This window comes from Leclercia sp. W17, assembly GCF_003336325.1.
Classification (GTDB): domain Bacteria; phylum Pseudomonadota; class Gammaproteobacteria; order Enterobacterales; family Enterobacteriaceae; genus Enterobacter.
Window position 1 is genome coordinate 514,685 of sequence record NZ_CP031101.1, and the last position, 113,845, is coordinate 628,529.

Below are 113,845 nucleotides of genomic sequence, written 5' to 3' on the forward strand. Positions count from 1 at the left end.
GCGATAGTTATCCAGCGCCTCGCGGAACGCTTTAATGGTCTGGTTGAATTCAGCCAGGATCCAGCGGTCTGCCAGGGACAGGGTCATTTCGCCGCCGTTAAAGCCGCAATCCTGATCCTCGGTGTTCATCAGCACAAAGCGGCTGGCGTTCCACAGCTTGTTACAGAAGTTGCGGTAACCTTCCAAGCGCTTCATGTCCCAGTTAATGTCACGGCCAGTAGAGGCCAGCGCCGCCAGGGTGAAACGCAGGGCGTCGGTACCGTGCGGCTCAATGCCGTTCGGGAACTGCTTCTCGGTGCGCTTGCGGATCTTCTCAGCCAGCTGCGGCTGCATCATGTTGCCGGTACGTTTTTCCAGCAGCTCTTCCAGAGAGATACCGTCCACCATATCCAGTGGGTCAATAACGTTACCCTTGGACTTGGACATCTTCTGGCCTTCGTCGTCACGAATCAGACCAGTCATATAGACGGTATGGAACGGAACCTGCGGCTTGCCGTTTTCATCTTTGATGAAGTGCATGGTCATCATGATCATGCGGGCGATCCAGAAGAAGATGATATCGAAGCCGGAGACCATCACGCTGGTTGGGTGGAACTGACGCAGCGCATCGGTGTTTTCTGGCCAGCCGAGGGTGGAGAAGGTCCACAGCGCGGAGGAGAACCAGGTATCCAGCACGTCTTCGTCCTGACGCAGGGCAACGTCCGCGCTCAGGTTGTTTTCCTGACGCACTTCGTCTTCAGTACGGCCAACGTAGACATTGCCTTCGTTGTCATACCATGCCGGGATACGGTGGCCCCACCACAGCTGACGGGAGATACACCAGTCCTGAATATCGCGCATCCAGGAGAAGTACATGTTTTCGTACTGCTTCGGTACGAACTGGATGTCGCCGTTTTCGACCGCTTCAACAGCCGGTTTCGCCAGTACGTCAGCACGCACGTACCACTGGTCGGTTAGCATCGGCTCGATCACCACGCCGCCACGGTCGCCATAAGGGACAGTCAGGTCATGCGGCTTGATTTCGTCCAGCAGGCCCAGGGCATCGACAGCGGCAACGATCGCTTTACGCGCGGCGAAGCGCTCCAGCTTCTGGAACTCAGCCGGAATGTCGCTGGAGTAAACGTCAGATTCATTGCCTTTGGTGTCATACACCTCTGCGCTTTCACGGATATCGCCGTCAAAGGTCAGGATGTTGATCATTGGCAGGGCGTGACGACGACCCACTTCGTAGTCGTTAAAGTCATGTGCCGGGGTGATCTTCACGCAGCCGGTACCTTTTTCCATGTCGGCGTGTTCGTCGCCCACAATTGGAATACGGCGGTTCACCAGCGGCAGCACCACAAATTTACCAATCAGATCTTTGTAACGCGGATCTTCCGGGTTAACGGCCACGCCGGTATCGCCCAGCAGGGTTTCTGGTCGGGTGGTGGCGACAATCAGGTAATCTTTACCGTCTGCGGTTTTTGCGCCATCGGCCAGCGGATAGCGGATGTGCCACATGGAGCCTTTCGACTCACGGTTTTCCACTTCCAGGTCAGAGATGGCGGTGCGCAGTTTCGGGTCCCAGTTTACCAGGCGCTTGCCACGGTAAATCAGGTCCTCTTTATACAGACGGACAAACACTTCTTTAACGGCATTGGAAAGACCTTCGTCCATGGTGAAGCGCTCGCGCTCCCAGTCCACGGAGTTGCCGAGACGGCGCATCTGACGGGTAATGGTGCCGCCAGATTCCGCTTTCCACTGCCAGATTTTGTCGATAAAGGCGTCGCGGCCATAGTCGTGACGGGTTTTACCTTCTTCAGCGGCAATCTTACGCTCAACCACCATCTGGGTAGCGATACCCGCGTGGTCAGTACCGGCCTGCCACAGGGTGTTTTTGCCCTGCATGCGCTGGTAACGGATCATGGTATCCATGATGGTCTGCTGGAAGGCATGCCCCATATGCAAACTGCCGGTGACGTTCGGCGGCGGGATCATGATGCAGAAGGACTCTTTGCTTTCATCGCCGTTAGGCTTGAAATAGCCCTGCTGTTCCCAGTGCTCGTAAAGCGGCTGTTCGATATCGCGTGGGTTATATGTCTTTTCCATTATTTCCAGGTTGCCGTATTCAGGTTAAAACCAGCCAGGCGGTACGCTTTATAGCGTTCGCGCGCCAGTTGTTTCAGGGAATCTTCGTGAGGGACAAAGTCTATCACTTCTGTGAAAGCGGTGGCAAAATCTGCAAAGCCGCTGCGCAGGCTAATCAGAATATCGCGTGGACTGCTGTTACGCTTTTGCGGCCAGGCGATCTCCACCGGCGCACCGCCGCGCGGTCCTTCTCCCGCCAGATTATGCGGAACAAAACTTTCCGGCGGTCGTGCCCACAGCGCTTCATCCAGACGGATGGCCTGCTGCTCATCTTCGCAGGCAATCAGCACGCGAAGACCCGCGCGCCAACGTTCTGCGGCAATGTCACACACCAGTTGTTCAACGGCGCTTAAGCCATCCTGTTGGGTGTCATTGTCCAGAAGATAGAACGTTGCGTTTTTCATATATGGGGTTTCTTGTGGTGACTTTAAATGCTTAAGCCCGGTGGCGCTACGCTTACCGGGCCTACGGTTTACTGCCGTTTGTAGGCCGGGTAAGGCGACGCCGCCACCCGGCATTTACCCTTACTCGTCGCCGTTAAAACCGGCGCGATTGAGCAGGAACTGCGACAGCAGAGCCACTGGACGGCCAGTTGCGCCTTTGGCTTTACCGGAGCGCCATGCGGTGCCCGCGATATCCAGGTGTGCCCAATTGTACTTGCGGGTAAAGCGCGACAGGAAGCAGCCCGCGGTGATAGCACCGCCAGGACGACCGCCGATATTCGCCATATCCGCAAAGTTAGACTCCAGCTGCTCCTGATACTCATCGCCCAGCGGCAGACGCCATGCACGATCGCCCGCCTGCTCGGAGGCACCAATCAGCTCATGCGCCAGCGGGTTGTGGTTCGACATCAGGCCGGTGATGTGGTGACCCAGGGCAATCACGCAGGCGCCGGTCAGGGTTGCTACGTCGATAACCGCTTCCGGATCGAAGCGCTCAACGTAGGTCAGCACGTCGCACAGTACCAGACGGCCTTCGGCGTCGGTGTTCAGGACTTCAACGGTCTGCCCGGACATGGTGGTAAGGACGTCACCTGGACGATAGGCGCGACCACCCGGCATGTTTTCACAGCCCGCCAGCACGCCAATCACGTTGATTGGCAGTTGCAGCTCGGCCACCATGCGCATTACGCCGTAAACCGCCGCCGCGCCGCACATGTCGTACTTCATCTCGTCCATGCCTTCGGCAGGCTTGATGGAGATACCGCCGGAGTCGAAGGTCAGGCCTTTACCCACCAGCACAATCGGACGTACGTCTTCTGCCGGGTTGCCTTTGTACTCAATGACCGACATCAGGGATTCATTTTGTGAACCGTTGCCGACGGCGAGGTAGGAGTGCATCCCCAGCTCTTTCATCTGCTGTTCGCCAATCACGCGGGTGACAACATTTTTGCTGTAGGAGTCAGCCAGCTGACGCGCCTGTGATGCAAGGTAGCCCGCGTTACAGATGTTAGGCGGCATATTGCCCAGGTCTTTCGCGGCCTTGATACCGGCTGCAATAGCCAGGCCATGCTGAATAGCGCGTTCACCGCTGGTCAGCTCGCGACGGGTCGGGACGTTAAAGACCATCTTACGCAGCGGACGACGCGGTTCGCTTTTAGTGGTTTTCAGCTGATCGAAGCTGTAAAGGGTCTCTTTGGCTGTCTCAACCGCCTGGCGTACTTTCCAGTAGGTATTGCGGCCTTTGACGTGCAGTTCGGTCAGGAAGCAGACGGCCTCCATTGAGCCAGTATCATTCAGCGTATTGATCGTTTTCTGAATGACCTGTTTGTACTGGCGCTCGTCCAGCTCACGCTCCTTGCCACAGCCAATCAGCAGGATGCGCTCGGAGAGGACGTTAGGCACGTGATGCAGCAGCAATGTCTGGCCCGGCTTGCCTTCCAGCTCGCCGCGGCGCAGCAGGGCGCTAATGTAGCCGTCACTGATCTTATCGAGTTGTTCGGCGATTGGAGAGAGTCTGCGGGGTTCAAACACGCCGACAACGATGCAGGCACTCCGCTGTTTCTCCGGGCTACCGCTTTTTACACTGAACTCCATGAACTACGCTCCTGAATCTTAAAGACAACAGCGGCAGCTACGGATAGAATTGAAACCTTTCGTAACTCGTGCCCGCTGTTGCGGTGACTTCGTGTTAATCTTACGTTATTACGGTTTCGGCACGTCATAATAACTCCTGAAGCGCGAATCCGTCGGGTGTTCTAATCTTAGCGATGATTTCGACGACTCAAGAGAATAAATGACGTTTAAGCCATGAAACAAGCGATTTTCCTGCAAAGAGACGGGTTTTTACGGGCGTATTTAATGTGATAATCATAAGATATCTGGTGCGGGAGACGCTCAAAAGCCAGCTGGCGATACTCTTCATACTGCTTCTGATCTTTTTCTGTCAGAAACTGGTAAGGATCCTCGGCGCGGCTGTTGATGGCGAAATTCCCACAAATCTGGTGCTTTCTCTGCTTGGGCTGGGCGTGCCTGAAATGGCGCAGCTTATCCTGCCACTTAGCCTTTTCCTCGGACTGCTGATGACGCTCGGTAAACTCTATACCGAAAGTGAAATCACCGTCATGCATGCGTGCGGTCTGAGCAAAGCGGTTCTGGTTAAAGCCGCTATGCTCCTGGCGTTATTCACCGGCATCGTGGCCGCCGTAAACGTCATGTGGGCCGGTCCGGTCTCTTCTCGTCATCAGGATGAAGTGCTGGCGGAGGCGAAAGCCAACCCCGGTATGACCGCGCTGGCCCAGGGGCAGTTCCAGCAGGCAACGGATGGTAACTCCGTGCTGTTTATCGAAAGCGTGGATGGCAACCGCTTTAACGATGTGTTCCTCGCGCAAATCCGTCCCAAGGGCAATGCCCGTCCCTCTGTTGTAGTGGCCGATTCCGGCCAGCTGGCGCAGGGGAAAGACGGTTCGCAGATTGTGACGCTGAACAAAGGCACCCGCTTTGAAGGTACGGCGTTGCTGCGTGATTTCCGCATCACTGACTTCCAGAACTACCAGGCAATTATTGGTCATCAGGCGGTTGCGCTGGATCCCAGCGATACCGAGCAGATGGACATGCGCACACTGATCAATACCGATACCAATCGCGCCCGCGCGGAGCTGCACTGGCGAATCACCCTGGTATTCACGGTCTTTATGATGGCGTTGATGGTGGTGCCGCTTAGCGTGGTAAACCCACGTCAGGGACGGGTGCTCTCCATGCTGCCCGCCATGCTGCTTTATCTGGTGTTCTTCCTGCTGCAAACGTCGATCAAATCGAACGGTGGCAAAGGAAAAATTGACCCGGTTATCTGGACCTGGGTAATTAACGGACTCTATCTGCTGTTGGCCGTTGCCCTCAACCTGTGGGACACCGTGCCGATGCGCCGCGTGCGGGCCCGGTTTATGCGTAAAGGAGCGGTGTAATGCAGGCGTTTGGCGTTCTTGACCGCTATATCGGTAAAACCATTTTCACCACCATCATGATGACCTTATTCATGCTGGTGTCGCTCTCCGGCATCATCAAGTTTGTGGACCAGCTGAAAAAGGCCGGGCAGGGGAGCTACGATGCCATGGGCGCGGGGATGTATACCCTGCTCAGCATTCCAAAAGATGTGCAAATCTTCTTCCCGATGGCGGCGCTGTTAGGGGCGTTGCTGGGGCTGGGGATGCTGGCGCAGCGCAGTGAGCTGGTGGTCATGCAGGCCTCCGGCTTTACCCGTATGCAGGTGGCGCTCTCCGTCATGAAAACGGCGATCCCGCTGGTATTGCTGACCATGGCGATGGGGGAGTGGGTTGCGCCACAGGGAGAACAGATGGCGCGTAACTACCGCGCGCAAATGATGTATGGCGGCTCGTTGCTCTCTACCCAGCAGGGGCTGTGGGCGAAAGATGGCAATAACTTTGTCTACATCGAACGCGTCACGGGCGATAACTCCCTCGGCGGTGTGAGCATTTACAGCTTTAACGATCAGCGTCGTCTGCAGGCGGTGCGTTACGCCGCGTCGGCCACGTTTGATACTGATAACAAGGTCTGGCGTCTGTCGCAGGTAGATGAATCAAACCTGCAGGATCCAAAACAGATCACCGGGTCGCAAACAGTCTCTGGCACATGGAAAACCAACCTGACGCCGGATAAGCTCGGTGTGGTTGCGCTGGATCCGGATGCTCTCTCCATCAGCGGCCTGTACAACTACGTGAAGTACCTGAAATCGAGCGGCCAGGATTCCGGACGTTATCAGCTCAACATGTGGAGCAAGGTCTTCCAGCCGCTCTCGGTGGCGGTGATGATGCTGATGGCATTGTCGTTTATCTTTGGCCCGCTGCGTAGCGTCCCGATGGGGGTGCGTGTCGTGACAGGTATCAGCTTCGGCTTTGTCTTCTACGTTCTGGACCAAATCTTCGGCCCGCTGACGCTGGTGTACGGTATACCGCCGGTGATTGGCGCGCTGCTACCGAGCGCCTCCTTCTTCGTGATCAGCCTCTGGCTGCTGCTCAAGCGCTCCTGACCCCTCCCGCCTCACTTCCCTGCTTGGGAAGTGAGGCGCATCGCCTGTTTTACCCCTCACTTTTTTGCACAACCTTCAACGTCTTGCCTGGAATTTGAGTATTATTGTGCGATGACGTCGTGAAGAGATCCCTTATGAAGCAAATTCGGTTACTGGCGCAATACTATGTCGATCTGATGATGAAGCTTGGCCTGGTGCGCTTCTCCCTGTTGCTGGCGCTGGCGCTGGTGGTGCTGGCGATTGTGGTACAGATGGCCATTACCATGGTGCTCCACGGCCAGGTTGAGAGTATCGACCTTATACGTTCCATTTTCTTTGGCCTACTGATTACGCCCTGGGCGGTCTATTTCCTCTCGGTGGTGGTTGAGCAGCTGGAGGAGTCCCGCCAGCGGCTGACCCGGCTGGTGGAAAAGCTGGAAGAGATGCGCGAGCGCGATCTGAAGCTCAACGTGCAGCTAAAAGACAACATCGCTCAGCTGAACCAGGAGATCTCAGATCGTGAAAAAGCGGAGGCTGAGCGCCAGACTACGCTGGAACAGCTGAAAATCGAAATGAAAGAGCGTGAACAGACGCAGATCCAGCTTGAACAGCAGTCTTCGTTCCTGCGCTCTTTCCTTGATGCCTCCCCGGACCTGGTTTTCTACCGCAATGAAGATAAAGAGTTTTCCGGCTGTAACCGGGCGATGGAGTTACTGACCGGTAAGAGCGAAAAACAGCTTATCAATCTGCGCCCGCAGGATGTCTACTCTCCGGAGGCGGCAGCCAAAGTTATCGAAACCGATGAGAAGGTGTTCCGTCACAACGTCTCCCTGACCTACGAGCAGTGGCTCGACTACCCGGACGGACGCAAAGCCTGCTTCGAAATCCGTAAAGTGCCGTACTACGACCGCGTCGGGAAACGTCACGGGTTGATGGGCTTCGGGCGTGATATTACCGAGCGTAAGCGCTACCAGGATGCGCTGGAGCGCGCCAGCCGGGATAAAACGACCTTTATCTCCACCATCAGCCATGAACTGCGTACTCCGCTGAACGGTATCGTCGGGTTAAGCCGCATTCTGCTCGACACCGAACTGACGGCCGAGCAGGAGAAATATCTTAAAACCATCCATGTCTCGGCGGTCACGCTCGGCAATATCTTCAACGATATTATTGATATGGATAAGATGGAGCGGCGCAAAGTCCAGCTGGATAACCAGCCGGTGGACTTCACCAGCTTCCTGGCCGATCTGGAAAACCTCTCCGGTCTGCAGGCGCAGCAGAAAGGGCTACGCTTTGTGATGGAGCCAACCCTGCCGCTGCCGCATAAGGTGGTGACCGACGGCACGCGCCTGCGCCAGATCCTGTGGAACCTGATCAGCAACGCGGTCAAATTCACCCAGAGTGGTCAGGTGGCGGTTCGCGTGCGCTACGGCGAGGGGGAGATGCTGCACTTCGAGGTGGAAGATTCCGGGATCGGGATCCCGCAGGAGGAGCAGGACAAAATCTTCGCCATGTATTACCAGGTTAAAGACAGCCACGGGGGCAAACCCGCTACCGGGACCGGCATCGGTCTGGCGGTATCGCGCCGTCTGGCGAAGAGCATGGGCGGTGACATCACGGTGACCAGCAACCCTGGGCACGGCTCTGTATTTAAACTCAGCGTTCGGGCCCCGGCAGTGGCGGAAGAGGTCGAGGACACTTTTGCCCATGACGATATGCCGCTGCCTGCCCTGCATGTGCTGCTGGTGGAAGATATCGAGCTGAACGTGATTGTCGCGCGCTCGGTGCTGGAGAAACTGGGCAGCAGCGTGGACGTCGCCATGACCGGTAAAGCCGCGCTGGAGATGTTCACGCCGGGAGAATATGACCTGGTGCTGCTGGACATTCAGTTGCCGGACATGACCGGGCTGGATATCTCGCGCGAGCTGACGAGCCGTTACGCCAGCGACGAGCTGCCGCCGCTGGTGGCGCTGACCGCCAACGTGCTGAAAGACAAAAAAGAGTACCTGGATGCTGGTATGGACGATGTACTGAGCAAACCGCTGGCGGTACCCGCCTTAACCGCCATGATCAAGAAGTTCTGGGACACCTGTGACGAAGAGGAGAGCACCATGACGAAGGTAGATACAGAGAAAGCGCAGTCTTTGCTGGATATCGACATGCTCGAGCAGTACATCGATCTGGTTGGTCCGAAGTTGATTACCGATGGCCTGGCGATCTTCGAGAAGATGATGCCGGGCTATTTAAACGTGCTCGAGTCAAACCTGACGGCTCGGGATAAGAAAGGCATCGTTGAAGAAGGCCACAAAATCAAAGGTGCGGCTGGATCGGTGGGTTTGCGTCATCTGCAGCAGCTTGGTCAGCAGATTCAGTCTCCAGATTTACCCGCGTGGGAAGATAACGTAGGCGAATGGGTTGAGGAGATGAAGCAGGAGTGGCAGAACGATGTGGCCGTGCTGAAAGCCTGGGTGGAGAGCAGAAAAAAATGACCCCGGTAGACCGGGGTGCGCGAATACTGCGCCAACACCAGGGAAATCTTGGCTGCGCCTGAATAGAAATCGTTTTTTTCGTAAATGGCGTAGCCGGAAACTTTAGGCTGCACGCAGTTAAGATAGCAAATCTTAAATACGTTGTTACATGAATCAGTTAAATGTGTGAAGCATACCGTTTTAATCAGAATCTTTAATGTGCATTTAGCATTTTTCGAGAGGGATCCCAGGATGAAAAAGGTTGGCGTGGTACTGAGCGGATGTGGTGTTTACGATGGTTCTGAAATTCATGAAGCTGTTTTGACGCTACTGGCTCTGGCGCGTAACGGCGCCGAAGCGGTCTGCTTCGCCCCGGATAAAACCCAGGTAGACGTGATCAACTACCTGACCGGCGAAACGATGGCCGAAAGCCGTAACGTCCTGATTGAGTCCGCGCGGATTGCCCGTGGACAGGTTCGTCCGCTCAGCGAGGCCCGGGCTACCGAGCTGGACGCGCTGATTGTGCCAGGCGGTTTTGGCGCGGCAAAAAACCTGAGCGATTTTGCCGCCCAGGGAAGTGGTTGCCGGGTAGACAGTGATTTAAAAGCGCTGGCGCTGCAGATGCATGAAGCCGGCAAACCGTTGGGCTTTATCTGTATCGCCCCTGCGATGCTGCCAGCCATTTTTGATATGCCGCTGCGCCTGACCATCGGAACGGATATTGATACCGCTGAGGCTATCGAGGATATGGGCGGTGAGCATATCCCCTGCCCGGTGGATGATATTGTGGTCGACGAAGAGAACAGGATCGTCACCACACCCGCTTACATGCTGGCACAAAATATTGCGGAAGCGGCGACGGGCATTGAGAAGCTGGTTACGCGCGTACTGGTGCTCGCTGCATGAAGTTAAGACGTCCGAAAGCGGGTTGGTTAAGACGGATCGTCATTCGCATTCTGTTGATCATGGCGGTTTTCTGGGGTGGGGGTATCGCCCTGTTCAGCTTTCTGCCAGTGCCATTTTCAGCGGTAATGGTTGAACGTCAGGTGAGCAACTGGCTGAGCGGTAATTTCAGCTACTTTGCGCACTCTGACTGGGTGAGTATGGATGAGATCTCCCCCTGGATGGGGCTCGCCGTGATTGCCGCCGAAGATCAAAAATTCCCTCAGCACTGGGGGTTTGACGTCGGGGCGATCGAGAAGGCGCTAGCGCATAACGAGCGCAACGAGAGCCGTATCCGCGGAGCATCCACGCTTTCTCAGCAGACGGCGAAGAACCTGTTTTTATGGGATGGTCGCAGCTGGGTGAGAAAGGGCTTTGAAGCCGGGCTGACGCTGGGTATCGAAACGGTGTGGAGTAAGAAACGGATCCTGACGGTATATCTCAATATCGCGGAATTTGGCGAAGGGATATTTGGGGTCGAAGCCGCGGCGCAGCGCTATTTCAACAAACCTGCAAGCCGTCTGACAGCGTCGGAGGCCGCGCTGCTGGCGGCTGTGTTACCGAACCCGATTCGCTTTAAGGCCAGTGCGCCATCAGGCTATGTACGTAGCCGTCAGGCGTGGATCCTGCGCCAGATGCGCCAGCTCGGTGGGGAAGGATTTATGCAGGCCAATAAGCTGCATTAATCTTCATCAAACCCGGCGTTGAACAGCGCAATGACTGCTGCCAGCGCCTCCACTTCCTGCGGGCCGGTGGCTTCAATTTCAATCTGACGGCCCTTTGCCGAATCCAGCATCAGCAGAGCGATGACGCTGTTGGCTTCGGCTTCGGTGCCTTCGTCGTTACGCAGCAGAACTTCCGCGTCAAATCCCTGCATCAGTTCAAATAACTTCATCGCCGGGCGGGCATGCATGCCCAGCTTGTTGGTGATTTCAACGGTCTGCTTTACGGTCATGTTTTACGTTTTTCCAGCGTACGATGACGGGACTGCACGTTTTTACCGCGCGAGCGGAAATAGTCAGCCAGTTGCTCAGCAATATAGACCGAACGGTGTTTACCCCCGGTACAACCAATCGCCACCGTCAGGTAGCTGCGATTGTTTGTCTCCAGCATCGGCAACCAGAGTTCAAGATAGCTGCGCGTCTGATAGATAAAGTTATGCACTTCCGTATGTCTGTCAAGGAAGGCTGCGACCGGCTTATCCAGGCCGGTCATCGGGCGCAGCTTCGGATCCCAGTGCGGGTTCGGTAAGAAGCGCACGTCAAACACGTAGTCCGCATCGATAGGGATACCGTGCTTAAAGCCGAACGATTCAAAGACCATCGTCAGCTCGCGTTCGCGTTTACCCAGCAGACGGGTGCGTAGCATCTCCGCCAGCTCATGGACCGACATCTCTGAGGTATCGACGATCAGATCGGCGCGCGAGCGCAGCGGCTCCAGCAGATCGCTCTCCTGGTCAATGGCACTTTCCAGCGACAGATTTTTACTGGAGAGCGGATGCAAACGGCGGGTGTCACTGTAGCGACGAATCAACGTATTGCGGTCGGCATCAAGGAACAGCAGCTGAGGTGAAAAGGCCTCTGGCAGATTGCTCATCGCCTGCTCAAAGATCTCCGGCGATTCAGGCATGTTACGCACGTCGATGCTGACTGCCGCAGAGATCTGCCGATCCGCCAGCGAACGGGCCAGCTCGGGCAGAAGCACCACCGGCAGGTTATCCACGCAGTAAAAGCCCATATCTTCCAGCGCGCGCAGGGCGACCGATTTCCCGGAGCCCGAACGCCCGCTGACGATCATCAGCACCATGTACCGTTTCTCCTCAGGACCACAGATGTTAAAGCCATCACCCGATTACGCCTCATCCTGATTGCCTTCCGTTTCTGTAATAATTTGATAAAGCTCTTCGTCGCTCTGCGCCGCGCGTAAACGACGACAGATGGTTTTATCCGCCAGACGTTTAGCCACCAGCGAGAGCGTATGCAGATGCGTTTTGGTCTGATCGGCTGGCACCAGCAGGGCAAACAGCAAATCGACCGGCTGGTTATCAATGGCATCGAAGGCGATAGGTGTTTCCAGTTGAACAAACACCCCTACAGCGCGCAGAGTATCCTCTTCCAGTTTGCCATGTGGAATGGCGATGCCGTTACCGATGCCGGTACTGCCCATTTTTTCGCGGGTGAGGATCGCTTCAAAGACCACTTGTGGCGCCAGGCTCAGCTGTTTTGCGGCCAGTTCACTGATGATCTCCAGCGCACGTTTTTTGCTCTGGCAGTGAACGGCACTGCGGGTACATTCCTGATTAAGGACACTGCTCAGTTGTAGAGTGGAATCGTTATTCATCATAATTTCACCTAAGCGCTAACTGTACAAAGGGCCCGTTGTGTTTCACAACAGGCCGTCCTGCACCCGTTAACTGCCCGGACAATTAGTGTTGTTTCAGTTTGTCTTTATGTTTGTTTAGCTGTCGTGCCAGCTTGTCAATCAAGCCGTCGATAGCCGCGTACATGTCCTGCCCTTCCGCACTGGCATGGATTTCGCCCCCGTTGACGTGCAAGGTAGCATCCGAGATATGAGTCACTTTTTCCACTTTTAACACAACATAGACATGGTTGATCCTCTCGAAATACTGCTCGAGCTTAGCGAACTTGGTATTCACAAATTCACGCAGGGATTCAGTGATTTCGACATTGTGTCCTGTGATGTTGAGCTGCATAGTGTCTTCCTTATCGGTTGTGTCAGACCAGTTGTTTACGCTGGTTTGACGGCGGAATGGATAAAGACTCTCGATACTTCGCAACAGTGCGGCGTGCCACCATGATACCTTGTTCGGACAGCATGGTGGTCAACTTACTGTCACTCAGCGGTTTCGCGGGGTTTTCCGCGGCGATCAATTTTTTCACCAGCGCCCGGATGGCTGTCGACGAGGCTTCGCCGCCGCCTTCGGTGTTGACATGGCTGGAGAAAAAATACTTAAGCTCAAAAATACCACGCGGACTGTGCAGATACTTCTGCGTCGTCACGCGAGAAATGGTCGACTCATGCATCTCGACGGCCTGGGCGATATCCGCCAGCACCATCGGTTTCATAAACTCTTCACCCTGCTCAAAAAACGCCTGCTGCTGCTCGACGATGCAGCGGCTGACGCGCAGCAGTGTATCATTGCGGCTCTCAAGGCTTTTGATCAGCCAGCGGGCTTCCTGCAGATTACTGCGGATAAACTGGTTATCCGAGTCGTTGCGCGAGCTGGTGCACATTGAGGCGTATTGCTGATTGATTTGCAGGCGGGGAATGCTGTCGGAATTCAGCTCGACGGTCCACAAACCGTTATGCTTGCGCACCAGCACATCGGGAATGACATACTCCGGCTCGCTGGTCTGGATAGATTGCCCCGGGCGCGGATCCAGAGACTGAATCAGGTTGACCGCCTCTTTCAGGATCTCCTCTTTCAGCCGCGTGACGCGCATCAGTGAGCGGAAATCGTGGTTGGCAAGCAGATCCAGATGTTCGCTGATGATAAGCCGGGCCTCTTCCAGCCACGGGGTCTCTTTAACAAACTGCGAAAGCTGAATGAGCAAGCAGTCACGGAGATCTCTCGCGGCGACGCCAATCGGGTCAAAGCGCTGAACGCGCTTCAGGACCGCTTCGACCTCTTCGAGCTCAATCTCGTCATCGCCTATGCTCTCCAGAATATCGTCCAGCGACACGGTCAGATAGCCGGTCTCATCCACGGCATCTACAATGGAGGTGGCGATGGCGCGATCGGTATCGGAGAACGGTGTCAGCTCTACCTGCCACATCAGATAATCCTGCAGTGACTGGGTGGTCTCGCCCTGATAGACCGGCAACTCGTCATCCTGGTAGTCTGCGCGTGTACCGGATGGCGTGCCGGCGGTGTAGATCTCATCCCAGCTGGCATCGAGAGGGAGCTCGTCAGGCATCTCTTTTTGCTCAAGGGCATCAACCGTGTCGAGGGTCTCGTTATCCTGGCTTTGTTGCGTTTCTACCTCATCGTGAAGATCGGTTTGCTCGAGCAGGGGGTTACTTTCCAGCGCTTGCTGGAGCTCCTGCTGCAGTTCCAGCGTCGACAGTTGCAACAGACGAATAGCCTGTTGTAACTGCGGCGTCATTGCCAGCTGTTGGCTGAGCCTTAATTGCAAACCTTGCTTCATGTTCAGAGCATTTTTCTCCGTTTACGCGAGTCTTAACTTCTACCCTATCAGAGTCTGAAGTCTTCCCCAAGATACACGCGCTTAACATGATCGTCTTCGAGGATCTGCTGCGGGGTACCGTGGGCGATGAGGTGGCCCTGGCTGACGATATAGGCACGCTCACACACCGCCAGCGTCTCACGTACGTTGTGGTCGGTGATGAGAACCCCGAGCCCACTGTCGCGCAGATGCTCAATAATACGTTTGATATCGATAACCGAAATGGGGTCAACCCCCGCAAACGGTTCATCGAGCAGAATAAATTTCGGATTAGCCGCCAGCGCGCGGGCAATTTCCACACGGCGGCGTTCGCCACCGGAGAGCGCTTGGCCCATGCTGTCGCGCAGGTGTTCGATATGGAACTCTTCCATCAGCTCATTGGCGCGATCCTGACGCTGTTCGGCGGTCAGATCATCGCGGATCTGCAGCACCGCCATCAGGTTATCGAAAACGCTCAGGCGACGGAAAATGGATGCTTCCTGCGGCAGATAACCGATCCCGCGGCGCGCACGGGCGTGCAGGGGCAGCAGGCTGATATCTTCGTCATCAATAATGATGTTACCCGCGTCGCGCGGAACAATGCCCACCACCATATAAAAGGTGGTGGTTTTACCTGCACCGTTAGGACCCAACAGGCCGACAATCTCGCCGGAGTTGACGGTCAAACTGACATCTTCCACGACGCGGCGGCCCTTATAGGCTTTGGCGAGATTCTTTGCAGTTAATGTTGCCATAACGAATTAGTTACTCTTTTTCTGTGCCGGGGCCTGATTGCTATTTTTGTCCTGCAGCTGCGATGGAACCAGTACGGTGGTCACGCGTTTGCCTTTCTCGCTGAAGGCCTGCATTTTCTGCTCTTTGACCAGGTAGGTGATCTTGTCGCCCTTGATATTGCTGTCGAGCTGCTCCAGGTACGCATTACCAGTAAGAACAACGAAATCTTTCGCCAGCTCGTAGTGCATCTGGGAGGCGTGGCCTTTCACCGGCTTGCCGTTATCCTGCATCTGATAGAAGGTGGCCGGGTTGCCGTAGCCATCGATAATCTCTTTCCCGTCCTCACCGCCAGGACGCGTCACCACTACCTTGTCGGCATTAATTTTGATGGTGCCCTGAGTCACGACCACGTTGCCGGTAAAGGTCACCACGTTGCCTTGCATATCGAGTGATTGCGTATCAGATTCGATATGAATCGGCTGCTCGGTATCACCCGTCACAGCAAGCGCAGGCAGGCTAAGGGCCAGCAGGGCGCTGGCTATAACACAATTAAGGCTGAGTTTGTTTGTTTTGAATTTCATAAGAGGTTCTAACCTTTTCAATCAGCTCTGCGTTCTTGCTGCGTAAGTTCCCGCGCATTCTCAGACCGCTGGAATTAAATGTTGTGCCGTATAACGTGACCAGATCCTGCGATGTTACATCCTGAGTCACAAGGTTTATCTGTGCGTTATCGGTCGTGATTTTGCGCAACTGCGCATCTGCGGTCAGCGCATTCACTTCAACATGGCCATACAGATAAAGCATACGGTCATTCGTCAGTTTTGCCCGATCTGCTTTAATCGACCATGTCGGAATTTTATCGGTATCAAACGTGGTCATCACCGGTTGAGTAAACCATGAGACGCCCTGTTCGGAAAAATACTCAACGTGCTGAGCGATAAGGCGGTAATTCAGCGCCCCTTCCGGGCTGTAAACGACGGTATCGCTGTGATCGCTTTTATACGTTGGAGCGTTGGTGTTAACCGTCGGCGCTTGTTCGTCGTCCCGGTCAGCGAGATTCACGCCAATCAGTACCAGTACGACAAGCGTTAGCAGAATAATAACCCAACGTCTGGTTTTACTCATATCGATTGCCCTTTGGCCTCATCAAGCTTACCTTGCGCCAGCAGTAACAGGTCGCAGACTTCTCGTACTGCGCCACGGCCACCGTTAATCCGGGTGACATAGTCAGCGCGTGGGATCAAAAGCGGATGGGCATCGGCCACGGCGATGCTAAGTCCCACTTCTGCCATCACTGGCCAGTCAATAAGATCGTCTCCGACATAGGCAACGTTTTCCGGGGCGATGGCAAGTTTACCAAGTAAGTCCCTGAAAGCGACCATCTTATCGGATTGCCCCTGATAGAGATGGGTAATGCCCAGCGTTTCGCAACGATCTTCTACCAGTTTAGCCTTACGTCCGGTGATGATGGCAACTTCTATGCCAGATGTCAGGGCACAGCGAATCCCGTAGCCATCACGCACGTTGAACGCTTTCAGCTCTTCACCATTATTGCCCATGTAAATCAGGCCGTCTGACAGCACGCCATCCACATCCAGGATCAGCAGGCGAATTTTCTCGGCCTGCGACATCATCTGCGCGCTTACCGGGCCATAACAGGTTGCAAGGGATGCACCCGTATTAATCATTGTCTTATCCTTCATTACACTACGCCTGCGCGCAAAAGATCATGCATATGTACCACACCCAGTAACTGGTCGCCATCGGCAACCATAACGGAGGTGATATGGCGGGACTGCATCAGGTTCAGTACCTCAACGGCCAGCGTGCCGGGACGCACCCGAATGCCGCCTGAGGTCATCACATCGGCGATACCCAGCTTACGGACATCCACACCCATATCGAATACGCGACGGAGATCCCCGTCGGTAAAGATACCCTCAATCTTCATCTGATCGTTGCAGATGACGGTCATCCCCAGGTTTTTGCGGGTAATTTCCAGCAGCGCATCGCGCAGGGAGGCCTCTTTGCTGACGTGCGGAATTTCATCCCCCGTATGCATAATATCATTTACGCGCAGCAGCAGTTTACGTCCCAGCGCACCGCCCGGATGGGAGAGGGCAAAATCTTCGGCGGTAAAGCCGCGCGCTTCAAGCAGGGCGACGGCCAGCGCATCACCCATAACCAGCGCGGCAGTGGTGCTGGAGGTCGGTGCCAGCCCCAGGGGACAGGCTTCTTTTGGCACTTTAACGCACAGGTGGATATCTGCGGCGCGCGCCATGCTGCTCTCCGGACGGCTGGTAATACAGATCAGGGGAACGTGCAGACGTTTCAGGACCGGGATCAGCGCCAGGATCTCATTCGATTCGCCCGAGTTGGATAACGCAATGACGATATCCTGTGACGAAACCATACCCAGATCGCCATGCGCCGCTTCGCCGGGATGGACGAAAAACGCTTTCGTGCCGGTACTGGCGAAGGTCGCTGCCATTTTACGGCCAATATGGCCGGATTTACCCATCCCCATCACCACGACTTTGCCAGGACAGTGGAAAAGTTTTTCGCACGCCAGGCTAAAGTCCTGATTAATGTATTGATCTAACTGCGCCAGACCTTCACGTTCAATCTCCAGAACCTCTTTTCCTGCTTTCTGAAAGTCAAAACCCGGCTGCAATTCTATTTGCGACATAATGCGTTTCCGTTTACCCAGAGAGAAGCGGCGAGAGCCAGTACAGCATCGCCATCCATACGACAAATCCCACCGTCAGCAGCGCACCGGCGCCCTGACCAATCTGCCTTTTTCGCCGCCAGCAGAGCAGGGCGAAGATTACGCTGACTAAGACCATCACCCCGTAATCGCGGCTGAACGCGAGCGGATTAAACGCGCCAGGGGCAATCAGGGCAGGCAGGCCAAGCACGATAGCAACATTAAAAATATTCGAGCCGATGATATTGCCAATCGCCATGTCATCTTCACCCTTACGCGCCCCGGCGATAGCCGTTGCGAGCTCAGGCAAACTGGTACCAATGGCAATCACCGTCAGGCCGATGGTTAACTCGCTCATGGCGAAATAGTTGGCCAGAACCGTAGCGTTATCTACAATCATCTGCGTCGCCATGGGCATGATGATTAACGCCACACCCAGCCAGAGCAGCGCGACGGGTAAGTTCCCCTCACGCGGCAGCTCTGCCACCTGTTCGCGGGTTAACGTGTCACTGCCTTGCTTTTCTGCCGCCCGGGCAAGCTTCACGATATAAAACAGCCAGATGACCGCCAGCGCCAGCAGAAAAATGCCATCGCTGAGGGTTAACTGCCCGTCATATAACACATAACCCGCCAGCAGGCTGACAATTAACATTAGCGGTAATTCACGCCGCAGAACATCAGAATGCACGCGAAATGGATGCAGTAGCGCAGCAAGGCCCAGGATGAGCAAGATATTGACGATATTGGAGCCAATAGCCGTTCCTACCGCAAGATCAACCTGATCGTGCATCGAGGCGGCCGCAGAGACGATGATCTCCGGCAGGGAAGTGCCCACGCTGACCACCGTCATCCCAATAATCAGGGGGGGAACACCTAACAAACGGCAGAGGATTGAAGCGGAGAACACCAGACGGTCGGCACTGTAGACCACCAAAAGTAAACCAATTATTAACAGTGCCGTTGCAAGAAGCATCAAAAGTCCTTTCTTCAGGTATACTCGCCGGTCCACTGAGAAAAAATCTCTGCCGCTGCATACTGTCTGTAGATGTAACGAATCCTAATTTTGACTTTATGCGCTGTAAAAGTAAAACAAATGCCAGCTTTCGCTTACCTGCAGAGGTAATATTCTGTAAAAATGTTGGGTTTGCGGCGAAATCAGGCATCAAGCTGATCCTGAACCGGCAACAGAAAGGAAATGTACATGAGCCTGAATGAGGCGAATATAGTCGATGTCCGTGGCGTCAGCTTCACGCGCAGCAGCCGGGTCATTTTTGACAACATCTCTCTCACCGTGCCCCGCGGTAAAATTACCGCCATCATGGGCCCCTCCGGCATTGGTAAAACAACGCTGTTACGCCTGATTGGAGGGCAAATTCCGCCAAGCCAGGGCGAGATCCTTTTTGATGGCGAAAATATTCCGGCAATGTCACGCTCGCGCCTCTATACCGTGCGTAAACGCATTAGCATGCTGTTCCAGTCCGGGGCGCTATTTACTGACATGAATGTCTTCGATAATGTCGCCTACCCGCTGCGTGAGCATACGCAGCTGCCCCCGGCGCTGCTGAAAAGCACCGTGATGATGAAGCTCGAGGCTGTGGGGCTGCGTGGCGCGGCGAAGCTGATGCCTTCCGAACTTTCTGGCGGTATGGCCCGCCGGGCGGCGCTGGCGCGCGCGATTGCGCTGGAACCCGATTTGATCATGTTCGATGAGCCGTTTGTCGGGCAGGACCCAATCACCATGGGCGTGCTGGTCAAACTGATCTCTGAGCTGAACAGCGCGCTGGGCGTAACCTGTATTGTGGTATCTCATGACGTACCGGAAGTGCTGAGCATTGCCGACTACGCCTATATCGTGGCGGATAAAAAAATTGTGGCGCACGGTAGCGCCCAATCATTGCAGACCAACAGCGATGCGCGAGTCCGTCAGTTCCTCGACGGCATTGCAGATGGCCCCGTGCCGTTCCGTTATCCTGCGGGTGATTATCATAAAGATCTATTGGGAATAGGGAGTTAAGCCACTCATGCTGTTAAATGCGTTGGCCGCTCTCGGACACCGTGGCATAAAAACCATCAGGACGTTCGGGCGTGCCGGGTTGATGTTATTCAATGCGCTGGTCGGGAAACCGGAATTCCGCAAACATGCCCCTCTGCTGGTACGCCAGCTGTATAATGTCGGCGTGCTGTCGATGCTCATTATCATCGTTTCCGGGGTCTTTATCGGGATGGTGCTGGGGCTGCAGGGGTATCTGGTTCTCACTACCTACAGCGCAGAAACCAGCCTCGGAATGCTGGTGGCGCTCTCCCTGCTGCGTGAGCTGGGACCGGTGGTCGCCGCGCTGTTATTCGCAGGACGTGCCGGTTCGGCGCTGACCGCTGAAATCGGCCTGATGCGCGCCACGGAGCAGCTCTCCAGTATGGAAATGATGGCCGTGGATCCGCTGCGTCGGGTCATCTCCCCGCGCTTCTGGGCCGGTATGATTTCGCTGCCGCTATTAACTATCCTCTTTGTCGCGGTTGGCATCTGGGGCGGTTCGATGGTTGGCGTGCAGTGGAAAGGGATCGATGCCGGTTTCTTCTGGTCAGCGATGCAGGGCGCCGTTGACTGGCGTCTGGATCTGGTTAACTGCCTGATTAAAAGCGCGGTATTTGCTGTGACGATCACCTGGATTGCGCTGTTCAATGGCTACGATGCGATCCCGACGTCTGCCGGTATCAGCCGGGCAACCACACGTACCGTTGTTCATTCGTCGCTGGCCATACTGGCTCTGGATTTTGTGCTCACCGCACTGATGTTTGGGAAATGAGTTCATGCAAACGAAAAAAGTAGAAATTTGGGTTGGCGTATTTGTCCTGCTGGCGCTGCTGGCAGCACTCTTTTTAAGCTTTAAAGTGGCGGATGTAACGACCATCCGCACCGAGCCGACATACCGTATTTATGCCACCTTCGATAACATCGGCGGCCTGAAAAGTCGTTCTCCGGTGCGTATTGGCGGGGTAGTGGTAGGGCGTGTGGCCGATATCACCCTCGATGAGAAAACCTATTTGCCACGCGTCGCGCTGGATATCGAAGAGCGCTACAACCATATCCCGGATACCAGCTCCCTCTCTATCCGTACTTCCGGTCTGTTAGGGGAACAATACCTGGCGCTGAACATCGGTTTTGACGATCCCGAACTGGGAACGTCTATCCTTAAGGACGGTGGCGTGATTCAGGATACGAAGTCAGCCATGGTGCTGGAAGATATGATTGGTCAGTTCCTTTACAACAGCAACAGTAAAGGGGGTGACGAGAATCAAGCTGCGCAGACCCCTGCGCAGAGTGACATTACGCCGCCTGTTGGCACGACGAATTCATCTCAGGAGAAGTAATTCATGATTAAACGACTGTTAATGGTTGCCATGCTGATGATTGCCCCTCTGACTGCAGCTAACGCAGCCGATCAGAGCAATCCTTATCAGCAGATGAATGAGGCAGCAAAGAAAACCTTCGATCGCCTTAAAAACGAGCAGCCAAAGATCCGCTCCAATCCTGACTATCTGCGTGATGTGGTTGACCAGGAACTGCTGCCCTATGTCCAGGTGAAATATGCCGGTGCGCTGGTGCTGGGCCGTTACTACAAAGACGCAACGCCTGCGCAGCGCGAAGCCTATTTCTCTGCGTTCCGTGAATATCTGAAGCAGGCCTATGGTCAGGCTCTCGCCATGTACCACGGTCAGACGTATCAGATCGCACCGGAGCAGCCGCTGGGTTCTGCGACCATCGTGCCTATCCGCGTGACCATCGTCGATCCGAACGGTCGTCCGCCAGTGCGTCTGGATTTCCAGTGGCGTAAGAATACCCAGAGCGGTAACTGGCAGGCTTACGACATGATTGCCGAAGGCGTCAGCATGATCACCACCAAGCAGAACGAATGGAGCGATCTGCTGCGTACCAAGGGCATTGATGGTCTGACCGCACAGCTGAACAGCATCGCACGTCAGAAAATTACCCTGGAAGGAAACAAGTAATTATGTCGCAGCTGAGCTGGACCCGTGAGGGTGAGACGTTATTACTCTCAGGCGAGTTGGATCAGGATTATCTGAATCCTCTGTGGGATGCGCGGGACGATGCCATGAAGGGAGTTTCCCGAATCGACCTGAGCGGTATCTCTCACGTGGATACGGCGGGTGTGGCGTTGCTGGTTCATCTGGTCTCAACGGGCAAGCAGCAGGGCATCCCGGTGACGCTTTCGGGCGTCAGCGACAATGTCGTCACCCTGGCCCAGCTCTATAATCTGCCGGAAGACGTATTGCCCCGCTAATTTTTTCAGTACGTTACTATCAAAAGCCCTGACAGTTTCATCGTCGGGGCTTTTTGCTTATTTAAGACCGCGCCACTTTGCTCTAAGATGTTGGGCTTGTTTTCACTACCAGATGATATAGAACCCATGGAAAATCATGAAATCCAGACAGTGCTGATGAACGCACTCGCCCTTCAGGAAGTCCACGTCTCCGGCGACGGCAGCCACTTTCAGGTTATTGCTGTGGGTGAGATTTTTGACGGCATGAGCCGCGTGAAGAAGCAGCAGGCTGTCTATGCGCCGCTGATGGAATATATCGCGGATAATCGTATCCATGCCCTGTCGATCAAGGCGTTTACCCCTACAGAGTGGGCACGCGATCGCAAACTAAACGGTTTTTGAGCTGAGGGTGATTTGCCCGCAGCACGGTTGAATTCATACAGAGAGTAATTACATGGACAAATTTCGTGTTCAGGGGCCGACGCGTCTCCAGGGCGAAGTCACAATTTCCGGCGCTAAAAATGCCGCGCTGCCGATCCTCTTCGCCGCACTGCTTGCGGAAGAGCCGGTAGAGATCCAGAACGTACCAAAGCTGAAAGACATTGATACCACCATGAAACTGCTCGGCCAGTTGGGTACCAAGGTTGAGCGTAATGGATCCGTCTGGATCGACGCCAGCAACGTGAATAACTTCTCCGCCCCTTACGATCTGGTGAAGACCATGCGCGCATCCATCTGGGCGCTGGGTCCGCTGGTGGCCCGTTTTGGACAGGGTCAGGTTTCTCTGCCGGGCGGTTGCGCCATTGGCGCGCGTCCGGTGGACCTGCACATTTTTGGCCTTGAGAAGCTGGGCGCAGAAATTAAGCTGGAAGAGGGCTACGTGAAGGCGTCCGTGAATGGCCGTCTGAAAGGCGCCCACATCGTGATGGACAAAGTAAGCGTCGGCGCTACCGTCACCATCATGTCCGCAGCGACGCTGGCCGAAGGCACCACCATCATCGAGAACGCCGCGCGCGAGCCGGAGATCGTGGATACCGCGAACTTCCTCAATACGCTGGGCGCGAAGATCACCGGTCAGGGCACCGACCGTATTACCATTGAAGGCGTTGAGCGACTGGGTGGCGGCGTATATCGCGTCCTGCCTGACCGTATTGAAACCGGGACCTTCCTGGTCGCCGCAGCCATCTCCGGCGGTAAGATCGTCTGCCGCAACGCCCAGCCTGATACGCTGGACGCGGTACTGGCAAAACTGCGCGAAGCCGGTGCCGATGTTGAAACCGGCGAAGACTGGATCAGCCTGGATATGCACGGTAAACGTCCGAAAGCCGTTAACGTACGTACCTCTCCGCATCCGGCATTCCCGACCGATATGCAGGCCCAGTTCACTCTGCTGAACCTGGTAGCGGAAGGCACGGGAGTGATCACTGAAACGATCTTTGAAAACCGCTTTATGCATGTGCCGGAACTGATCCGTATGGGCGCACACGCTGAGATCGAAAGTAACACCGTGATCTGTCATGGCGTAGAAAAACTGTCTGGTGCTCAGGTGATGGCAACCGATCTGCGTGCTTCTGCGAGCCTGGTACTGGCAGGTTGTATTGCGGAAGGGACGACGCTGGTGGATCGTATTTATCACATCGATCGCGGCTATGAACGCATTGAAGATAAACTGCGCGCGCTGGGTGCAAATATTGAGCGTGTGAAAGGCGAGTAATCGTTCCGGCAGCCCCCTGCCAAAATGACCGGGGGGTTGCTATTCCCGTTTACAAGAGCGTCATTCCTGGCGCTCTTTTTCTTGTTTCTTATGGCGCATCATGCGCGTTCTGTCGACAAACTCGTGAGTGATGGGGTCGTGGTAGCGTGATGGCCAGATAACCCAAGGGTCGGTGCCGAGCGCTGTAGCAATGATCAGTTCTCCCTTTGGCCAGGGGCGCGTTAGCGCATTTGCAAGGGTGGATGAACTCAGGCCATTACGGCGGGATTCTGCAGCAAGTGATGTTCCCTTTTTGCGCAGCGCGGCGATGATATCGGCCGAGTGCCAGTCGGTAAATTTCTTATCCATTCAGCTATCCCTCTGTTCGGGTATGTGTACGTCATTTCCTCTTAAATGACAGTGTTACTATACCTTCTTCAAACATCGGTTCTAAAAAGTTCGCATTACAGGAGGCAATATTCGGATTTTACCAGGGCTTTAATCATGCGGCCTGTAAGGGGATTATTTAACAGTTTAATGGATAAAAATTGGAACTTACTAGAACTCTCTTTTCACATAAAAGAGAGTTCATCGGGGGTTATCGATCGCGCTGAACAGCAATATGCGCGAGGCCGATCAGGGCGTCTCGCCATGGGCTGTCAGGGATGACCTGAAGTGCGGCGATGGCTTTATCCGCTTCTTCCTCAGCACGCTGGCGCGTCCATTCCAGAGAACCACAGGTTGCCATTGCTTCCAGTACGGGTTCCAGAAGATGTCGACCGTTTCCTTGCTCAATCGCTTCGCGAATAAGCTTAGCCTGTTCAGGGGTGCCGTGACGCATAGCATGCAGCAGCGGCAGCGTCGGTTTGCCTTCGTTCAGGTCATCACCGACGTTCTTGCCGAGCGTTTCGCCATCGGCGCTGTAGTCGAGCAGATCGTCAATCAGCTGGAAGGCGGTGCCAAGGTAGCGCCCGTAATCCTGCAGCCCACGCTCCTGCTCGTCAGTACAGCCGGCCAGAATACCGGAGCACTGCGCAGCGGCTTCGAACAGACGAGCGGTTTTGCTGTAGATCACCCGCATGTAGTTCTCTTCGGTGATGTCCGGGTCGTTGACGTTCATCAGCTGCAGAACTTCGCCTTCCGCAATGACGTTCACCGCTTTGGACATCACTTCCAGGATCTTCAGCGATCCCAGGCTGGTCATCATCTGGAAGGCGCGCGTATAGATAAAATCGCCTACCAGCACGCTGGCAGCATTACCAAACGCGGCGTTGGCGGTGGCTTTGCCACGACGCATATCGGACTCATCGACAACGTCATCATGCAGCAGCGTGGCGGTATGGATAAATTCGATCAGCGCTGCGATCGTTACGTGCGCGTTTTCCTGATAGCCGACCGCTCGGGCGGCCAGTACAGCGATCATTGGACGGATGCGTTTACCCCCGCCGCTGACGATGTAATAACCCAACTGATTGATTAGTTGAACGTCAGAATCGAGCTGCTCCAGGATCGCTGCATTCACACCCGCCATATCTTGCGCGGTTAACTCATTGATTTTTTCTAAATTCATCGCAAAAGCCGGGCTTTAAGTCCTGTTTACCACATATCAAATGGGCTAACGAAGGGTTCGGTTTATCAATAGTAGCGCTGATTGTACTGAAAAAACGCGGCAGATAAACGTTACCGTACGTGTTGTGTTTTTTTTCTTCATGTATTGACTGTAGCACTTGTCAAAGGCTCGCGTTTTGCGTAATATTCGCGCCCTATTGTGAATATTTATAGCGCACTCTGAATCACACGAGGATGTGCGCGGAAGCGGAGTTTATATGTACGCGGTTTTCCAAAGTGGTGGTAAACAACACCGAGTAAGCGAAGGTCAGACCGTTCGCCTGGAAAAGCTGGACATCGCAACTGGCGAATCTATTGAATTCGCTGAAGTTCTGATGATCGCAAACGGTGAAGAAGTCAAAATCGGCGTTCCTTTCGTTGATGGCGGCGTTATCAAAGCTGAAGTTGTTGCTCATGGTCGTGGCGAGAAAGTTAAAATCGTTAAGTTTCGTCGTCGTAAACACTACCGTAAGCAGCAGGGCCACCGTCAGTGGTTCACTGATGTGAAAATTACTGGCATCAGCGCCTAAGACCTGAGGAGAGATTTAAATGGCACATAAAAAGGCTGGCGGCTCCACACGTAACGGTCGCGATTCAGAAGCTAAACGCCTCGGCGTTAAGCGTTTCGGTGGCGAAACCGTTCTGGCGGGTAGCATCATCGTTCGTCAGCGTGGTACTAAATTCCACGCTGGTAACAACGTAGGTTGCGGTCGTGACCACACTCTGTTTGCTAAAGCAGACGGTAAAGTGAAATTTGAAGTTAAAGGCCCGAACAACCGTAAATACATCAGCATTGTTGCTGAGTAAGGTTTTCTCGGTCCGGTAACGGATTAAAGCCCCGCAACGTGTTGCGGGGCTTTTTACATTGGAAACCCGGTAATTTTTTCGGTAGGGAAAACGGGCATGAAGCAGCAGGCCGGCATTGGTATTCTTTTGGCGCTCACTACCGCAATGTGCTGGGGTGCGCTGCCAATTGCAATGAAGCAGGTACTGGAAGTGATGGAGCCGCCAACGGTGGTCTTCTACCGCTTCCTGATGGCCGGTATTGGATTAGGTATTATCCTTGCGATAAAGGGTAAGCTTCCTCCGCTGCGTATCTTTCGCAAACCGCGCTGGCTGGTACTGCTGGCGATTGCGACAGGTGGTCTGTTCGGTAACTTCATTCTGTTCAGTTCTTCCCTGCAATACCTCAGTCCTACGGCCTCGCAGGTTATTGGTCAGCTCTCGCCGGTAGGCATGATGGTTGCCAGCGTCTTTATTCTGAAAGAGAAGATGCGCGGCACGCAGATTATCGGGGCACTGATGCTGCTTTGCGGTCTGGTGTTGTTCTTCAATACCAGTCTGATAGAGATTTTTACCCGCCTGACGGATTACACCTGGGGTGTAATTTTCGGGGTGGGCGCGGCGGCGGTATGGGTGAGTTATGGCGTCGCGCAAAAGGTGTTATTACGCCGTCTGGCGTCACAGCAGATTCTGTTTTTGCTGTACACTTTATGTACTATTGCCCTGTTGCCGCTGGCGAAGCCGGGAGTCATCTCCCAGTTAAGCGACTGGCAGCTGGCGTGTCTGATCTTTTGTGGTCTGAACACATTAGTGGGTTATGGCGCGCTGGCAGAAGCGATGGCGCGCTGGCAGGCAGCGCAGGTAAGTGCGCTGATTACACTGACGCCACTGTTTACACTGTTATTTTCAGATTTATTATCAATGGCCTGGCCCGATTTCTTCGTCAAACCGATGTTAAACCTGTTGGCTTATCTCGGTGCGTTTGTCGTGGTTGCGGGCGCGATGTATTCCGCCATTGGTCATCGTCTTTGGGGACGTTGGCGCAAAAATGAAGCGGCCCCCGCTCAGGCGAATGATTTACGGAGAGTAAAATGAAGTTTGTTGATGAAGCAACGATCCTGGTCGTGGCAGGTGATGGCGGTAATGGTTGCGTAAGCTTCCGCCGCGAAAAATACATTCCCCGTGGCGGTCCTGATGGCGGCGACGGCGGCGACGGCGGCGACGTCTGGTTAGAGGCGGATGAAAACCTCAACACCCTGATCGACTACCGTTTCGAAAAATCATTCCGTGCTGAGCGCGGTCAGAATGGCCAGAGCCGTGACTGTACCGGTAAACGCGGGAAAGATGTCACGGTTAAAGTCCCTGTCGGAACGCGCGTTATCGATCAGGGCACTGGCGAAACCATGGGTGATATGACCAAACATGGTCAGCGCCTGATGGTCGCAAAAGGCGGCTGGCACGGTCTGGGTAATACCCGTTTCAAATCCTCCGTTAACCGTACCCCGCGTCAGAAGACGATGGGTACCCCGGGTGATAAGCGCGATCTGCAGCTGGAACTGATGCTGCTGGCGGACGTGGGTATGCTGGGGATGCCAAACGCAGGTAAATCCACCTTTATCCGTGCTGTCTCTGCGGCCAAACCAAAAGTGGCCGACTATCCGTTTACGACCCTGGTACCAAGCCTCGGCGTAGTGCGTATGGACAACGAGAAGAGCTTCGTCGTGGCCGATATCCCGGGCCTGATCGAAGGCGCTGCCGAAGGGGCGGGCTTAGGTATTCGCTTCCTGAAGCACCTTGAGCGTTGCCGCGTTCTGCTGCACCTCATCGATATCGATCCAATCGACGGTTCCGATCCGGTGGAAAACGCCCGTATCATTATCGGCGAGCTGGAAAAATACAGCGACAAACTGGCTGCCAAGCCGCGCTGGCTGGTCTTTAACAAGATCGACCTGATGGACAAAGCAGAAGCCGAAGCGAAGGCGAAAGCGATTGCCGAAGCGATGGGCTGGGAAGACAAGTACTATCTCATCTCCGCCGCAAGCCAGATGGGCGTGAAAGAGCTGTGCTGGGATGTGATGACCTTCATCATCGAGAACCCGGTAACGCAGGCAGAAGAAGCGAAACAGCCTGAGAAAGTCGAATTCATGTGGGATGACTACCACCGTCAGCAGCTTGAAGAGCAGGCGGAAGAAGACGACGAAGAGTGGGATGACGACTGGGATGAAGATGACGAAGAAGGCGTCGAATTCATCTATAAGCGTTAAAACCATCAAGAGCCCCCTATCAAGGGGGCTTTTTAATTCAGTGTTTCAGGCAGCCAGCAGGTGACTATCAAGCCGCCTTCGGGGCGATTTTCCAGCGTCAGCTTGCCGCGATGCAGCTGTACAATACGCTGAACGATGCTCAGCCCCAGCCCGCTTCCGCCATAGCGTTGATCGATGCGGCGAAACGGCTCGGTAATCGACTGGCGATGGGCTTCATCTATGCCAGGCCCCTGATCGCTGACGCTCACCTGCGTACCGCCGTCGACCTCCTGCATGGCGACTTCAATAGTGGTTCCCGCCGGGCTGTAACGCACCGCGTTTTCCAGCAAATTACGTAACATCAGCCGTAACAGGATTGCATCGCCCTGTACGTTCTGTGGGCTCGCCTGCGGCCAGACCAGGGTGTGACTTTTCGCCTCATTCTCCAGTGCCAGCGGCGCAATAATGGCTTCGCTCCAGTTAACCGTATCATAGTGGCCGCTGGCCATAGCTTGCCCCGCCCGGGCCAGCATTAGCAGTTGCTCTACGGTATGCATCAGTTGATCGATTCGGGCAATCAGCGTCGTCGCCTGGGGCGAGCCTGACTGCGCCATCAGCTCCAGATGCAGGCGAATACCCGCCAGCGGCGTACGCAGCTCATGCGCGGCATCAGCGGTGAACAGACGCTCCTGCTGAATGGTTTGATCCAGCCGGGCGAGCAGCTGATTCAGCGAGGTGGTGACGGCGCCTATTTCCTCCATATCGGAGTACATTGGCAGCGGCGTAAGATTATCGGCAGAACGGTTCGCAAGGCTGGTGCGTAGCTGATTCAGCGGACGGGTGATCCAGCTGACGGCCCAGAAAGAGAAGAGCAGGGTAAACCCGACCATCACCAGCGAAGGGACCAGCAACGAGGCGATCGCCTCCCGGATCTCTTTCTCGACATGCTGGTTGCGGGATTTTGCCGACAGCGTCTCACTCACCAGAAAGCTAATTTGCTCCCGGCTCTCATGCCAGAGCCAGATGACGCTGACCAGTTGAAAGAAAAGCAGAATGACTGCCAACAGCACCATCAGACGACGGCGCATGCTGTTCATTTTTGACTCTCAAGGCGATATCCCACGCCGCGTACCGTTTTGATCCGGTCTTTGCCCAGCTTGCGTCGCAGATTATGGATATGCACCTCCAGCGTGTTAGAGCCGGGGTCGTCCTGCCAGGAGTAAATATCCTGCTGTAAGGTTTCCCGGTGGACGGTCTGTCCGGTGCGCATAATCAGCCGGGTTAACAGGGCGAACTCTTTAGGGGTGACTTCGACCGGCTGGGACTGCTGTAACACCTGCTGGGTTTGCAGATTTAACGTCAGATCGCCATCGCTGAGCAGGTTATCGCTGTGCCCCTGATAGCGCCGGATCAACGCTCTGGCGCGCGCCTGGAGTTCCGCCAGCGCAAAGGGCTTGACCAGATAGTCATCGGCGCCGGAGTCCAGGCCGTTTATCCGGTCTTCCAGTGCGTCGCGGGCGGTCAGGATCAGCACAGGGTTATCGATACCCCGTCGGCGCCACTGGCTTAGCAGGGTGGCGCCGTCTTTATCCGGCAGGCCAAGATCGAGGATCACCAGACTGTATTCGCCGCTCTGGATAAGGCCATCAGCTTCGGCGGCGGTACCCGCACAATCAAGCGTGTAGCCTTCAGCCGAGAGCGCCAGCGCCAGTCCTTCCTGCAACAGCAGATCGTCTTCAACAATGAGTAATTTCATCGCTAGTTGTTCTGATAAATGTCCTTGTAAAGCCGGCTTTCAAAGCGCACCAGCGGGATACGACGGTTACGTTGGTCGGCAGGTTCCACCGCGTAGCCAGAAAGATACTGCACAAATGCCATCCGCTGTCCGCTGGCGGTGGTGATAAACCCGGCAAGGTTATACACCCCCTGCAGGGAGCCCGTTTTGGCGGAGACTTTGCCATCAACGCCCGCGGCATGCAGGCCCGCACGGTACTGCAGGGAGCCGTCATAACCGGCGAGCGGCAGCATTGAGATAAAGTTTAGTTCAGTGTCGTGCTGAGCAATGTACTGAAGGACCTGCATCATGGTGGCAGGAGAGATCAGGTTATGGCGCGACAGACCCGAACCATCGACCGCGATGGTATTGCCAAGATCGATGCCAGCCTGCTGGCGGAGGATCTGACGAACCGCATCTGAACCGGAACGCCAGGTACCAGGTACGCCAAAGCGGGCATGCCCAATCATGCGAAATACGGTATCGGCGATCATGTTGTCCGATTTTTTCAGCATGATCTTCAGCAGATCGTGCAGCGGCGCCGACTGCTTACTGGCAATCACGGTGCCGGGCTCGTTGCTCTGTGTCTGACGCAGCAGGGTGCCGCTGTAAGTGATGTTGGCCTGCTTCAGTTCATTCTTGAGGATCGCCCCGGCATAGCTTGCGCCATCCTGAATGGCGAAGGCCAGCGGCAGCGGATCGGCCCGCTGCGTCAGGCAGCCGGTCAGGGTAAAGCGGTTCAAATCGCCCGGGACGACATCCAGTTCGCAGTACTGCGCTTCCGGGGAACCTTTCGCCAGGGTACGCACCTGGCTGAACATGTTGACCGGATAGTAAGAGGCCACCCGAATGAAGGCTAAATCGTTCGGTTTGGGGGCGCTGTATAACGAAATGGAGAAGCAGTTGCGATCGACGATCGCGGCCGCAGGCGGGGCGCTAAAGCACTGGGTCATGTCATTCCACGGCCAGCCGGGGGCTTTATCATGGCTGGCAAAAATGGATGTATCGATAAGCACATTGCCTTCAATGCGCTGTACACCAGACTTCTTTAGCACGGCGACCATGTTGCGGATATCCTGACGCTTAAATGTCGGATCGCCGCCAAAACGGGCAATAAGATCGCCTTTCAGCACGCCGTTCTCAACGTTGCCTTTGCTTTCAAGCGTGGTCGTAAAACGAAAGTCAGGCCCAAGCTGCAGCAGGGCGGCCAGCGCCGTGATCACCTTTTGGGTACTGGCAGGCAGAGCCATCTGCTGGCTGTGATAATCAATCTCAGGCGCCTGAGCCCCCACCTTTTGCACGACCAGGGCAAGATTGGCGCCATCGGGCAGCTGATTAATGTACTCGTCAACGTTCGCTGCCTGGACAGTGAACGCAATAGTGGTGGTCAATCCGATGATAAATCTGGAAAATCGCATAATCTCGCGCTAACAACCCGGAAACAAACCGTCATACTACGGCCCAACGCCCTGTAAAGTAAACGATGACCCATACTGAACTTCGCGTTAAAATACGTATCAAACTGAAAAATTGCTGCTGACCTGGGACATTGTTTCCGGGTCAGTTTTCTTTTGCTTCTGACCTGTGCCAGGCTGTGATGCCTGCGGGGCCAGTAGTCGGGTCGGTTAACCGTACCTAACAGGAATGTCAAAGAGGTATAACAAATGCAAGCTATTCCGATGACCTTACGTGGTGCTGAAAAACTGCGTGAAGAACTGGATTTTTTGAAATCTGTTCGCCGCCCTGAAATCATCGCCGCCATTGCGGAAGCACGTGAGCATGGCGATCTGAAAGAGAATGCTGAGTATCACGCCGCGCGTGAGCAGCAGGGGTTCTGCGAAGGGCGTATCAAAGATATCGAAGCCAAGCTGTCAAATGCGCAGGTGATTGATATCACAAAAATGCCAAATAACGGACGCGTGATTTTTGGCTCTACCGTCACCGTGATTAACCTGGATACGGACGAAGAGGTCTCCTACCGCATCGTGGGTGATGACGAGGCTGATTTTAAGCAGAATCTGATCTCAGTAAACTCGCCAATCGCACGCGGTCTGGTGGGTAAAGAGCAGGACGATGTTGTCACTATCCGTACGCCAGGCGGCGAAGTGGAATTCGAAATTACCAAGGTTGATTACCTGTAATTCGCATCCCCGGACAGATGTTGATAGATTGTAAAGATAGGAAAAAGGCCGCATAGCGGCCTTTTATCAACTCAAGGAGCATGGCATTTTGCTCACCTGCTAAAGAAAAACCCCTCGTTTTACACAGTAAATGTGTTCAATTCAGGATAATCTTAGCGTGGCAGCGAGATTTTACGCTCTTTAGATGGGCGGTAGAGCACCAGCGTTTTACCGATGACCTGTACATTACAGGCGCCGGTCTCGCGCACGATTGCTTCCACGATCAAGGTCTTGGTGTCTCTGTCTTCAGAGGCGATTTTCACCTTGATTAATTCGTGGTGCTCCAGCGCTTGTTCAATCTCGGCCAGTACCCCTTCGGTCAAACCATTGTTGCCAAGCATCACTACAGGCTTGAGCGGATGTGCCAGACCTTTAAGGTGCTGTTTTTGTTTAGTACTCAGATTCATCGTATATTTTTGCTTACGTTGGGATTGAAAACGGTTCATTCTACCGCCATCTCCCTAATATCGCCAAATTGCTGAGTGGAAATTTACACCACAGGCTACGATGAACCAGGACGGAAAGTTAAATGACAGGTAAAAAGCGTTCTGCTAGCTCGAGCCGCTGGCTCCAGGAACACTTTAGCGATAAATATGTTCAACAGGCACAGAAAAAGGGGTTACGTTCCCGTGCCTGGTTTAAACTTGATGAAATACAGCAAAGTGACAAACTCTTTAAACCGGGGATGACAGTTGTTGACCTCGGCGCAGCGCCCGGTGGATGGTCGCAATATGCGGTAACGCAAATCGGCGGAACGGGCCGAATTATCGCCTGCGATCTTTTACCTATGGATCCTATCGTTGGTGTGGACTTCCTTCAGGGCGATTTTCGTGATGAATTAGTACTGAAAGCGTTACTTGAACGGGTAGGTGACAGTAAAGTTCAGGTTGTCATGTCCGATATGGCGCCAAATATGTGCGGAACACCGGCGGTGGATATCCCCCGCTCCATGTATCTGGTAGAACTGGCGTTAGAAATGTGTCGTGATGTATTAGCGCCGGGTGGTAGTTTTTTAGTAAAGGTGTTCCAGGGCGAAGGTTTCGAGGAGTATCTGAAGGAAATTCGCTCCCTGTTTACGAAGGTCAAAGTTCGTAAACCGGACTCTTCGCGTGCACGTTCACGTGAAGTGTATATTGTAGCGACCGGGCGAAAATGATAACCGGTGAATTTCAGGCGAAAGTTTGAAATAAATCGGATACAGAGTATCCTGACGCTGTTTTTAACACAGTTGTAATAAGAGGTTAATCCCTTGAGTGACATGGCGAAAAACCTAATACTCTGGCTGGTCATTGCCGTTGTGCTGATGTCAGTATTCCAGAGCTTTGGGCCCAGCGAGTCTAATGGCCGTAAGGTGGACTACTCTACCTTCCTGCAAGAGGTCAACCAGGATCAGGTTCGCGAAGCGCGTATCAACGGACGTGAGATCAACGTTACCAAGAAAGATAGTAACCGTTACACGACTTACATTCCGGTGAACGATCCTAAACTGCTTGATAACCTGCTGACTAAAAACGTCAAGGTTGTCGGCGAGCCGCCGGAAGAGCCAAGCCTGCTGGCTTCTATCTTCATTTCCTGGTTCCCGATGCTGCTGCTTATCGGCGTCTGGATCTTCTTTATGCGTCAGATGCAGGGCGGCGGTGGCAAAGGCGCCATGTCGTTCGGCAAGAGCAAGGCGCGTATGCTGACGGAAGACCAGATCAAAACCACTTTTGCTGACGTTGCAGGTTGCGACGAAGCGAAAGAAGAGGTGGGTGAACTGGTTGAATACCTGCGTGAGCCGAGCCGTTTCCAGAAACTGGGCGGTAAGATCCCGAAAGGCGTTCTGATGGTAGGTCCTCCTGGTACCGGTAAAACACTGCTGGCGAAAGCCATCGCAGGTGAAGCGAAGGTGCCGTTCTTTACCATTTCCGGTTCTGACTTCGTTGAAATGTTCGTGGGTGTGGGTGCATCTCGTGTGCGTGACATGTTCGAACAGGCCAAGAAAGCTGCACCGTGCATCATCTTCATCGATGAAATCGACGCCGTAGGCCGCCAGCGTGGCGCGGGCCTGGGCGGTGGTCACGATGAACGTGAGCAGACGCTGAACCAGATGCTGGTTGAGATGGACGGCTTTGAAGGTAACGAAGGCATTATCGTTATCGCTGCAACTAACCGTCCGGACGTTCTTGACCCTGCGCTGCTGCGTCCAGGTCGTTTTGACCGTCAGGTTGTGGTTGGTCTGCCAGATGTTCGTGGTCGTGAGCAGATCCTGAAAGTGCATATGCGTCGCGTACCGCTCTCTCCGGACATCGATGCGGCAATTATTGCGCGCGGTACCCCGGGCTTCTCCGGTGCGGATCTGGCTAACCTGGTGAACGAAGCTGCACTGTTTGCTGCCCGCGGCAACAAGCGTGTGGTCTCCATGGTGGAGTTCGAGAAAGCGAAAGACAAAATCATGATGGGTGCGGAACGTCGCTCCATGGTGATGACGGAAGCGCAGAAAGAGTCCACGGCTTACCACGAAGCGGGTCACGCGATTATCGGTCGCCTGGTGCCGGAACATGATCCGGTGCATAAAGTAACCATTATTCCACGTGGCCGTGCGCTGGGCGTTACGTTCTTCCTGCCGGAAGGCGATGCAATCAGCGCCAGCCGCCAGAAACTTGAAAGCCAGATTTCAACCCTCTACGGTGGTCGTCTGGCAGAAGAGATTATCTATGGTGTGGAACATGTTTCGACCGGTGCGTCTAACGACATTAAAGTCGCGACCAACCTGGCCCGTAACATGGTGACCCAGTGGGGCTTCTCCGACAAACTTGGTCCGCTACTCTATGCGGAAGAAGAAGGCGAAGTGTTCCTCGGCCGCAGCGTGGCGAAAGCGAAACATATGTCCGATGAGACAGCTCGTATCATCGACCAGGAAGTGAAAGCGCTGATTGAACGTAACTACGGTCGCGCCCGTCAGATCCTGAATGACAATATGGATATCCTGCACGCCATGAAAGATGCGCTCATGAAATATGAGACCATCGATGCGCCGCAGATTGACGACCTGATGGCTCGCCGTGATGTTCGTCCGCCTGCGGGCTGGGAAGATCCAGGTGCCTCTAACAACTCTGACAACAACGGTACGCCACGTGCGCCGCGTCCGGTCGATGAACCGCGTACGCCAAACCCGGGCAATACCATGTCAGAACAGTTGGGCGACAAATAAGCCACCGCTGTCAATGATCTTCTCTTAATCTGAAACCCTGGGGCTTGCCCCGGGGTTTTTCTTGTCTGCTTAACCAAAAATCAGGGACTTGCTATGAAACTCTTCGCCCAGGATTCTTATCTCGATCTTTCTCATCCCCATGTGATGGGGATCCTGAACGTCACGCCAGACTCTTTTTCCGATGGCGGCACACATAACTCGCTTATCGATGCGGTCAGGCATGCGAATCTGATGATCAACGCTGGCGCGACGATCATCGACGTAGGTGGAGAGTCAACGCGACCTGGGGCTGCGGATGTCAGCGTTGATGAAGAGTTATCGCGCGTTATCCCGGTCGTTGAGGCGATCGCTCAGCGTTTCGAAGTCTGGATATCTGTCGATACCTCCAAACCCGAGGTGATTCGCGAATCGGCAAGAGTGGGCGCTCACATTATCAATGACATTCGCTCCCTTACTGAGCCCGGTGCGCTTGAAGCGGCTGCCGAGACCGGGTTACCGGTATGCCTGATGCATATGCAGGGCCAGCCGAAAACCATGCAGGATGCGCCGAAATACAGCGACGTGTTTGCGGACGTGAACCGCTACTTTGAAGAGCATATTGCGCGCTGTGAACGTGCCGGTATCGCAAAAGCGAAATTGCTGCTCGACCCGGGCTTCGGTTTCGGTAAAAATCTCTCACACAACTACGAACTTCTTGCGCGCTTATCGGAGTTTCACCATTTTGGCCTGCCGCTGCTGGTCGGAATGTCGAGAAAATCCATGATAGGCCAACTGCTTAACGTTGGGCCATCAGAACGTCTGAGTGGCAGCCTGGCCTGTGCGGTGATTGCAGCGATGCAGGGAGCACATATAATTCGCGTCCATGACGTAAAAGAAACAGCAGAAGCCATGCGAGTGGTGGAAGCCACACTGGCAGCTAAGGAAAACTCCCGCTATGAGTAATCGTAAATTTTTTGGTACCGACGGCATTCGTGGACGCGTGGGCGATGCGCCAATCACACCTGAGTTTGTGCTGAAGTTAGGCTGGGCGGCTGGCAAGGTACTGGCAAGCCACGGGTCGCGCAAAATCATTATCGGTAAAGATACGCGTATTTCCGGTTACATGCTCGAATCCGCACTGGAAGCGGGTCTGTCTGCCGCTGGGCTCTCCGCCTCTTTCACGGGCCCTATGCCAACCCCCGCAGTGGCCTATCTGACCCGCGCGTTCCGTGCCGAAGCGGGTATCGTGATCTCTGCCTCGCATAACCCGTTCTACGATAACGGCATCAAATTCTTCTCCATTGACGGCACCAAACTGCCGGATGACGTTGAAGAAGCGATTGAAGCGGAAATGGAAAAAGAGCTGACCTGCGTTGACTCCGCTGAGCTGGGTAAAGCCAGCCGTATCGTCGATGCTGCGGGTCGCTACATTGAGTTTTGCAAAGGTACCTTCCCGAACGAACTCAGCCTGGGTCATCTGAAAATCGTGGTGGACTGCGCTAACGGTGCAACCTACCACATCGCCCCTAACGTATTCCGCGAACTGGGCGCACAGGTTGTTGCCATCGGTTGCGAGCCAAACGGTCTGAATATCAATGCCGAGGTAGGTGCAACGGATGTTCGCGCTCTGCAGGCGCGCGTACTGGCGGAGAAGGCCGATCTCGGGATTGCTTACGACGGTGATGGTGACCGCGTCATCATGGTTGACCATGAAGGCAATAAAGTCGATGGCGACCAGATCCTCTATATCATCGCCCGCGAAGGGCTGCGTCAGGGACAGCTGCGCGGTGGCGCCGTTGGAACGCTGATGAGCAACATGGGTCTGGAGCTGGCGCTCAAGCAGCTGGGTATTCCATTTGTGCGCGCGAAGGTTGGCGACCGTTACGTACTGGAAAAACTGCAGGAGAAAGGCTGGCGCATCGGTGCGGAGAACTCCGGTCACGTGATCCTGCTCGACAAAACCACTACCGGTGACGGGATCGTGGCGAGCCTGCAGGTTGTGGCAGCGATGGTGCGTAACCATATGTCTCTGCACGATCTGTGCAGTGGGATGAAAATGTTCCCGCAGATCCTGGTCAACGTTCGCTTTACGGCAGGTAAGGGCGATCCACTGGAAAACGAGAACGTGAAAGCGGTGATGGCTGAAGTGGAAGCGGCGTTGGGCTCCCGTGGCCGTGTTCTGCTGCGTAAGTCGGGTACCGAACCGCTGATCCGTGTGATGGTGGAAGGGGAAGACGAAGCGCAGGTCACCGAGTTTGCCCATCGCATCGCTGATGCGGTAAAAGCTGCGTAACCTCTGGTAAGTGTTTAAAAAGGCGGCTTATGCCGCCTTTGTTTTGTACAGTTGTGGCGGTTTTGCTGTTTTTTTCCGCACTTGATACAATGAGCTGAAATTGCCCTTGCGAAGGTCATTCGCTTTGGTTAGTATTCACACCCGCTTCAGTGGGAAAGCAAAATTCCTGCTTATTGGTTGAAGCATTGGTATGCGGCAAATCCGCAAGGAACAGGTTGATTATGTACGAAGCTCTTTTAGTTGTTTTCCTTATTGTAGCCATCGCTCTGGTAGCGCTGATCATGCTGCAGCAAGGTAAAGGCGCTGATATGGGGGCCTCTTTTGGAGCAGGCGCTTCTGGTACGCTGTTCGGTTCAAGTGGTTCTGGTAACTTCATGACCCGCGCAACGGCGATTCTGGCAACGCTGTTTTTCATCATCAGTCTGGCGCTTGGCAATATCAATAGCAACAAGATCAACAAAGGAAGCGAGTGGGATAATCTGAGCGCGCCAGCGAAATCTGAGCAGACTCAGCCAGCTGCACCGGCTAAGCCGACCAGCGATATCCCGCAGTAAGAGTCGTATCTGTGCTGAGGTGGTGGAATTGGTAGACACGCTACCTTGAGGTGGTAGTGCCCTAACGGGCTTGTGGGTTCGAGTCCCATCCTCAGTACCAATATTCCGAAAGAAAGACGTCGAAAGACGTCTTTTTTTTCGTCTGTACGTTGTCTTTTCGTAGGCCCGGCAAGCGTTGCACCGCCGCGCTTGCCCGCCCTACACGTCACGAAATTCGGCAATAAAAAAGGCGCCCTCAGGCGCCTTTTGCATCTTACTTCGCGATTACTGCTTATCGCTGTTTTCCAGATTCTCAACCTGCGGCAGGCCGTTACCTGTTGAGACGGAAAGCAGACCGTTCTCGGTATAGGTGAACAGCTTGGCGCGGGTATCGGTGATATCCAGATTACGCATGGTCAGCTGACCAATACGGTCGTCCGGCGAGAAGACGGAATCACCTTTTTCCATGGTCAGACGCTCTGGCTGGTAGGTCAGGTTGTCAGAGACCGTATTCAGAATCGAGTAGTCATTGCCGCGACGCAGTTCTAAGGTCACTTCACCGGTGATGGCGCTCGCCACCCAACGCTGCAGGGCATCACGCAGCATCAGTGCCTGCGGATCGAACCAGCGGCCCTGGTACAGCAGTTTACCTAACTGACGGCCATGGGAGTGATACTGCTCGATGGTGTCTTCGTTATGAATGCCGGTCAGCAGACGCTCGTAAGCGATGTGCAACAGCGCCATCCCCGGGGCTTCATAGATGCCACGGCTCTTCGCTTCGATGATACGGTTTTCAATCTGATCGCTCATACCCAGACCGTGACGGCCACCAATGCGGTTAGCTTCCAGCATCAGTTCCACGTCGTCAGAGAAGGTCTGACCGTTGAGGGCAACCGGGTGACCGCGCTCAAAACGTACGGTTACTTCTTCTGCCTGGATTTTGACGTTTTCGTCCCAGAACTTCACGCCCATGATCGGGTTAACGATCTTCACGCTGGAGTTCAGGTATTCCAGGTCTTTTGCTTCGTGGGTAGCACCCAGCATGTTGGAGTCGGTTGAATAGGCTTTCTCGACCGACATCTTGTAATCGAAACCGCAGGCGATCATAAATTCAGACATTTCATGACGACCGCCCAGCTCATCAATGAAATCGGTATCGAGCCACGGCTTGTAAATCTGCAGCTCGGCGTTAGTCAGCAGGCCGTAACGATAGAAGCGCTCGATATCGTTGCCTTTATAGGTACTGCCGTCGCCCCAGATGTTGACGCCATCTTCTTTCATAGCGGCAACCAGCATCGTACCGGTAACAGCACGGCCCAGCGGCGTGGTGTTGAAATAGGTCAGACCGCCGGTAGTGTTATGGAAAGCGCCACATTGAATAGCAGCGATACCTTCGGCAACCAGCTGCTTACGGCAGTCAATCAGGCGTGCGTTCTCGGCACCATACTCCATGGCGCGACGCGGGATGGCTTCGTAATCGTCCTCATCCGGCTGACCCAGGTTCGCAGTATATGCATACGGAACCGCTCCCTTCTGGCGCATCCAAAGCAGTGCAGCGCTGGTGTCCAGACCGCCGGAAAAAGCGATGCCAATACGTTGTCCTTGCGGAAGATGCTTGAGAATCGTCGTCATAAAATAAAACCCTGCTTGATTGACTGATGAGTGATCGCTTCACCCTAAAATGCATTTTTATGCAGAATAAGTGAGTTTTCATTTAATCATCTTTTGGCAAGTACCGAAAGAGATTCGTGGATTTTTTGTAAAAATTTCCCGCCTTAATCGCTGTTGTTCACGGGGTTGACAGTGGGGGTACGCTATCAATATACTGTATGCCGATTTTACGTCCCGTCCTCGGTACCAAATCCCAGCATTATTTGCATTTTTTACCCACAGCGAGTAGAATTTGCCACGTTTCAGGCGCGGGGTGGAGCAGCCTGGTAGCTCGTCGGGCTCATAACCCGAAGGTCGTCGGTTCAAATCCGGCCCCCGCAACCACTTTCCTATAAAGTCCTTTTTCAAATATACTGTGAAGACTTAGCGCCTTCGTAGCTGGATTTGAAAAAATTCTTTTTGAAAGTGCTCCAGGCCACAGTTGTGGCTATAGGGTTCAGTTATCTAAAGCCCCGATTTATCGGGGTTTTTTGTTATCTGACTACAGAATAACTGGGCTTTATGCCCTTTTTTTACGTCTTGGGGGTGGGCTTGTCCACATTAGAGCAAAAATTAACAGAGATGATTACAGCACCGGTCGAAGCACTGGGCTACGAACTGGTCGGCATCGAATTCGTTCGGGGTCGTACATCCACGCTGCGCATCTATATTGATAGTGAAGATGGCATCAATGTTGATGATTGTGCTGATGTCAGCCACCAGGTGAGTGCGGTTCTCGATGTTGAAGATCCCATTACTGTTGCCTACAACCTGGAAGTTTCCTCGCCTGGTCTCGACAGACCAATGTTCACGGCTGAACACTACACGCGCTTTACTGGTGAAGAAGTGGCTCTCGTTCTGCGCATGGCCGTACAGAACCGCCGTAAATGGCAAGGCGTTATTAAAGCCGTTGATGGTGAGATGATCACGGTTACAGTCGAAGGCAAAGATGAAGTGTTCGCGCTGAGTAATATCCAGAAGGCGAACCTGGTTCCCCACTTTTAACAGTCTGGATTGAGGTGAAAAGCCCGCGATGAACAAAGAAATTTTGGCTGTTGTTGAAGCCGTTTCCAACGAGAAAGCCCTGCCGCGTGAGAAAATTTTCGAAGCGCTGGAAAGTGCACTGGCTACGGCAACCAAGAAAAAATATGAACAAGAGATCGATGTCCGCGTTGAAATCGATCGTAAAAGCGGTGACTTCGATACTTTCCGTCGTTGGCTTATCGTTGAAGAAGTGACCCAACCAACGAAGGAAATCACCCTCGAAGCGGCGCGTTTCGAAGATGAAAGCCTGAACATTGATGATTACGTTGAAGATCAGATCGAATCCGTGACCTTCGACCGTATCACCACACAGACCGCGAAACAGGTTATCGTACAGAAAGTACGTGAAGCTGAACGTGCGATGGTTGTTGACCAGTTCCGCGAGCACGAAGGTGAGATCATCACCGGCGTGGTGAAGAAAGTTAACCGCGACAACATCTCCCTGGATCTGGGTAACAACGCGGAAGCGGTTATCCTGCGTGAAGATATGCTGCCACGCGAAAACTTCCGTCCGGGCGACCGTATTCGCGGCGTACTCTATTCCGTGCGTCCAGAAGCCCGCGGTGCTCAGCTGTTCGTGACCCGTTCTAAGCCTGAGATGCTGGTCGAACTGTTCCGCATCGAAGTGCCAGAAATCGGCGAAGAAGTTATCGAGATCAAAGCGGCTGCCCGCGATCCAGGTTCCCGTGCGAAAATCGCGGTGAAAACCAACGACAAACGTATCGATCCGGTCGGTGCTTGCGTCGGTATGCGTGGCGCGCGCGTTCAGGCCGTTTCGACTGAACTCGGCGGTGAGCGTATTGATATCGTTCTGTGGGACGACAACCCGGCGCAGTTCGTGATTAACGCGATGGCCCCGGCTGATGTTGCCTCTATCGTCGTCGACGAAGACAAGCACACCATGGATATCGCCGTTGAAGCAGGTAACCTGGCACAGGCTATCGGCCGTAACGGTCAGAACGTCCGTCTGGCCTCTCAGCTGAGCGGCTGGGAACTCAACGTGATGACCGTTGACGACCTGCAGGCGAAGCACCAGGCTGAAGCCCATGCAGCGATTGATACCTTCACTAAGCACCTGGACATTGACGAAGAGTTCGCCACCGTTCTGGTTGAAGAAGGCTTCTCTACGCTGGAAGAACTGGCCTATGTGCCAATGAAAGAACTGCTGGAAATTGACGGTCTGGATGAAGCCACCGTTGAAGCCCTGCGTGAACGCGCTAAAAACGCACTGACCACCCTGGCACTGGCTCAGGAAGAAAGCCTTGGTGATAACAAGCCGGCTGATGACCTGCTGAATCTGGAAGGTCTTGATCGTGCGATCGCGTTCAAGCTGGCTGCCCGTGGTGTTTGTACGCTGGAAGATCTCGCTGAGCAAGGCGTTGATGACCTGGCCGATATCGAAGGTTTAACCGACGAGAAAGCCGGCGAACTCATCATGGCCGCACGTAATATCTGCTGGTTCGGCGACGAAGCGTAATAAACTGTAGCAGGAAGGAACAGCATGACTGATGTAACTGTAAAAACGCTGGCTGCTGAGATTCAGACCTCCGTGGATCGCCTGGTACAGCAATTTGCTGATGCAGGGATCCCGAAGTCCGCTGATGACTCGGTGACCGCGCAAGAAAAACAAACCTTGTTAACGCATCTGAACCGTGAACATGGTTCAACGCCTGACAAGTTAACGCTGCAGCGCAAAACGCGTAGCACGTTAAACATTCCAGGTACCGGTGGAAAAAGTAAATCGGTACAAATCGAAGTCCGCAAGACGCGCACCTTTGTAAAACGTGATCCGCAAGAGGCAGAACGCCTCGCTGCGGAAGAGCAGGCACAGCGTGAAGCGGAAGAGCAAGCCCAGCGTGAGGCAGAAGAAAACGCCAAACGTGAGGCAGTATTAAAAGCTGAACGTGAGGCCGCAGAAAAAGCGAAACGTGACGCCGCTGAAAAAGCGAAGCGCGACGCTGCGGAAAAAGACAAAGTGAGCAATCAACAGACTGACGATATGACCAAAAACGCCCAGGCAGAAAAAGCCCGTCGTGAAAATGAAGCAGCCGAGCTGAAGCGTAAAGCGGAAGAAGAAGCCCGTCGCAAGCTTGAAGAAGAAGCCCGTCGCGTTGCTGAAGAAGCGCGCCGTATGGCAGAAGAGAACGAGAAAAACGGTGTGAATGCCGCTGAACCGTCCGAAGACACCAGCGACTATCACGTCACCACCTCCCAGCACGCGCGTCAGGCAGAAGATGACAACGACCGTGAAGTTGAAGGTGGTCGTGGCCGCACGCGCAGTGCAAAAGCCGCGCGTCCAGCCAAAAAAGGCAACAAGCACGCCGAATCTAAAGCTGACCGTGAAGAAGCACGTGCTGCCGTACGCGGTGGTAAAGGCGGCAAGCGTAAAGGTTCCGCTCTGCAGCAGGGCTTCCAGAAGCCAGCGCAGGCTGTTAACCGTGACGTTGTGATCGGCGAAACCATCACCGTTGGCGATCTGGCTAACAAGATGGCGGTTAAAGGCTCCCAGGTCATCAAAGCGATGATGAAGCTGGGCGCAATGGCGACCATCAACCAGGTTATCGACCAGGAAACCGCACAGCTGGTTGCCGAAGAGATGGGCCACAAAGTTATCCTGCGTCGTGAAAACGAGCTGGAAGAAGCGGTAATGAGCGACCGTGACACTGGCGCAGCAGCTGAGCCGCGTGCACCGGTTGTGACCATCATGGGTCACGTTGACCACGGTAAAACCTCTCTGCTGGACTACATTCGTTCTACGAAAGTTGCCTCCGGCGAAGCAGGCGGCATTACCCAGCACATCGGTGCATACCATGTAGAAACCGATAACGGGATGATCACCTTCCTGGATACCCCGGGCCACGCAGCGTTTACCTCCATGCGTGCACGTGGTGCTCAGGCAACGGATATCGTTGTTCTGGTTGTCGCAGCAGACGATGGCGTAATGCCACAGACCATCGAAGCTATCCAGCACGCGAAAGCGGCGCAGGTGCCTCTGGTTGTTGCAGTGAACAAAATCGATAAGCCAGAAGCGGACATGGATCGCGTTAAAAACGAACTGTCCCAGTACGGTGTTATGCCGGAAGAGTGGGGCGGTGAGTCTCAGTTCATCCCGGTTTCTGCAAAAGTGGGTACCGGTATCGATGACCTGCTGAACGCTATCCTGCTGCAGGCTGAAGTTCTGGAGCTGAAAGCGGTTCGCAATGGTATGGCGAGCGGTGCGGTAATCGAATCCTTCCTGGATAAAGGCCGTGGCCCGGTTGCGACCGTTCTGGTACGTGAAGGTACCCTGAACAAAGGCGACATCGTGCTGTGTGGCTTCGAATATGGCCGTGTTCGTGCAATGCGTGACGAACTGGGTCGCGAAGTGCTGGAAGCAGGTCCATCCATTCCTGTGGAAATCCTGGGTCTGTCCGGTGTTCCGGCTGCCGGTGATGAAGTGACCGTTGTTCGTGACGAGAAGAAAGCACGTGAAGTTGCGCTGTACCGTCAGGGCAAATTCCGTGAAGTTAAGCTGGCTCGTCAGCAGAAATCTAAACTCGAGAACATGTTCGCCAACATGACCGAAGGCGAAGTTCACGAAGTGAACGTGGTTCTGAAGGCCGACGTTCAGGGTTCTGTGGAAGCAATCTCCGACTCTTTACTGAAACTCTCTACCGACGAAGTGAAGGTGAAGATTATCGGTTCCGGCGTAGGTGGTATCACCGAAACCGACGCAACCCTGGCTGCAGCGTCCAACGCGATTCTGGTTGGCTTCAACGTGCGTGCTGATGCCTCTGCGCGTCGCGTGATCGAAGCGGAAAGCCTGGATCTGCGTTACTACTCCGTCATCTATAACCTGATCGACGAAGTGAAAGCGGCAATGAGCGGTATGCTGTCTCCGGAACTGAAACAGCAGATCATCGGTCTGGCTGAAGTGCGTGACGTGTTCAAATCACCGAAATTCGGTGCGATCGCGGGCTGTATGGTTACCGAGGGTAACATCAAGCGTCACAACCCAATCCGCGTACTGCGTGACAACGTGGTTATCTACGAAGGCGAGCTGGAATCCCTGCGCCGCTTCAAAGATGACGTTAACGAAGTCCGTAACGGCATGGAATGTGGTATCGGCGTTAAGAACTACAACGACGTTCGCGTTGGCGATATGATCGAAGTGTTCGAGATCATCGAGATCCAACGCACTATCGCGTAATCTTCGCTAAGATTGCCGATTGTAGGCCGGGATCGCCTCGCGCCACCCGGCATTAAATTTCAAAAGGGGCTTTGGCCCCTTTTTTGTCTGGAGAATTTATTATGGCGAAAGAATTTGGTCGCCCGCAGCGCGTGGCTCAGGAGATGCAAAAAGAGATCGCAATCATCCTTCAGCGCGAAATCAAAGACCCGCGCCTGGGGATGATGACCACCGTGTCTGGCGTTGAAATGTCCCGCGACCTGGCGTATGCCAAAGTGTTCGTGACATTCCTGAATGACCAGGACGAAGACGCGGTTAAGAACGGTATTAAAGCGCTGCAGGAAGCCTCTGGTTTCATCCGCTCTCTGCTTGGCAAAGCGATGCGCCTGCGTATCGTGCCAGAGCTGACCTTCTTCTACGACAACTCGCTGGTCGAAGGGATGCGCATGTCCAACCTGGTCACCAGCGTGGTGAAGCAGGATGATGAGCGTCGTGTGAACCCGGACGATAAAAAGGAGGACTGATGAGTCGTCCTCGTCGTCGCGGTCGCGACGTGCACGGCGTGCTGCTGCTGGATAAACCGCAGGGTGCATCCAGCAACGACGTGCTGCAAAAAGTAAAGCGTATATATAACGCCAACCGCGCGGGGCACACCGGGGCGCTGGATCCGCTGGCGACCGGTATGCTGCCGATTTGTCTGGGTGAAGCGACCAAGTTTTCCCAATATCTGCTGGATTCGGACAAACGCTACCGCGTGATTGCCAAGCTTGGCCAGCGCACGGACACTTCCGATGCTGATGGTCAGGTCGTCGAAGAGCGTCCGGTGACGTTCAGCAGCGAACAGCTTGATGCCGCGCTCGAGAGCTTCCGTGGCGATACCCAACAGGTGCCGTCCATGTACTCGGCACTGAAGTACCAAGGCAAAAAGCTCTACGAGTATGCGCGTCAGGGAATTGAGGTGCCACGCGAGGCCCGTCCGATTACGGTCTATGAGCTGCTGTTCATTCGTCACGAAGGCGATGAGCTGGAGCTGGAAGTGCATTGCTCAAAAGGCACCTATATCCGCACCATCATCGACGATCTGGGTGAGAAGCTGGGCTGTGGCGCGCACGTTATTTATCTGCGCCGTCTGGCAGTCAGCAAGTACCCGGCTGAACGTATGGTGACGCTGGAGCAGCTGCAGGCGCTGGTGGACCAGGCGCAGGAGCAGGGCACAGAGGCGGCGGATCTGCTTGACCCCTTACTGATGCCAATGGACAGTCCTGCTTCGGACTATCCGGTTGTCAATCTGCCGTTGACCTCCTCCGTTTACTTTAAAAACGGCAACCCGGTGCGTACGACGAATGTCCCGGCACAAGGGCTGGTGCGCGTTACGGAAGGGGATGACAACACCTTCATCGGGATGGGTGAAATCGACGACGAAGGTCGTGTTGCCCCACGCCGTCTGGTGGTTGAATATCCGGCATAAGCTGACGCCTTGCCTTGCGATAAGCAGGGGAGGCGGGTAGAATATTGCGGCTTAACGTCTGGTAAATTGTTTAACAATTGGCATACGTTATACATGGGAAAGCTGAATTAGAGATCGGCTTCCTTTCATTCTTTAAATTTTGGAGTTTTAAAATGTCTCTAAGCGTTGAAGCTAAAGCTAAAATCGTTTCTGAGTTTGGTCGTGATGCTAACGACAGCGGTTCTACCGAAGTTCAGGTTGCACTGCTGACTGCACAGATTAACCACCTGCAGGGTCACTTTGCAGAGCATAAAAAAGATCACCACAGCCGTCGTGGTCTGCTGCGCATGGTTTCTCAGCGTCGTAAACTGCTCGACTACCTGAAACGTAAAGATGTTGCACGCTACACCGCGCTGATCGAGCGTCTGGGCCTGCGTCGCTAAGTCTTGCGAGTTTCAGAAAAGGGGGCCTTATGGCCCCTTTTTTCAACCAGACCGCAGCAATTCACTGGAAACTAATGTATTGTTGCTATAAATGATCTTCATTGCAGAGGTTCGCGCGGCTAATGAGAGGCTTCACCCATGGGGGTGTCGGTTGTCATTAGTCGCGAGGATGCGAAGAAGGTCCGGTAAAAGTCAGCACGCCTTTGGTGTGCTGTCATTCATTTAAGAAAGGACAGAATCTTGCTGAATCCGATCGTTCGTAAATTCCAGTACGGTCAACATACCGTTACGCTGGAAACCGGCATGATGGCACGTCAGGCTACTGCTGCTGTTATGGTAAGCATGGATGACACCGCGGTATTCGTAACCGTGGTTGGCCAGAAAAAAGCTAAACCAGGTCAGGACTTCTTCCCACTGACCGTAAACTACCAGGAGCGTACTTACGCTGCCGGTAAAATCCCGGGTGGTTTCTTCCGTCGTGAAGGCCGTCCAAGCGAAGGCGAAACCCTGATCGCGCGTCTGATTGACCGCCCGGTTCGTCCGCTCTTCCCGGAAGGCTTCGTTAACGAAGTTCAGGTTATCGCGACCGTTGTTTCCGTTAACCCACAGGTTAACCCGGACATCGTTGCGATGATCGGCGCATCCGCAGCCCTCTCCCTGTCTGGTATTCCATTCAACGGTCCTATCGGTGCTGCGCGCGTGGGTTACATCAATGACCAGTACGTTCTGAACCCAACTCAGGATGAGCTGAAGTCAAGCAAGCTGGACCTGGTTGTTGCCGGTACCGAAGCTGCGGTACTGATGGTTGAATCCGAAGCAGAACTGCTGAGCGAAGACCAGATGCTGGGCGCGGTGGTCTTTGGCCACGATCAGCAGCAGATCGTTATCCAGAACATCAACGACCTGGTGAAAGAAGCCGGTAAACCTCGTTGGGACTGGCAGCCAGAAGCGGCAAACGACGCGCTGAATGCACGCGTTGCAGCCCTGGCCGAAGCGCGTCTGAGCGATGCTTACCGCATCACCGACAAGCAAGAGCGTTATACCCAGGTTGACGCGATCAAATCTGAAACCATCGCTACGCTGGTGGCAGAAGATGAGTCCCTGGACGCTAACGAGCTCGGCGAAATCCTGCACGCTATCGAGAAAAACGTTGTTCGTAGCCGCGTTCTGGCAGGCGAGCCGCGTATCGATGGCCGTGAAAAAGATATGATCCGTGGTCTGGATGTGCGTACTGGCGTACTGCCACGTACTCACGGTTCCGCGCTGTTCACCCGTGGTGAAACGCAGGCGCTGGTTACCGCAACCCTGGGTACTGCCCGTGACGCACAGAACATCGACGAACTGATGGGCGAGCGCACTGACAGCTTCCTGTTCCACTACAACTTCCCTCCGTACTCCGTAGGTGAAACCGGTATGGTTGGCTCGCCGAAGCGTCGTGAAATTGGTCACGGTCGTCTGGCGAAGCGCGGCGTACTGGCTGTGATGCCAGATGCTGATAAATTCCCGTACACCGTTCGTGTGGTTTCTGAAATCACCGAATCTAACGGTTCTTCTTCTATGGCTTCCGTGTGCGGTGCTTCTCTGGCACTGATGGATGCGGGCGTACCGGTGAAAGCGGCCGTTGCGGGTATCGCAATGGGTCTGGTGAAAGAAGGCGACAACTTCGTTGTTCTGTCTGACATCCTGGGCGACGAAGATCACTTGGGTGACATGGACTTCAAAGTCGCGGGTTCCCGCGAAGGTATCTCTGCCCTGCAGATGGATATCAAAATTGAAGGCATCACCAAAGAGATCATGCAGGTTGCGCTGAACCAGGCTAAAGGTGCACGTCTGCACATCCTGAGCGTGATGGAACAGGCGATCAACGCGCCACGTGGCGACATTTCTCAGTTCGCTCCACGTATCCACACCATTAAGATCAGCCCGGACAAGATCAAAGATGTTATCGGTAAAGGCGGTTCTGTTATCCGTGCTCTGACCGAAGAGACTGGCACTACCATCGAAATCGAAGATGACGGTACTGTGAAGATCGCAGCGACCGACGGCGAGAAAGCGAAATACGCTATCCGTCGTATCGAAGAGATCACTGCCGAGATCGAAGTGGGCCGTGTCTACAATGGTAAAGTGACCCGTATCGTTGACTTTGGCGCATTCGTTGCCATCGGTGGCGGTAAAGAAGGTCTGGTACACATCTCTCAGATCGCTGACAAGCGCGTTGAGAAAGTGACCGACTACCTGCAGATGGGTCAGGAAGTGCCGGTTAAAGTTCTCGAAGTTGACCGTCAGGGCCGTATCCGTCTGAGCATTAAAGAAGCGACCGAGCAGTCGTCTGCCGCTGCGCCGGAAGCTCCGGCTGGCGAACAGGGCGAGTAAGGTTGCCGTTTGCCCCCCGTGCAAGCGGGGGGCTTGTTATCAGGCAGGACGCCTTGTTAGCAGCCGGGGGACAGGACGTTCATCCAATTGTTGTCTTCGGGAGTGGGAAATGAAGCCTTTTCTGCGCTGGTGTTTCGTTGCGACAGCTTTGACGCTGGCAGGATGCAGCAACTCTGCCTGGCGTAAAAGTGAAGTCCTCGCAGTGCCACTGCAACCGACTTTGCAGCAGGAAGTGATTCTGGCACGCATGGAACAAATTCTTGCCAGTCGGGCTTTAACCGATGACGAACGCGCACAGCTTTTATATGAGCGCGGAGTGTTGTATGATAGTCTCGGTCTGAGGGCACTGGCGCGAAATGATTTTTCACAAGCGTTGGCGATCCGACCGGATATGCCTGAAGTATTCAATTACTTAGGCATTTATTTAACGCAGGCAGGCAATTTTGATGCTGCCTATGAAGCGTTTGATTCTGTACTTGAGCTTGATCCAACTTACAACTACGCGCACTTGAATCGCGGTATCGCATTGTATTACGGCGGTCGTGACAAGTTAGCGCAAGATGATCTGCTGGCGTTTTATCAAGACGATCCTAACGATCCTTTCCGTAGTCTGTGGCTTTTCATTGTTGAGCAGAAGCTCGACGAAAAGCAGGCTAAAGATGCGTTAAAACAACGCTTCGACAAATCGGACAAGGAACAGTGGGGATGGAATATTGTCGAGTTCTACCTGGGCGACATTAGCGAAGCAACGCTGATGGAACGCCTGAAGGCGGACGCAACGGATAACACCTCGCTCGCTGAGCATCTCAGTGAAACCAACTTCTATTTAGGTAAGTACTACCTAAGTCTGGGGGATACGGACAGCGCTACGGCACTGTTCAAATTAGCGGTTGCTAACAACGTACACAACTACGTTGAGCACCGTTATGCATTGTTGGAATTATCGCTCTTGGGCCAGGAGCATGACGACCTGGCAGAATCGGACCAGCAATAGCTGACGACATAAACATCAGCCCGTAATCTTTTGATTGCCATCACCTTTACTGGTGAGGGCGTTGTTGTTCGTCAATACACCTACTTTGAGCCGGTTCACACTTTCAATGAAAATTACCGAAAATTTTCACGATAAGTTATGTAGACTGGCCGCCATTGACATTGAGGCACTCGTACTACATGGCTGAATTCGAAACCACTTTTGCAGATCTGGGCCTGAAGGCTCCTATCCTTGAAGCCCTTAACGATCTGGGTTACGAAAAACCATCTCCGATCCAGGCAGAATGTATCCCACATCTGCTCTCTGGTCGTGACGTGCTGGGCATGGCCCAGACTGGTAGCGGTAAAACCGCAGCGTTCTCGCTGCCGCTGCTGAATAACATTGACCCGGACCTGCGTGCACCGCAGATCCTCGTACTGGCTCCGACCCGTGAACTGGCTGTTCAGGTGGCGGAAGCTATGACTGAATTCTCTAAACACATGCGCGGCGTAAACGTGGTTGCTCTGTACGGCGGCCAGCGTTATGACGTGCAGTTACGCGCCCTGCGTCAGGGTCCACAGATTGTCGTCGGTACGCCGGGTCGTCTGCTGGATCACCTGAAACGCGGTACGCTGGATCTCTCTAAACTGAGCGGTCTGGTACTGGATGAAGCTGACGAAATGCTCCGCATGGGCTTCATCGAAGACGTAGAAACCATTATGGCGCAGATCCCGGAAGGTCATCAGACCGCTCTGTTCTCTGCAACCATGCCGGAAGCGATCCGTCGCATTACCCGCCGCTTCATGAAAGAGCCGCAGGAAGTGCGCATCCAGTCCAGCGTGACCACTCGCCCGGACATCAGCCAGAGCTACTGGTCTGTGTACGGTATGCGTAAAAATGAAGCGCTGGTGCGTTTCCTGGAAGCAGAAGATTTTGATGCGGCGATCATCTTCGTTCGTACCAAAAATGCGACCCTGGAAGTGGCAGAAGCCCTGGAGCGTAGCGGCTACAACAGCGCAGCGCTGAACGGCGACATGAACCAGGCGCTGCGTGAGCAGACGCTGGAGCGTCTGAAAGACGGTCGTCTGGATATCCTGATTGCAACCGACGTGGCAGCACGTGGTCTAGACGTTGAACGTATCAGCCTGGTTGTTAACTACGACATCCCGATGGACTCCGAGTCTTACGTTCACCGTATTGGCCGTACCGGTCGTGCAGGTCGTGCGGGCCGTGCGCTGCTGTTCGTTGAGAACCGCGAGCGTCGTCTGCTGCGTAACATCGAACGCACCATGAAGCTGACCATTCCAGAAGCAGACCTGCCAAACGCAGAGCTGCTGGGCAAACGCCGTCTGGAAAAATTCGCCGCGAAAGTCCAGCAGCAGCTGGAGAGCAGCGATCTGGATCAGTACCGTGCGCTGCTGACGCAGATCCAGCCGACCGCCGAAGGCGAAGAGCTGGATATCGAAACGCTGGCCGCTGCACTGCTGAAGATGGCGCAGGGCGAACGTTCTCTGATCGTGCCGCCAGATGCACCGATGCGTCCTAAGCGTGAGTTCCGTGACCGTGACGATCGTTTCGAACGTCGTGGCGACCGCAACGATCGTGGCCCACGTGGCGACCGTCCAGAGCGTGGTGGTGAAGATCGTCCACGTCGCGAACGTCGTGACGCTGGCGAAATGGAACTGTACCGCATTGAAGTGGGCCGTGATGATGGTGTTGAAGTTCGTCATATCGTTGGCGCGATCGCTAACGAAGGCGACATCAGCAGCCGTTACATCGGTAACATCAAGCTGTTCGGTACCCACTCCACCATCGAACTGCCAAAAGGTATGCCGGGCGAGGTTCTGCAGCACTTTACCCGTACCCGCATCCTGAACAAGCCGATGAACATGCAGCTGCTGGGCGATGCTCAGCCGCGTCCGGACCGTGGCGGCGAACGTCGTGGCGGTGGCCGCAGCTTCGGTGGCGAGCGTCGTGAAGGCGGTCGTGGTTCTCGTCGTGAAGGGGCTGCACCAGGTGCAGGTCGTTTCAGCGGTGAGCGTCGTGAAAGCCGTGGCCCACGTCGTGAAGATGGCCCGGTTCGTCGTCGTGACGCGTAATCTTCACGCCCTGTAGCGTAAAGTAAAATATACAGCCCCGATATTTTTATCGGGGCTTTTTTTATTTCTTTTGTACTATTGTACTGGTACAGTGCAGCACATTAAGATGCAGGTCCCAAATTATTGACTGGAGAAAAGGCTGTATGGCGACACTAACCACCACCCAAACGTCACCTTCACTGCTCGGCGGTGTGGTGATCATCGGCGGCACCATCATAGGTGCGGGGATGTTCTCCCTGCCGGTGGTCATGTCCGGGGCGTGGTTCTTCTGGTCGCTGGCGGCGCTGGTCTTCACCTGGTTCTGTATGCTGCACTCCGGGCTGATGATCCTCGAAGCTAACCTCAACTACCGCATTGGGTCGAGCTTTGACACCATCACCCGCGACCTGCTGGGCAAGCGCTGGAATATCGTCAACGGTATCTCCATTGCCTTTGTGCTCTATATCCTGACCTACGCCTATATCTCGGCGAGCGGTTCGATTCTGCATCACACCTTTGCAGAGATGTCTCTGAACGTCCCGGCGCGCCTGGCAGGTTTTGCCTTCGCCCTTGGCGTGGCATTTATCGTCTGGATGAGTACCAAAGCGGTGAGCCGGATGACGGCCATTGTGCTGGGCGCTAAGGTCATCACCTTTTTCCTGACCTTCGGCAGCTTGTTGGGGCATGTTACGCCCGCCACGCTGTTTAACGTGGCGCAGAGCAACACCTCGTATTCACCGTACCTGCTGATGACCCTGCCGTTCTGTCTGGCGTCGTTTGGCTATCACGGTAATGTGCCGAGCCTGATGAAGTATTACGGCAAAGATCCACGCACCATCACCCGCTGCCTGGTTTACGGCACGCTGCTGGCGTTGGGTCTGTATGTGATCTGGCTGCTGGGGACGATGGGTAACATTCCGCGTCCGGAATTCATCGGCATTGCGCAGAAGGGCGGGAATATTGATGTGCTGGTGCAGGCGCTGAGTGGCGTACTCAACAGCCGCAGTCTGGATCTGCTGCTGGTGATCTTCTCCAACTTCGCCGTGGCGAGCTCGTTCCTCGGCGTGACCCTGGGGCTGTTTGACTATCTGGCCGATCTCTGTGGCTTTGATGACTCTGCGCTGGGGCGTCTGAAAACCGCGCTGCTGACCTTCCTGCCGCCGGTCATTGGTGGCCTGCTGTGGCCGAACGGTTTCCTGTATGCCATTGGCTATGCGGGGCTGGCGGCAACGATCTGGGCGGCGATTGTTCCGGCGCTGCTGGCGCGTAAATCACGTAAGCGCTTCGGTAGTCCAAAATTCCGCGTCTGGGGCGGCAAGCCGATGATTGCGCTGATCCTGATCTTTGGTATCGGCAACGCAGTAGTCCACGCGCTGTCGAGCTTTAATCTGCTGCCTGTATATCAGTGAACATATTGCCCGGTGGCGCTTCGCTTACCGGGCCTACAGGGATGGAGTAGGCCGGGCAAGCGCAGCGCCGCCCGGCAAAAAACTACCCCACCAACTCCTCTTTCACCTGCATCGCCAGATCGAACGAATGCAGACGCGCCTGGTGATCGAAGATCTGGCCGTTGACCATGATCTCATCAGCCTGCGTCTCACGCAGCACCGCTTCCAGCCCGTGACGCACCTTCGCTTTATCCCCTACCAGCGACATGCTTAACGCCTGCTGCACGCCATACTGTTCTGACGCCGACCATAGCTGATGCATATTCTCCACCGGCGGTGGCAGTTGCCCCGTCTCGCCGCGGCGCAGCTTCATAAAGGCCTGCTGCATGGAGGTAAACAGAAATTCCGCATCGCGGTTGCTGTCAGCGGCAATGATGTTGATGCACACCATCGCATACGGTTTTTCCAGCCGCGCCGAAGGCTTAAAGTGGGTGCGATAGAGATGCAACGCCTGGTGCAGCATATCCGGCGCAAAGTGCGAGGCGAAGGCAAACGGCAGGCCCAGCTGCGCGGCCAACTGGGCGCTGTAGAGGCTGGAGCCTAACAGCCACACCGGGATCTGCTCGCCATAGCCCGGCACCGGGCGAACCTGCGGATTCGGGTCACGGGCATCAAACCACTCCACCAGTTCAAGCACGTCACGGGGGAAGTTATCGATGTCACCGCTCATATGGCGACGCAGGGCGCGCATGGTCGGCTGATCGCTGCCCGGTGCACGGCCCAGTCCCAGATCGATACGGCCCGGATAGAGGGTGTTGAGAGTACCAAACTGCTCGGCAATAACCAGCGGCGAATGGTTAGGCAGCATCACGCCGCCCGAGCCTAAATGCAGCGTCGTGGTATTCGCCGCCAGATAGCCGAGCAGCACTGAGGTGGCGGCGCTGGCAATTCCGACCATGTTGTGGTGTTCCGCCAGCCAGTAGCGATGATAGCCGCGCTGTTCAGCCAGGCGGGCGAGATCCAGTGAGTGGGTAAAGGCTTCCCTTGCCGAGGAGCCTTCAGGGATCGGCGCCAGGTCCAGCACCGAAAACGGAATGGATTTATCAGTCATAGCAGCTCACTTTGTCGACGGTGAATCTTTAATAGTGCATTAAAATTTTACAGTCGTTGTTAACAAAGTGAGCCTTTTTTAGTCCTGCAGCTCCAGCCCGGCGAGACGTCGCCAGTAGCCGTTGCACTCGCTGTTCGCCGTCAGCGGCAGCGGGGCAGCACCATTTTCATTGGCGCGGAAGGCGTCGATCATGGCGAAAGTTTCGGTGCCCAGCGGCGACAGACGTACCATATCCACCAGCCCTTTCATTGAGGCCAGTTCGTTGCCGAGGTTGTAAACGTAGCCGCTCATGGTCTGAATGCCGTTGAGGACAAACACCTGCTGATTCTCCTGCGACAGCATGCTGCGTCCGTTGGGGTATTTGATGCAGCAGGTTTCGCACTCATCTTTCGGCAGATTCTCTGAACGCGCGGTAAAGCAGCGGGCGGAGTAAGCCAGCGGCAGATGCCCGTAGCTGAGCACTTCCACTTCAAACTGATTGCGGATCCCCAGCTCGTCGCACTGCGCCAGGATATTCACCAGCCAGTCACGGGAGAGTTCCACCGGCATACACCAGCGCGTCATCCCCTGTTTGAGCAGCAGACGCAGCGTCACGGCGTTGTAGCAGTTCAGCGCATGCCCGGCGACAAACGGCAGTTTGCGCTCGGCGCACAGGTTCACCACGCCGAGGTCGCTGGCCTCCAGCAGAAATTCACCGTTCTCCACATAGCGCTTCAGCTCATTCAGTTCTGACGAGGCCTGAACCAGCGCCAGCGTAGAGAGCACAACCTGCTTTCCGCTGTCGGCCAGGGTTTTCGCCATCTCCAGCCAGTCACCCACCTTTGTGGCACGACGCTTACTGCACACCGCCTCGCCGAGGTAAATCACATCCGCCTGGCTGGTTGCGGCCTGCTGATAAAAGTCTTCCAGCGTCTCTTTCGACCAGTAATAGAGCACCGGTCCTAATGAATATTTCATGGTTTATCTCACTGCCATTTACGGTGATACGCACCCAGCGTGGTCTGCGTGCCTTCGGACATCGAGCCGAGCGTCTCCATCCACGCCGGTTCTGGCGTATAGCTCTGCGGATTTGTCATGCAGCGATCGATCGCCTGGCGCCACACTTTTGCCACCTGGCTGACATAGGCCGGGCTGCGCTGGCGTCCTTCAATTTTCACCGAGGCGATGTTGGCAGCCAGCAGTTCCGGCAGCAGTTCGAGGGTGTTCAGGCTGGTGGGCTCCTCCAGCGCATGGTAGCGCTCGCCATCCACCAGATAGCGGCCTTTGCACAGCGTCGGATAGCCGGCGTTTTCATCATCCTGATAGCGGTCAATCAGCACCTCGTTCAGACGCGACTCCAGCCCCTGCGGGGTTTGCTGCCAGCGCACGTAGCGGGCAGGGGAGCAGGCGCCTACGGTGTTGGGCGATTCCCCGGTGAGATAAGAAGAGAGGTAGCAGCGCCCCTCAGCCATGATGCACAGGCTGCCAAAGGCAAAAACTTCCAGCGGAACTGGCGTGACCCGCGCCAGTTGCTTAACCTGATGGATAGAGAGTACGCGCGGCAGCACCACGCGCGACACCTCAAAATTACGATGATAAAAGCGTACGGCCTCTTCGTTAGTGGCAGACGCCTGTACCGAGACATGGCGCTCAATGTGGGGATAGCGTTCGGCGGCATACTCCAGCATGGCGAGATCCGCCAGTATCAGGGCGTCGGCACCCAGCTGTGCCGCCATATCCACCGCGCGCTGCCAGCGTTGATAGCCGTCGGGGTGGGCAAAGGTATTGATAGCGATATGCAGTTTACGGCGATGAAGATGTACGAAGCTCACCGCTTCCTGCAGTTTTTTCTCGGTAAAATTGAGACCAGCGAAGTGACGGGCATTGGTATCGTCCTTCAGCCCGATATAAACCGCATCGGCGCCGTTTTCGATGGCCGCCTTTAACGCCGGTAAGTTCCCGGCAGGGCAGAGCAGCTCCATAATTTATCCTGACGTTCGCAGCCCCAGAGGGATGCAAAATTGTTATCGAACAGGGATTTTAATTAACCATCCGGCGACAATTTTTGATTTAAGGCAGCTAATGGCGTATTGATGACACCAATAATGGGTTACGCCGGATGTCAGTTTGTTGATTTACCCCGCTATACCGGCGACTGGATATGGCAAAATATCAGGACTATAGATATCAGGAGTATTGCTTGTGCTGGATAAACTGCGTTCACGTCTCGTACAATTTGGCCCGTCGCTGCTGAGCGTGCCGGTTAAGCTTGCGCCCTTTGCCCTGAAGCGTCAGGTACTGGAGCAGGTGCTCAGCTGGCAATTCCGCCAGGCGCTGGCGGATGGCGAGCTGGAATTTCTCGAAGGGCGCTGGTTACGTATCGAGGTGCGCGATATTGGTCTGCGCTGGTACACCTCCGTTGAAAATGAACAGCTGGTGGTGCGCGAATCCGCCGACGCGGATGTCAGCTTCAGCGCTGACGCCAGCGATCTGCTGATGATTGCGGCACGCAAGCAGGATCCCGACACGCTCTTCTTCCAGCGCCGTCTGGTGATTGAAGGCGATACCGAGTTAGGTCTGTATGTCAAAAACCTGATGGATGCGATTGAACTGGAACAGATGCCGAAGCCGCTGCGCGTGGCCCTGTTGCAACTGGCCGATTTTGTCGAGGCGGGTCTGAAAACTCCGCCGGAAAGTAAACACACTTCTGTAGGTGAGCCATGTTGATTCGAGTAGAAATTGGCATCGATGCCCCGGGTATTGACGCCTTATTACGCCGGTCGTTTGAAGGGGAAGGTGAAGCGCAACTGGTTCACGATCTTCGTGAAGACGGCCTGATTACGCTGGGTCTGGTCGCCACCGATGATGAAGGTCAGGTCGTTGGCTACGTGGCCTTTAGTCCGGTCATCGTGCAGGGCGAAGAGCTGCAGTGGGTTGGCATGGCGCCGCTGGCGGTGGATGAAAACTATCGCGGACAGGGACTGGCGCGCCAGCTGGTCTACGAAGGGTTGGATTCACTCAATGAGTTTGGCTACGCCGCGGTCGTGACGCTGGGCGATCCGGATTTCTACAGCCGTTTAGGCTTCGAGAAAGCGGCACATTACGATCTGCGTTGCCGCTGGCCGGGCACCGAGTCGGCTTTCCAGGTCCACCGTCTGGCCGACGATGCGCTTGACGGCGTGAGCGGCCTGGTGGAATACCACGATCGCTTCAATAGCTTTTAACCGGCGGCCTTTGCAGGCTCTCGCGTAGCGCCTCAAATGTCCCGTCTCCGCTGACGAGGCGCTCTTTCTGGCGCTTCGTGAGCTGTTTAATGCGATATTCCAGCCGGAGGGCCAGGGAGCGATCCCCTGCGACGGCGGAAAACGCCAGCGTCAGCTCTCCTTTACCCCTCAACGCCTTCGCTCCTTTTCCCGTTTGATGTTGCAGGAAGCGGCGCGGCACATCGGTTGTGATGCCCGTATAGAGTGCATTATCAGCAGTTCGAACAAGATAGAGAAACCAGCACACGGCGAAAGATTCAGTATGTTAAGGTGAGTGCACCTTAGCATGAGAGAGAAGTGAAATGGAAACTCTGGCCGCCATCAACCGCTGGCTGGCGAAGCAGCACGTGGTTACCTGGTGCGTGCACCATGACGATGAGCTGTGGTGTGCCAATGCCTTTTACTATTATGACCCGCAGCGCATCGCGTTCTACGTCTTAAGCGAAGACAAAACCCGTCATGCGCAGATGAGCGGCAAACAGGCGAAAGTTGCAGGCACCGTCAACGGGCAGCCCAAAACCGTGGCGTTAATCCGCGGGGTGCAGTTCAAAGGGGAGATTCGTCGTCTGGAAGGGGAGGAAAGCGACGTGATGCGCAAGCACTATCTTCGTCGCTTTCCGGTTGCCGCTGCCATGCCAGCTCCGGTATGGGAGATCCGTCTGGATGAACTGAAGTTCACTGACAACACGTTAGGCTTTGGCAAAAAACATCACTGGCTACGCGCCGAGTAAGCGCAACGCCTCACGGTTAAAGGCGATAAGATCTTCTGGCGTCCGGCTGGTAACCAGCTGATCGTTATCGATGACTACCTCCTGATCGTGAAAATCGGCCCCGGCGTTTTTCAGATCGATGGCGATCGACTTCACGCCCGTCAGTTTACGTCCGCGCACAACCTCAGCGCTGATGAGCAGCTGCGGACCGTGGCAGATAGCAAAGACCGGTTTCCCGCTGGAGACAAAGTCCTGGGTAAAGGTCACGAAACGCGTATCGCTGCGTAACGAGTCCGGGGAGTGCCCGCCCGGCAGTAACAGGGCGTCAAAGTCAGACGGACTCACCTCATCGATGGTTTTATCGATGGTCACGCTGGCCTCGCCCTTATGGCCTTTTACCGTTTTGCCTGCCTCTTTTTCAATGGTGATCACCTCATGGCCCGCTTTACGAAACGCCTCGGCAGGTGAGGTAAATTCTGAATCTTCAAACTCGTCGGTAATCAAGACCGCAATTTTCTTGCTCATGCTTCCTCCGTTGTTTTGGCTTCAGACAGCTTTTTTCCAGCTTGTGGTAAATACTTAACGTTCAGACCACTAAGTTTGGTTGAGTGGCATGAAATCGCATACGGACTAATCTGCAAAGGAGGAGTAATGAGTCAGGTTTTAATTACCGGCGCGACCGGCCTTGTGGGTGGGCACCTGCTGCGTATGCTAATTCAGGAGCGGAAAATCAACTATATTGCCGCCCCGACGCGTCGCCCGCTGGGCGATATCGAAGGGGTGTTTAATCCCCACGATCCACAACTGACCGATGCGCTGGCACAGGTTCAGGATCCGGTTGATACCGTCTTTTGCTGTCTGGGCACCACCCGGCGTGAGGCGGGCAGCAAAGAGGCCTTTATTCATGCCGATTACACGCTGGTGGTGGATACTGCGCTGACCGGCAAACGACTCGGGGCGAAGCATTTCCTGGTCGTGAGCGCCATGGGGGCTAACGCGCATTCGCCGTTCTTCTACAACAAGGTGAAAGGCAAAATGGAAGAGGCCCTGATCGCCCAGAAGTGGGAGCGGTTGACCATTGTGCGACCGTCAATGCTGCTGGGGGAGCGGGAGAAGCATCGCTTCAGCGAGTCGCTGTTTTCCCCGCTTTTCAGCCTGCTGCCCGGCAACTGGAAGTCTGTCGAGGCGCGGGATGTGGCGCAGGTCATGCTGCAGGAGGCGCTGGGTGCAGCACCGGCAGGGGTCAATATTATTCCGTCGGCGAAAATCAGGGAGCAGGCGCAGGGAGAAGGATGAGCGCCCTCTGCCAACGGCAGAGGGCAGGGGAGATTATTTGATGTAGGTGAAGGCCGTGGTCACGTGTTTCACGCCGCTCACCCGGCTGGCGATATCCGCCGCCGCTTTACCTTCACGCTCGGTCACCAGGCCGAGCAGGAATACTTCGCCATTCTCGGTGGTCACTTTCACGTTAGAGGATTTCACCTGATCGCTACCCAGCAACTGGGAGCGCACTTTAGTGGTGATCCAGGTGTCGTTTGAGGCGGCACCCAGGCCAATCGGCTGGCCCTGACGTATTTCGTTAAATACCTCGGTCGTCCCTTCTACACCCATCGCAATTTGTTTCGCGCGGGAGGCAAGCTCGGTATTCGGCGCCTGTCCGGCCAGTAACACCTTGCCCTGATAAGCCGTAACGTTAATGCGCGCTTCTTTCTTAATCTGTTGGTCTTTGGAGAGTGCACTGTTTACGCGCAGCTCCAGGGTGCCGTCATCCACCTGCGTGCCCACGGTACGCGGGTCGGTCGCGGCTTTGGTGCTCACAGCGGCGGTACCCACTACCGCTGCAGCCACACATCCCTGAAGCAGCAGCGCAGAAATAAGGACTGCGAGGGGCGAAAGTGCCTTCATGTTTACTCCTTAATCATCCTGGTGAGGGAAAAGCGTGTTATCGATCAGATCGCATAAACAGTTCACCGTCAGCATATGCATCTCCTGAATGCGCGCGCTGCGGTGGGAAGGAATACGGATCTCGACGTCATGCGGACCTAACAGCCCCGCCAGCTCGCCGCCGTCGTAACCGGTCAGCGCAACGATGGTCATATCGCGCGTGACGGCCGCTTCCACGGCCTTGACGATGTCGCGGCTGTTGCCGCGCGTGGAGATGGCCAGCAGGACATCACCGGCATGCCCTAACGCGCGCACCTGCTTGGCGTAGATCTCATCATGAAGACGATCGTTGGCAATCGCCGTTAAGACCACGTTATCGGTATTAAGTGCAATGGCAGGTAAACTGGGGCGCTCTGTCTCAAAACGATTGATCATACTGGCAGCAAAATGCTGTGCGTTGGCGGCCGAGGTGCCATTACCACAACAGAGAATTTTGTTGCCGTTAAGCAGGGACTGAACCAGCGTCATTGCCGCGCGGGAGATGGCGTCCGGCAGCGCTTCTGCTGCTGCAATCTGAGTCTGAATGCTTTCCGTGAAGCAAACCTTAATTCTTTCGAGCACGGTATCCCTTAACGATCTGATTTACGCGTCTTCGCCGAAGGCGTTTTTGAACCATTCGATGGCGTTTCCGGTGAAGGCTACCACATCGAACCGGCAATCCACAGTGTCAAAGCTGCCATTATGCCGGGCAAGCCACAACTGGGCGGTGTGTAACAATTTTTGTTGCTTGGCCCGGGTCACGCTGGCGGCGGCCCCACCGTAACGGGATGACTGGCGGTAGCGCACCTCAATGAACACGATGGACGGGCCGTCCTGCATGATAAGGTCAATTTCCCCGCCGCGTCCGCGAACGTTAGCGGCGATAAAGCGCAGTCCTTTGCGCTCAAGCCAGCGACGCGCCTGTAATTCGCGCGCGTCGCCGGTCTGTTTGCGGGTTAACTGGCCGGAACGATCTGTCCCTGCTGGTATTTGAGCCATGATAACTTCCTGTTAATCACGCAATCCTGAGTGGCGGTGAGATCGCCGGTGTTGCCGTTAAGGGTAAAGCCCGGCACCTGGCGCATCTGGGTGAAGTGGTTCGCCAGCGCCCAGGCATCCACGCCCATGGCATACAGGCGCGCCAGCGAGTAGTCGTTACGCACGCTGCTGAGTGCCTGCTGCATCAGCTCTGGGTTTGCCCCTGCGAGCATCGGGATTTCGCTGTACTGCAGCCCTTCCATCTCAAGACGGAAGTCCGGGCCTGCGGTGCCCTGTGCGCTGCGTGAGCTGGCGTACAGCGACACGCCCGCCTGGCTGCCGTTACGCATGGCGATCATCGGTTTGATAAAGGCGATCTCTTCCGGGGTGGCCACAATGTAGGCCGCATCGACGTTACCGCCGCCGCTGATCTGCGCATCCGTTGGCGGAGCCGGGATAGTCAGGCCACCAATCGTCACGCTCTGCTGCTGTGGCAGGCTGGCAGTCACCGGGCTACCGCTGAGGGCAATACCCGCTCCGCCGTTCACGCCCGCGCGCAGTTCTGAGGCTGAGCCAAATTTCTGCTGTAGAACAATACCACCGCCCAGCTGTTGCCACTCTTGGGCAAAAGCGTTAGCGACGCGATCGCCCAGTTGGCTGCGCGGGATCAGCAGCAGGGGAGCCTGCTTACCTTGCTCATGAATATGGCGGGCCGCATCGCGGGCTTCGTCTTCTGGCGACAGGGCAAAGTAGCAGACGTTCGGGCGATTCTGCACCTGCTCCGGCTGGTTCAGCGCCAGCACGTTCAGCGGGGTGTTGCTTCTCACCAGCTCGTCCACGTTGTTTTTCAGCAGCGGGCCGACCACGATGCTGGCCCCATCCTGCTGCACCTGATTCAGCACCTGATCGAGCGGCTGGCTGCTGGTGTCATACACTTTTATCTCTGCAGACGGATTACCCATGGCCTGTGGCTGGGCGACGGTCTGCGTCTCTTGTGACGTGACCGGAGTCTGCACCGGCTCCTGCGCGTTGCTTTCCTGCACGTTGCCTTCCGGCGCGGCGACAGGCTGCGGAGTGGCAGGGGCCTGCACCGGATTCTGGAGCGAGCCTGGCTGAGCTGCGACAGGCTGGGTCGCGGTCAGATCGTTGGTTTCGGCACTGGACGGGCTCACCACATCATCGGCATTAGCGGCCTGGGCAACCTGGGCGGGAACTGCGCTGCCCGCGACGGCGGCAGTACCGTTTCTCGCCGCTTCAAAACCCTGTTGGATCGTGCGGCCAAAGACGGCGGCCTGGCCACCTAATGGCAGCAACAGGGCGATTTTGCTGGTGGAGGCTGGCTTGAAGTTCTGTACATTAACCAGCTGCGTTGGCAGCATGGTTGCGCCCGGGTTATTTGGATAGCGGGTTTGCCAGTCTTTAATTCCGGCTTTCAGCATATTCGGATCGTTGCGGTTATCGAACCAGACGCGCTGCAAATCCAGCCAGCCCTGCAGGATATTCTCGTCGGCGTTAATCACCAGCGCATTGGCCTGATCGGGATTCATGGCGGAGAGCGTCTGCCAGGTGGCATCGATATTTTTCTGTTTTTCCGCAGCGGAGAGCAGCGGCTCCTGGGCTATCAACGCCCGTAGCAGCGTCAGGGAAGGGCGACCCTGCTCGGCAGCGATACCGGCCTGCCAGAAACGCGCCTGCTGATTTTTATCCAGCGCACTAATGTCGATATTGCCGAGGATAGTCTTCGCGCCGGCAGCATCGTTCTGCGCAATTTTCAGCTCTGCGGCCAGCAGCGACTGCTCGCGACGTTGGGTATCGGTCAGATCCTGCGGCAACTGGTTAAACAGATCGGTGGCATGCTGGGTTTTACCCTCTTTCAGCAGTGCACGAATGGCGAGTAATTGCCAGTTGATCCTGGTATCATTCGAGCTCTGCTCCATCTGGTGCAGATAGAAGCCGGAGTCAGCCTGGGCTGTACCCTCCATGTGGGCAGCACTTTGATCGGGCGCCTGTGTGCCACAGCCTGCAAAGAACAGGGCTGCCAGCACCAGCGGAAGGCTGCGCGTGGCTTTATTATGAAAAAACGTTAAGGGTACCATACTGTATCCAGTGATATTTTTTACGCAATGCTTAATATTAAATCGGCAATACGGATGAAACAATGAAACAACACGAAACGGCAGATAATTCTCAGGGTCAGCTATATATTGTACCTACTCCTATCGGGAATTTATCTGATATTACCCAACGTGCACTCACCGTATTGCAAAGCGTTGATCTTATTGCGGCTGAAGATACTCGCCACACTGGCCTGCTGCTGCAACACTTCGCCATTAATGCCCGCCTGTTTGCCCTGCACGACCATAACGAGCAGCAAAAGGCCGAGACGCTGGTGGCAAAGCTGAAAGAGGGGCAGAACATCGCCCTGGTGTCCGATGCCGGCACGCCGCTGATTAACGATCCGGGCTATCACCTGGTTCGCACCTGCCGCGAGGCGGGCATTCGCGTCGTACCGCTGCCAGGACCGTGCGCCGCCATTGCCGCCCTGAGCGCGGCGGGCCTGCCGTCTGACCGCTTCTGCTACGAAGGCTTCCTGCCCGCCAAATCCAAAGGTCGTCGCGACGTGCTGAAAGCGCTGGAAGCCGAACCGCGCACGCTGATCTTCTACGAATCAACCCACCGTCTGCTGGAGAGCCTGGAAGACATGGTCGCCGTTTGGGGAGAGGCGCGTTACGTGGTGCTGGCCCGTGAGCTGACCAAAACCTGGGAGACCATCCACGGCCTGCCGGTTGGCGAGCTGTTGGCATGGGTGAAAGAGGATGAAAACCGCCGTAAGGGCGAGATGGTGCTGATTGTCGAAGGGCACAAGGCCGAAGAGGACGCCCTGCCTGCGGATGCCCTGCGCACCCTCGCGCTGTTGCAGGTCGAGCTACCGCTGAAGAAAGCGGCCGCGCTGGCAGCAGAGATCCACGGCGTGAAAAAGAACGCGCTGTATAAATATGCGCTGGAGCAGCAGGGAGAGTAAGCTCGTGAGCCGTTATCAACCGCCTTTTACGATTACGTCTGCAATCCTTAATCTGGTGGTTGAAACGGGAGAATTGCTGGGACACTGGGCTGCTTATACGGGGCGAGCTTCACCTCTGCTGCGTAAAGAGAATCGTATTCGTACTATCCAGGCGTCGTTAGCCATCGAGCATAATTCGCTGACCACCGGGCAGGTGACCGCAATTATGGATGGAAAGCGGGTGCTGGCCCCGGCAAAAGATATTCAGGAAGTCAGAAACGCCATCCAGGCCTACGAGCACCTGAATATCTGGCAAGCCAGTCGCCTGAAAGATTTGCTGAGTGCCCATCGGCTCCTGATGAAGGGGCTCGTAGATAATCCCGGGCAACTGCGCCAGGGGGATGTCGGGATCTATCGTGGTAACCAACTGGTGCATATGGCACCTCCTGCGTCTCAGGTACCTCGTCTGGTGGATGAGCTGCTTGGCTGGCTTAATGCCACAGACTTGCACCCGCTGATCGCCAGCTCTGTATTCCACTATGAATTTGAATTTATCCATCCCTTTGCCGACGGTAATGGCCGTATGGGGCGTCTCTGGCAAACTCTTATCCTCAGCCACTGGCGTGCCGAGCTGGCCTGGTTGCCGGTGGAAACGCTGATCCACTTTCAGCAAGAGCGGTACTACGCCATCCTTGGGCAGTGTGATAAAGCCAGCGACTGCACGGCTTTTGTAGAATTTATGCTACAAAATCTTGCCGATGCGCTGCGTGAAAGTATCTCAACCCCGCATGCATTGTCGGAACAAATGTCGGAACAAATGTCGGAAAAAGAGGACGCCATCCTGCAACTTTTGATTGCCCAGCCAAAGATGACAGCTTCCACCCTGGCCTCAATGCTCGGTGTAACCTCCCGTACGGTAGAACGCTACCTTAGCGCATTACAAAGCAAGGGTAAGGTACAACGGGTCGGTGCCAGAAAAGGTGGGTACTGGCAGGTCTTAAGATAGGCTGCGCTTGTCCCGTCAGACGATATTACTTCTGATATGCAAACCTTCGAAATGTTGAGCATCTGCCAGAACGAAAGGCAAAAAAAAGCATGGCCAAAGCCATGCTAAAAGAGGTTTACTGCAAACTCAGGTCACCGGTGCCGGGTTAAATACCGCCAGCTGGTTATGTAATCCCCATTGATCGGAGAAAGTCTTCTTACGTCCACTCGCCACGTCGAGAATGAAGTGGAACAGCTTCCAACCTACATCCTCAATGCTCTCTTCGCCGGTAGCGATAGTGCCTGCATTGATATCCATCAGGTCAAACCAACGGTTCGCCAGCTCGGTACGGGTCGCCATTTTAATGACGGGAACCGCCATCAGGCCGTACGGGGTGCCGCGACCGGTAGTGAAGACCTGGACGGTGATCCCGGAGGCCACCTGCTGGGTACCACAGACGAAATCGCTGGCGGGCGTGGCGGCGTAGATCAGGCCACGTTTTGTCGGGCGCTGGCCGGGGGAAAGCACTTCAACGATGGCGCTCTTGCCCGATTTGGCGATGGAGCCCAGGGCTTTTTCCACCACGTTCGCCAGGCCGCCTTTCTTGTTGCCCGGCGACGGGTTGGCGCTGCGGTCGGTCTTGCCCATGTCGAGATAGTTATCATACCAGGCCATCTCCTCCAGCAGGCGTTTGCCCACCTCTTCGTTGATGGCGCGCGGCGTCAGGAGATGGATCGCGTCGCGCACTTCGGTCACTTCTGAGAACATTACCGTGGCGCCGCAGCGCACCAGCAGGTCTGAGGCATAGCCCACTGCTGGGTTGGCGGTCACGCCCGAGAAGGCGTCGCTGCCGCCGCACTGCATCCCCACCACCAGCTCAGAGGCCGGGCAGGTTTCACGCTGGCGCTGATTCAGTTTTGCCAGATGGCGCTCTGCGACCTGCAGAATGTCATCCACCATCGACCGGAAGCCGACATGCTGCTCGTCCTGCAGACGCACGATGCTGGCATCATCCATCGGGATCGCCTGCACATCTTCGGTGCCCTGGAGCAGCTTTTCGGGTTGCAGCTTCTCGCAGCCGAGGCCGATAACCATCACTTCGCCGCCGAAGTTCGGGTTCAGGGCGATATTGTGAATGGTGCGGATAGGGACAATTGCCGCCGGAGCATTGATCGCCACGCCGCAGCCGTAAAGGTGGTTCAGACCCACCACGCCGTCGACGTTGGGGTATTTTGGCAGCAGATCGCGTTCGATGATCTTCACCACATAATCGACCACACCCGCCACGCAATGCACGCTGGTGCTGATGCCGAGCAGGTTTTTGGTGCCGACGCTGCCGTCCGCATTGCGATAACCTTCAAAAGTGTAGCCTTCAAGCGCAGGCAGCGGCTCCGGTACGCGGGTGGCCAGCGGCAGGGTGTGCAGCGGCGGGGCTTCCGGCAGGGCAACCAGCGACTCATCAATCCAGCTGCCCTGGGGGATGGCGCGCACGGCGTAGCCGATGACTTCGCCGTAACGCACGATTTCGCCCTGCGCCGGGATATCCACCAGCGCCACTTTATGGCCCTGTGGAATATGCTCGATGAGTTCAAGTCCGTCCGGGAAACGCGTTCCGGCTTTTAACCCCTGATCGTTAACAATAATCGCCACGTTATCGGTCTCATGTACCTTAATATAAAACGCGGTCGGCGACGTTTGACGAATTTCGATGTCGGCCATTGTCCAGTATTCTCCAGCGCGTGGGGGATAATTAATTGATCAAAGAGTACCTATATTTTCTTGTTATAAAAAATAAAGACTCTGCTCAGTGGAATAAAGAATGTCAGGCATGGGGAATTAATAATGTGATCGCGATCACTCATTTGTGACGGTGGCCTGCCCATAAGGGGAGCAATGGCGAAATCTGTGCATCAGCGCCCAAGGGTTTGTGCATATGCTCAAAATAATATTCACAATGAAATTTATAATTGAGCAATGCCACAATGCGTGGTGGTGGGCGCTTGATTATACTCATTAACGCTTTCATGGATTCGGTTAATTAACCGCAATTATCTCTAATTAGCAAAATAATCAGGATTGCCTCTTTCTTAAAACAATAAAAATAATTTCATTGATGTACCAGAGGAAATAAATATGTTGCTGGATACTACCGTTGAAACTAAAAAGGGTGTCCCCACCCGTTATTTAATATTACTCATCATTTTTATTGTTACTGCGGTCAATTACGCTGACCGCGCCACGCTCTCTATTGCCGGTACGGAAGTCGCCAAAGAGCTGCAATTAAGCGCCGTGTCGATGGGCTACATCTTCTCCGCCTTCGGCTGGGCCTATCTGCTGATGCAGATCCCCGGCGGCTGGCTGCTGGACAAATTCGGCTCAAAAAAGGTCTATACCTACAGTCTCTTCTTCTGGTCGCTGTTCACCTTCCTGCAGGGGTTTGTCGATCTCTTCCCGCTGGCGTGGGCGGGCGTTTCGATGTTCTTTATGCGCTTTATGCTCGGCTTCTCCGAGGCGCCATCCTTCCCGGCTAACGCCCGTATCGTAGCGGCCTGGTTCCCGACCAAAGAGCGCGGTACGGCATCGGCTATTTTTAACGCCGCGCAATATTTCTCGCTGGCGCTCTTCTCCCCGTTGCTCGGCTGGCTGACCTTTGCCTGGGGCTGGGAACATGTTTTCACCGTAATGGGTGTGATTGGCTTTGTGCTGACCGGCATGTGGGCGAAGTTTATTCATAACCCGACCGACCATCCAGGCATAAGCGCCGATGAGCTGAAGTTCATTAAGGAGGGCGGTGCGGGGGTCGATATGGACCACAAAAAGCCAGGCGATAAAGCTGCCAGCGGTCCGAAGCTGCATTACATCAAACAGTTATTGTCTAACCGCATGATGCTGGGTGTATTTTTCGGGCAATACTTTATCAACACCATCACCTGGTTCTTCCTCACCTGGTTCCCGATTTATCTGGTGCAGGAGAAGGGGATGTCGATTCTGAAAGTGGGCCTGGTGGCATCCATTCCGGCGCTGTGCGGCTTTGCCGGCGGCGTACTGGGCGGCGTATTCTCGGATCACCTGATTAAGCAAGGCAAGTCGATTACCCTGGCGCGTAAGCTGCCGATCGTGCTGGGTATGCTGCTGGCCTCCTCAATCATTCTGTGCAACTACACCAACAACACCACGCTGGTGGTCGCGCTGATGGCGCTGGCCTTCTTCGGTAAAGGGTTTGGTGCCCTGGGCTGGCCGGTCATATCTGACACCGCACCAAAAGAGATTGTTGGCCTGTGCGGTGGTGTGTTTAACGTCTTTGGCAACGTAGCGTCAATCGTCACTCCGCTGGTGATTGGCTATCTGGTCAGTGAACTGCATTCGTTCAACGCGGCACTGCTGTTCGTAGGGTGTTCTGCGCTGATGGCGATGTTCTGCTACCTGTTCGTAGTGGGTGACATCAAACGTATGGAATTGCAGAAATAAGCAAAGGTATAAGCGATGAGTAACGATATTTTCCCGAACAAATTTAAAGCGGCCCTCGCGGCACATCAGATTCAGATCGGCTGCTGGTCCGCGCTGGCAAGCCCAATCAGCACCGAAGTGCTGGGACTGGCAGGTTTTGACTGGCTGGTGCTGGACGGTGAACATGCGCCGAACGACGTCACCACCTTTATCCCGCAGCTAATGGCGCTGAAAGGCAGCCATAGCGCACCGGTGGTTCGCGTGCCGACCAATGAGCCGGTGATCATCAAGCGCCTGCTGGATATTGGTTTCTATAACTTCCTGATCCCGTTTGTGGAAAACGTCGAAGAGGCGGTGCAGGCGGTGGCTTCCACCCGCTATCCACCAGAAGGCATTCGCGGCGTCTCGGTCTCCCATCGCGCCAACATGTTTGGCACCGTGCCGGACTACCTCGCCCAGTCGAACAAAAACATCACCATCCTGGTGCAGATTGAGAGCCAGCAGGGCGTGGATAACGTCGATGCCATCGCCGCCATTGACGGCGTAGACGGCATCTTTGTCGGTCCAAGCGACCTGGCGGCCGCCTTTGGTCATCTGGGTAATGCGAATCACCCGGAAGTGCAGCGCGCCATCCAACATATCTTTGCCCGCGCCAAAGCGCACGGTAAGCCGTCCGGCATTCTGGCGCCGGTCGAGGCTGATGCCCGCCGTTATCTGGAGTGGGGCGCAACCTTTGTTGCCGTCGGCAGCGATCTTGGCGTGTTCCGCTCCGCCACCCAGAAGTTAGCGGATTCCTTCAAGAAATAATCACCACCACTGAATAAAGAGAGACGCAATTATGACACTGAAAGTTGGTTTTATTGGCCTGGGTATCATGGGTAAACCAATGAGTAAAAACCTCATCAAAGCAGGTTACTCACTGGTGGTTGCAGACCGTAACCCGGAAGCCATTGCCGAAGTGATCGCCGCAGGCGCAGAGACCGCCGCCACGGCAAAGGCCATTGCTGAGCAGTGCGATGTGATCATCACCATGCTGCCAAACTCCCCGCACGTTAAAGAGGTGGCGCTGGGCGAAGGCGGCATCATCGAAGGGGCCAAACCGGGCACTGTGCTGATCGACATGAGCTCTATTGCGCCGCTGGCCAGCCGTGAAATCAGCGAGGCGTTAAAAGCAAAAGGCATCGACATGCTGGATGCGCCGGTGAGCGGCGGCGAGCCGAAAGCTATCGACGGCACCCTCTCTGTGATGGTGGGTGGTGACAAAGCCATCTTCGACAAATATTACGACCTGATGAAAGCGATGGCTGGCTCCGTGGTGCACACCGGTGAGATTGGCGCCGGTAACGTCACCAAGCTGGCAAACCAGGTGATTGTGGCCCTGAACATCGCCGCGATGTCTGAAGCCCTGACCCTGGCGACCAAAGCGGGCGTTAACCCGGATCTGGTGTATCAGGCGATCCGTGGCGGCCTGGCGGGCAGCACCGTACTGGATGCCAAAGCGCCAATGGTGATGGATCGTAACTTCAAGCCAGGCTTCCGTATCGATCTGCACATCAAGGATCTGGCGAACGCGCTGGATACCTCTCACGGCGTGGGGGCCCAGCTACCGCTGACCGCGGCGGTGATGGAGATGATGCAGGCCCTGCGTGCCGACGGGCTGGGAACGGCCGACCACAGCGCCATTGCCTGCTATTACGAAAAACTGGCGAAAGTGGAAGTCTCTCGCTAACAAAGACGGGCGCGGGAACGCGCCCGCTATTTTTGCCTCAAGCGGTAACAGGCTATAACTATGAAAATCGTAATTGCCCCTGACTCTTACAAAGAAAGCCTGTCTGCCACCGAGGTAGCGCAGGCGATAGAAAAAGGCTTTCGGGAGATCTTTCCCGATGCAGAGTATGTTTCGGTTCCCGTTGCGGATGGCGGGGAAGGCACGGTTGAAGCGATGGTTGCCGCCACCAATGGCACGATGCAGCATGCAGTAGTGACGGGGCCACTGGGCGAAAGTGTCAATGCCTGCTGGGGGATCTCCGGCGATGGCGTGACGGCGTTTATTGAGATGGCGGCGGCGAGCGGACTGGCACTGGTTCCTCCGGCACAGCGCAACCCGTTGATTACCACCTCCCGCGGGACGGGCGAGCTGATCCTCGCGGCACTCGATAAGGGCGCGCGCAATATCATTATCGGGATTGGCGGCAGCGCCACCAACGACGGCGGCGCAGGGATGGTGCAGGCGCTGGGGGCAAAACTGACCGATGCCAACGGCACCGAGATTGGCCACGGCGGCGGTAGCCTGATGACGCTGAACAATATTGATATTTCGGCTCTCGATCCGCGTCTCAAAACCTGCGCGATACGGGTGGCCTGCGACGTGAGCAATCCGCTGATCGGTGAGCAGGGTGCCTCCCGCATCTTCGGCCCGCAGAAAGGGGCAACAGAAGCCAACATCGTCGAGCTCGACAACAATCTTTCCCACTATGCCGATGTGATTCATACCGCGCTGCGTATTGATGTCAAAAATGTCCCTGGCGCGGGTGCGGCAGGCGGCATGGGCGCCGCGCTGATGGCGTTCCTCGGTGCGGAGCTGAAGAGCGGCATCGAAATTGTCACCCAGGCGCTGAATCTCGAAGAGCATATTCATGACTGCACCTGGGTGGTGACCGGCGAAGGACGCCTGGACAGTCAAAGTATTCACGGCAAAGTGCCGGTGGGCGTGGCGCGCGTCGCCAGTAAATATCGCAAGCCGGTCATCGGCATTGCCGGCAGCCTGACCAGCGATGTCGGGGTGGTTCATCAATATGGCATCGACGCGGTGTTCAGCGTCCTGACCAGTATCAGCACCCTGGAAGAGGCGTTCCGCGGCGCGTTTGACAATATTTATCGCGCCTCGCGCAATATTGCCGCCACCCTGCGGGTAGGGATGCTCACCGAAGGGTGACAGCGGGGCGCAAACCCTCTATACTGCGCGCCGAAGCTGACCAGACAGTCGCCGCTTCGTCGTCGTCCCTTTCGGGGGAGACGGGCGGAGGGGAGGAAAGTCCGGGCTCCATAGGGCAGGGTGCCAGGTAACGCCTGGGGGGGAAACCCACGACCAGTGCAACAGAGAGCAAACCGCCGATGGCCCATGCAAGTGGGATCAGGTAAGGGTGAAAGGGTGCGGTAAGAGCGCACCGCGCGGCTGGTAACAGTCCGTGGCACGGTAAACTCCACCCGGAGCAAGGCCAAATAGGGGTTCACATGGTACGGCCCGTACTGAACCCGGGTAGGCTGCTTGAGCCAGTGAGCGATTGCTGGCCTAGATGAATGACTGTCCAACGACAGAACCCGGCTTATCGGTCAGCTTCAACTCTTTAATAAAACCCCGCTTCGGCGGGGTTTTTGCTTTTTGGCGGTAAGATGAATGACTGTCCAACGACGCTATACCAAAAAGAACGCGGCTTATCGGTCAGCTTTAACTCTTTAGAAACCCCGCTTCGGCGGGGTTTTTGCTTTCTGGTGTCAGTCACGTACCAGCGATCAACAACCCGCGCATGTCGAGGGTTGTTTATTCCTTGAAGCGCGTCACAATGAGAAAAATCGTCCCACTTATTTTTTCAAAAGAGTAATTTTTTCCTTTTTCAGTCAAAAACCACACTAACGTTGTGATTTTTTTCTCTTCCTCTCCGGATATGATATTTCCACACCAATAACAAACGCCTGCACCTCTCTGGCTCATTATCGCTGATGAGCAGATATCCATAAAAAATAACTGGTTACCCTACAAAATAAGCGAGAGCCTAATGGATACGGCGACAAATAATAGCGTAATTGTGAACGACTCACCGGCAGCAAGACGGGCTGGAATGAGCGAGAGTGAATGGCAAGAAGCAATTAAATTCGACAGCAATGATACCGGTTGGATAATCATGAGTATCGGCATGGCAATCGGTGCCGGTATTGTTTTTCTCCCGGTCCAGGTGGGATTAATGGGCCTGTGGGTTTTTCTGCTCTCTTCCATCATTGGTTATCCGGCGATGTATCTCTTTCAGCGCCTGTTTATTAATACGCTGGCGGAATCGCCGGAGTGCAAAGATTATCCGAGCGTGATCAGCGGTTATCTGGGTAAAAACTGGGGCATTCTGTTAGGGGCACTCTATTTTGTCATGTTGGTTATCTGGATGTTTGTTTATTCCACGGCGATCACCAATGACAGCGCCTCTTATCTGCATACCTTCGGCGTGACGGACGGTTTACTGTCAGAAAACCCGTTCTATGGCTTATTACTGATCTGTATCCTGGTGGCGATCTCATCCCGGGGTGAAAAACTGCTGTTTAAAGTCTCCAGCCTGATGGTGCTCACCAAACTGCTGGTGGTGGCGGCACTGGGGGTCTCAATGATTGGCATGTGGCACCTCTATAATGTTGGCGCGCTGCCGCCGATGGGGCTGCTGATCAAGAATGCCATTATTACCCTGCCGTTTACTCTCACCTCCATTCTGTTTATTCAGACCCTAAGCCCAATGGTGATCTCCTACCGCTCCCGTGCAAAATCGATCGAAGTGGCACGGTACAAAGCCCTGCGGGCAATGAATATCGCGTTTGGCATTCTGTTTGTGACGGTCTTTTTCTACGCGGTCTCTTTTACCCTGGCGATGGGGCATGAGGAAGCGGTCAAAGCCTATGAACAGAATATTTCCGCCCTGGCAATTGCTGCGCAGTTTATTAGCGGTGATGGCGCGGGTTGGGTAAAAATCGTCAGCGTTATTCTGAATATCTTCGCTGTAATGACAGCTTTCTTTGGCGTCTATCTCGGCTTTCGAGAAGCGACGCAAGGCATCGTGATGAATATCCTGCGCCGCAAATTGCCGGCGGATAAAATCAATGAATCCACCGTACAGCGCGGCATTATGGTGTTTGCCATACTGCTTGCCTGGAGCGCCATTGTATTAAACGCGCCTGTGCTGAGTTTCACCTCTATCTGCAGCCCTATTTTCGGCATGGTGGGCTGTTTAATTCCGGCGTGGCTGGTCTACAAGGTCCCTGCGCTGCATAAATACAAAGGCGTGTCGCTGGTGATTATTATTATCACCGGGCTACTGCTTTGTGTTTCTCCTTTCCTCGCTTTTTCCTGATGTGCAATAAAGGTCGTAACGATGTCTGAGCAAATAAACCCTCTATGGAACCTGTTTATTCACGCGGTGCAGGAAGAGGTTAAACCTGCCCTGGGATGTACAGAGCCTGTCTCGCTGGCGCTGGCCTGTGCCATTGCGGCTGAACAATTAAGCGGAGACATTACGCAAATTGAGGCGTGGGTTTCACCGAATTTAATGAAAAATGGGCTGGGTGTAACGGTACCGGGTACCGGCATGGTTGGCCTGCCTGTTGCGGCTGCGCTGGGGGCGATTGGGGGTAATCCCCGGGGCGGGCTGGAGGTGTTAAAAGATGCTTCGCCCGAGGCGATTGCCCGCGCTAAAGCGTTACTGGCGGCAGGAAACGTGCAGGTAAAACTGCAGCAACCCTGCGACGACATCCTCTATTCCCGCGCCACTGTCTATGCCGGGGCGGAATCGGCAAGCGTCACCATTGCGGGAGGGCATACGCGGGTCGTACAGATCAGCTATCAGGGCGAAACACGCTTTATGCTGGATGAGCAGCCGCAGTGCTCTGGCGGCGATCCGCTGAGGGTTCTGTCGAACACGTCGCTGTCGCAGATCCTGGAGTTTGTTGAGCAGGTTCCGTTTTCCGCCATTCGTTTTATCCTGGAAGCCGGGCATCTAAACGACGCGCTCTCCCGGGAGGGATTAACCGGCAAATGGGGACTCCATATTGGCGCGACGTTGCATAGACAGCAGGCGCGTGGCTTTATCGACCAAGGGTTAGGATCGGAGATAATCATCCGCACCAGCGCCGCGTCAGATGCCCGAATGGGCGGCGCGACACTGCCCGCCATGAGCAATTCCGGCTCGGGTAATCAGGGGATCACGGCAACGATGCCAGTTCTGGTCGTGGCGGAATATCTCCAGGCTGACGAGGAAAAACTGGCGCGGGCGCTGATGCTTTCGCACCTGTCGGCCATTTATATCCATTACCAGCTTCCTCGCCTGTCTGCATTGTGCGCTGCGACGACCGCGGCCATGGGCGCAGCAGCCGGTATGGCATGGCTGCTGGACGGGGGCTATAAGGCGATTGAGATGGCAATCAGCAGTATGATTGGCGACGTCAGCGGAATGATCTGCGATGGAGCATCGAACAGCTGCGCGATGAAAGTCTCAACCAGCGTCAGCAGTGCCTGGAAATCGGTAATGATGGCGCTTGATGATTGCGCCGTGACCGGCAACGAAGGGATCGTGGCGCACGATGTTGAACAGTCCATCGCCAATCTGTGCTCACTCGCATGCCGTTCAATGCAGGCAACGGATAAACAGATCATTGAGATCATGGCGGAGAAAGTTGCCTGAAATAACGGCCTCTCCTTGTACGGGGAGAGGCCGGTGGTTCAGACCGGCAAATCGATCAATAGCGCACGCAGCGGCGTGTCAGCCAGCAGGGTGATATTCGCCTCGTCGCGAATAAACGCACCATCTCCGCAGGTCAGCGCTTCGCGCTCCTCAGCGGGCGTTTGCGCATGTACCGTACCGTGAATAGATTGCAGGTAGGCGCGCGGGCCGTGCAGCTGAAAACTCAGGCGCTCCCCTTTATCCAGCTCGATATGATGCAGCCACACCTGCTGGCGGAGCTGCAGGCTGCCTGCGCTACCATCCGGCGAGGCCAGCAGCTGCTGTTTGGCATCCAGCAGATCGATCTTCTGGAGCAGCGGATTTTCCCGCTCCGGGCAGGCATCCAGCCACAGTTGCATCCGCGTCAGCGACTTATCTTTGCTGAGGTTATGCTCGCTATAGCTGATACCTGGCTGGGTGGCTATCAGCAATGCTTCACCGGCTTTCGCCTGGACGTGGTTGCCCTCGCTGTCGCGATACTCTGCTTCGCCTTCAAGAATGAGGTTCAGGATATCCACTTTTGGATAGGTACGCGGCTGGAACGAAGCTCCGGGTGCAAGTACCTCCTGGTTCAGTACACGTAAAGAGGCATAGCCCAGCAGTTTCGGGTCAAAGTAGTGTCCAAAGGAAAAGGTGTAGCGGGCCTGCAGCCAACCGAAATCGGCTTGTCCGCACTGTTTAGCTGTTCTTGTCGTAATCATAAAACTTGACCTCTCTTTACACTAAAACAATGGTAAAGGTATGGACGCTGCATTGTTAGCCAGATATTCTGCCCGGTATGTTCAAATTTCCTGAATGAGAACACCATGGCTAAAGAGAGAGCATTGACCCTTGAAGCACTGCGTGTGATGGACGCGATCGATCGACGCGGTAGCTTCGCCGCAGCAGCGGATGAACTGGGGCGCGTGCCATCTGCCCTGAGTTACACCATGCAGAAACTGGAAGAAGAGCTGGATGTGGTGCTGTTTGACCGCTCTGGTCATCGAACAAAATTCACCAATGTCGGCCGCATGCTGCTGGAGCGCGGGCGCGTGTTGCTGGAAGCGGCGGATAAACTGACCACCGACGCCGAAGCGCTGGCCCGCGGCTGGGAAACGCATCTGACGCTGGTCACCGAAGCGCTGGTACCCACCACTGCGCTCTATCCGCTGGTGGATCGCCTGGCAGAAAAAGCCAATACCCAGCTTTCTATTATCACCGAGGTGCTTGCCGGGGCGTGGGAGCGCCTGGAGCAGGGCCGGGCGGATATCGTGATCGCGCCGGATATGCACTTCCGCTCCTCGTCCGAAATCAACTCCCGCAAGCTCTATACCGTGATGAATGTCTATGTCGCCGCACCGGATCATCCGATTCATCAGGAACCCGAGCCGCTGTCGGAAGTGACCCGCGTAAAATACCGCGGCGTGGCGGTGGCCGATACCGCCCGCGAGCGCCCGGTACTAACCGTTCAGCTGCTTGATAAACAGCCGCGCCTCACCGTCAGCACCCTGGAAGATAAGCGTCAGGCGCTGCTGGCCGGGCTGGGCGTGGCGACCATGCCGTATCCGTTCGTTGAGAAAGATATTGCCGAAGGGCGGCTGCGGGTGGTAAGCCCGGAGTACACCAGTGAAGTGGATATTATTATGGCGTGGCGTCGTGACAGCATGGGCGAGGCCAAATCCTGGTGTCTGCGCGAGATCCAGAAGCTCTTTACCCAGAAGTAATGTCTATTGTAGGCCCGGCAAGCACAGCGCCGCCGGGCAATGCCTCAGCGGTTTAGCAACGGATCCGGCCCAAACCGGTTTTCACCTTCCGTTCCGCGCTGGCAGTTGAAGATCAGAATAATGATCCAGCCGAGCACCGGGATCAGCACCAGCAGCAGCCACCACGCCGAACGATCGGTATCATGCAGCCGACGAAAGAGCACGGCCCACGATGGCAGAAGTGCCAGCAAGCCATACACGGTGGTGATAATGCCTTCGCCGCCAGCTCGCTCCCAGCCCAGCATCTTGTCGATCAGCCCCAGCACACAAACCAGAATGAAGTTCACCAGAGTAAACATCCAGAACTCTTTGCGGCGGGCGCGCCCTTTAAACCCGATATAATTTCGCAGTACTTTCAGATACCAGTCCATTTCTTGTGGCCTCCGCAGCAATTAATCTCTTGTTTTTTAAGCGATCCACTAAAGCATAGACGGGAATAAAAGGGGGGTAAAGGGCGCCAGAAAAGCGCCCCTGAGGCTTAGCCGAAGCGGACGTCGCGCCCGTGCGGTTCAGTCAGATCCTGCCACGGGCCAATGGAGATAATGCCCGTCGGATTAATGGTTTTATGGCTGCGATAGTAATGGTTACGGATGTGGTCAAAATCGACCGTCTCCGCAATCCCCGGCATCTGATAGATGTCGCGCAGGAAACCGTACAGGTTGAGGTAATCGCTGATCCGGTGTTTGTCGCACTTGAAGTGGGTCACGTAAACCGGGTCAAAGCGCACCAGCGTGGTCCACAGACGGATATCGGCTTCGGTCAGCTGGTCGCCGGTGAGATAGCGATGCTGGCCGAGGATCTGCTCCAGCCGCTCCAGCGAGGCAAAAACATTGGTCTCGGCTTCGTCGTAAGCTTCCTGACTGGTGGCAAACCCGGCCTTATAGACGCCGTTGTTCACGTTGTCGTAAATCCAGCTATTCAGGTCATCAATTTTATCGCGCAGCGCGGGCGGATAAAAATCGCCTGCCCGGGCACCGTGGGCATCAAACGCGGTGTTAAACATGCGGATGATTTCGGCTGACTCATTGCTGACGATGGTCTGATTTTTCTTGTCCCACAGTACCGGAACGGTCACCCGGCCGGTGTAGTGAGGATCGGCGCGCAGGTAAAGCTGGTAGAGAAAATCGTGGTGATAGAGCGAGTCGCCGGTCGCCGCCGGGAAATCATCGCCGAAAGTCCAGCCGTTCTCCAGCATCAGCGGATGCACCACCGAGACGGGGATCAGCGATTCCAGCCCCTTCAGGGCGCGGACGATCAGGGTGCGATGCGCCCACGGACAGGCCAGAGAAACATAGAGGTGGTAACGATCTTTCTCCGCCGCAAAGCCCCCTTCGCCGCTTGGGCCAGGCGCGCCGTCGGCGGTGAGCCAGTTACGGAAGGCCGAAACAGAACGTTTGAAACGTCCCCCGGTTGATTTGGTGTCATACCAGGTATCCTGCCAGACGCCGTCTACAAGTTGTCCCATCTTTTCCTCCTTAGATAGCAAAAGCGAGGAGAAATCTCCTCGCTTTTTGATTCAGTATAGCGTGCTTACCACTTCTTATTCAGGACGCGGTCGATGCTGTATGCACCCGGGCCGGTGATAGCCAGCAGCAGGTAACCGCCTGCGATAGTCAGGTTTTTCATGAACATCAGCGAGTTCACCCCTTCCGCAAAGTTGCTGTGGAACAGGAACGCGGTCAGCAGGGTAAAGCCTGCGGTGAACAGTGCGGTAGTCCGGGTCAGGAAACCGAACAGAATGGCCAGGCCACCACCCAGTTCAAGCAGAATGGTCAGCGGCAGCAGGAACCCCGGAACGCCCATCGCTTCCATATACTGTTGCGTGCCGGCGTAACCCCCGATTTTGCTCCAGCCTGCGGTAATAAACAGGATTGGCATCAGAATGCGCGCTACCAGTACACCAACATCTTCTAATTTTTTCATCTTACTCTCCAGGGAACCTCTTGGGCTGTAAATACTATTTATTGTGCAAAATCGGGCGGATGCCGCGGTCTCGCTGTCGATGGAGAGAATCATAAACGGGGCGAATGGGGATTGTTAGCAAGGAAAACTGTCAATCTTCTTCAAAGATATTGAGTAATGTGAAGGGAAGGGATGGATAAAAGTAAAGCGCCAGGAGGCGCTTTACAGGGTGAGGCAGGGTAAACGTCAGCGGGTTTCTTGTTTGCGGAGCTGCTGCTGGGTAAGGGTGGTTTTAATCATCTTCCACGCGCTCCAGATGCCCAGGCCGCGGCGCGCCCAGCGGATCAGCATATTCGGATGGCGCACGGCCCTCACCGCCAGAATGCTGCTCCCTATCAGCGCCCACGCCCGCAGGTTCAGAAACATATTCCACCCGCGGTCATAGCTGTGCGTGGCTTCCAGCCAGTCGCGGCTGCCAGCCGACAGATCCAGCCGTTGCTGCTGGATCTGGCTCAGCAAAAATGCCTTTTCTCGCTCACGTTCCGCTCGGCTTCTGCTCACTTTTTGTCATCCTCCAGCAGTGACCGGTCGTTGGCGAGTTCCTTACGGGTATGATGTAGCAGGGTCGACTGGCGCACTTTGCGCATGGTCCATATTCCCCCTATCAGAGCAGCAAGCAGCAGCACCACGGTGGTGCCAATCATCACATTAAGACGATACTGCGGATCGACTGCCCAGATAATCAATACCATCAGGCTCATCAGGCCAAAGGCGGCGAAGAGCATGGTCAACCCCAGCATCAGTAGCAGTTGGAAGAGATTCGCTTTCTCTTCTTCCAGTTCGACCACTGCCAGCCGGATACGCGTCTCTGCGATGCCGACGAGAGTAGTCAAAATCCGCTGTCCGATACCGAGAACGTTTTTTGCGGGCCCTTGTGGTTGACGTGAATCTTCCATAATTAACGTCGCGTAAGCAGCATGCCGATGACAACGCCAACCGCAGCACCGATACCTACGCCGGCCCACGGATTTTCACGCACATACTCATCAGCGCGCGCGGCGGCCTCACGGGTCTGTTTCGCCAGTGCATCGCTGGTTTCGCCCAGACGATAGCGGCTTTCGTGCAGGGCCTGCTCCGCTTTATTACGCAGTTTGCTCAGCTCTTCTTTCGACTTATTACCAGAGGAGCTCAGTACCTCTTCCAGGGTATCCGCCAGGGACTTCAGTTCAGCGCGTAAATGGTCTGACGTGGTATCTTTTGACATGATTCTCTCCTGTTACGATGTCCGTTAAATCAGTAATCGCGAGACTCCAGCGCTTTCAGTTCGTTCTGCGCTTCTTGCAGTTTCTGCTCACGTTTGGCAACTTTGTCTGCATCGCCTTTCTCCTTTGCCTCCGCCAGATCCCGGCGGCGTTCAGCAATTTCTTCTTTCTGTTCGGCAATCTTGCGCTGGTGATCGGCGCGCAACTTGCTGTCGGAACAGTTCGCTTTCACTTCGCTCAGTGCTTTATTCAATCCATTGATTCTGCTCTGATTGTTATGCTTTTCAGCGTAACTGATCTCGCGTTGAATATCCTGTTCCTTCTCCTGACAAAGAGACGAAGCGAACGAAGCTGTGCTCAAAGAAAAAAGGGCGAGGCCCAGGGCGATGCGGTAATTCATTGTTGAAACCTTCCATTGTTTTCGACGTAACCTGCGGAAATGTCGAATTCCAGAGTCGTGCGGAGTACGTGTGAGAGGTGCTCCGCGTACTTAAGCATAGTAAGTAAACGGGGATATCACCAAAGTAAGTGAAAAGATTCAGATTAGTGGAAATTTAGCCTAACAGACGTGATGTATCACGCAGACGGGTCAGCCAGACCACCGCCTGATTGTCATTATCCTGTTGAGCAATGATATAGCCATGCGGCAGGCTGCGATCGAGCACCTTCTTCGCGGCAGCGCTCTGTACGCTGGAGTCGAAGGTGATCAGCAGCACATCTTTCTGCGGGGTAATACTTTTGAACTGAATGCCGTTGGCATCCAGGTGATGCCAGATGGAGAAACCATCCGGCATGCTGACGCCCTGATTGACCGCGCGGATCGCCAGCGTCGATTCCTGTTTTTGCAGCGCCGCCCAGGCCAGCAGCAGGGCGCTGAACATCACCAGCGCGACCATGGCGTAAGAGAGACGGCGCATTGACGCGTTAGGATTGGCCATGTCGTTAGCCCTGACTTCCATGTTTTTTCTTCCAGAGAACCACCAGCGAACCAATCAGCCCGAACACCAGCAGCACGACTGGCAGCAGCATCAGGCAGGACATCAGCTGATCTTCATATTTCAGGAACACCGGCGTTTTGCCGAGCAGATAACCCAGCGTAGTAAGGATCAGCACCCACAGCAAGCCACTCATCCAGTTAAAGAACTGGAAGCGCGTGCTGCTAAGACCAGACAGACCGGCAATGGTTGGCAGCAGGGTGCGGACAAAGGCGATAAAGCGGCCCACCAGCAGCGCAGAAAGCCCGTGCTTGTGGAACAGGTGATGCGCCCGCTGATGATAGTGTGCCGGCAGGTGCGATAGCCAGTTCTGCACGATACGCGTATTGCCAAGCCATCGCCCCTGGATATAGCTCAACCAGCAGCCGAGGCTGGCGGCAATGGTCAGCAGCAGGACGGTTTGCGGAAATTGCATTGCCCCTTTTGCGCACAGCACACCCACCAGTACCAGCAGACTATCGCCAGGCAGGAAAGCGGCAGGAAGCAGACCGTTTTCAAGAAACAGAATCATAAACAGGACAAAATAGAGCATGCCAATCATGGACGGATTGGCCAGCGTTTCGAAATCCTGAGCCCATAAGGCATTAAGTAGTTGGGTCAAAAGTTCCATTCAGTGTTCCTGGAAAGCGGTTAACGACGCACCTGTCAACCGGGTCAAACAGCACGGCGACATTTTTTATAATTTCATTATGGTCGCTCGCGGACACAGTGTGTGGCCAAACTGTTCCCTGTTAAATGGCTAAGTAAGCAAGCACTAACTAACTAAACGGCAAATTGCATCTAATTGTAACAAACGCCAATGGGATCCGTCACAGTATTTACATGTACCGCAGATAGATTTTGTCTTAACCCAGGGAGGAGACGCGAGGCTATTTACAAAGGCTGACACTATATATGTTTACTTACCCACCGTGGCCGGAAGGCGCAGCGAAGCGCCTGCCGATGCGTGAAGAAAACTATTTTGCGTGACTGACAGCGCTATCGAGGTGAACCACCGGATTCTCAGCAAAAAGATAGCGGTCAGCGTTAAATTCGAAGTCGTCACTGGTTTCATTGAACAACATCTGTTTGGTGTTTTCGAGATGCTGCCACATGGCTACTTTTGCCGCATGCGGGTCTTTACGAATCAGCGCCTTAAGGATTTGGTCATGATCGTCACACCAGTTATCCACGGTGCGGGAATCGATGTGATCGTGCAGTTTTTTCCAGTACGGGTTATGAACGCGCTGAGTCCACATTTTTTCGACGATTGCCGCAAGCGCGGTGTTTTGCGTCGCCAGCGCCACCTGAACATGAAACTGCAGGTCCCACTCGGAGTCGCGGAAGCATTTCTCTTTACGCGCGTTGTCCTGGATCTCCATCAGCTTCATGATGTCCTGCTTGGTCACCTGCGTCGCCGCAAACTCGGCGATATTACTCTCAATAAGCTGACGAGCCTGGAGCAGCTCAAAGGGACCGTAATTGGCAAATTCCAGATTTTCTTCCGGGGCCGGGGAGTGTTTTGGCTGGCTGGAAATAACATGAATGCCGGAACCTTTACGCACTTCAACATAGCCTTCCACTTCCAGCATGATGATGGCTTCACGAACCACGGTGCGGCTTACGCTCTTCTCATCAGCGATAAAACGCTCGGCAGGTAATTTGTCGCCTACCAGATAAACGCCTTGCTCGATGCGCGATTTCAGTTCGGCAGCAAGTTGCTGATAAAGACGACGGGGTTCGTTGATTTCCATATGCGCTCCAGGCAGGGTATGGCTAATGATTTGTTATACCACTTTTACCCCTTTCTCTCCAGATTTGACCCGCAAAAAAGCCGCTCGGGGGCGGCTTTTATATACCAGGTCGCACTTCGCTTGCGCGTCCTGGCGGTTTAGTAGGCCGGGTAAGCGAGGCGCCACCCGGCAATAAATCTAGCTCTGAGTCGCGGGCCTTCCAACGGACTCTTGCAACAGCTCCTCTGCGGACTTGCTTTTCAGCACCGTCCAGATAAGCACCGCCCCCAGCAGGTCGAAGACAGCCAGTACTGCGAACAGCGGGCTAAAGCCGATGGTGTCAGCCAGCGCACCGACCACCAGGGCGAACAGGGTACTGGCGGTCCAGGCTGCCATCCCGGTCAGGCCGTTAGCGGTCGCCACTTCATTACGACCGAAGACGTCAGAAGAGAGGGTGATCAGCGCACCGGAGAGAGACTGGTGAGCAAAGCCCCCGACGCACAGCAGCGCAATCGCGACATACGGGCTGGTGAACAGGCCGATCATCCCTGGGCCAATCATCAGCAAGGCACCCATGGTCACAACCATCTTACGGGAGACAATCAGGTTCACGCCGAACCAGCGCTGGAACAGCGGTGGCAGGTAACCCCCGACGATACAGCCCAGGTCTGCAAACAGCATTGGCATCCAGGCGAACATGGCGATCTCTTTCAGGTTAAAGCCGTAAACTTTAAACATGAACAGCGGGATCCAGGCGTTGAACGTCCCCCATGCAGGCTCAGCCAGGAAGCGCGGCAGAGCGATACCCCAGAACTGACGGGTACCCAGGATCTGCAGGACAGACATCTTCTTGCCGTTATTGGTCTGGTGCTGGGACTCCTGGCCGCCGATGATGTAGTCGCGTTCTTCATCAGAGAGCTTCTTCTGATCGCGCGGGTGTTTGTAGAAGATCAGCCAGGACATCGCCCAGGCGAAGCTCAGCACGCCGGAGAGAATAAACGCCAGCTGCCAGCTGTGCATCACGATAGCCCACACCACCAGCGGCGGAGCAATCATCGCGCCGATAGAGGAACCCACGTTGAAGTAGCCCACCGCGATGGAACGCTCTTTCGCCGGGAACCACTCGGAGGCCGCTTTCAGACCCGCAGGGATCATTGCCGCTTCCGCAGCACCTACCGCGCCACGGGCCAGCGCCAGACCACCCCAGCTGCCTGCCAGCGCGGTTGCGCCGCAGAAGATGGCCCAGGTGACGGCGAATACGGCATAGCCAACTTTCGTACCCAGAATATCCAGCACGTAGCCTGCTACCGGCTGCATGATGGTATAAGCCGCGGAATAGGCCGCGATAATATAGGAGTATTGTTGCGTGGAGATATGCAACTCTTCCATCAGCGTTGGCGCAGCCGCCGCTATGGTATTACGCGTCAGGTAGCCCAGCACGGTGCCGAGCGTCACCAGTGCGATCATGTACCAACGTAACCCTTTAATTTTACGCATGTAAAACCTCATCGTTATGTTATTGCCGCACCGGAGTACGGGCATCTCTATGCATTGCGTGAGATGTTTTCAACGGGAGGGCGTAACCGGGAATGCTCCCGGTACGGCCCGAACCTTGCCATAAGTAACGTGCATAATTCGGTATCCTTACCGCTGAGTCCGACGCCTGTGGCACCGGTAATGCATTCCGTCGGCTTATAATTTGCGACGGCAGAACGATAACTTGTCATACAACTTTAAAAGGTGAGTGACATCACAAATGTGTCAATAATTGTAAGGGTAATGTCGAGGCTGCGTCAGGCCAGAGCTGGCGCGGTGTTGAGCGGTGTTTACTCCTTTGGGCGTAGATTATTTGTCGACGTTTATTGATCTAACTCACGAAAAAATCATCGGCCTCTGGAAATTGGTGTGATAACTTTGCAGCATCTGAACATTGCTGTTTTCTGACGTGCCCGTTAAGAGGATGACGACATGACTCCGTTTATGACTGAAGATTTTCTGTTAGATACCGAATTTGCCCGCCGCCTGTACCATGATTACGCGAAAGACCAGCCGATTTTCGACTACCACTGCCACCTTCCGCCGCAGCAGGTTGCCGAAGATTACCGTTTTAAAAACCTGTATGACATCTGGCTGAAAGGCGACCACTACAAGTGGCGCGCCATGCGTACCAACGGGGTGGCTGAACGCCTCTGTACCGGCGATGCGTCTGACCGTGAAAAATTCGATGCCTGGGCCGCGACCGTGCCGCACACCATTGGTAACCCGCTCTACCACTGGACCCATCTGGAGCTGCGCCGTCCGTTCGGGATCACCGGCAAGCTGCTCTCTCCGTCTACCGCGGATGAGATCTGGAACGAATGCAATGAGCTGCTGGCCCAGGATAAATTCTCTGCCCGCGGCATCATGAAGCAGATGAACGTGAAGATGGTCGGCACCACCGATGATCCAATCGACTCTCTGGAGCATCACGCCGTTGTCGCGAAAGACAGCTCGTTTGATGTCAAAGTGCTGCCAAGCTGGCGCCCGGATAAAGCGTTCAACATTGAGCAGGCGACCTTTGCCGACTACATGGCGAAGCTGAGTGAAGTCTCTGATACCGAGATCCGCCGTTTCGGCGATCTGCAGACCGCGCTGGCGAAGCGTCTGGATCACTTCGCGGCTCACGGCTGTAAAGTGTCTGACCATGCGCTGGACGTGGTGCTGTTTGCTGAGGCGAACGAAGCCGAGCTGGACAGCATCCTGGCGCGCCGCCTGGCGGGTGAAACCTTGAGCGAGCATGAAGTGGCGCAGTTCAAAACCGCAGTGCTGGTCTGGCTGGCGGCAGAATATGCTCGTCGCGGCTGGGTGCAGCAGTACCACATTGGCGCGCTGCGCAACAACAACCTGCGTCAGTTCAAGCTGCTGGGTGCCGATGTCGGTTTCGACTCCATCAACGACCGTCCGCTGGCGGAAGAGCTCTCCAAACTGCTGAGCAAACAGAACGAAGAGAATCTGCTGCCAAAAACCATCCTCTACTGCCTGAACCCACGCGATAACGAAGTGCTGGGCACCATGATCGGTAACTTCCAGGGCGAAGGGATGCCGGGCAAAATGCAGTTCGGTTCCGGCTGGTGGTTCAACGACCAGAAAGATGGCATGGAGCGTCAGATGACCCAACTGGCGCAGCTCGGTCTGCTGAGCCGCTTTGTCGGCATGCTGACCGACAGCCGCAGCTTCCTTTCCTATACTCGCCATGAATATTTCCGTCGCATTCTGTGCCAGATGATTGGCCGCTGGGTCACCGCAGGCGAAGCGCCGGCCGATATCCAGCTGCTGGGCGAAATGGTGAGAAACATCTGCTTTAACAATGCGCGCGACTACTTCGCTATTGAACTGAACTAAGGCCGTCTGAGGTTGATATGCAATACATCAAAATCCATTCGCTGGATAACGTTGCGGTCGCGCTGGCCGACCTGAGCGAAGGCCTGGAAGTGACGTTTGACAACCAGACCGTCACCCTGCGCCAGGATCTGGCGCGCGGGCACAAGTTTGCCCTGCAGCCGATTGCCAAAGGGGAGAACGTTATCAAATACGGTCTGCCTATCGGCCATGCCCTGGCGGATATCGCGGCGGGTGAATTTATTCACTCCCACAATACGCGCACCAATCTGAGCGATCTGGATGAGTACAGCTATCAACCTGAGTTGCTGGCTGAGAGCCGCCAGGCGGCAGATCGTGACGTTCAGATCTACCGCCGCGCCAGCGGTGAGGTGGGGATCCGCAATGAACTGTGGATCCTGCCCACCGTCGGCTGCGTCAACGGCATCGCCCGTCAGATCCAGAGCCGCTTCCTGAAAGAGACTAACCAGGCGGAAGGCACCGACGGTGTCTTCCTGTTCAGCCACACCTACGGCTGTTCCCAGCTGGGTGACGACCACATCAACACCCGCACCATGCTGCAAAACATGGTCCGCCACCCGAACGCCGGGGCGGTGCTGGTGATTGGCCTCGGTTGTGAAAACAACCAGGTGGATGCCTTCCGTGAAACGCTGGGGGATTTCGACCCTGCCCGCGTTCACTTTATGGTGTGCCAGCATCAGGAAGATGAAGTGGAAGCCGGTCTGGAGCATCTGCATGAGCTGTATGAGGCGATGCGCCATGATAAGCGTGAGCCAGGCAAGCTGAGCGAGCTGAAGTTTGGTCTGGAGTGCGGCGGCTCGGATGGGCTGTCCGGCATTACCGCTAACCCGATGCTGGGTCAGTTCTCTGATTATGTCATCAGCAACGGCGGCACCACCGTGCTGACCGAAGTGCCTGAGATGTTCGGCGCCGAGCGGATCCTGATGAGCCATTGCCGCGACGAAGCGACGTTTGAAAAGACCGTCACCATGGTCAACGACTTCAAGCAGTACTTTATCGCCCATAACCAGCCGATTTACGAGAACCCATCCCCGGGCAACAAGGCGGGCGGGATCACCACGCTGGAAGAGAAATCCCTCGGCTGTACCCAGAAAGCGGGTGCCAGCCAGGTGGTGGACGTCCTGCGCTACGGCGAGCGGTTGAGCACGCCAGGTCTGAACCTGCTAAGTGCACCGGGTAACGATGCCGTTGCTACCAGCGCCCTGGCGGGGGCGGGCTGCCATATGGTGCTGTTCAGCACCGGTCGCGGCACCCCGTACGGCGGTTTTGTGCCAACGGTGAAAATTGCCACCAACAGCGAGCTGGCGGCGAAGAAAAAGCACTGGATCGATTTCGATGCCGGTCAGTTGATCCACGGCAAAGCGATGCCGCAGCTGTTAACGGAATTCGTGGATGTGATTGTGGATATCGCCAATGGCAAACAGGCCTGCAACGAGAAAAACGACTTCCGCGAGCTGGCGATCTTTAAGAGTGGTGTGACGCTGTAGGTGTGGTGTCGGGTGGCGCTAACGCTTACCCGACCTACGAACCAAAATCAGGCCCGGTAAGGCGTAGCCGCCACCGGGCTTTTTTATTAACTACGTAAAGCGTTCTTAGCCAGACGCGCATCTTCAGCCTGACACGCCGCGGCGGTAAACAGCACGTCGGTGGAGGAGTTCAGCGCGGTTTCGCAGGAGTCCTGCAGCACGCCAATGATAAAGCCCACAGCCACAACCTGCATCGCCACTTCATTCGGAATACCGAACATGTTGCAGGCCAGCGGGATCAGCAGCAGAGAACCACCCGCCACACCCGATGCGCCACAGGCGCACAGCGAGGCCACGACACTCAGCAGCAGCGCGGTTAACAGGTCGACCGGCACGCCCAGGGTATGCACGGCAGCCAGGGTCAGCACGGTGATGGTGATCGCCGCACCTGCCATGTTCACCGTCGCACCCAGCGGGATAGAGACGGAATAGGTGTCACGATCCAGGTTCAGCTTCTCGGCCAGGGCCATGTTCACCGGAATGTTTGCCGCGGAGCTGCGGGTAAAGAAAGCGTAGACGCCGCTCTCACGCAGGCAGGTCAGCACCAGCGGATAAGGGTTACGGCGGATCTGCCAGAACACCAGCAGCGGGTTGATGACCAGTGCCACCAGCAGCATGCAGCCCACCAGCACGACCAGCAGTTGCGCATAGCCCCACAGGGTTTCAAAGCCGGTTGTCGCCAGCGTGGAGGAGACCAGGCCGAAGATACCGATCGGCGCAAAGCGGATCACCACTTTCACCATAAAGGTCACCGCGTTGGACATATCGTTAACCAGGTTTTTGGTGGTCTCGTTACCGTGGCGCAGGGCAAAGCCCAGACCAATGGCCCACACCAGAATGCCGATGTAGTTAGCATTCAGCAGCGCGTCAATCGGGTTAGAGACCATGCTCATCAGCAGGCCGCGAAGCACTTCCACGATGCCCGATGGTGGGGTGATATCGCCCGCTGCAGAGGTGAGGTGCAGCGTGGACGGGAACACGAAGCTAAAAATGACCGCCGTCAGCGCGGCAGAGAAGGTGCCCAGCAGATAAAGGAACAAAATCGGGCGAATGTTGGTTTTCTGTCCTTTCTGGTGGTTGGCAATGGAGGCCATAACCAGCATCAGTACCAGGACTGGGGCGACGGCTTTTAACGCGCCAACGAACAGGGTGCCGAGCAGGCCGGTGGCAATTGCCGCCGGTTTAGAAACCAGTGCCAGTAAAATACCCAGCACCAGGCCTACCAGTATTTGTTTAACAAGGCTGCCCTGCGCCAGACGCGCGAGCAAACCCGGGGATTGCATGGTCATAAAAATTCCTTCAGTGAGATTGCGTTCCGTCCCGGAGATGCTCTCAGGCACTTATATTCCGGTTAGAGGTGTGTGTTTGTCAGGATGAGTATATTGAATGCGTGAAGTCTGGGAAGAGCAAAATGCTGGAATTTACGTACTGCGTCATGTTTTTTAACTGTCTTGTTACATTTTTGCCGGGTAGCGCGTTTTACTCCGCTGCGTGTTGTAATGCCGGGTGGCGCTGCGCTTACCCGACCTACAAAACCGTAGGCCCGGCAAGCGTCGCGCCGCCGGGCACCAGACCGCACAATCCCCTTACTGGATCTGCCGCTTCTTATCGTTCTGGTGGTTCACCCAGGCGTTGATAAGCAGGGTCACAACCAGGATGCCAAACACCACGCCCAGCGAGATAGCGATCGGGATGTGATAGAAATCGACAATCAACATCTTAATGCCGATAAAGACCAGGATCACCGACAGACCATACTTCAGCATTGAGAAGCGCTCCGCCACGCCCGCCAGCAGGAAGTACATCGCACGCAGGCCGAGGATCGCAAACAGGTTTGAGGTCAGCACGATGAACGGGTCAGTGGTCACCGCGAAGATGGCCGGAATACTGTCGACCGCGAAAATCACATCGCTCAGCTCCACCATGATCAGCACCAGCAGCAGCGGCGTGGCAAACAGCAGGCCGTTTTTACGCACGAAGAAGTGCTCGCTTTCGATGGTATCGGTCATACGCATATGACCACGCAGCCAGCGTACCAGCGGCTTCTCGCCAATACCGGTTTCATCTTCCTTCGCCAGCGCCATCTTCACGCCGGTAAAGAGCAGGAAGGCGCCGAAAACATAGAGCAGCCATTCAAACTGGGTAATGAGCCAGCTACCGGCAAAGATCATGATGGTACGCAACACGATCGCGCCCAGCACGCCATACACCAGCACCCGACGCTGCAAGGCTGCAGGCACCGCGAAATAGCTGAACAGCATCAGCCAGACGAAGACGTTATCCACCGCCAGGGCTTTTTCAATCAGATAGCCGGTGAGGAACGCCAGCGCCTGGGGATCGGCCACCGCGCGGCCTTGCGTAATGGAGAGATACCACCAGAAGGCGGCACAGAAGAGCAGGGAGAGCGTGACCCACACCAGCGACCAGGCGGCCGCCTGCTTCATGGTCATGCCATGCGCGCCGCGCCGACCCTGCAAAAAGAGATCGATCGCCAGCATGATGACCACAACGATGGCGAATCCTCCCCACATCAGCGGAGTACCGACAGTATTCATACAATTTTCCTTCCACAAAAAAAACGGCTAACGTCAGAAGACGATAGCCGTTGCGTTTTTTGTGCATAGACCTCGCCTTCCGGCAAGGTCTCACTTACAACAAGAAAGGAATACGCTCACGTATTCCTTTTTCGTTGCCCGGCGACCGGATGCGGTATTACACGCATCGTAATGACGATCCACCGACCAGGAAGTTACTCCCCTTTGCAGGTAACAAAATATGTCAGGCCACTGGTTTCGTCAATGGCCTGCACGAATTCATTACACAGCTTTACGCGGTAACTTCTGCGTTAAGGCCGTCAGCCGGGAAAACCACCCCTGTCTGGCGACGGATCTCGGTTTGCAGCTTCGCCGTGGTACGGCTCACCGCAAGGCCCGGATGGTTAACTTCCTGGGTTTCGACCAGACGCGCGAACACCTCTGCCTCATACAGCATAGTGTTGATATGCTGAGGCTGCGTCAGTTCCTGAGGCTTGCCGCCGCGCGGGACGTAGCTCAGCTTCTGGCACTCAGAGATCTTCTCGATCACCAGCGCGCCGTTCTCGCCCTGGATCTCGCTTGGCAGCACCGAGTCACTCACCTTGGAGTGCTGCAGCGTCACGCTGAAATCGCCATAATCCAGCACCACCAGGCCGTGGGCATCCACGCCGCTTTCCAGCAGGCTGGCGGTCGCCTGCACCCGGTGCGGCTCGCCCCACAGCGCCACCGCCGAGGCCAGGCAGTAGAAACCGATATCCATAATCGAGCCGTTGGAAAACTGCGGATTAAAGGTGTTCGGATTCTCGCCGTCCAGGTAGCGCTGGTAGCGCGACGAGTACTGGCAGTAGTTGATAAAGGCTTTGCGGATGCGGCCCACTTTCGACAGCGACTGCTGCAGCAGCAGGAAATTCGGCAGGCTGGCGGTTTTGAAGGCTTCAAACAGCACCACCTGGTTTTCCCGCGCAAGGGCAATGGCGGCTTCAACCTCATTGATATTTGAGGCCAGCGGCTTCTCGCAAATCACATGTTTTTTATGGCTGAGGAACAGCTTCGTCTGCGGGAAGTGCAGAGAGTTGGGGCTGGCAATATAAACCGCGTCAATCGCATCGCTTTGCGCCATCTCCTCCAGCGAGGTAAAGAGATGTTCGACGAGGTAGTCGTTCGCAAAGGTCTGGGCCTGTTCAAGGCTGCGGGAATAGACTGCGGTAAGTTTATATTTGCCGGTCTCATGGGCGGCATCGACGAACTGACGGGTGATCCAGTTCGTCCCAATGACTGCGAAACGTATCATAAACGTTTACGTACTCCGTAGCAGGGAACCTTTAGCCACTGTAGCACGTCATCATGACAAATCGCGTGCGCTAAACCGCATTACTCTTTAACGATAGATGCGTCAGCCACAGCCGGGTATCAAACTCCAGCTGGTGGTACTGCGGCTCCATGTGGCAGCAGAGGGAATAGAAGGCTTTATCGTGCTCCTTCTCTTTCAGGTGCGCCAGCTCATGCACCACGATCATGCGCAGGAACGCCTCCGGTGCGTTGCGAAACACGGTCGCCACACGGATTTCGGCTTTGGCCTTCAGCTTGCCGCCCTGCACGCGGGAGATGGCGGTGTGCAGACCCAGCGCGTTCTTCAGGACGTGGATCTTGTTGTCATACATCACCTTATTGATCGGCGGGGCGCTCTTGAGGTAACGGCTTTTGAGATCCTGCGTATACTGCCAGAGCGCTTTATCGGTAGCGACATCGTGGGTGCCGGGATAGCGTTTTTCCAGTACCGCGCCCAGCTTCTGCTCGGCAATCAGGCTACGAACCTGAGAAAGTAAATGCTCCGGGTAGCCCTGGAGATAAGGAAGTTGGTTCATCAAAAGCCCACATCAGTGTGAAAACGGGTATACTCACGCACCCTTTTCAGGGATAACGCCGAAATTTTACCACTCAGGAGGGCCGATGAGCCACTTAGACAACGGTTTCCGTTCACTCGACTTAAAACGTTTCCCGGAAACGGACGACGTTAACCCGCTGCAGGCGTGGGAAGCGGCGGATGACTATCTGCTGCAACAGTTGGATGACACCGAAATCAGCGGCCCGGTTCTGATCCTGAATGATGCTTTCGGCGCCCTGGCTTGCGCCCTGGCCGAACACACCCCTTACAGCATCGGTGATTCGTACATAAGCGAGCTGGCGACGCGGGAAAACCTGCGTCACAACGAACTCGATGAAGGCAGCGTAAAGTTCCTCGACAGCACCGCGGATTATCCGCAGGCACCGGGCGTGGTGCTGATCAAAGTGCCGAAAACAATGGCGTTGCTGGAGCAGCAGCTCCGTGCGCTGCGCAAGGTGGTGACGCCAGAGACACGCATTATCGCCGGTGCCAAAGCGCGTGATATCCATACCTCTACGCTGGAACTGTTCGAGAAAGTGCTGGGGCCTACCACCACTACGCTTGCCTGGAAAAAAGCGCGCCTCATCAACTGTACCTTTAGCGCACCGGAACTGGCCGACGCGCCAGAAACCCTGAGCTGGAAGCTGGAAGGCACCGACTGGACCATCCACAACCACGCCAACGTCTTCTCCCGCACCGGGCTGGATATCGGGGCGCGCTTCTTTATCGAGCATCTGCCGGAAAATCTGGAAGGAGAGATCGTCGATCTGGGCTGCGGTAACGGGGTGATCGGCCTGACGTTGCTGGCGAAGAACCCGGAAGCGAGCGTGGTCTTCAGCGACGAATCGCCGATGGCGGTGGCCTCCAGCCGTCTCAACGTGGAGACCAACATGCCGGAGGCGCTGGATCGCTGCGAGTTTATGATCAACAACGCGCTCTCGGGCGTGGAGCCGTTCCGCTTCAACGCCGTGTTCTGCAACCCGCCGTTCCATCAGAAGCACGCCCTGACCGATAACGTCGCCTGGGAGATGTTCCACCACGCGCGCCGCTGCCTGAAAATCAACGGGGAGCTGTACATCGTTGCCAACCGCCACCTGGACTACTTCCACAAGCTGAAGAAGATCTTCGGTAACTGCACCACCATTGCGACGAACAACAAGTTCGTGGTGCTGAAAGCGGTCAAATTAGGTCGTCGTCGTTAAGATGGTTTTGCCCGGTGGCGCTACGCTTACCGGGCCTACAAAACCGTAGGCCGGTGCAAGCGTAGCGCCGCCCGGCAATGCCTAGATCTCCAGTGCCAGCTTCGTCCCCTGGGCAATCGCCCGCCGGGCATCCAGCTCCATCGCCACATCGCACCCGCCAATCAGATGCACCGTTCTGCCCGCCTCGCGCAGCGGCTCGGCCAGATCGCGCTTCGGCTCCTGTCCGGCACACAAAATCACATGATCGACAGGCAGCAACTGCGGTTCACCGCCGATCATCACATGCAGCCCTTCGTCGTCGATCTTCTGATAACTCACCGCCGGGATCATCTTCACGCCGCGGGCGAGGAGGGTGGCGCGGTGGATCCAGCCGGTGGTTTTCCCCAGCCCTTCGCCAGGTTTGCTGGCCTTGCGTTGCAGCATCACGATCTGGCGCGGGCTTTTTGGCAGCTGTGGCCCTTCCGGACGCAAGCCCCCCACCTGATTCAGGCTGGTGTCGATGCCCCATTCTGCGCAGAATTCCGCGATATTCTGGCTGGTGGCCTCGCCCGTCTGGCTCAGGTACATGGCGGTATCAAAGCCGATCCCGCCGCAGCCGATGATCGCCACCCGATCGCCCACCGGCGCTTTGTCGCGCAGCACGTCGAGGTAGCTCAGCACTTTCGGATGATCGATGCCCTCGATCGCAGGGGTGCGCGGGGCGATCCCGCTGGCGAGGATCGTTTCGTCAAAGTCGGCGAGATCGTCCGCGGTGACCCACTGGTTGAGCCGCAGATCCACGCCGGTAACCTCGATCATCCGGCGGTAGTAGCGCAGCGTCTCGTAGAACTCCTCTTTGCCGGGGATCTGTTTGGCAATATTAAACTGCCCGCCAATTTCCTGGGCCGCGTCGAACAGCGTGACGCTGTGCCCGCGCGAGGCAGCATTCACCGCAAACGCCAGCCCCGCCGGGCCTGCGCCCACCACCGCCAGCCGTTTCTTATTCCCTGCCGGCACCACCGGCATTTTGGTCTCATGACAGGCGCGCGGGTTCACCAGGCAGGAGGTGACTTTGCCGACGAAGATCTGATCCAGACAGGCCTGGTTGCAGCCGATACAGGTGTTGATCTCATCCGCACGGCCGCTTTGCGCTTTGGAGAGGATCTCCGCATCGGCGAGGAAGGGCCGCGCCATCGACACCATATCGGCATCGCCATTCGCCAGCAGATCGTCTGCGACTTGCGGATCGTTAATGCGGTTGGTGGTCACCAGCGGGATCGACACCTTGCCTTTCAGCCTGCGGGCCACCCAGCTAAACGCCGCGCGCGGCACCGGGGTGGCGATGGTCGGAATGCGCGCTTCGTGCCAGCCGATCCCGGTGTTGATGATGGTTGCGCCCGCCGCCTCTATGGCCTGCGCCAGCTGGACGGTTTCCTCGAAGGTGCCGCCGCCCTCCACCAGGTCGAGCATCGACAGGCGGAAGATAATAATAAAGTCGCTTCCGGCGCGCTCACGTACGGCGCGTACCACCTCCACGGCAAAGCGCATCCGGCGGGCATAGTCGCCGCCCCATTCGTCCTCGCGCTGATTGGTGCGGGCGGCGAGAAATTCGTTAATCAGATAGCCTTCGGAGCCCATCACCTCCACGCCGTCGTAACCCGCCTCGCGGGCCAGCGCCGCGCAGCGGGCAAAGTCATCGATCAGGGTCAGGATCTCGTCGTGGGTCAGCGCTTGCGGCTTAAAGCGGTTGATCGGGGCCTGGATCGCCGACGGCGCCACCGGGTTTGGCTGATAGCTGTAGCGCCCGGTATGCAGAATTTGCAGGGCGATTTTACCGCCTTCCTGGTGGACGGCATCGGTCACGAGCCGGTGATGGGGCAGCTGTGCCGCATCGTTCAGCACCGCGCCGCCCTCCATCGCCACCCCGGATGGCGCAGGGGCCACACCGCCAGTAACGATGAGCGCCACCCCGTGACGGGCGCGTTCGGCATAGAAGGCAGCCAGCCGCTCAGCACCGTCCGGCCGCTCCTCCAGCCCGGTATGCATCGAGCCCATTAACACGCGGTTTTTCAGGGTGGTGAAGCCCAGATCGAGGGGGGCGAATAGCGACGGGTAGCGGCTCATAGTCTCTTCCAGTGTAAAATTATTGTTATGTGGTCGGATGAGTTACTAATTTAGCCAGCGGCAGAAGAAAGGTAAAAGCGGGATCGAATGATTGTGATAGATCTCAAAGAACTTCCCCGGTGGCGCTGCGCTTACCGGGCCTACAAAATCGTAGGCCGGATAAGCGCAGCGCCATCCGGCGTTTTTACGGCGCCGTTGCGCGCACCAGCCCCGGTGCCTGCCACATCGACGTTGTCAGCCCGCTGTCCACCAGCCCGAGCTGGTCGGCATAGACCGCCTGCCACTTCTGCATCATGCCGTCGTACAACGCCCGGTGCGCCGGATTGGGGGTAAATTCCCGGCTCCATTTCACCAGCGACTCTCCCGTGGCAGCCATATCACCATACAGCCCGGCGCCGCTCCCGGCGGCGATGGCGCAGCCCAGCGCGGTAGCCTCTTTTACCTCCGGCACCCGCACCGGCAGGCCGGTAACGTCGCTTAAGATCTGGCTCCACAGCGCCCCTTTCGCGCCGCCGCCGGCAAACACCAGGCTATCAAAGGTGACGCCGGAGAACTGCGAAATCTGCGCCAGGTTGCAGGCGGAGACAATCGCCGCATTCTCCTCCAGGGCGCGGAACAGAGTAGCCTTATTGCATTTTTCCGGGTCGATGGAGAGGTTAATAAACGACGGCGCAGCGTGATACCACTGCTTAAAGTGCATGGCGTCGGAGAAGATCGGCATCACCCCGTGGGAGCCCGCCGGCACCCGGCTGGCCATCTCCTCCATCAGGGCGTAGGTGTCCATCCCCATGCGTTCGGCAATCAGCTTCTCTTCGGCGCAGAAGGCGTCGCGGAACCAGCGCATGGTCAGCCCGGTGAAGAAGCTGATCGACTCCGCCTGGGCCATACCCGGAATGACGTGCGGGTTCACGCGGATGTTCATCTGCGGATCGGTGCGCACCTGCGGCAGGTTGACCACCTGCTGCCAGAAGGTGCCGCCCAGCACCGCGGTTTGCCCGGCGCGGACTACTCCCAGGCCCAGACAGCCCAGCTGCACATCGCCGCCGCCCATCACCACCGGCGTGCCTTCCCGCAGGCCCGACTGCTGCGCCGCCTCCCGGGTGACGGCACCCAGCACGCTCCCCGTCTCTTTGACCGGCGAGAGGATATCGGCCCGCAGCCCGGCCATGTCCAGCAGCGCGGGCCGCCAGTCGCGGGAAAAGAGATCTAACATGCCGGTGGTGCCGGCGTTAGAGGGGTCAACGGCCAGCTCGCCGGAGAGCTTCGCCGCCAGCCAGTCGCTGATCATGGTGATGGTCGCCGCGTTGCGATAAATATCCGGGCGATGGTGCGCCAGCCAGAGCAGGCGCGGCATGGCGCTCAGGGCCAGGGTCTGGCCGGAGACGTCATAGACTTCGGATTCAAAGCGGTAATCGTGGATCTCTTTGAGTTCGGCCACTTCGCGGCTGGCGCGGGCATCGACGTTGGCGCAGGCCCAGATGGCGTCGCCGTTGCGGTCGTAGAGGACAATCCCCTCGCGCATTGAGCAGCAGGCGACGGACTGGATATCCGCCGCGGTCAGGTGCGCCCGCTCAAGCGCCTGGTGAATACACTGGCAGGCCAGCCGCCAGTTGGTGTCGAGGTCGAACTCCATCGAGCCGGGAACGTTCTCCACGCTCAGGTGTTTCCATTCGGCCTGGCCGACGGCTATCTGGTTGCCCTGGAGATCAAACACCACGGCGCGAACGCTGCCTGTCCCTGCATCTAACGCTAAAAGGTAACTCATGAGCTTGCCTCGTGTCAGGCGCAGGGCGACTCTTATCCGGCCAGAGCCAGCACCGCGCGGGCTGTCGTCTCTTCCGTCACCAGGCCATTGATACGGCGACCCTTCAGTGCGGCATAAATCGCATCGGCTTTCTCTTCTCCTCCGGCGACGCCAACGATGGTGGGCAACTGTGCCAGTTCATCGAGGGTGACGCCCAGTAATTCACGGTGGATCTCCAGATCCGATACCCGCTCTCCCTCGGCATTGAGGAAATAGCCCAGGATGTCGCCCACCGCCCCTTTGCGGGCAAACATCAGCTGTTCCCCTTCGCTGATGTAGCCGGAGCGCAAGATGGTGGCATCCCGGCGCTGGTTTACGGCGCCAATGCCGACCACGGCGGCGTCGGCTGCGGTGGCGGCGAGGATCACATCCCGCACGCTGGTTTCCCGCTTCAGGATCCCGGCCACCTCTGCGGAGGAGACCCGCAGCGGGGCGGGGATCATGCTGACGCTGCAGGCGGCATCCAGCTGACCAATGCCGGTCATATAGGGCCCGACGCCGCCGGAGAGGGTCACCAGCCGCACCTGCTGGGAGCTGATAAAGCCGCTTAAGTGCTGAATGCAGCTCATGGTGGTTTCACCAAATCCCACCGCCAGCAGTTGCCCCGGCTCCAGCACGCCCATTAACGACTGCGCGGCGCCAATCCCCAGGCGCACGCTCATCGCCGGGGTATTCAGGGCGGGCAGCACGCGCACCAGCTTCAGGCCGAAACGCTGCTGGAGGGCGGTCTCCAGCGCCAGACACCCTTCATAGCGGGAGTTGATCTGCACGCGAATCACCCCGGACTGTCGGCCTTTTTCCAGCAGCCGCGAAATCTTGAGCCGCGGTAAACCCAGCCGTTCGCCGATATCGTTCTGCGTCAGGCCGTCGTGGTAGTAGCACCACGCCACGCGCGCCACCAGTTCCTCTTCCGTCAGTGCCAGTCCGGCAAATCGTCCCTCTTCGGCAACGCGTTTCTCAGCCATATTTGAACTCTTATCAAAATTTAGATCATATGTTCGCTTTGCCGCAGCCTGAATCTGTGAGCCACACGGCAAAACGGATATTCCGGAATGTTTCAGCATTATCGGGATCATATCCCTAAAACTGTGATCCCTGCACGGTTGTAAATATAGTTCACCGTCTACGCTTTTGAACATTATTAATTTCAAAAATCATTTGTTCAATAGCGGAGCGATAATGAGAGCACTGATTGAGGCGCGCGGGATCCAGAAGCAGTTCTCCGGCGTTCCAGTATTGAAAAACATTGATTTCACTCTGCTTGCCGGCCAGGTCCATGCCCTGATGGGGGGCAACGGCGCCGGGAAATCGACCCTGATGAAGATTGTTGCCGGGGTCGAAACGCCCGACCGCGGTGAACTTTCTATTGAGGGCCAGCCTTTTGCTCGCCTCAAACCGGGCCAGGCCCACCAGCTCGGCATCTATCTTGTACCCCAGGAGCCGATGTTGTTTCCGAACCTCAGCGTGCGGGAAAACATTCTCTTCCGCCTGCCGCGCGGGCAGGCCACCGCCCAGCGCCTTGGGGATAAGCTGGAGCAGCTCCAGTGCCAGCTCAATTTAGAGGCCGCCGCCAGCACCCTGGAGGTGGCGGATCAGCAGATGGTGGAGATCCTGCGCGGGCTGATGCGCGAGGCGAAGATCCTCATCCTCGATGAACCCACCGCCTCGCTGACGCCGGGCGAAACGGAGCGCCTGTTCCGCCAGATCCGCGCGCTTCAGGAAACGGGGGTCGGTATCGTCTTTATCTCTCACAAGCTGCCCGAAATTCGTCAGCTCGCCAGCCACGTCTCGGTGATGCGTGACGGGGCGATCGTGCTGAGCGGCGAAACCGCGCAGTTTGACGATAACGCGCTCATCGCCGCCATGACCCCGGTCAGCCGCGATCAGCAGTTGAGCGACACGCAAAAGCTGTGGCTGGCGCTGCCGGGCAATCGCCGCACCCAGGCGCAGGATTTTCCGGTGCTGCGCGTGGAGACGCTTACCGGGGAGGGCTTTATCGATCTCAGTCTGGAGATCTACGCCGGGGAGATCGTCGGCCTGGCGGGATTAGTAGGCTCCGGGCGCACCGAATTTGCTGAAACGCTCTACGGCCTGCGCCCGTCGCGGGGCGGGAGGATCTGGCTCGAAAACCAGCAGATCGACCGCGATCCGGTCAGCGCCCGGCTGGAGAAAGGGCTGGTCTATCTCCCGGAAGACCGGCAGGTCTCCGGCCTGTTTCTCGATGCGCCGGTACGCTGGAATACGGTGGCGCTGAACGAACCTTCCCTATGGCAGCAGCGCAAACGCGAGGCGGCGGTGGTGGAGCGCTATCACCGGGCGCTGGGGATCAAACTCAACAGCCCGGATCAGACCGTGCGCACCCTGTCGGGCGGCAATCAGCAGAAGGTGCTGCTGGCCCGCTGCCTGGAGGCCAATCCGCTGCTGCTGATCGTCGATGAGCCGACCCGCGGCGTGGACGTCTCGGCCCGGGCCGATATTTATCAGCTAATCAAAAGCGTAGCGGCGCAAAACGTGGCGGTGCTGATGATCTCCAGCGACATGGATGAGTTTCCCGGCCTGGCGGATCGGGTGCTGGTGATGCACCAGGGGGTGCTCAGCGGGGAACTGCCGCGCCACGCCGTCAGCCTCGATCGCATGATGTCCCTGGCCTTCGGAGGGCAGGCATGAAAACACTCCTGAAAAACCGCGAGCTCAGCGCTCTGCTGGCGATCCTCGCCCTGTTTGTGGTGCTGGTAGCCCTGAATCCAGCCTATCTCAGTTTGCAGACCCTGGGGATGATCTTCGCCAGTTCGCAAATCCTGATCCTGCTGGCCCTCGGCGCCGGGCTGGTGATGCTGACCCGCAATATTGATGTGTCGGTCGGCTCGATTGTCGGGCTCTGCGCCATCGCCGTGGGCGTGGCGCTGAACAACGGCTACGGCCTGCCGGTGGCGATCCTCTTTGCGCTGGCGATCGGGGCGCTGGCGGGGGCCTTCAACGGCCTGCTGGTGGTGGGGCTGCGCATTCCGGCGATTGTCGCCACCCTCGGCACGCTGGGACTGTGGCGCGGGGTGATGCTGCTCTGGACCGGCGGGAAGTGGATTGAAGGGCTGCCGGTGAGCCTGAAATCCCTGTCAGAGCCGGTGGCGCTTGGGGTATCGCCCCTGGGGATCGTGGTGCTGATTATCGCCGCTCTCGGGACCTGGACGCTGTCGCGCACCGCCTTTGGCCGGGACTTTTACGCCGTGGGGGATAACCTCGCTGCCGCCCGCCAGCTCGGGGTGGCGGTCAACCGCACCCGGATGGTGGCCTTCACCCTCAACGGCGTACTGGCCGCCTGCGCCGGGATCGTCTTTGCCGCGCAGATCGGTTTTGTCCCTAACCAGACCGGCAGCGGGCTGGAGATGAAAGCCATCGCTGCCTGCGTGCTCGGCGGCATCTCCCTGCTCGGCGGTACCGGCACCTTAATTGGCGCCCTGCTGGGGGCCTTCTTCCTGACTCAGATCGACACCGTGCTGGTGCTGTTCCGCCTCCCGGCCTGGTGGAATGACTTTATCGCTGGCCTGGTGCTGTTGGGGGTGCTGGTACTCGACGGACGGCTGCGCCAGGCGCTGGCGCGTCATCAGCGGGCGCTGAAGTACAGCCGTTTTCAGCCGGGCAACAAAGGGGGGAAGCACGTCACCCCGTTTCGCAAACGCAACAAAGAGGTGGCGTAGATGAAGCTTAACTGGGAGTGGGCGCTGCTGCTGTTACTGGTGCTGGAGATCCTGCTGTTTGGCACCCTCAATCCGCGGATGCTCGACATCAATATGCTGCTGTTCAGCACCAGCGATTTTATCTGCATCGGCATCGTGGCGCTGCCGCTGACGCTGGTGATCATCAGCGGCGGGATAGACATCTCCCTCGGCTCGACCATCGGCCTGTGCGCCATCGCCCTGGGGGTGATGATGCAGTCTGGCGTGCCGATGGCGGCGGCGATCCCGCTCACTCTGCTGCTCGGGCTGCTGTGTGGTCTGTTCAACGCGGCGCTTATCCACTACACCGGCATCAGCCCGCTGGTGATCACCCTTGGCACACTCTACCTCTACGGCGGCGGGGCGCTGCTGCTCTCGGGTATGGCCGGGGCGACCGGCTACGAAGGCATTGGCGGCTTCCCGGAGAGCTTCACCGCTTTTGCCAATCTCACGGTTATCGGGCTGCCTGTCCCATTGGTGCTGTTCGCGATCATCACCTTTCTCTTCTGGCTGATTACCCATCGCGGGCGCTTTGGCCGCCATCTGTTTCTGATTGGGCAGAATCCGCGCGCGGCGCGCTATGCGGCGCTGTCGGTTAACGGCATGCCCTACGCGCTCTATGGCCTGGTGGGGGTGGCGTCGGCGATTGCCGCCCTGGTGATGGTCTCCTATTTCGGCTCGGCGCGCTCTGATTTAGGGCGCGACCTGCTGATGCCCGCGCTCACCGCGGCGGTGCTGGGCGGGGCGAATATCTATGGTGGTTCAGGTTCGGTACTGGGTACTGCGCTGGCGGCATTGCTGGTGGGGTATCTGCAACAGGGGTTACAGATGGTCGGCATCCCCAACCAGGTGTCGAGCGCGCTGTCAGGGGCGCTGTTGGTTGTGGTGGTGATGGGACGTTCACTGAGTCTGCACCGTGAGTGGGTGCGATCTCTCTTCACAAAACTACCCGGAGCGTAAGATGAAAATAAAACTGATGGTGCTGGCCGTAGCGTTAAGCGTTGCCTCGGCGCAGGCCGCCGACCGCATTGCGTTTATCCCGAAACTGGTGGGGGTCGGCTTCTTTACCAGCGGCGGCAACGGGGCGAAAGAGGCGGGTAAAGCGCTGGGCACCGACGTCACCTACGATGGCCCCACCGAGCCGAGCGTCTCGGGGCAGGTGCAGCTGATCAATAACTTCGTCAACCAGGGCTATAACGCCATTATCGTCTCCGCCGTGTCGCCGGACGGCCTCTGTCCGGCGCTCAAGCGTGCCATGCAGCGCGGGGTAAAAGTGCTGACCTGGGACTCCGACACCAAACCGGAGTGCCGCAGCATCTACATCAACCAGGGCACGCCGGAACAGCTCGGCGGCCTGCTGGTGGAGATGGCCTCGAAGCAGGTCACTAAACCCGATGCCAAAGTGGCCTTCTTCTACTCCAGCCCCACCGTTACCGACCAGAACCAGTGGGTGAACGCGGCGAAAGCCAAAATCGCCAAAGACCACCCCCAGTGGCAGATCGTCACCACCCAGTTTGGCTATAACGACGCCACTAAATCCCTGCAGACCGCCGAGGGGATCTTAAAAGCCTACCCGGATCTGGATGCGATCATCGCCCCGGATGCCAACGCCCTGCCGGCGGCAGCCCAGGCAGCGGAAAACCTGAAGCGGGAAGGGGTGGCGATTGTCGGTTTCAGCACGCCAAACGTCATGCGTCCGTACGTGGAGCGCGGCACGGTGAAAGCCTTCGGCCTGTGGGATGTGGTGCAGCAGGGCAAAATTGCGGTCAATGTCGCCGATCGTTTGTTGAAAAAAGGCGATCTTAACGTCGGCGACAGCGTGGAGATCAAAGATATCGGCAATCTCAAGGTCGAGCCGAACAGCGTGCAGGGCTATCAGTATGAAGCGAAAGGCAACGGCATTGTGCTGCTGCCGGAGCGGGTGGTGTTCACCAAAGAGAACATCAACAACTACGACTTCTGACGGGAGAGAACATGGCTGATTTAGACGACATCAAAGAGGGCAAGAACTTTGGCCTCGACCGGCCGCAGCAGAATGTGCCTTTTACCCTGAAGGGGTGTGGGTCGCTGGACTGGGGGATGCAGTCCCGCATGGCGCGCATTTTTAACCCCACCAGCAACCGCACGGTGATGCTGGCCTTCGATCATGGCTACTTTCAGGGGCCGACTACCGGGCTGGAGCGTATCGATCTCTCCATTGCCCCGCTGTTCGGCGAAACCGATGTGCTGATGTGTACCCGCGGCATTCTCAGAAGCACCGTGCCGCCCGCCACCAACAAGCCGGTGGTGCTGCGCGCCTCCGGGGGCAACTCGATGCTGGGCGAACTCTCTAACGAATGCGTTGCGGTGGCGATGGAAGACGCCCTGCGCCTCAACGTCTGTGCGGTGGCGGCGCAGGTCTATATCGGCAGTGAGTATGAGCATCAGTCGATCAATAACATCATCAAGCTGGTGGATGCGGGCAACCGCTACGGTATGCCGACCCTGGCGGTGACTGGTGTGGGTAAGGAGATGGCCCGCGACGCGCGCTATTTCTCGCTGGCCAGCCGCATCGCCGCCGAGATGGGGGCGCAGTTCGTCAAAACCTATTTTGTGGAAGAGGGATTCGAGAAAGTGACCGCCAGTTGCCCGGTGCCGATTGTTATTGCCGGAGGTAAAAAGCTGCCGGAGCACGAGGCGCTGGAGATGTGCTTCCGCGCCATCGATCAGGGCGCGTCGGGTGTCGATATGGGACGCAATATCTTCCAGTCCAGCGCGCCGCTGGCGATGCTGAAGGCGGTGAAGAAGGTGGTGCACGAGAAGATGAGCGCCCGCGAGGCGTATCAGTTCTGGCAGGAGGAAAAACAAGGAGAAACACAATGAACGTGACCTTAGTGGAAATCAATATTAAGCCGGACAAGGTGGACGAGTTTCTGGAGGTGTTTCGCGCCAACCATGAAGGGGCGATCCAGGAGCCGGGCAACCTGCGGTTCGACGTTTTGCAGGATCCGCGGGTGAAAACCCGGTTCTTTATCTACGAGGCTTACAAGGATGAGGAGGCAGTGGCGGCGCATAAGCAGACCCCGCACTATCTGGCCTGCGTGGAGAAGCTTGAGGATCTGATGTCGGAGCCGCGTAAAAAACGTTGTTTTGTCGGGTTGATGCCGGCGTAAAAATCGCCCGGTGGCGCTGCGCTTACCGGGCCTACGGGCTTGTGCGGTCTGTTGCCCGGTGGCGCTTCGCTTACCGGGCCTACAAGGGTTCAAACGGTGCGGATTTTGTAGGCCGGGCAAGCGCAGCGCCGCCCGGCGGTTTTTACGCTTCAGCCACACTCACCCGCAGCGCGGCCAGCGCCTTGCGGGCCGCTTTCAGCACCAGCTCACACTGCTCAATGGTCAGCGTCAGCGGCGGTTCAATGCGAATGGTCTTCGAGTTGTTGAGCGTGCCTGCCACCAGCACCCGCTGGCGAAACATCTCGCTGGCGAAGCTGTAGCCGGTTTCGTTGTCGACAAACTCAATCGCCATCAGCATCCCTTTGCCGCGCGCCTCCTGGACCAGGTCCGGGTATTCACGCCCCAGCTGACGGAAGCCATCCAGCAGCATATCGCCTTTCTGCTCCGCCTGGGCGGGCAGGTTCTGCTCCAGCAGCACGTTGATGGTCGCCAGCGCCGCGGCACAGGCCAGCGGGTTACCGCCAAAGGTGGTGGTGTGCAGGAAAGGATTGTCGAACAGCACCGAGAAGACCTCTTCGGTGGCGACGGTCGCGCCAATCGGCATCACCCCGCCGCCCAGCGCTTTGGCCAGGCACAGAATGTCCGGCTGCACGTTTTCATGCTCGCAGGCGAACATCTTGCCGGTGCGCCCCATGCCGGTCTGCACTTCGTCCAGAATCAGCAGCGCGCCAAACTCATCGCACAGCTGACGCACCGCGGGTAGGTAGCCCTGCGGAGGCAGGATCACCCCGCCTTCGCCCTGGATAGGCTCGAGGATCACCGCTGCCACATCATCGCCGGTTTTATGGCATTCCGACAACATGGTGCGCATGGCGTTGATGTCGCCGAACGGCACATGGCGGAAGCCCGGCAGCAGCGGCATAAACGGCTTACGGAAGGTGGATTTCGCTGTGGCAGAGAGGGCCCCGAGCGACTTGCCGTGGAAGGCGCCGCTGGTGGCGATAAACGTGAACTTCCCGCGCGGCGACTGGTACGCTTTGGCGAGTTTGATCGCCGCTTCGACCGATTCCGTGCCGCTGTTACAGAAGAAGCTGTATTTCAGTTTCCCCGGCGTCAGTGCCGCCAGCGTTTTTGCCAGCATCGCCCGCAAAGGGTCAAGCAGTTCCTGGCTATGAAGGGGTTGTTTTGCAAGCTGATTTTGTACGGCGGAAACCACTACTGGATTACGGTGCCCCACGTTGAAAATACCAAATCCACCCAGGCAATCTATAAACTCCTGTCCCTGAGTGTCGACAAGCGTATTCAAACTTCCCGCCTGCCACTCTACGGCTCCGTAATCCCCGCCTGCCGTTACCGATTTCCTGTATTCGAGAAAACCTGGATTGACATGCTCTTTGAAGTAATCAATCACCTCGCGGTTAAGTTGTTTCATCTCCTCATGATCAAGCGTTCGCTTCTCAATGAGATTCAAGGCGTGCGCGGTACAGGCAAGGGCCGACGCGCTGGAAGGTAACCTGTTCAAGATGTGCTCCCGGGAATGGCGTATCACATGATACTGGATTAAGTATTGCAGGCTTTACGCCACATCCAGGGCCTTAACAAAAATCGGGATAAACGCCAGGTTAAAATAATGTTACACAATATTTAATCATGCAAAAGCGCAGCCTGGCCGCTGCGGCAGGGAATTTTCAGAAACAGAGACGCCCGATAGCAGTGCATTTGCTCTGTTTTAGGGCGGAAAGGGAACAGATACGGATCCTCCTTCAGGAGTAGTTTCTCTGCGAAACCATTAGATATCAATAAATTATAAAAACACACAAAAAATGCGGTTTAGTGGCGTTTTGCGATCTCAGGCATGTTTAACAACTAAAGATATGTTCGTTACCGCCGTAAAATATTTACGCCACAAAAATAACATTCAAGTAACCTGCAAGGGATGCCTATGTCGCCTCAACCGTTTGTCACGCAGTGTGAATACCCGCTGCAAGATGACACCACCCTGATGTCCACCACCGATCTGCACAGCTACATTACTCAGGCCAACGACACGTTTGTGCAGGTAAGCGGGTATACGCTTGCCGAACTGTCAGGACAGCCGCACAACCAGGTCCGTCACCCGGATATGCCAAAAGCGGCCTTTGCCGACATGTGGTATACCCTGCAACAGGGCGAACCCTGGAGCGGAATTGTGAAAAACCGCCGTAAAAATGGCGATCACTATTGGGTGCGCGCGAATGCGGTGCCGATGGTGCGCAACGGCCAGACCACCGGGTACATGTCCATCCGCGTGAAAGCCACGCCGGAAGAGATCGCCGCTGTCGAGCCGCTCTATAAGGCGCTGAACGAAGGGCGCTGCAAAAAGCGCGTGCATAAAGGGCTGGTGGTTGCCAGAGGCTGGGCCGGCAAACTCCCGTCGATGCCGCTGCGCTGGCGGGTCCGCGGCGTGATGACCGCGTTATTTGCCGTGCTGGCGGCCACCCTGTTTGCCACCGGTGCGGGATGGGCAGCACTGGGCGCCAGCGCGCTGGTCATGCTGCTGGGTACGCTCCTGTTTGAGCAGCAGATTGTGCGTCCGGTCGAGAACGTGGCGCGTCAGGCGCTGAAGGTGGCGACGGGCGAGCGCAACAGCGTTGAGCATCTCAACCGCAGCGACGAGCTGGGGCTGACCCTGCGGGCGGTCGGTCAGCTCGGGCTGATGTGCCGCTGGCTGATCAATGATGTCTCCAGCCAGGTCGTCAACGTGCGTGACGGCAGCGAGCAGCTGGCGAGGGGCAACGACGACCTCAACGATCGCACCCATCAGACCGTCTCGAATGTGAAGCAGACCGTGGAGACCATGAACCAGCTGGCGATGACGGTGCAGAACAACACCCGTACCGCGGTAGATGCCGATAAGCTCTCCATCGCCGCCAGCGATGCCGCCACCGAAGGCGGACACGCGATGCAAACCGTGGTCAAAACCATGGACGAGATTGCCGACAGCACCCAGCGTATCGGCTCTATCACCAAGCTGATCAATGACATCGCCTTCCAGACCAATATTCTGGCGCTGAATGCGGCAGTAGAAGCGGCCAGGGCAGGGGAGCAGGGCAAAGGCTTTGCGGTGGTAGCCGGAGAGGTGCGTCATCTTGCCAGCCGCAGCGCCACCGCCGCCAACGACATCCGCAAGCTGATCGACGCCAGCGCCAGTAAAGTGCTGTCGGGCTCGGAGCAGGTCAATGCTGCCGGGCGCACAATGGATGATATTGTGGAGAAAGTGCAGAACGTCACCCGGCTTATCGCGGAGATCAGCCACTCGACCTCCGAGCAGGCGTCCGGGCTGTCGGAGCTGACCCGCGCAGTAGCGGAGCTGGATTCGATTACCCAGAAAAACGCCGCGCTGGTGGAAACCAGCGCCCAGGTGTCGGCGATGGTGAAACACCGGGCTAAACGCCTTGAGGATGCGGTCACCGTCCTTCACTGAGTCAGTAATGTTCTAAAAAGCCGTTTGCGCTTCACAGCGTAGGCGGTTTTTTTATGGGCGAATTGTCATTATTTTTATCATTTATTGTTACTTAATTATTAAATAATTAAAAAAAGCGCTGCGGTTAATTCTCTTAACCTGCGTCTGTTTTCCCTGTTGCGTTGTTTAAAAAAGTGTGCCGGTGGTTGTATAACGATCGATGAGTTAAAATTAATAGTCTGCGCCTATCCATTGTGGTGATTATGAAATAAAAAAGCGATCAAAGTCATAAAGTTAGCGGTAGAGTTACCGATAACGCTGATCGTCTGAGAAATAATCACATCGATGGAGTAAATATGTTCTTACAAGACGTTAAAATCGGCACGAAATTATTTCTGGCGTTTGGATTCTTTATTGTCCTGATGGGGATAAGTGCGAGTTTATCTCTGTTGAGCCTGAACCGGGCAAATAACGGGATGCAATCCATCATCACCAGCGATTATCCCACGACCGTAAAAGCCAACCAGCTAATCGAAAATTTTCAGGAATTTATTAGCACTCAACAGCTGATGCTGCTGGACGATCAGGGCACTTACACGGCGCAATCAGAGCAGCATCTGAAGGCGATCAGCGAGCGTATCACCCTGATCCTCGGGGAGCTGGACAAAGCCCTACAGGATAAACAATCCCAGCAGGTACTGGCCGATATCCGCGGCGTTCGCCAGCAGTATCTTGACTCCCGCTATCGCATTTTGCAGGCGGTGCAGAACAACGATCGGGCGGGGGCGATTCAGGAGATGATGACCAACACCCTCAGCTTGCAGCAAGCCTATAAAGCGAAGGTGCAGGCGCTGATTGCGATCCAGAACACCCAGATGCAGCGCGCAGGTGAAGAGGTGGAAGGCGATTTTAAAAGCAACCGTCTGGTGCTGATCCTCATCACGCTCTTCAGCGTGGTGGTGGGCAGCCTGATGGGCTGGTTTATCGTGCGCTCCATCACCCGTCCGCTGGGCGAGGCGGTGGGCTTTGCCCAGTCCATTGCCGAGGGCGATCTCACCCGCAATATTGCCTCGCACGGGAAAGATGAAACCGGCCAGCTGCTCACGGCGCTGATGGAGATGAAAGTCCGTCTGCTGGAGATTGTGCAGCAGGTACAGACCGGTTCGGAGAGCATCTCCAGCGCCGCGGCGCAGATTGTGGCGGGTAATCAGGATCTGGCGGCGCGTACCGAAGAGCAGGCCAGCTCCGTTGAACAAACGGCGGCGTCGATGGAGCAGATCACCGCGACGGTGAAAAACACCGCCTCGCATACCGGCGAGGCGACGAACCTCTCTGCGGACGCGGCCCGGGTGGTGAAACACAACGGCGAGATGATGCAGCAGGTCACCAGCAAAATGCGCCTGATTAACGAGACCTCCAACCGGATGTCCGACATCATCAACCTGATCGATTCCATCGCCTTCCAGACTAACATTCTGGCGCTGAACGCGGCGGTAGAAGCGGCGCGCGCGGGCGAGCATGGCCGCGGCTTTGCGGTGGTGGCCGGTGAAGTTCGCCAGCTGGCGCAGAAAAGCGCCACCTCGGCCAGCGAAATTCGGCAGCTGATTGAAAGCTCAACCAGCCAGACCCAGGACGGGATGGCGCTGGTGGAAAAAGCCAGCGGGCTGATTAATGGCATGGTGGGTAACGTGGAGGAGATGGATGTCATCCTGCGTGAGATCCGCCAGGCAAGCCATGAGCAGACGGAAGGCATTTCGCAGATCAACAGCGCCATTGGCCTGATTGACTCCACCACCCAACAGAACTCCGCCCTGGTGGAGGAGTCCGTTGCGGCGGCATCATCCCTTAACGAGCAGGCGATGAACCTGAAAGCGCTGGTGAAAGTGTTCCGCGTCGCCGCTTAATCGAGCTGGGAGATCTCCAGCGCCGCGCGGTCGATCACGCCGATAATCTGTTTGATCTGCGCGTCGCTGGTCTCTCCCTGATTCACCTTCAGATCCAGCACCGCTTTAAAGTTATCCAGCGCCCGCTTCATCTGCGGGTTTTTGCGCAGCTCAAAGCCCACGCAACGCGCTTTGACGCGCGCCAGAATGTGCTCCAGATGCTCAAGGTTTTCATCCAGCCACTGCTGTCCGGCAACGGTGATCTCAATCTTTTTACGCCCGTTCTCCTCCTCGGTGAGGGTGATGAACTGCTGATCCTGCAGGAAATCGAGCGTCGGGTAGATGACGCCCGGGCTGGGGGCGTAGTTGCCCTGGGTCAGGGTCTCGATCGCCTTAATCAGCTCGTAACCGTGGCTGGCGTTGCGGGTCAGGATATCGAGGATCACCAGCCGTAATTCGCCGTGACCAAAGAAGCGCTGGCGGCGACCGCCGCCGTGATGGTGATCGCCGCCGCGTCCGCGGTGAGCGTGATCGCGGTGGTCATGGTCGTGAGAGTGTCGCATCGTCTTTCTCCATATTTTTGATATATCTAATTTATAACTAAATATTAAAAACAAGCAACGTCATCGCACGTAATTTATTTAAGTTGCTAATATTTAATCTTTTTAATGCGTGTGGTTGGCTTTGGGATTGCGAAGTCTGTCTATATCAAAAAAATCTTGCAATTCTTCTTATTAGCAATCATTATCATTTAACTTACATTTTCGATATATCGGTTTCACTTTCACGAAGGCACATTATGACCACTACTCGCTACCCTCAACGTGTCCGTAACGACCTGCGCTTTCGCGAGCTGAATGTGCTCCGCGTTGAGCGCGTCAGCACCGGTTTTCAGCGCATCATACTGGGCGGCGAAGCGCTGGAGGGCTTCAGCTCCCGCGGCTTCGACGACCATTGCAAAGTCTTTTTCCCGGAACAGGGCACGACCTTTATTCCTCCGGTAGTGACGGACGAGGGCGTGGAGTGGGGTGAGGGCGTGCGTCCGCAGGCGCGGGATTACACCCCGCTCTATGACGCGGCTCGTCACGAGCTGGTGCTCGATTTCTTTATTCACGACGGTGGGGTGGCAAGCAACTGGGCTGTGGAGGCAAAACCGGGAGATACCCTCTCCATCGGTGGTCCGCGCGGTTCACTGGTGGTGCCGGAAGATTACGCCTGGCAGCTGTACGTTTGCGATGAGTCGGGCATGCCCGCCCTGCGCCGCCGTCTGGAGACCCTGTGCGCCCTGCCGGTACGTCCGGAAGTGCACGCTGTGGTGACCGTGAGCGATGCCGCCTGCCAGGACTATCTGGCGCACTTAAGCGAGTTCAACATCAGCTGGGTGGTGGGGCATAACGAGCAGGCGGTGGCGGATCGTCTGGCGACGCTCAGCGTGCCGGCAGAAGATTACTTCATCTGGCTGACCGGGGAAGGGAAGGTGGTGAAAAACCTGAGCCGCCTGTTTGAAACCGACGCCATCGATCAGAAGCTGGTGCGTGCCAGCGCGTACTGGCACGCCAAATAGTCAGGCCACGTCGTCGAGCTGCGCTTCGCTGACCTGATGTTCCAGCGAGGCGCGTACCTCGTGCAGGGCTTTCTCCTGCTGGGCGAAGTAGGCTTCCATATTGCTCAGCGAGGAGACCAGCAGCCAGGACTCCTCTTTTTCCAGCTCCGCCAGCTCGCTCACCAGGGTGTCGATCTGTTCGCGAACCTGGGCCATCTTCTTGCGGATACGCGACAGGTCGTTCAGCCGGTCGCTGGCCATCAGCGGCTCCAGCCCCTGATGCAGGCGGGCCACCAGGGAGCGGATCGCCTTCACGTCGCCGCGCTGCTTCGCCTGGTTAAGCTGCACCATCATGGCATTCGCCTCTTCTTTCAGCTCGTCCGCCACCAGATCCGGGTGACAGAGCTTGCTCGCCTGGCGCCAGAGCCGTTTTAACTCGTTCTGATCCTCTTCGGACAGGTCTTTGCCCTTGCGCAGCCGGATCTCCGCTTCATGCTGCTGCTCGCGGTATTTTTCGTACTCGTCGTTGGCCTCGTCCCGCGCCTGGCGGGCGGGCTCCTCTTCGCGGGTTAAGCCCGTTTCCAGCTCCTGGGCTTCGGCCAGCAGGTTGGCGATCAGGTTGCTTTGCTGCTGTAAATGCTTGCGCGCCGCGGCGGCCTGCACCGAATCGGCGGGCAGATCGCGCCAGTGCCGGGTCAGGGTAGCCAGCACCTCTACCGCCTGGGCGACATACTGCTGGCAGCGGCGATAGTCCGCTTCCCGGCGGCGCGCCTCTGCCTGCTGGCGACGCAGATTCAGCTCCGCCAGGGTTTTGCGCAAGGCGAGGATCTGGCTCATCAGTGGGCCGAGACGGGTGAGGTAGAGGTCGTTAAATTCGTCCAGCTGCTGGACGCGGGCGTTACGGCGATCGATAAGATCGCGCAGGCGCTCTTCCAGCGCTTTCAGCTCCAGCTTGCTGGCGGCCAGCTGCGGATCCCGCCAAGTGATAACGGCACGCTGGCTCTGTAGCCATTCGGTAATGGCCGCCATCGCCCCGGTGTAGTTTTTCTGCTCAAGCGCCACGACGATCGCCTGCAGCTCATCGTCAAAGGCTTCGCTTTTTAACCGTGCCAGCTGACTCTCGATGATGTCGTCATCTTCCAGTTCGATAGCATTTTTAATGATTTCCAGCCGTTTGATCGGTGTGCTCATGATGCTTTTCGCTTTTGCGCTTAAGTATTTGAGTTAAGGATAGTTGTCAGGAAAACAACAGGGAATAATACACATGTCTGATGAATGGCGCGACGGGGGAATGCGTTAATTTTGCGCGCGGTAAGCTCGCAGCGGCGGCCTCGCCAGCTACGGTGCCACGCTGAACGGCAAAGCGCTGGATCTTACTCTCCGTGAAGCGGTCAATAATCTCATCACCGGGACTGGCATCCAGCAAATACATATTAAAAGGAAATGATGCTGGCAAATATAAAAAGGCTACCGTGCACCCGCCATACTCACCCCTGTATCCTGCTTTTCATAAACCCCGCTTATAGTTTCCTGTCGATATTAAGCTTTGCGTGCTATATTTTTGCTGGATTAATCTCTCGCCTTGGTAACATAGAGCGATATTTTATCTGTATGTTGGGGGTTACTGCTGGCAGAAAGTGGAGAAATTACGCGATCTGTCGATAAGCTTGTACATAGTATTAGCTCTACGTAATATGCATTAGAATATTTACTAAGCAAATATGACTACCCGTAAAGGGAATGCTTTATGGCGGTTGTTAATCACTGATCCCCTTTACACGTTCGTATTCCCACAAAAATGTTGTCCCTGGCAAAGTCATGCAGGAAACAAAAAATACTGACTTGTAAATCACGAGTAATACCATGAAAAATTATGATGATTTGCAGCGTTTCAAGGATAAAACGCGCACCGGTGACATCAACTTCAAGGACTTGTCTGCGCAAAACAAGCAGGCTTCCAGTAGCGGCTGGGCGATCATCAACCAGCTGGCAGGTGTGAATAATGACGCGGCGCTGGCGAAAGCGGGCAGCGTCGCCGTACCGGTTCCCCAGGCAGTGCAACCCGGTGAGCTGGATGCTGCCTTTGCCAGTCTGACGAAGGCGCCTGCCGTTTCCTCGCCGTCGATCATGCAAAGCATGAATGGTGACCGCGCCGAAAAAGAGGCGCCGATTCAGCCTGCGCCCTCGCTGTTCGATCAGCTTAAACCTGAAGTGGCAAGCCAGCCGCCGATGAAAGAGTCGCCTGCGCCGCAACCTGAGGTTCGTGCAACCCCTGCGCCCGTAGTGCCCATTGCGCACACTACCCCTGCGCCAAAACCTGCAGAGCCGGTGCGCTTTGAGCAGCTGTTCGCCACCAAAGCGTCTGAACGTGCCAGCCATCCGGTAAAAGATCTTCCCTTACAACCGCTCCTGGAGAAAATCGC

Annotated in this window: 111 protein-coding genes, 2 tRNA genes, 1 other RNA gene and 1 pseudogene (2 of these 115 cut by a window edge); 62 read left to right on the forward strand and 53 right to left on the reverse strand. The window is 56.0% G+C overall.

Translation table 11 applies throughout. From position 1 onward, the window contains the following. The 3 genes from DVA44_RS02590 to pepA all read right to left on the reverse strand — a co-directional run. Positions 1–2,088: the 5' portion of a valine--tRNA ligase gene (locus tag DVA44_RS02590; protein WP_103824941.1), read on the reverse strand. 768 nt of this gene lie to the left of the window's left edge; 2,088 of the gene's 2,856 nt are visible here — the first part of the coding sequence; the start codon lies at positions 2,086–2,088; its stop codon lies beyond the left edge, outside the window. Further along, positions 2,088–2,531: a DNA polymerase III subunit chi gene (holC, locus tag DVA44_RS02595; protein WP_103177201.1), complete on the reverse strand. Its 444-nt coding sequence runs from the start codon at positions 2,529–2,531 to the stop codon at positions 2,088–2,090. Before holC ends, DVA44_RS02590 begins: the two co-directional genes overlap by 1 nt. A gap of 120 nt (positions 2,532–2,651) precedes the next feature. Beyond that, the gene (gene pepA / locus DVA44_RS02600) at positions 2,652–4,163 is read right to left on the reverse strand and encodes a leucyl aminopeptidase (RefSeq protein ID WP_103824940.1); all 1,512 of its coding nucleotides are present in this window, start codon (positions 4,161–4,163) and stop codon (positions 2,652–2,654) included. A 266-nt stretch (positions 4,164–4,429) separates the two neighbouring features. On the opposite strand from pepA, the gene lptF reads away from it, so the two are divergent. The 5 genes from lptF to mtgA all read left to right on the forward strand — a co-directional run bounded on the left by lptF (position 4,430) and on the right by mtgA (position 10,687). Beyond that, positions 4,430–5,530: an LPS export ABC transporter permease LptF gene (lptF, locus tag DVA44_RS02610; RefSeq protein ID WP_114385663.1), complete on the forward strand. Its 1,101-nt coding sequence runs from the start codon at positions 4,430–4,432 to the stop codon at positions 5,528–5,530. Next, the gene (lptG, locus tag DVA44_RS02615) at positions 5,530–6,612 is read left to right on the forward strand and encodes an LPS export ABC transporter permease LptG (protein WP_103177198.1); all 1,083 of its coding nucleotides are present in this window, start codon (positions 5,530–5,532) and stop codon (positions 6,610–6,612) included. The genes lptF and lptG overlap by 1 nt, the downstream gene beginning before the upstream one ends. A gap of 134 nt (positions 6,613–6,746) precedes the next feature. Then, positions 6,747–9,080 (forward strand): aerobic respiration two-component sensor histidine kinase ArcB, encoded by a 2,334-nt coding sequence (gene arcB / locus DVA44_RS02620; RefSeq protein WP_103824939.1) that lies wholly within the window; start codon positions 6,747–6,749, stop codon positions 9,078–9,080. Between the two features lie 231 nt (positions 9,081–9,311). Next, positions 9,312–9,965 (forward strand): isoprenoid biosynthesis glyoxalase ElbB, encoded by a 654-nt coding sequence (gene elbB, locus DVA44_RS02625; protein ID WP_114385664.1) that lies wholly within the window; start codon positions 9,312–9,314, stop codon positions 9,963–9,965. Next, entirely contained in the window at positions 9,962–10,687 is a 726-nt protein-coding gene (gene mtgA / locus DVA44_RS02630) for a monofunctional biosynthetic peptidoglycan transglycosylase (protein ID WP_103824937.1), read from the forward strand. The genes elbB and mtgA overlap by 4 nt, the downstream gene beginning before the upstream one ends. On the opposite strand, the gene npr is transcribed toward mtgA, so the two are convergent. The 11 genes from npr to DVA44_RS02685 all read right to left on the reverse strand — a co-directional run bounded on the left by npr (position 10,684) and on the right by DVA44_RS02685 (position 18,603). Continuing rightward, positions 10,684–10,956 (reverse strand): PTS phosphocarrier protein NPr, encoded by a 273-nt coding sequence (npr, locus tag DVA44_RS02635; RefSeq protein WP_032614489.1) that lies wholly within the window; start codon positions 10,954–10,956, stop codon positions 10,684–10,686. The genes mtgA and npr overlap by 4 nt on opposite strands. Then, positions 10,953–11,807, reverse strand: a complete 855-nt coding sequence (rapZ, locus tag DVA44_RS02640) for an RNase adapter RapZ (RefSeq protein ID WP_032614487.1) — start codon at positions 11,805–11,807, stop codon at positions 10,953–10,955. Before rapZ ends, npr begins: the two co-directional genes overlap by 4 nt. A gap of 45 nt (positions 11,808–11,852) precedes the next feature. Continuing rightward, the gene (ptsN, locus tag DVA44_RS02645) at positions 11,853–12,344 is read right to left on the reverse strand and encodes a PTS IIA-like nitrogen regulatory protein PtsN (protein WP_103177194.1); all 492 of its coding nucleotides are present in this window, start codon (positions 12,342–12,344) and stop codon (positions 11,853–11,855) included. An 82-nt stretch (positions 12,345–12,426) separates the two neighbouring features. After that, entirely contained in the window at positions 12,427–12,714 is a 288-nt protein-coding gene (gene hpf, locus DVA44_RS02650; RefSeq protein ID WP_114385665.1) for a ribosome hibernation promoting factor, read from the reverse strand. Positions 12,715–12,736: 22 nt separating this feature from the next. Continuing rightward, the gene (rpoN, locus tag DVA44_RS02655; protein WP_103177192.1) at positions 12,737–14,170 is read right to left on the reverse strand and encodes an RNA polymerase factor sigma-54; all 1,434 of its coding nucleotides are present in this window, start codon (positions 14,168–14,170) and stop codon (positions 12,737–12,739) included. A 47-nt stretch (positions 14,171–14,217) separates the two neighbouring features. Continuing rightward, entirely contained in the window at positions 14,218–14,943 is a 726-nt protein-coding gene (gene lptB, locus DVA44_RS02660) for an LPS export ABC transporter ATP-binding protein (protein ID WP_114385666.1), read from the reverse strand. A gap of 6 nt (positions 14,944–14,949) precedes the next feature. Further along, positions 14,950–15,504 (reverse strand): lipopolysaccharide ABC transporter substrate-binding protein LptA, encoded by a 555-nt coding sequence (gene lptA, locus DVA44_RS02665; protein ID WP_103177190.1) that lies wholly within the window; start codon positions 15,502–15,504, stop codon positions 14,950–14,952. Next, positions 15,473–16,048: an LPS export ABC transporter periplasmic protein LptC gene (gene lptC, locus DVA44_RS02670; RefSeq protein WP_114385667.1), complete on the reverse strand. Its 576-nt coding sequence runs from the start codon at positions 16,046–16,048 to the stop codon at positions 15,473–15,475. Before lptC ends, lptA begins: the two co-directional genes overlap by 32 nt. After that, positions 16,045–16,611: a 3-deoxy-manno-octulosonate-8-phosphatase KdsC gene (kdsC, locus tag DVA44_RS02675; RefSeq protein ID WP_103824984.1), complete on the reverse strand. Its 567-nt coding sequence runs from the start codon at positions 16,609–16,611 to the stop codon at positions 16,045–16,047. The genes lptC and kdsC overlap by 4 nt, the downstream gene beginning before the upstream one ends. 14 nt (positions 16,612–16,625) lie before the next feature. After that, a complete protein-coding gene (gene kdsD, locus DVA44_RS02680; RefSeq protein ID WP_103177188.1) occupies positions 16,626–17,612 on the reverse strand; it encodes an arabinose-5-phosphate isomerase KdsD in 987 nt (328 codons plus the stop codon). 13 nt (positions 17,613–17,625) lie between these two features. After that, positions 17,626–18,603, reverse strand: coding sequence for a calcium/sodium antiporter (locus DVA44_RS02685; protein ID WP_103824934.1), 978 nt, complete (start codon positions 18,601–18,603; stop codon positions 17,626–17,628). A gap of 228 nt (positions 18,604–18,831) precedes the next feature. Between DVA44_RS02685 and mlaF the strand changes: the two genes are divergently transcribed. The 7 genes from mlaF (at position 18,832) to murA (ending at position 23,624) form a co-directional block, all read left to right on the forward strand. Beyond that, complete coding sequence (gene mlaF, locus DVA44_RS02690) at positions 18,832–19,644, forward strand: phospholipid ABC transporter ATP-binding protein MlaF (RefSeq protein WP_114385668.1); 813 nt, start codon at positions 18,832–18,834, stop codon at positions 19,642–19,644. Between the two features lie 7 nt (positions 19,645–19,651). Beyond that, positions 19,652–20,434 carry a lipid asymmetry maintenance ABC transporter permease subunit MlaE gene (gene mlaE / locus DVA44_RS02695; RefSeq protein WP_103824932.1) on the forward strand — a complete coding sequence of 261 codons (783 nt, stop codon included), beginning with the start codon at positions 19,652–19,654 and terminating at the stop codon, positions 20,432–20,434. Between the two features lie 4 nt (positions 20,435–20,438). After that, positions 20,439–20,999 (forward strand): outer membrane lipid asymmetry maintenance protein MlaD, encoded by a 561-nt coding sequence (mlaD, locus tag DVA44_RS02700; RefSeq protein ID WP_103824983.1) that lies wholly within the window; start codon positions 20,439–20,441, stop codon positions 20,997–20,999. 3 nt (positions 21,000–21,002) lie between these two features. Continuing rightward, positions 21,003–21,638, forward strand: coding sequence for a phospholipid-binding protein MlaC (gene mlaC, locus DVA44_RS02705; RefSeq protein ID WP_114385669.1), 636 nt, complete (start codon positions 21,003–21,005; stop codon positions 21,636–21,638). Continuing rightward, positions 21,638–21,931, forward strand: coding sequence for a lipid asymmetry maintenance protein MlaB (mlaB, locus tag DVA44_RS02710; protein ID WP_114385670.1), 294 nt, complete (start codon positions 21,638–21,640; stop codon positions 21,929–21,931). Before mlaC ends, mlaB begins: the two co-directional genes overlap by 1 nt. Before the next feature lie 126 nt (positions 21,932–22,057). Further along, positions 22,058–22,312 carry a BolA family iron metabolism protein IbaG gene (ibaG, locus tag DVA44_RS02715; RefSeq protein ID WP_103177182.1) on the forward strand — a complete coding sequence of 85 codons (255 nt, stop codon included), beginning with the start codon at positions 22,058–22,060 and terminating at the stop codon, positions 22,310–22,312. A gap of 52 nt (positions 22,313–22,364) precedes the next feature. Beyond that, positions 22,365–23,624, forward strand: coding sequence for a UDP-N-acetylglucosamine 1-carboxyvinyltransferase (murA, locus tag DVA44_RS02720; protein ID WP_103824931.1), 1,260 nt, complete (start codon positions 22,365–22,367; stop codon positions 23,622–23,624). A 60-nt stretch (positions 23,625–23,684) separates the two neighbouring features. Here the strand turns inward: murA and sfsB are convergent, their stop codons facing one another. Beyond that, a complete protein-coding gene (sfsB, locus tag DVA44_RS02725) occupies positions 23,685–23,972 on the reverse strand; it encodes a DNA-binding transcriptional regulator SfsB (protein ID WP_103824930.1) in 288 nt (95 codons plus the stop codon). Between the two features lie 229 nt (positions 23,973–24,201). Further along, positions 24,202–25,173 carry an octaprenyl diphosphate synthase gene (gene ispB / locus DVA44_RS02730; protein ID WP_103824929.1) on the reverse strand — a complete coding sequence of 324 codons (972 nt, stop codon included), beginning with the start codon at positions 25,171–25,173 and terminating at the stop codon, positions 24,202–24,204. 256 nt (positions 25,174–25,429) lie between these two features. Between ispB and rplU the strand changes: the two genes are divergently transcribed. From rplU to cgtA, 4 genes are all read left to right on the forward strand, one after another. Then, complete coding sequence (rplU, locus tag DVA44_RS02735; protein WP_042325074.1) at positions 25,430–25,741, forward strand: 50S ribosomal protein L21; 312 nt, start codon at positions 25,430–25,432, stop codon at positions 25,739–25,741. A gap of 19 nt (positions 25,742–25,760) precedes the next feature. Then, the gene (rpmA, locus tag DVA44_RS02740; RefSeq protein ID WP_007673187.1) at positions 25,761–26,018 is read left to right on the forward strand and encodes a 50S ribosomal protein L27; all 258 of its coding nucleotides are present in this window, start codon (positions 25,761–25,763) and stop codon (positions 26,016–26,018) included. 96 nt (positions 26,019–26,114) lie between these two features. Next, a complete protein-coding gene (locus DVA44_RS02745; protein ID WP_103824928.1) occupies positions 26,115–27,089 on the forward strand; it encodes a DMT family transporter in 975 nt (324 codons plus the stop codon). Then, positions 27,086–28,258, forward strand: coding sequence for an Obg family GTPase CgtA (gene cgtA, locus DVA44_RS02750; RefSeq protein WP_103824927.1), 1,173 nt, complete (start codon positions 27,086–27,088; stop codon positions 28,256–28,258). The genes DVA44_RS02745 and cgtA overlap by 4 nt, the downstream gene beginning before the upstream one ends. 32 nt (positions 28,259–28,290) lie before the next feature. Here cgtA and pmrB read toward each other — a convergent pair whose 3' ends face one another. From pmrB to dacB, 3 genes are read right to left on the reverse strand one after another with little or no spacing between them, the layout of a single operon-like run. Beyond that, entirely contained in the window at positions 28,291–29,334 is a 1,044-nt protein-coding gene (gene pmrB / locus DVA44_RS02755) for a two-component system sensor histidine kinase PmrB (RefSeq protein ID WP_114385671.1), read from the reverse strand. After that, positions 29,331–29,993: a two-component system response regulator PmrA gene (gene pmrA, locus DVA44_RS02760; RefSeq protein WP_103177176.1), complete on the reverse strand. Its 663-nt coding sequence runs from the start codon at positions 29,991–29,993 to the stop codon at positions 29,331–29,333. The genes pmrB and pmrA overlap by 4 nt, the downstream gene beginning before the upstream one ends. Before the next feature lie 2 nt (positions 29,994–29,995). After that, entirely contained in the window at positions 29,996–31,429 is a 1,434-nt protein-coding gene (dacB, locus tag DVA44_RS02765) for a serine-type D-Ala-D-Ala carboxypeptidase (RefSeq protein ID WP_114385672.1), read from the reverse strand. A 246-nt stretch (positions 31,430–31,675) separates the two neighbouring features. Between dacB and greA the strand changes: the two genes are divergently transcribed. Further along, positions 31,676–32,152, forward strand: a complete 477-nt coding sequence (gene greA / locus DVA44_RS02770) for a transcription elongation factor GreA (RefSeq protein WP_103177174.1) — start codon at positions 31,676–31,678, stop codon at positions 32,150–32,152. A 152-nt stretch (positions 32,153–32,304) separates the two neighbouring features. On the opposite strand, the gene yhbY is transcribed toward greA, so the two are convergent. After that, a complete protein-coding gene (gene yhbY / locus DVA44_RS02775) occupies positions 32,305–32,598 on the reverse strand; it encodes a ribosome assembly RNA-binding protein YhbY (RefSeq protein WP_032614629.1) in 294 nt (97 codons plus the stop codon). Positions 32,599–32,720: 122 nt separating this feature from the next. Between yhbY and rlmE the strand changes: the two genes are divergently transcribed. The 6 genes from rlmE (at position 32,721) to DVA44_RS02805 (ending at position 38,310) form a co-directional block, all read left to right on the forward strand. After that, complete coding sequence (gene rlmE / locus DVA44_RS02780; protein WP_103177173.1) at positions 32,721–33,347, forward strand: 23S rRNA (uridine(2552)-2'-O)-methyltransferase RlmE; 627 nt, start codon at positions 32,721–32,723, stop codon at positions 33,345–33,347. A 102-nt stretch (positions 33,348–33,449) separates the two neighbouring features. Then, positions 33,450–35,384, forward strand: coding sequence for an ATP-dependent zinc metalloprotease FtsH (gene ftsH, locus DVA44_RS02785; RefSeq protein WP_039031647.1), 1,935 nt, complete (start codon positions 33,450–33,452; stop codon positions 35,382–35,384). 93 nt (positions 35,385–35,477) lie between these two features. Then, on the forward strand, positions 35,478–36,326 hold the full coding sequence (folP, locus tag DVA44_RS02790; protein WP_103824923.1) for a dihydropteroate synthase: 849 nt from the start codon (positions 35,478–35,480) through the stop codon (positions 36,324–36,326). Continuing rightward, the gene (glmM, locus tag DVA44_RS02795; RefSeq protein WP_114385673.1) at positions 36,319–37,656 is read left to right on the forward strand and encodes a phosphoglucosamine mutase; all 1,338 of its coding nucleotides are present in this window, start codon (positions 36,319–36,321) and stop codon (positions 37,654–37,656) included. The genes folP and glmM overlap by 8 nt, the downstream gene beginning before the upstream one ends. A gap of 221 nt (positions 37,657–37,877) precedes the next feature. After that, positions 37,878–38,210: a preprotein translocase subunit SecG gene (secG, locus tag DVA44_RS02800; protein WP_039031650.1), complete on the forward strand. Its 333-nt coding sequence runs from the start codon at positions 37,878–37,880 to the stop codon at positions 38,208–38,210. A 13-nt stretch (positions 38,211–38,223) separates the two neighbouring features. Further along, a tRNA-Leu gene (locus DVA44_RS02805) sits at positions 38,224–38,310 on the forward strand. Between the two features lie 164 nt (positions 38,311–38,474). Here DVA44_RS02805 and argG read toward each other — a convergent pair. Then, positions 38,475–39,821, reverse strand: coding sequence for an argininosuccinate synthase (gene argG, locus DVA44_RS02810; RefSeq protein ID WP_114316586.1), 1,347 nt, complete (start codon positions 39,819–39,821; stop codon positions 38,475–38,477). Between the two features lie 286 nt (positions 39,822–40,107). Here argG and DVA44_RS02815 point away from each other — a divergent pair. From DVA44_RS02815 to mtr, 12 genes are all read left to right on the forward strand, one after another. Then, positions 40,108–40,184: transfer RNA gene (locus DVA44_RS02815), tRNA-Met, on the forward strand. Between the two features lie 207 nt (positions 40,185–40,391). Next, positions 40,392–40,844 carry a ribosome maturation factor RimP gene (rimP, locus tag DVA44_RS02820; RefSeq protein WP_139156304.1) on the forward strand — a complete coding sequence of 151 codons (453 nt, stop codon included), beginning with the start codon at positions 40,392–40,394 and terminating at the stop codon, positions 40,842–40,844. 28 nt (positions 40,845–40,872) lie between these two features. Beyond that, a complete protein-coding gene (gene nusA / locus DVA44_RS02825) occupies positions 40,873–42,360 on the forward strand; it encodes a transcription termination factor NusA (protein WP_103824919.1) in 1,488 nt (495 codons plus the stop codon). A 24-nt stretch (positions 42,361–42,384) separates the two neighbouring features. Beyond that, entirely contained in the window at positions 42,385–45,072 is a 2,688-nt protein-coding gene (gene infB, locus DVA44_RS02830; RefSeq protein ID WP_103824918.1) for a translation initiation factor IF-2, read from the forward strand. Positions 45,073–45,173: 101 nt separating this feature from the next. Continuing rightward, positions 45,174–45,575 carry a 30S ribosome-binding factor RbfA gene (gene rbfA, locus DVA44_RS02835; protein WP_103177165.1) on the forward strand — a complete coding sequence of 134 codons (402 nt, stop codon included), beginning with the start codon at positions 45,174–45,176 and terminating at the stop codon, positions 45,573–45,575. Further along, the gene (gene truB / locus DVA44_RS02840) at positions 45,575–46,519 is read left to right on the forward strand and encodes a tRNA pseudouridine(55) synthase TruB (RefSeq protein WP_103177164.1); all 945 of its coding nucleotides are present in this window, start codon (positions 45,575–45,577) and stop codon (positions 46,517–46,519) included. The genes rbfA and truB overlap by 1 nt, the downstream gene beginning before the upstream one ends. Before the next feature lie 152 nt (positions 46,520–46,671). After that, positions 46,672–46,941 (forward strand): 30S ribosomal protein S15, encoded by a 270-nt coding sequence (gene rpsO, locus DVA44_RS02845; protein WP_032614416.1) that lies wholly within the window; start codon positions 46,672–46,674, stop codon positions 46,939–46,941. 240 nt (positions 46,942–47,181) lie between these two features. After that, complete coding sequence (gene pnp, locus DVA44_RS02850) at positions 47,182–49,314, forward strand: polyribonucleotide nucleotidyltransferase (RefSeq protein ID WP_114385674.1); 2,133 nt, start codon at positions 47,182–47,184, stop codon at positions 49,312–49,314. Between the two features lie 109 nt (positions 49,315–49,423). Continuing rightward, a complete protein-coding gene (gene nlpI / locus DVA44_RS02855) occupies positions 49,424–50,308 on the forward strand; it encodes a lipoprotein NlpI (RefSeq protein ID WP_103177162.1) in 885 nt (294 codons plus the stop codon). 106 nt (positions 50,309–50,414) lie between these two features. Continuing rightward, entirely contained in the window at positions 50,415–50,495 is an 81-nt protein-coding gene (gene yrbN, locus DVA44_RS26185; protein WP_103177161.1) for a protein YrbN, read from the forward strand. Further along, positions 50,488–52,386 carry a DEAD/DEAH family ATP-dependent RNA helicase gene (locus DVA44_RS02865; RefSeq protein ID WP_114385675.1) on the forward strand — a complete coding sequence of 633 codons (1,899 nt, stop codon included), beginning with the start codon at positions 50,488–50,490 and terminating at the stop codon, positions 52,384–52,386. The genes yrbN and DVA44_RS02865 overlap by 8 nt, the downstream gene beginning before the upstream one ends. A gap of 143 nt (positions 52,387–52,529) precedes the next feature. Then, positions 52,530–53,774, forward strand: a complete 1,245-nt coding sequence (gene mtr, locus DVA44_RS02870) for a tryptophan permease (protein ID WP_114385676.1) — start codon at positions 52,530–52,532, stop codon at positions 53,772–53,774. Between the two features lie 82 nt (positions 53,775–53,856). Here the strand turns inward: mtr and DVA44_RS02875 are convergent, their stop codons facing one another. The 3 genes from DVA44_RS02875 to DVA44_RS02885 form a co-directional block, all read right to left on the reverse strand. Next, entirely contained in the window at positions 53,857–54,864 is a 1,008-nt protein-coding gene (locus DVA44_RS02875; RefSeq protein WP_114316591.1) for a luciferase-like monooxygenase, read from the reverse strand. Positions 54,865–54,942: 78 nt separating this feature from the next. After that, positions 54,943–55,821 carry a U32 family peptidase gene (locus DVA44_RS02880; protein WP_103824912.1) on the reverse strand — a complete coding sequence of 293 codons (879 nt, stop codon included), beginning with the start codon at positions 55,819–55,821 and terminating at the stop codon, positions 54,943–54,945. Positions 55,822–55,829: 8 nt separating this feature from the next. After that, positions 55,830–56,825 (reverse strand): peptidase U32 family protein, encoded by a 996-nt coding sequence (locus DVA44_RS02885; protein WP_114385677.1) that lies wholly within the window; start codon positions 56,823–56,825, stop codon positions 55,830–55,832. Positions 56,826–57,045: 220 nt separating this feature from the next. Here DVA44_RS02885 and DVA44_RS02890 point away from each other — a divergent pair, with 220 nt between their 5' ends. Together DVA44_RS02890 and DVA44_RS02895 are read left to right on the forward strand one after the other, a co-directional pair. Continuing rightward, positions 57,046–57,570 carry an SCP2 domain-containing protein gene (locus DVA44_RS02890; protein WP_114385678.1) on the forward strand — a complete coding sequence of 175 codons (525 nt, stop codon included), beginning with the start codon at positions 57,046–57,048 and terminating at the stop codon, positions 57,568–57,570. After that, on the forward strand, positions 57,564–58,067 hold the full coding sequence (locus DVA44_RS02895; RefSeq protein WP_114385679.1) for a GNAT family N-acetyltransferase: 504 nt from the start codon (positions 57,564–57,566) through the stop codon (positions 58,065–58,067). The genes DVA44_RS02890 and DVA44_RS02895 overlap by 7 nt, the downstream gene beginning before the upstream one ends. Here the strand turns inward: DVA44_RS02895 and DVA44_RS02900 are convergent. Next, positions 58,054–58,394: pseudogene (locus DVA44_RS02900) on the reverse strand (GIY-YIG nuclease family protein). The gene DVA44_RS02895 and the pseudogene DVA44_RS02900 overlap by 14 nt on opposite strands. A 14-nt stretch (positions 58,395–58,408) precedes the next feature. Here DVA44_RS02900 and DVA44_RS02905 point away from each other — a divergent pair. Further along, positions 58,409–58,837, forward strand: a complete 429-nt coding sequence (locus DVA44_RS02905; RefSeq protein ID WP_114385680.1) for a YhbP family protein — start codon at positions 58,409–58,411, stop codon at positions 58,835–58,837. Here DVA44_RS02905 and DVA44_RS02910 read toward each other — a convergent pair. Beyond that, on the reverse strand, positions 58,823–59,341 hold the full coding sequence (locus tag DVA44_RS02910; protein ID WP_114385681.1) for a type 1 glutamine amidotransferase domain-containing protein: 519 nt from the start codon (positions 59,339–59,341) through the stop codon (positions 58,823–58,825). The two genes, DVA44_RS02905 and DVA44_RS02910, sit on opposite strands and share 15 nt — an antisense overlap. A 126-nt stretch (positions 59,342–59,467) precedes the next feature. On the opposite strand from DVA44_RS02910, the gene DVA44_RS02915 reads away from it, so the two are divergent. Beyond that, on the forward strand, positions 59,468–60,112 hold the full coding sequence (locus DVA44_RS02915; protein ID WP_114316594.1) for an NAD(P)H-binding protein: 645 nt from the start codon (positions 59,468–59,470) through the stop codon (positions 60,110–60,112). A gap of 33 nt (positions 60,113–60,145) precedes the next feature. On the opposite strand, the gene dolP is transcribed toward DVA44_RS02915, so the two are convergent. The 4 genes from dolP to DVA44_RS02935 are packed head-to-tail and all read right to left on the reverse strand — an operon-like array spanning position 60,146 to position 63,813. Continuing rightward, complete coding sequence (gene dolP / locus DVA44_RS02920; protein ID WP_114385682.1) at positions 60,146–60,721, reverse strand: division/outer membrane stress-associated lipid-binding lipoprotein; 576 nt, start codon at positions 60,719–60,721, stop codon at positions 60,146–60,148. A 9-nt stretch (positions 60,722–60,730) separates the two neighbouring features. Then, positions 60,731–61,321, reverse strand: a complete 591-nt coding sequence (gene diaA, locus DVA44_RS02925; RefSeq protein ID WP_032614385.1) for a DnaA initiator-associating protein DiaA — start codon at positions 61,319–61,321, stop codon at positions 60,731–60,733. Between the two features lie 21 nt (positions 61,322–61,342). Then, positions 61,343–61,738, reverse strand: a complete 396-nt coding sequence (locus DVA44_RS02930; protein WP_103177148.1) for a YraN family protein — start codon at positions 61,736–61,738, stop codon at positions 61,343–61,345. Beyond that, positions 61,696–63,813: a penicillin-binding protein activator gene (locus DVA44_RS02935; protein ID WP_114385683.1), complete on the reverse strand. Its 2,118-nt coding sequence runs from the start codon at positions 63,811–63,813 to the stop codon at positions 61,696–61,698. Before DVA44_RS02935 ends, DVA44_RS02930 begins: the two co-directional genes overlap by 43 nt. A 62-nt stretch (positions 63,814–63,875) precedes the next feature. On the opposite strand from DVA44_RS02935, the gene rsmI reads away from it, so the two are divergent. After that, positions 63,876–64,739 (forward strand): 16S rRNA (cytidine(1402)-2'-O)-methyltransferase, encoded by an 864-nt coding sequence (gene rsmI / locus DVA44_RS02940; RefSeq protein WP_114385684.1) that lies wholly within the window; start codon positions 63,876–63,878, stop codon positions 64,737–64,739. A 4-nt stretch (positions 64,740–64,743) separates the two neighbouring features. After that, a complete protein-coding gene (locus tag DVA44_RS02945; protein WP_114385685.1) occupies positions 64,744–65,724 on the forward strand; it encodes a Fic family protein in 981 nt (326 codons plus the stop codon). Positions 65,725–65,850: 126 nt separating this feature from the next. On the opposite strand, the gene garD is transcribed toward DVA44_RS02945, so the two are convergent. Beyond that, positions 65,851–67,422, reverse strand: a complete 1,572-nt coding sequence (gene garD / locus DVA44_RS02950; RefSeq protein WP_114385686.1) for a galactarate dehydratase — start codon at positions 67,420–67,422, stop codon at positions 65,851–65,853. Positions 67,423–67,836: 414 nt separating this feature from the next. On the opposite strand from garD, the gene DVA44_RS02955 reads away from it, so the two are divergent. From DVA44_RS02955 to DVA44_RS02985, 7 genes are all read left to right on the forward strand, one after another. Then, positions 67,837–69,171: an MFS transporter gene (locus DVA44_RS02955; protein ID WP_114385687.1), complete on the forward strand. Its 1,335-nt coding sequence runs from the start codon at positions 67,837–67,839 to the stop codon at positions 69,169–69,171. 15 nt (positions 69,172–69,186) lie between these two features. Continuing rightward, entirely contained in the window at positions 69,187–69,957 is a 771-nt protein-coding gene (garL, locus tag DVA44_RS02960; protein WP_114385688.1) for a 2-dehydro-3-deoxyglucarate aldolase, read from the forward strand. Positions 69,958–69,988: 31 nt separating this feature from the next. After that, positions 69,989–70,879, forward strand: a complete 891-nt coding sequence (garR, locus tag DVA44_RS02965; RefSeq protein WP_103824900.1) for a 2-hydroxy-3-oxopropionate reductase — start codon at positions 69,989–69,991, stop codon at positions 70,877–70,879. A gap of 60 nt (positions 70,880–70,939) precedes the next feature. Then, the gene (garK, locus tag DVA44_RS02970; protein ID WP_114385689.1) at positions 70,940–72,085 is read left to right on the forward strand and encodes a glycerate 2-kinase; all 1,146 of its coding nucleotides are present in this window, start codon (positions 70,940–70,942) and stop codon (positions 72,083–72,085) included. A gap of 32 nt (positions 72,086–72,117) precedes the next feature. After that, an RNA gene (gene rnpB / locus DVA44_RS02975) (RNase P RNA component class A) lies at positions 72,118–72,495 on the forward strand. 431 nt (positions 72,496–72,926) lie between these two features. Continuing rightward, positions 72,927–74,258: an amino acid permease gene (locus DVA44_RS02980; protein ID WP_114385690.1), complete on the forward strand. Its 1,332-nt coding sequence runs from the start codon at positions 72,927–72,929 to the stop codon at positions 74,256–74,258. Between the two features lie 21 nt (positions 74,259–74,279). Continuing rightward, positions 74,280–75,584, forward strand: a complete 1,305-nt coding sequence (locus DVA44_RS02985; protein WP_114385691.1) for a serine dehydratase subunit alpha family protein — start codon at positions 74,280–74,282, stop codon at positions 75,582–75,584. 38 nt (positions 75,585–75,622) lie between these two features. Here DVA44_RS02985 and DVA44_RS02990 read toward each other — a convergent pair whose 3' ends face one another. Further along, complete coding sequence (locus DVA44_RS02990) at positions 75,623–76,324, reverse strand: pirin family protein (protein ID WP_114385692.1); 702 nt, start codon at positions 76,322–76,324, stop codon at positions 75,623–75,625. Between the two features lie 105 nt (positions 76,325–76,429). Between DVA44_RS02990 and yhaJ the strand changes: the two genes are divergently transcribed. After that, positions 76,430–77,326: a DNA-binding transcriptional regulator YhaJ gene (yhaJ, locus tag DVA44_RS02995; RefSeq protein WP_103177135.1), complete on the forward strand. Its 897-nt coding sequence runs from the start codon at positions 76,430–76,432 to the stop codon at positions 77,324–77,326. A 44-nt stretch (positions 77,327–77,370) separates the two neighbouring features. On the opposite strand, the gene DVA44_RS03000 is transcribed toward yhaJ, so the two are convergent. From DVA44_RS03000 to DVA44_RS03050, 11 genes are all read right to left on the reverse strand, one after another. Beyond that, on the reverse strand, positions 77,371–77,736 hold the full coding sequence (locus DVA44_RS03000; protein WP_114385693.1) for a DUF805 domain-containing protein: 366 nt from the start codon (positions 77,734–77,736) through the stop codon (positions 77,371–77,373). 107 nt (positions 77,737–77,843) lie between these two features. Continuing rightward, entirely contained in the window at positions 77,844–78,830 is a 987-nt protein-coding gene (locus tag DVA44_RS03005) for a glutathione S-transferase family protein (RefSeq protein ID WP_114385694.1), read from the reverse strand. 65 nt (positions 78,831–78,895) lie between these two features. Further along, entirely contained in the window at positions 78,896–79,288 is a 393-nt protein-coding gene (locus DVA44_RS03010) for a DoxX family protein (protein ID WP_168194446.1), read from the reverse strand. A 225-nt stretch (positions 79,289–79,513) separates the two neighbouring features. Further along, a complete protein-coding gene (locus DVA44_RS03015) occupies positions 79,514–79,828 on the reverse strand; it encodes a YqjK-like family protein (RefSeq protein WP_103177131.1) in 315 nt (104 codons plus the stop codon). After that, on the reverse strand, positions 79,825–80,223 hold the full coding sequence (locus DVA44_RS03020) for a phage holin family protein (RefSeq protein WP_103177130.1): 399 nt from the start codon (positions 80,221–80,223) through the stop codon (positions 79,825–79,827). The genes DVA44_RS03015 and DVA44_RS03020 overlap by 4 nt, the downstream gene beginning before the upstream one ends. Positions 80,224–80,225: 2 nt before the next feature. Beyond that, complete coding sequence (locus DVA44_RS03025) at positions 80,226–80,531, reverse strand: YqjD family protein (protein WP_103177129.1); 306 nt, start codon at positions 80,529–80,531, stop codon at positions 80,226–80,228. Between the two features lie 29 nt (positions 80,532–80,560). Continuing rightward, on the reverse strand, positions 80,561–80,929 hold the full coding sequence (locus DVA44_RS03030; protein ID WP_114385696.1) for a DUF1090 domain-containing protein: 369 nt from the start codon (positions 80,927–80,929) through the stop codon (positions 80,561–80,563). A 154-nt stretch (positions 80,930–81,083) separates the two neighbouring features. Beyond that, positions 81,084–81,446 (reverse strand): EnvZ/OmpR regulon moderator MzrA, encoded by a 363-nt coding sequence (mzrA, locus tag DVA44_RS03035; protein WP_371413859.1) that lies wholly within the window; start codon positions 81,444–81,446, stop codon positions 81,084–81,086. 25 nt (positions 81,447–81,471) lie between these two features. Next, complete coding sequence (gene yqjA / locus DVA44_RS03040; protein WP_059307126.1) at positions 81,472–82,134, reverse strand: DedA family general envelope maintenance protein YqjA; 663 nt, start codon at positions 82,132–82,134, stop codon at positions 81,472–81,474. A 346-nt stretch (positions 82,135–82,480) separates the two neighbouring features. Further along, a complete protein-coding gene (exuR, locus tag DVA44_RS03045; protein WP_103824890.1) occupies positions 82,481–83,257 on the reverse strand; it encodes a transcriptional regulator ExuR in 777 nt (258 codons plus the stop codon). Between the two features lie 177 nt (positions 83,258–83,434). Then, complete coding sequence (locus DVA44_RS03050; RefSeq protein ID WP_103824889.1) at positions 83,435–84,733, reverse strand: MFS transporter; 1,299 nt, start codon at positions 84,731–84,733, stop codon at positions 83,435–83,437. Between the two features lie 471 nt (positions 84,734–85,204). Between DVA44_RS03050 and uxaC the strand changes: the two genes are divergently transcribed. Then, complete coding sequence (gene uxaC, locus DVA44_RS03055) at positions 85,205–86,617, forward strand: glucuronate isomerase (protein ID WP_103824888.1); 1,413 nt, start codon at positions 85,205–85,207, stop codon at positions 86,615–86,617. Between the two features lie 17 nt (positions 86,618–86,634). Further along, on the forward strand, positions 86,635–88,122 hold the full coding sequence (locus DVA44_RS03060; protein WP_103824887.1) for a UxaA family hydrolase: 1,488 nt from the start codon (positions 86,635–86,637) through the stop codon (positions 88,120–88,122). A gap of 86 nt (positions 88,123–88,208) precedes the next feature. On the opposite strand, the gene sstT is transcribed toward DVA44_RS03060, so the two are convergent. The 4 genes from sstT to DVA44_RS03085 form a co-directional block, all read right to left on the reverse strand. Then, positions 88,209–89,450: a serine/threonine transporter SstT gene (gene sstT, locus DVA44_RS03065; protein ID WP_114385697.1), complete on the reverse strand. Its 1,242-nt coding sequence runs from the start codon at positions 89,448–89,450 to the stop codon at positions 88,209–88,211. Between the two features lie 297 nt (positions 89,451–89,747). Next, complete coding sequence (locus DVA44_RS03075; protein WP_103824885.1) at positions 89,748–90,716, reverse strand: TerC family protein; 969 nt, start codon at positions 90,714–90,716, stop codon at positions 89,748–89,750. A 271-nt stretch (positions 90,717–90,987) separates the two neighbouring features. Further along, positions 90,988–91,986, reverse strand: a complete 999-nt coding sequence (locus DVA44_RS03080) for a Gfo/Idh/MocA family protein (protein ID WP_114385699.1) — start codon at positions 91,984–91,986, stop codon at positions 90,988–90,990. A 70-nt stretch (positions 91,987–92,056) separates the two neighbouring features. Then, positions 92,057–92,560, reverse strand: a complete 504-nt coding sequence (locus DVA44_RS03085; RefSeq protein ID WP_103824884.1) for a YgjP-like metallopeptidase domain-containing protein — start codon at positions 92,558–92,560, stop codon at positions 92,057–92,059. Between the two features lie 85 nt (positions 92,561–92,645). Here DVA44_RS03085 and rlmG point away from each other — a divergent pair, with 85 nt between their 5' ends. Beyond that, positions 92,646–93,782 carry a 23S rRNA (guanine(1835)-N(2))-methyltransferase RlmG gene (rlmG, locus tag DVA44_RS03090; RefSeq protein WP_114385700.1) on the forward strand — a complete coding sequence of 379 codons (1,137 nt, stop codon included), beginning with the start codon at positions 92,646–92,648 and terminating at the stop codon, positions 93,780–93,782. 81 nt (positions 93,783–93,863) lie between these two features. On the opposite strand, the gene DVA44_RS03095 is transcribed toward rlmG, so the two are convergent. The 3 genes from DVA44_RS03095 to lsrR all read right to left on the reverse strand — a co-directional run bounded on the left by DVA44_RS03095 (position 93,864) and on the right by lsrR (position 98,654). Continuing rightward, complete coding sequence (locus tag DVA44_RS03095) at positions 93,864–95,885, reverse strand: NADPH-dependent 2,4-dienoyl-CoA reductase (RefSeq protein ID WP_114385701.1); 2,022 nt, start codon at positions 95,883–95,885, stop codon at positions 93,864–93,866. A 184-nt stretch (positions 95,886–96,069) separates the two neighbouring features. Further along, positions 96,070–97,650: an autoinducer-2 kinase gene (gene lsrK, locus DVA44_RS03100; RefSeq protein ID WP_114385702.1), complete on the reverse strand. Its 1,581-nt coding sequence runs from the start codon at positions 97,648–97,650 to the stop codon at positions 96,070–96,072. A gap of 32 nt (positions 97,651–97,682) precedes the next feature. Next, positions 97,683–98,654, reverse strand: a complete 972-nt coding sequence (gene lsrR / locus DVA44_RS03105; protein WP_103177114.1) for a transcriptional regulator LsrR — start codon at positions 98,652–98,654, stop codon at positions 97,683–97,685. Positions 98,655–98,868: 214 nt separating this feature from the next. On the opposite strand from lsrR, the gene lsrA reads away from it, so the two are divergent. Genes lsrA through lsrG form a run of 6 tightly spaced genes read left to right on the forward strand, consistent with a single transcriptional unit; the run spans position 98,869 to position 104,554 of the window. After that, positions 98,869–100,356, forward strand: coding sequence for an autoinducer 2 ABC transporter ATP-binding protein LsrA (gene lsrA / locus DVA44_RS03110; RefSeq protein WP_114385703.1), 1,488 nt, complete (start codon positions 98,869–98,871; stop codon positions 100,354–100,356). Continuing rightward, the gene (gene lsrC, locus DVA44_RS03115; RefSeq protein WP_114385704.1) at positions 100,353–101,384 is read left to right on the forward strand and encodes an autoinducer 2 ABC transporter permease LsrC; all 1,032 of its coding nucleotides are present in this window, start codon (positions 100,353–100,355) and stop codon (positions 101,382–101,384) included. The genes lsrA and lsrC overlap by 4 nt, the downstream gene beginning before the upstream one ends. After that, the gene (gene lsrD, locus DVA44_RS03120; protein ID WP_114385705.1) at positions 101,385–102,362 is read left to right on the forward strand and encodes an autoinducer 2 ABC transporter permease LsrD; all 978 of its coding nucleotides are present in this window, start codon (positions 101,385–101,387) and stop codon (positions 102,360–102,362) included. Between the two features lies 1 nt (position 102,363). Then, the gene (gene lsrB, locus DVA44_RS03125; RefSeq protein WP_103824876.1) at positions 102,364–103,365 is read left to right on the forward strand and encodes an autoinducer 2 ABC transporter substrate-binding protein LsrB; all 1,002 of its coding nucleotides are present in this window, start codon (positions 102,364–102,366) and stop codon (positions 103,363–103,365) included. Positions 103,366–103,376: 11 nt separating this feature from the next. Continuing rightward, a complete protein-coding gene (gene lsrF / locus DVA44_RS03130) occupies positions 103,377–104,264 on the forward strand; it encodes a 3-hydroxy-5-phosphonooxypentane-2,4-dione thiolase (protein WP_114385706.1) in 888 nt (295 codons plus the stop codon). Continuing rightward, entirely contained in the window at positions 104,261–104,554 is a 294-nt protein-coding gene (gene lsrG, locus DVA44_RS03135; protein WP_103177108.1) for a (4S)-4-hydroxy-5-phosphonooxypentane-2,3-dione isomerase, read from the forward strand. Before lsrF ends, lsrG begins: the two co-directional genes overlap by 4 nt. A 142-nt stretch (positions 104,555–104,696) precedes the next feature. Here lsrG and ygjG read toward each other — a convergent pair whose 3' ends face one another. Further along, positions 104,697–106,076: a putrescine aminotransferase gene (gene ygjG, locus DVA44_RS03140; RefSeq protein ID WP_168194447.1), complete on the reverse strand. Its 1,380-nt coding sequence runs from the start codon at positions 106,074–106,076 to the stop codon at positions 104,697–104,699. A gap of 420 nt (positions 106,077–106,496) precedes the next feature. On the opposite strand from ygjG, the gene DVA44_RS03145 reads away from it, so the two are divergent. Together DVA44_RS03145 and DVA44_RS03150 are read left to right on the forward strand one after the other, a co-directional pair. Continuing rightward, positions 106,497–108,017, forward strand: coding sequence for a PAS domain-containing methyl-accepting chemotaxis protein (locus tag DVA44_RS03145; RefSeq protein ID WP_114385708.1), 1,521 nt, complete (start codon positions 106,497–106,499; stop codon positions 108,015–108,017). A 335-nt stretch (positions 108,018–108,352) separates the two neighbouring features. After that, the gene (locus tag DVA44_RS03150) at positions 108,353–109,900 is read left to right on the forward strand and encodes a methyl-accepting chemotaxis protein (protein WP_114385709.1); all 1,548 of its coding nucleotides are present in this window, start codon (positions 108,353–108,355) and stop codon (positions 109,898–109,900) included. Here DVA44_RS03150 and DVA44_RS03155 read toward each other — a convergent pair. Then, a complete protein-coding gene (locus DVA44_RS03155; RefSeq protein WP_114385710.1) occupies positions 109,897–110,442 on the reverse strand; it encodes a PadR family transcriptional regulator in 546 nt (181 codons plus the stop codon). The genes DVA44_RS03150 and DVA44_RS03155 overlap by 4 nt on opposite strands. 236 nt (positions 110,443–110,678) lie before the next feature. On the opposite strand from DVA44_RS03155, the gene DVA44_RS03160 reads away from it, so the two are divergent. Further along, on the forward strand, positions 110,679–111,443 hold the full coding sequence (locus DVA44_RS03160) for a siderophore-interacting protein (RefSeq protein WP_114385711.1): 765 nt from the start codon (positions 110,679–110,681) through the stop codon (positions 111,441–111,443). Here the strand turns inward: DVA44_RS03160 and DVA44_RS03165 are convergent, their stop codons facing one another. Then, entirely contained in the window at positions 111,444–112,613 is a 1,170-nt protein-coding gene (locus tag DVA44_RS03165; RefSeq protein ID WP_114385712.1) for a DNA repair protein, read from the reverse strand. Positions 112,614–113,285: 672 nt separating this feature from the next. Between DVA44_RS03165 and bcsO the strand changes: the two genes are divergently transcribed. Further along, positions 113,286–113,845 carry the 5' portion of a cellulose biosynthesis protein BcsO gene (bcsO, locus tag DVA44_RS03175; protein WP_114385714.1) on the forward strand. Its footprint extends 13 nt past the window's final position, so the window shows 560 of its 573 coding nt (coding positions 1–560); its start codon is at positions 113,286–113,288; its stop codon lies beyond the right edge, outside the window.

Bases quoted from the DNA above. Each gene is read 5' to 3' on its own strand.
- holC (WP_103177201.1), bottom strand. From the start codon at position 2,531: ATGAAAAACGCAACGTTCTATCTTCTGGACAATGACACCCAACAGGAT.
- pepA (WP_103824940.1), bottom strand. From the start codon at position 4,163: ATGGAGTTCAGTGTAAAAAGCGGTAGCCCGGAGAAACAGCGGAGTGCC.
- lptG (WP_103177198.1), top strand. From the start codon at position 5,530: ATGCAGGCGTTTGGCGTTCTTGACCGCTATATCGGTAAAACCATTTTC.
- arcB (WP_103824939.1), top strand. From the start codon at position 6,747: ATGAAGCAAATTCGGTTACTGGCGCAATACTATGTCGATCTGATGATG.
- elbB (WP_114385664.1), top strand. From the start codon at position 9,312: ATGAAAAAGGTTGGCGTGGTACTGAGCGGATGTGGTGTTTACGATGGT.
- mtgA (WP_103824937.1), top strand. From the start codon at position 9,962: ATGAAGTTAAGACGTCCGAAAGCGGGTTGGTTAAGACGGATCGTCATT.
- npr (WP_032614489.1), bottom strand. From the start codon at position 10,956: ATGACCGTAAAGCAGACCGTTGAAATCACCAACAAGCTGGGCATGCAT.
- rapZ (WP_032614487.1), bottom strand. From the start codon at position 11,807: ATGGTGCTGATGATCGTCAGCGGGCGTTCGGGCTCCGGGAAATCGGTC.
- ptsN (WP_103177194.1), bottom strand. From the start codon at position 12,344: ATGATGAATAACGATTCCACTCTACAACTGAGCAGTGTCCTTAATCAG.
- hpf (WP_114385665.1), bottom strand. From the start codon at position 12,714: ATGCAGCTCAACATCACAGGACACAATGTCGAAATCACTGAATCCCTG.
- rpoN (WP_103177192.1), bottom strand. From the start codon at position 14,170: ATGAAGCAAGGTTTGCAATTAAGGCTCAGCCAACAGCTGGCAATGACG.
- lptB (WP_114385666.1), bottom strand. From the start codon at position 14,943: ATGGCAACATTAACTGCAAAGAATCTCGCCAAAGCCTATAAGGGCCGC.
- lptA (WP_103177190.1), bottom strand. From the start codon at position 15,504: ATGAAATTCAAAACAAACAAACTCAGCCTTAATTGTGTTATAGCCAGC.
- lptC (WP_114385667.1), bottom strand. From the start codon at position 16,048: ATGAGTAAAACCAGACGTTGGGTTATTATTCTGCTAACGCTTGTCGTA.
- kdsC (WP_103824984.1), bottom strand. From the start codon at position 16,611: ATGATTAATACGGGTGCATCCCTTGCAACCTGTTATGGCCCGGTAAGC.
- kdsD (WP_103177188.1), bottom strand. From the start codon at position 17,612: ATGTCGCAAATAGAATTGCAGCCGGGTTTTGACTTTCAGAAAGCAGGA.
- DVA44_RS02685 (WP_103824934.1), bottom strand. From the start codon at position 18,603: ATGCTTCTTGCAACGGCACTGTTAATAATTGGTTTACTTTTGGTGGTC.
- mlaF (WP_114385668.1), top strand. From the start codon at position 18,832: ATGAGCCTGAATGAGGCGAATATAGTCGATGTCCGTGGCGTCAGCTTC.
- mlaE (WP_103824932.1), top strand. From the start codon at position 19,652: ATGCTGTTAAATGCGTTGGCCGCTCTCGGACACCGTGGCATAAAAACC.
- mlaD (WP_103824983.1), top strand. From the start codon at position 20,439: ATGCAAACGAAAAAAGTAGAAATTTGGGTTGGCGTATTTGTCCTGCTG.
- mlaC (WP_114385669.1), top strand. From the start codon at position 21,003: ATGATTAAACGACTGTTAATGGTTGCCATGCTGATGATTGCCCCTCTG.
- ibaG (WP_103177182.1), top strand. From the start codon at position 22,058: ATGGAAAATCATGAAATCCAGACAGTGCTGATGAACGCACTCGCCCTT.
- murA (WP_103824931.1), top strand. From the start codon at position 22,365: ATGGACAAATTTCGTGTTCAGGGGCCGACGCGTCTCCAGGGCGAAGTC.
- sfsB (WP_103824930.1), bottom strand. From the start codon at position 23,972: ATGGATAAGAAATTTACCGACTGGCACTCGGCCGATATCATCGCCGCG.
- ispB (WP_103824929.1), bottom strand. From the start codon at position 25,173: ATGAATTTAGAAAAAATCAATGAGTTAACCGCGCAAGATATGGCGGGT.
- rplU (WP_042325074.1), top strand. From the start codon at position 25,430: ATGTACGCGGTTTTCCAAAGTGGTGGTAAACAACACCGAGTAAGCGAA.
- rpmA (WP_007673187.1), top strand. From the start codon at position 25,761: ATGGCACATAAAAAGGCTGGCGGCTCCACACGTAACGGTCGCGATTCA.
- DVA44_RS02745 (WP_103824928.1), top strand. From the start codon at position 26,115: ATGAAGCAGCAGGCCGGCATTGGTATTCTTTTGGCGCTCACTACCGCA.
- cgtA (WP_103824927.1), top strand. From the start codon at position 27,086: ATGAAGTTTGTTGATGAAGCAACGATCCTGGTCGTGGCAGGTGATGGC.
- pmrB (WP_114385671.1), bottom strand. From the start codon at position 29,334: ATGAACAGCATGCGCCGTCGTCTGATGGTGCTGTTGGCAGTCATTCTG.
- pmrA (WP_103177176.1), bottom strand. From the start codon at position 29,993: ATGAAATTACTCATTGTTGAAGACGATCTGCTGTTGCAGGAAGGACTG.
- dacB (WP_114385672.1), bottom strand. From the start codon at position 31,429: ATGCGATTTTCCAGATTTATCATCGGATTGACCACCACTATTGCGTTC.
- greA (WP_103177174.1), top strand. From the start codon at position 31,676: ATGCAAGCTATTCCGATGACCTTACGTGGTGCTGAAAAACTGCGTGAA.
- yhbY (WP_032614629.1), bottom strand. From the start codon at position 32,598: ATGAATCTGAGTACTAAACAAAAACAGCACCTTAAAGGTCTGGCACAT.
- rlmE (WP_103177173.1), top strand. From the start codon at position 32,721: ATGACAGGTAAAAAGCGTTCTGCTAGCTCGAGCCGCTGGCTCCAGGAA.
- ftsH (WP_039031647.1), top strand. From the start codon at position 33,450: ATGGCGAAAAACCTAATACTCTGGCTGGTCATTGCCGTTGTGCTGATG.
- folP (WP_103824923.1), top strand. From the start codon at position 35,478: ATGAAACTCTTCGCCCAGGATTCTTATCTCGATCTTTCTCATCCCCAT.
- glmM (WP_114385673.1), top strand. From the start codon at position 36,319: ATGAGTAATCGTAAATTTTTTGGTACCGACGGCATTCGTGGACGCGTG.
- secG (WP_039031650.1), top strand. From the start codon at position 37,878: ATGTACGAAGCTCTTTTAGTTGTTTTCCTTATTGTAGCCATCGCTCTG.
- argG (WP_114316586.1), bottom strand. From the start codon at position 39,821: ATGACGACGATTCTCAAGCATCTTCCGCAAGGACAACGTATTGGCATC.
- nusA (WP_103824919.1), top strand. From the start codon at position 40,873: ATGAACAAAGAAATTTTGGCTGTTGTTGAAGCCGTTTCCAACGAGAAA.
- infB (WP_103824918.1), top strand. From the start codon at position 42,385: ATGACTGATGTAACTGTAAAAACGCTGGCTGCTGAGATTCAGACCTCC.
- rbfA (WP_103177165.1), top strand. From the start codon at position 45,174: ATGGCGAAAGAATTTGGTCGCCCGCAGCGCGTGGCTCAGGAGATGCAA.
- truB (WP_103177164.1), top strand. From the start codon at position 45,575: ATGAGTCGTCCTCGTCGTCGCGGTCGCGACGTGCACGGCGTGCTGCTG.
- rpsO (WP_032614416.1), top strand. From the start codon at position 46,672: ATGTCTCTAAGCGTTGAAGCTAAAGCTAAAATCGTTTCTGAGTTTGGT.
- nlpI (WP_103177162.1), top strand. From the start codon at position 49,424: ATGAAGCCTTTTCTGCGCTGGTGTTTCGTTGCGACAGCTTTGACGCTG.
- yrbN (WP_103177161.1), top strand. From the start codon at position 50,415: ATGAAAATTACCGAAAATTTTCACGATAAGTTATGTAGACTGGCCGCC.
- DVA44_RS02865 (WP_114385675.1), top strand. From the start codon at position 50,488: ATGGCTGAATTCGAAACCACTTTTGCAGATCTGGGCCTGAAGGCTCCT.
- mtr (WP_114385676.1), top strand. From the start codon at position 52,530: ATGGCGACACTAACCACCACCCAAACGTCACCTTCACTGCTCGGCGGT.
- DVA44_RS02875 (WP_114316591.1), bottom strand. From the start codon at position 54,864: ATGACTGATAAATCCATTCCGTTTTCGGTGCTGGACCTGGCGCCGATC.
- DVA44_RS02880 (WP_103824912.1), bottom strand. From the start codon at position 55,821: ATGAAATATTCATTAGGACCGGTGCTCTATTACTGGTCGAAAGAGACG.
- DVA44_RS02885 (WP_114385677.1), bottom strand. From the start codon at position 56,825: ATGGAGCTGCTCTGCCCTGCCGGGAACTTACCGGCGTTAAAGGCGGCC.
- DVA44_RS02895 (WP_114385679.1), top strand. From the start codon at position 57,564: ATGTTGATTCGAGTAGAAATTGGCATCGATGCCCCGGGTATTGACGCC.
- DVA44_RS02905 (WP_114385680.1), top strand. From the start codon at position 58,409: ATGGAAACTCTGGCCGCCATCAACCGCTGGCTGGCGAAGCAGCACGTG.
- DVA44_RS02910 (WP_114385681.1), bottom strand. From the start codon at position 59,341: ATGAGCAAGAAAATTGCGGTCTTGATTACCGACGAGTTTGAAGATTCA.
- DVA44_RS02915 (WP_114316594.1), top strand. From the start codon at position 59,468: ATGAGTCAGGTTTTAATTACCGGCGCGACCGGCCTTGTGGGTGGGCAC.
- dolP (WP_114385682.1), bottom strand. From the start codon at position 60,721: ATGAAGGCACTTTCGCCCCTCGCAGTCCTTATTTCTGCGCTGCTGCTT.
- DVA44_RS02930 (WP_103177148.1), bottom strand. From the start codon at position 61,738: ATGGCTCAAATACCAGCAGGGACAGATCGTTCCGGCCAGTTAACCCGC.
- DVA44_RS02935 (WP_114385683.1), bottom strand. From the start codon at position 63,813: ATGGTACCCTTAACGTTTTTTCATAATAAAGCCACGCGCAGCCTTCCG.
- rsmI (WP_114385684.1), top strand. From the start codon at position 63,876: ATGAAACAACACGAAACGGCAGATAATTCTCAGGGTCAGCTATATATT.
- garD (WP_114385686.1), bottom strand. From the start codon at position 67,422: ATGGCCGACATCGAAATTCGTCAAACGTCGCCGACCGCGTTTTATATT.
- DVA44_RS02955 (WP_114385687.1), top strand. From the start codon at position 67,837: ATGTTGCTGGATACTACCGTTGAAACTAAAAAGGGTGTCCCCACCCGT.
- garL (WP_114385688.1), top strand. From the start codon at position 69,187: ATGAGTAACGATATTTTCCCGAACAAATTTAAAGCGGCCCTCGCGGCA.
- garR (WP_103824900.1), top strand. From the start codon at position 69,989: ATGACACTGAAAGTTGGTTTTATTGGCCTGGGTATCATGGGTAAACCA.
- garK (WP_114385689.1), top strand. From the start codon at position 70,940: ATGAAAATCGTAATTGCCCCTGACTCTTACAAAGAAAGCCTGTCTGCC.
- DVA44_RS02980 (WP_114385690.1), top strand. From the start codon at position 72,927: ATGGATACGGCGACAAATAATAGCGTAATTGTGAACGACTCACCGGCA.
- DVA44_RS02985 (WP_114385691.1), top strand. From the start codon at position 74,280: ATGTCTGAGCAAATAAACCCTCTATGGAACCTGTTTATTCACGCGGTG.
- DVA44_RS02990 (WP_114385692.1), bottom strand. From the start codon at position 76,324: ATGATTACGACAAGAACAGCTAAACAGTGCGGACAAGCCGATTTCGGT.
- yhaJ (WP_103177135.1), top strand. From the start codon at position 76,430: ATGGCTAAAGAGAGAGCATTGACCCTTGAAGCACTGCGTGTGATGGAC.
- DVA44_RS03000 (WP_114385693.1), bottom strand. From the start codon at position 77,736: ATGGACTGGTATCTGAAAGTACTGCGAAATTATATCGGGTTTAAAGGG.
- DVA44_RS03005 (WP_114385694.1), bottom strand. From the start codon at position 78,830: ATGGGACAACTTGTAGACGGCGTCTGGCAGGATACCTGGTATGACACC.
- DVA44_RS03010 (WP_168194446.1), bottom strand. From the start codon at position 79,288: ATGAAAAAATTAGAAGATGTTGGTGTACTGGTAGCGCGCATTCTGATG.
- DVA44_RS03020 (WP_103177130.1), bottom strand. From the start codon at position 80,223: ATGGAAGATTCACGTCAACCACAAGGGCCCGCAAAAAACGTTCTCGGT.
- DVA44_RS03025 (WP_103177129.1), bottom strand. From the start codon at position 80,531: ATGTCAAAAGATACCACGTCAGACCATTTACGCGCTGAACTGAAGTCC.
- DVA44_RS03030 (WP_114385696.1), bottom strand. From the start codon at position 80,929: ATGAATTACCGCATCGCCCTGGGCCTCGCCCTTTTTTCTTTGAGCACA.
- mzrA (WP_371413859.1), bottom strand. From the start codon at position 81,446: ATGCGCCGTCTCTCTTACGCCATGGTCGCGCTGGTGATGTTCAGCGCC.
- yqjA (WP_059307126.1), bottom strand. From the start codon at position 82,134: ATGGAACTTTTGACCCAACTACTTAATGCCTTATGGGCTCAGGATTTC.
- exuR (WP_103824890.1), bottom strand. From the start codon at position 83,257: ATGGAAATCAACGAACCCCGTCGTCTTTATCAGCAACTTGCTGCCGAA.
- DVA44_RS03050 (WP_103824889.1), bottom strand. From the start codon at position 84,733: ATGCGTAAAATTAAAGGGTTACGTTGGTACATGATCGCACTGGTGACG.
- uxaC (WP_103824888.1), top strand. From the start codon at position 85,205: ATGACTCCGTTTATGACTGAAGATTTTCTGTTAGATACCGAATTTGCC.
- DVA44_RS03060 (WP_103824887.1), top strand. From the start codon at position 86,635: ATGCAATACATCAAAATCCATTCGCTGGATAACGTTGCGGTCGCGCTG.
- sstT (WP_114385697.1), bottom strand. From the start codon at position 89,450: ATGACCATGCAATCCCCGGGTTTGCTCGCGCGTCTGGCGCAGGGCAGC.
- DVA44_RS03075 (WP_103824885.1), bottom strand. From the start codon at position 90,716: ATGAATACTGTCGGTACTCCGCTGATGTGGGGAGGATTCGCCATCGTT.
- DVA44_RS03080 (WP_114385699.1), bottom strand. From the start codon at position 91,986: ATGATACGTTTCGCAGTCATTGGGACGAACTGGATCACCCGTCAGTTC.
- DVA44_RS03085 (WP_103824884.1), bottom strand. From the start codon at position 92,560: ATGAACCAACTTCCTTATCTCCAGGGCTACCCGGAGCATTTACTTTCT.
- rlmG (WP_114385700.1), top strand. From the start codon at position 92,646: ATGAGCCACTTAGACAACGGTTTCCGTTCACTCGACTTAAAACGTTTC.
- DVA44_RS03095 (WP_114385701.1), bottom strand. From the start codon at position 95,885: ATGAGCCGCTACCCGTCGCTATTCGCCCCCCTCGATCTGGGCTTCACC.
- lsrK (WP_114385702.1), bottom strand. From the start codon at position 97,650: ATGAGTTACCTTTTAGCGTTAGATGCAGGGACAGGCAGCGTTCGCGCC.
- lsrR (WP_103177114.1), bottom strand. From the start codon at position 98,654: ATGGCTGAGAAACGCGTTGCCGAAGAGGGACGATTTGCCGGACTGGCA.
- lsrA (WP_114385703.1), top strand. From the start codon at position 98,869: ATGAGAGCACTGATTGAGGCGCGCGGGATCCAGAAGCAGTTCTCCGGC.
- lsrC (WP_114385704.1), top strand. From the start codon at position 100,353: ATGAAAACACTCCTGAAAAACCGCGAGCTCAGCGCTCTGCTGGCGATC.
- lsrD (WP_114385705.1), top strand. From the start codon at position 101,385: ATGAAGCTTAACTGGGAGTGGGCGCTGCTGCTGTTACTGGTGCTGGAG.
- lsrB (WP_103824876.1), top strand. From the start codon at position 102,364: ATGAAAATAAAACTGATGGTGCTGGCCGTAGCGTTAAGCGTTGCCTCG.
- lsrF (WP_114385706.1), top strand. From the start codon at position 103,377: ATGGCTGATTTAGACGACATCAAAGAGGGCAAGAACTTTGGCCTCGAC.
- lsrG (WP_103177108.1), top strand. From the start codon at position 104,261: ATGAACGTGACCTTAGTGGAAATCAATATTAAGCCGGACAAGGTGGAC.
- DVA44_RS03145 (WP_114385708.1), top strand. From the start codon at position 106,497: ATGTCGCCTCAACCGTTTGTCACGCAGTGTGAATACCCGCTGCAAGAT.
- DVA44_RS03150 (WP_114385709.1), top strand. From the start codon at position 108,353: ATGTTCTTACAAGACGTTAAAATCGGCACGAAATTATTTCTGGCGTTT.
- DVA44_RS03155 (WP_114385710.1), bottom strand. From the start codon at position 110,442: ATGCGACACTCTCACGACCATGACCACCGCGATCACGCTCACCGCGGA.
- DVA44_RS03160 (WP_114385711.1), top strand. From the start codon at position 110,679: ATGACCACTACTCGCTACCCTCAACGTGTCCGTAACGACCTGCGCTTT.
- DVA44_RS03165 (WP_114385712.1), bottom strand. From the start codon at position 112,613: ATGAGCACACCGATCAAACGGCTGGAAATCATTAAAAATGCTATCGAA.